The sequence below is a fragment of the Mycobacterium florentinum genome (genome assembly GCF_010730355.1).
GTDB lineage: Bacteria > Actinomycetota > Actinomycetes > Mycobacteriales > Mycobacteriaceae > Mycobacterium > Mycobacterium florentinum.
Map to the genome: position 1 here is coordinate 1,716,075 of NZ_AP022576.1, position 115,343 is coordinate 1,831,417.

A 115,343-nucleotide genomic window follows, 5' to 3' on the forward strand; every position below is an offset into this window, starting at 1 on the left:
CGACAGCCACTTCTTGACCTCGGGGTAACGGCCTTCGATACCACCCAGCGCCGTGTAATCGATGTACGCGTCTTCGGTGAATACCTTGTCCAAATCGTCGAATCGCCGCTGGTCAATGGCGGTGGAATAGTCCACCATCAGCTGCTGGATCTCCAGACGGTCGGAAATTTCGGCCAGGCTCAACATGCATCGATTCAACACCCGGGGTCGGCGCGGCGCCGCAGCGACTTGGCACCGCCCCGTGAGTGCTCTCAGTTCCCTTGTGGTTCAGCATGTTTGGCAACCACCGCGGCCGGTGTGTTGCGGAAGCTGATCGCCAACCGGTTGTAGGTGTTCATCGTCGCGATGGCGATCGTGAGGTCGACCAGTTCCTTCTCGTCGAAGTGCGCCGCCGCGGCCGCGTACGCGTTGTCGGGTGCACCCGTGGTCGAGATCAGCGTGACGGTCTCCGCCCATGCCAATGCGGCGCGCTCGCGGCTGTCGAACAGTTCGCCGGCCTCCTCCCACACCGGAACCAGCGCGATCTTTTCGTTCGACACCCCAGTTCGCGCAATTCCCGCGAATGCATGTCGATGCAGTAGGCGCAGCCGTTGATCAGCGACACCCGCAGGTACACGCAGGTCAGTAACACCGGCGACAGACCCGACTGGCTCACGTAGAGGTGCACGCCGCCCAGCAATTTCACACCCCGCGGCGCCGCCGCTTCGTAGTCGATTCGTGCGCCCATACCGCTCGATTCAACACCGTCGCGCGAGCCGCGGGCAGGCGGGCTGAAGGCCGACTAAATCGCAGTACCGCGCAAAGCGCGCAGGGTGAATAATCCCAGGCATGAAAGCAGGGATTGCCTGCTTAGCAACGACGGCGCTGGTGTGGGCCGGCTTCGGTGCACCCGGCCCGGCCGACCGCGTCGCCGGGGCCGCGCCGGGGAATTGCGCGCCGGGCAGCGCGTGCCAGCGCTGGTGCCCGGGCGACCCCGATCCCGCGGGCCGGCCGGTCCCCTGGGACCCCAACGTCTGCCACGACTTCTACTGGGACTACCAGGGCGTGCACGACACCGGCACCGGCGTCTTCTACTCCTGGTCGTCGCTGCCGTTCAAGCACCCGCCGCCGCCCGGGCCGGTACCCACCCAGACGTCCTACCTCCCGCTGCCCACGCTGCCCTTCTGCCCCGTTCCGCCCTGGTGCCCGTGAGGCAACGGGCGTCGTCGCGGCCCGGAAGTTAAACTTTGCGGCCATGCGGAAACTCATCGCCGCAGCAGCAGCGCTGCTCACGGTCGCCGGTGTCGCCGCGCCGCAGTCCCGGGCCGACGATATGCAGCCGATCGGCTCGGTGCCGATCCCCGACGGCCCGGCCCAGACCTGGATCCTGGCCGACATGGACAGCGGCCAGGTGCTGGCCGGTCGCGACCAGTTCGCGGCGCATCCGCCCGCGAGCACGATCAAGGTGCTGTTGGCGCTGGTGGCGCTCGACGAGGTGAGCATGGACTCCACCGTCGTCGCCGACGTCGCCGACACCCAGGTCGAGTGCAACTGCGTCGGCATCAAACCCGGCCGCACCTACACCGCACGGCAGCTGCTCGACGGCCTGCTGCTAGTTTCCGGCAACGACGCCGCCAACACGCTGGCGCATCTGATGGGTGGCGCCGACGCCACGGTGGCGAAGATGAACGCGAAGGCCGCCTCCCTCGGGGCCACCAGCACGCATGCGGCCACCCCTTCCGGTCTGGACGGCCCCGGCGGCTCCGGGGCCTCGACCGCGCACGACCTGGCCGTCATCTTCCGGGCCGCGATGGCCAACCCGATGTTCGCCCACATCACCGCCGAGCCGTCGGCGATGTTCCCCGGCGATCACGGCGACGAGCCGATCACCAACCAGGACGAGCTGCTGACCCGCTATCCGGGCGCGATCGGCGGCAAGACCGGGTTCACCAACGCGGCCCGCAAGACCTTCGTCGGTGCCGCTTCCCGCGGCGGACGCCGGCTGGTGGTCGCGATGATGTACGGGATGGTCAAGCCCGGCGGGCCGACCTATTGGGATCAGGCGGGCAGCCTGTTCGACTGGGGTTTCGCGCTCAACCCGTCGTCCAGCATCGGCTCACTGTAAGGGGCCCTCGTCGGGGACCAGGCCGGTTATCAGCTTGGACAGCAACGCAATTCGCTGCTCCTCGATATCGGGCTCCGGGAAGATCCCGCGCACGATCGCCGCGCCGTCGAAGACGTTCGTCAGCAACGCCACCAGCACCGGGAACGTCTCGGACCCGACAACCTGCACGCCCGGCAGCGTCCGCGCGGCGTCGAGAATCTTCGCGGTGTACTGCGCCATCACGTCGCGCAGATGAGCGCCCAGTTTCTCGTCGGTGCGCGCGGCGACCATCAGTTCGTAGAGCACCGCGTTGGTGGGGCCGCCGGTGATGTCCCGCAAGATCGTCAGCGCCGCCTCCAGCGCCGGCCGGCCGGCGGGGATCTGGGCGACCTGCTTGGTGAAGGACTCCACCTGCCGGCGCAGCACCTCCGACGCCGTGGCGGCCATGAAGTCGCTCATCGTCTCGAAGTGACGGAACAGCGCACCGACCGACACCCCGGCCCGCTTGGTGATCACGGCCGCGGACGCCCGCGCGTATCCGACCTCGATGATGCTGGCGATCGATGCCTCGAGGAGCCGCCCGACGGTCTCCTCGCGGCGCTGCTGCTGGGTTCTTGCCATCGCGGGCCGCTCAGACCAGTGCGGCCGAGCGCTGCGCGCGCCGGCCGGCCCGCAGGTAGCGGCCCGACTTCACGGTCTGCCCGTAGCCCTCGCGGAACTCGCCCGCGCGGAAGACCACGGCGCCGCCCACGCCCGTGGCGACCACGGCCTCGTCGTTGCGATTGACCATGCGCCGCAGGCCGCCGTAGAACGGGACCGCTTCCTCGTGGTAGGCCTCGACCTCGTCGTTCAGGCCGGCCGGGTCGATCACGACGAAGTCGGCCCGGTCGCCTTGGCGCAGGGTCCCGGCGTCGATGCCGAACCAGTCGGCCAGTTCACCGGTCAGCCGGTGCACCGCGCGTTCGGTGGACATGAACGGCGCACCCGCGCGGTAGGCGTCGCGAGTTCGCTTGAGCAGCTTGATCGGAAAGTTGTAGAAGGCCATATTGCGCAGGTGCGCACCGGCATCCGAGAAGCCCATGTGCACGCTGTCCTCGTTGGCCAGCGCGTTGAGCAGCTTGGGCCGGTGATTGGCAACGATGGTGGTCCATCGCACGTTGCGTTCCCCGTTTTCGACCAGCACATCGAGGAACGCGTCGAGCGGGTGCAGTCCACGCTCGTCGGCGATCGCACCAAAGCTCTTGCCGACCAACGACTTATCGGGGCACTCGACGATGACCGCGTCGTGGAAGTCGCGGTGCCACAGCGACGGGCCCAGCTTGATGCGGTCGAACTCTTTGCGGAACTCGCGGCGGTAGGCCTCGTTGGCCAGTAACTCGTTGCGCTGCAACTGATCACGCAGATGCAGGGCCGCCGTGCCCGCGCCGAACTCTTCGAAGACCGGCAGGTCGATTCCGTCGGAGTACAACTCGAACGGGACCGGCAGATGCTGGAACCGCACGCTCGAGCCGAAGAACTTGTTCGCCAACCGCGTCGCCGGCCCGAACACGTAGACCGCCAGTGGATTCGACTTGGCGTCGGCGGACACCAGCAGGCTCATCCGAACTGGATTGCGACGTCCGAACATTCGGCTGCTGGCCAGGAAGAACAGCACGGCCGTGGCCGCGTTGTTGACGTCGGGTGCGCTCTGCAGCATCCGGCCGCGCTTGCGCAGCACCTTGATCAGCTTGCGCCGCTCCCGCCAGGTCGCGAACGTCGACGGCAGCGCCCGCGAGCGGAAACGGTCGCCGTCGAGTTTGTCGATCGCGGCGTCCATGCCCGACATGCCCAGCATCCCGGCCTCGAGCGCCTCGTCGAGCAACGCCGCCATCTTCTCCAGCTCGGCGTCGGTGGGCTTGACGGTGGCGTCGGTGGCCCGATCGAGTCCGAGCACCGTGCTGCGCAGGTCCGAATGACCAAGCAGTGAACCGATATTCGGCCCGAGCGGCAGCGCGTCGATGGCCGCGATGTACTCCGCGGCGGTGGTCCAGGTCCGGTTGGCTTCCAGCGCGCCGAGGACGTATTTGCGCGGCACCGCCTCCACCCGGCTGAACAGGTCGGCGGCGTCTTCGGTTTTCGCGTAGACCGTCGACAGCGAACACATGCCCAGCAGCACCGTGGTGACACCGTGGCGCACCGACTCGCGCAGGCCCGGGTCCAGCAGCACTTCGGCGTCGTAGTGAGTGTGCACGTCGATGAAGCCGGGCACCACCCACTTGCCCGCCGCGTCGATCACTTCCGGGCAGCCCGTCTCGTCCAGCGGCCCGGACGACACCGTGGCCACCACACCGTCGCGGATACCCAGCGTGCGGGTGTGCGGCGCACTGCCCGTTCCGTCGAACCACAGGCCGTCGCGGATGATCACGTCGTAAGTCATTGTCGCCTCCAGATGGTGTTGCAAGCGAACCTATCATAGATAGTGAGCACTCGCAATCTTTTTCTGAGGTCGGCAACGCCGCAGGTCACGGTGCTGCGTGGGTTAGCGACCCGGCGTGTACGGAGCCCCGGACGGCTTCGGGGCGCTGGGGGTCGCGGATGCCGGGGTCTGGACGCCGGCGATCTCCGGGACCGAGATGGGGTCCGGCACATAGACGCTGGGCGGGGTGTCCGCGGTGCGGGCCAGCTGCGCGGGGACGCGGACCACCGACCCGCGCTGCCCGCACTCGTCGGTTTGCACGACAAGATCCATTTCGCCGACGAGATCACCCTGCGCATTGGGCCGCAACGACAGCGTCTGCACCGTGGTCTGCGACTTGGCTGCCCCGGTCGGTCCCACACAGGGAAACGGCACCGTCTCCGGACGCGCCTGCCATTGACCATCGGTGAACTGAAAGATGACCGGACGACCGCCGGCATTGGCCAGTTGGCTGTGGTCGTTGTTGTCCAGCAGTACCGCGGCGGCCGAGCAGTACGACGGCGTGCACGACGAGCGCAGGGCCCACCACGTCGTGACATCAGGGGGTTGCGGACTGGGCGTGTAGTCGAAGGTCTCCTTGGACCGCTGCGCATCGAGGCGATAGGTGCCGTCCAGCGGGGTCGGCGGACCGGACGGGGTGCTGGGCGGCGGCACGGCGGCCGGGGCGGGCGCGCCGGGCGGAGCGCTCGCCGCGCGCGCCGCGGTCGACTCCATCTTTCGCCCGGTGATGATGCCGAAGGTGAACAACCCGATCAGCACCGCGATCGCCGCCACACCGACCACGATCTTGCGGGGCCGGCGCCGCGTCGGCAGGGCGGCCGCGCCCTGATCGCCGTCCGTCGCCCCGCCCTTGGCGGGCTTGCGGCCGGACGGCTGCGGCTCGGCGATCTCGCGGGAGGGGTCGAGGCCGGCCAAGTCATCGTCGCCGGGCCAGCCGAAGGCGGGGTACTCGACGGCGAAAACCGCCTCGGGACTGCGATCTCCCGTTTCGACGACGGACAGCGCATTGGCCGCATTGGCGAACTCCCGGCAACTCGCAAAGCGGTCGACGGGCCGTTTGGCCAGCGCTCGTGCGAACACCCGATCCAGCTGCGCGAGCTCCGGGCGCTGGTCGCTGAGTTTGCGCGGCGCACCGCTGAGCAACTCGCGCAGCGCGGCCGACGGACTGAGGTATTCGGTCGGCGGCGCGCCGGTCAACAGGTGAAATGCCGTCGCCGCCAACGCATACTGGTCGGCGCCCCGATCGATGTCGGCACCCATCAACTGCTCGGGCGCGGCGTAACCCACCGTGCCGACCGGGACATGCGAGCCGACCACGCCCGAGTGCTCGCCCAGTGGTCGCGCTACCCCGAAGTCCGACAACAGAATCCGTTGTTCGCCGTCACCCGGGCTGGTCAGCAGGATGTTGGCCGGTTTGACGTCGCGGTGCAGCACCCCGCGCTGGTGGGCGTAGTCCAGCGCGTCGGCCACCGCGGTGATGATCGCCAGCACCTCGCCGACGGGCCACACCGCCGGAAACCGGTCCTTCAGCAGCTGCGCGGCGTTGCTGCCCTCCACGTAGTCCATCGCGACCCACAGCTGTCCGTCGAAGTCGCCGCGGTCGTGCACCTCCACGATGTGCTGGTGGTACAGGCTCGACACCGCCGCGGTCTCGGACAGAAAATCCCGGCGGAACGCACGGTCGGACGACAGTGCCGGCGACAGCACCTTCAGCGCCTGCCAGCGCGCGGAACGGGGATCCTGAACAAGGTAGACATCACCAGTCACCCCGGATCCGAGCCTTCGAGCGACGGTATAACCGGCAAAAACCGCGCCGCTGGCCAACGCCATCGGCTTATTCTATCCGCCGTCGCGGCGCCCCGCTGATCAGGCGCCCGGGCCGCGTGAGGGCCGAAACATGTTGCCGCGCAGGATCACCAGATCGGGTTGGCCCAGCACGCCGGGACCCGTGCGCGGGTCTTGCGCGTAGCACACCAGATCCGCGGACGCCCCGTGGTCCAGACCGGGACGGCCCAGCCAGCGCCGCGCATCCCAGCAGGCGGCGCCCAGCGCGTCGTGTGCGCTCATCCCGATCCCCTTGAGGGCCTCGACCTCGTCGACGATCCGGCCGTGGGCGATCATCGTGCCGGCGTCGCTTCCCGCGTAGATCGGCACGCCCGCATCCGCGGCCGCCGCGATCCGCTCGGGGCAGCGCGCGTACAGCTCGCGCATGTGCGCGGCGTAGGTCGGGTACTTCTTGGCGGCGTCGGCGATGCCCGGGAAATTGTCGATGATGTTGATCAGGGTGGGGACCAACACGGTTCCGTGCTCGAGCATCAAGGCGATGGTGTCGTCGCTGAGCCCGGTGCCGTGTTCGATGCAGTCGATCCCGGCCTTGATCAGCCCCGGCATGGCCTCGTCGCTGAAGACGTGGGCGGTGACGCGGGCGCCGTGCGCGTGGGCGGCGTCGATCGCGGCCTTGAGCACGTCGTCGGACCACAGCGGCGCGAGATCGCCGACGCCGCGGTCGATCCAGTCGCCGACCAGCTTGATCCAGCCGTCGCCGCGCCGCGCCTCCTCGGCCACCGCGGCCGGCAGCTGCGATTCGTCTTCGAGTTCGACCGAGAAACCGGCCTGATAGCGCTTGGGCCTGGCGATGTGCTTGCCGGCCCGGATGATGCGCGGCAGGTCGTCGCGGTCGTCGAGGCTGCGGGTGTCGGTCGGCGAGCCGCAGTCGCGCAGCAGCAGCGCGCCGACCTCGCGTTCGGTCTCGGCCTGCACGATCGCGTCTTCGATCGGGATCTCGCCGTGGTGGCCGAGCCCGACGTGACAGTGGGCATCCACCAGCCCCGGCAGGATCCAGCCGCCGTCGAAGACGGTGTCGGCACCGGCGACCCGTTGCGTGCTGATGTGACCGTCGACGATCCAGAGTTCGATCGGGGCATCGTCGGGCAATCCCCGACCCCGCACGCGCATGGGCACCGCGCGGCTACTTCTTGCCCGGGAACTTCAGCTTGGACAGATCGAAGTCGGCCAGGCCGGGCGGCAGCTCGTTGAGGCCCTCGGGCATCTGGGACAGGTCGGGGAATCCGGCGGGCATGCCCGGCATCCCCGGCATGCCGGCGCCGAGCGGGTTGCGAGCCTTCGGCGGCGTCGGACCGCGCCCGCCCTTCTTGCCCTTTTTTCCCTTGGCGCCCTTGCCTTTTCGGTTGGAGGACTTGCGGCCCATGCCCGGGATGCCCATGCCGCCCAGCATCGACGACATCATCTTGCGGGCCTCGAAGAACCGGTCCACCAGCTGGTTGACCTCGGACAGCGCCACGCCCGAGCCGTTGGCGATGCGCAGCCGCCGCGAAGCGTTGATGATCTTCGGGTCGGCCCGTTCCTGGGGCGTCATGCCGCGGATGATGGCCTGCAGCCGGTCGAGCTGACGGTCGTCGACCTCGGCCAGCGCGTCCTTCATCTGCCCGGCGCCGGGCAGCATGCCCAGCAGGTTGCCGATCGGTCCCATCTTGCGGATCGCGAGCATCTGTTCGAGGAAGTCCTCGAGGGTCAGCTCGCCGGAGCCGATCTTGGCGGCGGCGGCCTCGGCCTGCTCGGCGTCGAAGACCTGCTCGGCCTGTTCGATCAGGCTGAGCACGTCGCCCATGCCGAGGATGCGGCTGGCCATCCGGTCCGGGTGGAAGACGTCGAAATCTTCCAGCTTCTCGCCGGTGGACGCGAAAAGGATTGGGACGCCGGTGACCTCGCGGACCGACAGCGCGGCACCACCGCGCGCGTCGCCGTCGAGCTTGGTCAACACCACGCCGGTGAAGCCGACGCCCTCGCGGAACGCCTCGGCGGTGGTGACGGCGTCCTGGCCGATCATGGCGTCGAGCACGAAGATCACTTCATCGGGATCGACGGCGTCGCGGATGGCCGCGGCCTGGCTCATCAGCTCGTCGTCGATACCCAGGCGCCCGGCGGTGTCGACGATGACGACGTCGTGGTGTTTGGCGCGGGCCTCGGCGAGTCCGGCCGACGCGACCGCGACGGGGTCACCAGGGCCGGACTCGGGTGACTCACCGGGATGGGGCGCGAAGACGGGCACGCCGGCGCGCTGTCCGGTGACCACCAGCTGGTTGACCGCGGCGGGGCGCTGCAGATCGCAGGCCACCAGCAGCGGTGTGTGGCCCTGGCCGCGCAGCCACGCGGCGAGCTTGCCCGCCAGCGTGGTCTTACCGGAACCCTGCAGGCCGGCCAGCATGATGACGGTCGGCGGGGTCTTCGCGAACGCCAGCTGGCGGGTCTGGCCGCCGAGGATGCCGATGAGTTCTTCGTTGACGATCTTGACGACCTGCTGCGCCGGGTTGAGGGCGCCGGAGACCTCGGCACCCCGGGCGCGCTCTTTGATCCGGCCGACGAACGCCCGTACGACGGGCAGTGATACGTCGGCTTCGAGCAGCGCGAGGCGGATTTCACGAGTGGTGGCATCGATGTCGGCGTCGGTCAGTCGACCTTTGCCGCGCAGCCCTTGCAGGGCACCGGTCAACCGGTCGGAGAGCGATTCAAACACTCCGCCAGCCTAGTGGTGATCGCGAGCGCCGCGTAGCGGGGCGACGCGGGTCACCACTCATCAGGCCCAGTGAGAGCCGGCTGCGGCTGCCTTCCGCCGCGAGTGCGCGGCCGGCTTCACACGCGACGCCGAACGCGCGGCCGGCCGCACGCTCGGCGCGCCGCAACGGGCGGAAACGCTTGACGGTGCGGTTGACGACGGCAATTGTCGGCTCATGCTCGAGGTAATCGACAAGGGATCCTGCAGCCGGGACCACCCCGTGCCGCTGCTCTTCGTGCACGGCGGCTGGCATGGCGCGTGGTGCTGGGACGACCACTTCCTGGACTACTTCGCCGACGCCGGTTATCGGGCGGTGTCGATCAGCCTGCGCGGGCACGGCAACAGCCCCACCGCGAAGCCGTTGACCAAGGTTTCGGTCGCCGACTACCTGGACGATCTGCGGTCGGTGGCCGACGAGCTGGGTGGCGCGCCGGCGCTGATCGGTCATTCGCTGGGCGGCTTCGTGATCCAGCGCTACCTCGAGCAGCACAGCGCCCCGGCCGCGGTGTTGCTGGGCTCCGTGCCGCCGAAGGGGGTGCTCAGCTTGGCGATCCGCGTCTGGCGTCGCCGGCCGTCGATGACCCTGGAGGCCTGGAGCGACCCCACGCTGCTGAAATTCCTCGCCACCCCCGAGCTGACGCGCGAGTACCTCTTCTGCGCCGACACGCCCGAGGCCATCGTCGAATCCTGCCGTCTTCGCGCCGGGGCCGAGAGCGTTCGCGCCGCCATGACCGATCCGATCGTGCGCCGCGTCCGAACCCGGCGGGTGCGGACGCCGATCCTGGTCCTCGGCGCGCTGTACGACGGCTTCGTCAGCGTCGACGAGGTGCGCGCCACGGCGCGTGCCTACCGGACCGAGCCGGAGTTCTTCGCGATGGGACACAACATGATGCTCGAACCGGGTTGGGCCGACGTCGCCGAACGGATCGACACGTGGCTGCAGACCCGCGATTTAACGGGCCCGTCCCGGCTTCCGGGATAACGTGGCTGCGTCTTCTTCGAGTCGTTCCAACGCCGAAAAGCGTTGCCATGCTACATTTCACACCCGCCGCCACACCGGTTAGCATCGCGGGCCGGGGCCTAAAACCTTTTGAACGGGCGCAGCCTGCCAACGGCGCGCCGGAGGGGAGTCGTGTCGATGCAGCCGGTCAGCGCCGCCGCCGACGCGAGCGTTGGACTCGACACGCGACCGCTGCGAGGCTGGCAGCGCCGCGCGCTGGTGAAGTACCTGGCCGCCGAGCCACGCGACTTCCTGGCCGTGGCCACGCCGGGATCCGGAAAGACGACGTTCGCGCTGCGGGTCATCGCCGAACTGCTGAACAGCCGCGCCGTCGAGCAGATCACCGTCGTCGTGCCCACCGAACACCTCAAGGTGCAGTGGGCGCAGGCCGCGCTGCGGTACGGCATTTTCCTGGATCCGAAGTTCTCCAACACCAGCCCGCAGACCTCGTCGGAATACCACGGCGTCATGGTCACCTACGCCCAGGTCGCGTCGCATCCGACGCTGCACCGGGTGCGCACCGAGCAACGCAAGACGCTGGCCGTTTTCGACGAGATCCACCATGGCGGAGACGCGAAGACCTGGGGTGACGCCATTCGCGAAGCCTTCGGCGACGCCACCCGCCGACTTGCCTTGACGGGCACACCGTTTCGCAGCGACGACAGCCCCATCCCGTTCGTCACCTACGAATCGGGAGCCGACGGGATACGCCGCTCGCAGGCCGCCCACACCTACGGCTACGCCGAAGCGCTCGCCGACGGCGTGGTGCGCCCGGTGGTGTTCCTGGCCTACTCCGGGCAGGCGCGCTGGCGCGACAACGCCGGCGCGGAGCACGAGGCGCGCCTGGGCGAGCCGCTGTCCGCCGAGCAGACCGCGCGCGCGTGGCGCACCGCGCTGGACCCCGCCGGCGAATGGATGCCCGCGGTGATCACCGCCGCGGATCAGCGGCTGCGCCAGAAGCGCACGCACGTACCCGACGCGGGCGGCATGATCATCGCGTCGGACCAGACCGCCGCCCGCGCGTACGCCAAGCTGCTGACGAAGCTGACCGGCGAGGCACCGACGCTGGTGCTCTCCGACGATCCCGGGTCGTCGGCACGGATCTCCGAGTTCTCCGAGAGCACCTCGCGCTGGCTGGTCGCGGTGCGGATGGTGTCCGAGGGTGTCGACGTTCCGCGGCTGTCGGTCGGGATCTACGCCACCAGCGCCTCCACCCCGCTGTTCTTCGCCCAGGCCATCGGGCGCTTCGTGCGGTCGCGGCGGGCCGGCGAGAGCGCGAGCATTTTCGTGCCGTCGGTGCCCAGCCTGCTGATGCTGGCCAGCGAGCTGGAGGCCGAACGCAACCACGTGCTCGGCGAGCCGCACCGCGAATCCCTCGACGACCCGCTCGACGCCGATCCCGCCGTCAAGGAACAGAACGAAAAGTCGGAGCTGGAAAAGGGTTTCACCTCCCTGGGTGCCGACGCCGAACTCGACCAGGTCATCTTCGACGGGTCCTCGTTCGGCACCGCCGCCCCGGCCGGAAGCGACGAGGAGGCCGACTACCTCGGCATCCCGGGGTTGCTCGACGCCACCCAGATGCGGGCGCTGCTGCACCGCCGCCAGGACGAGCAGCTGCAGAAGCGGGCGGCATCCGGGCAGTCCGCTCCCGTGCCGTCGGGGTCGGGGTCCATGCACGGCCAGCTGCGCGAGCTGCGTCGCGAACTCAACGCCCTGGTGTCGGTCGCCCATCACCGCACCGGCAAGCCGCACGGATGGATCCACAACGAACTGCGCCGCCGCTGCGGCGGTCCACCGATCGCCGCGGCGACCCGCGATCAGCTCAGAGACCGCATTGTGGCTGTGCGGCAACTGAATTCGGAGCTGGCTTAACCCAGCTCACGGCGTCTTCACGACTCCTGACGACTGTGGTGCCGGGCCTGGTTGCCGCCGAGCCTTTTCGCCTCGTACATCGCGGCGTCGGCGGCCGCGACCACCTGCCGATACGCCTGCTCGGCGTCGTTGCCGCCGACGCCGGCCAGTGCCAGGGTCGCGATGCCGACGCTGGCGGTCACCGGAGTTGCCGTCGCGGCCACCGCATCGCATAGCCGGCTGCCCCACCCGGGCGGGCGTTCGGTGTGCACGGTGTCGGCGACCAGAAACTCTTCCCCACCGACACGGCCGATGAGCGCGGTGTGTTTGGTGGCGGCAGTCAGCGCGTGCGCGACCGCGACCAGCGCCGAATCGCCGGCAGCGTGACCCTGCGTGTCGTTGAGGTTCTTGAAGCGGTCCAGATCGACCATGGCCACCGCCAGATACGCATGGTCGGCATTGGTGAGAATCCGCCCGAGGACGGCGCGCTCGCAGGCTCTGCGATTCAGCAGGCCGGTCAGCGGATCCCGGTCGGAGCGCAGCAAATCCGCACTCAGCGCACGCACCACAACCTGGATGGCGAAGGGCACCAGCACGTTGAGCTCGAGCACCAGAAAGTAGCAGTGCATGGCCAGAATCCCCTGGCCAACCGCTGCCATCCGCATGACCTCGACCGCTCCAACGGTTCCCGCCAGCCAGAAATTCGCCGCCATGTACCCGGCGGTGTGGAAAAACGCGAGATAGCCGCCCGGCAGGGCAAGGGCCACGCACCCCATCAGCGCGAGAAGGGGGTTGGGCTGAGCCAGGCTGCCGGCCGCGAAACACAAGCTCCAGGTCATCGCGATCACGACCGACTGACGCCGCGTCGGCCAGCCCGACAACCACACGGTCGCAATGCCCAGTCCCAGCACCGCGATCGCCACGTCGAGCGCCAACGCCGGCGGCCGGGGCGGGGCCTGGTCCCACAGCACGTCGATCGGGGTCAGCGCGAGGGACGCGGAGACTCCGGCAAAGATCCAGCGCAGACTCAGGCCCATCCCACGGGATTGCAGATAGCCGGTCAGCCAGTCGTAGTGGTCAGGCTGTCGCCACCACTGCGCTAGCCACCCCATGTGTCACCCTTCGAAAAGCCGAGCGCCCGGCGAAAAGCCGGTTCCCCGCGCGAAAGAATTGAACAGTTGTAACACGTCCACCCACTTCAGCGGGGTCGATCGAAGATCCGAACATCCCCGCGCGACGCCGGTGCGATCTCGTGCTAGTCGCCGACGGGTTCCGCGAGCACCTCGACGATGGGACCGCCCAGCACCGTCAGCAGATTTTGCTCGATCACGGTTCGCGCCTCGTGCTCGGTGTCCGCGGCTTCTTGTCCCGACTCGACCGGCATCGTCACGCAGAACACATCGGCGGCCGTCGACCCGAACGTATTGACCTTCGCCCAGGCGATGTCGGCTCCCGCCCGCTCGAGCGCCTGCGCCAACAAGGCGAGTAGCCCGATCCGGTCCATCGCGCGAACTTCGACGACGAGTTGCTCCGGTGCGGCGGCGTTGAGCCACAGGATGCGGGGCGGGGCGGTCGAACGGGTCAGCGGTGCGCCGGCCTGGACCTCGCCGGCCCGCGACATCGCCGAGTTGGCGGCGTCGGTGTCGCGTTTTTCCAGTGCGCCAAGGATGTCGACGTCGCCATTGAGGGCGCCGACAAACTGCTGACGCAGCAGGCCCGCCTCGGGTGGGGAACCGAACAGCGGCGACACCATGAATTCGGTGATCGCGACGCCCTCGTGAGTGTTGACCGTCGCGGAATGGATCCGCAGCGAATTCAGCGCCAGTACCGCCGCGGCCTTCGACACCAGTCCGCGCTGGTCCGGTGCGACCATCACGGTGTGGAGTCGTTCGCGCTCCCCCGACTTGATCTCGACATGTACTCCGTGATCGACTGCCAGCGCAATATAGTGTGGCGCAGTCGGTTCCACTTCCGGCAACGGCTCACCCGCCATCACCAGCCGACAGCGCCGCACCAGGTCCTCCATCAGGGAGGCTTTCCAGTCGCTCCACACTCCGGGCCCGGTGGCCTTCGAGTCGGCCTCGGCGAGCGCGTGCAGCAGCTCGAGCAGTTGCCAATCCCCGTCCAGCGTCTTCGACACGGATTCAATGGTTTTCGGATCGTTGAGGTCGCTTCGGGTAGCCGCGACGGGCAGCAGCAGATGGTGGCGGACCATGCCTGACAGTGTCTCGATGTCGCGGGGTTCCAGTCCCAGCCGCTCGCCGATCGGAATCACCAAATCGGCCCCCAGCACACAGTGGTCGACACCGCGCCCCTTGCCGATGTCGTGCAGCAGGGCGCCGATTGCCAGCAGGTCCGATCGCGCGACGCGAGTCGTCAGCGGCGCCGCGTTGACGGCGGTCTCGACGATATGACGATCCACGGTCCACACGTGGGACACATCGCGCGGCGGCAGGTCGCGGACGGCGTCCCATTCCGGAAATAGCTTGCTCCACAGCCCCGTTCGGTCCAGCGCTTCGATCGTGTTCACCATCGGGGGGCCGGCCAGCAGCACGACCAGGAGGTCGTCCAGCGCCTCGCGCGGCCACGGTGTCGGCAGGTCCGGCACGCTGGCGGCCAGTCGGCTCAGGGTGGCGGCCCCGATCGGCAGGCCGGTGTTGGCCGAGGCGGCGGCCACCCGAAGCACCAGCCCGGGATCGCGTTCGGGTTGGGCCTCGCGGGCAAGCACGATCTCGCCGTCGTATTCGACCACGCCCTCGTCCAGCGGTCGCCGCTTCGGGCGTCGTACCAGTGCGCTGATACCGCGGCGCGGCAGCGCGTTCTGGGCGGTGCGCAGTCCGCTTTCGGCGTGGTACGCGATGGTGCGGCCGACGTCGGAAAGCATGCGCGCCAACGCGAATCGGTCGCCGGTGTGCAGGGCGGCGCTGATCTCGTCGGCGAACTGGGCCAGCACCTGATCGCGTCCGCGGCCGGACACCCGATGCAGTTCGGTGCGGACGTCGAGCAGGGTCAGATACGCATCGTCGAGTGAACCGCCGGGGATTTCCGGACGGCTCATGCCGCGGCGGTCGATCAGCTGAGCCACGCCCAACGCGTCGAGCAGCTGGACGTCCCGCAGGCCGCCGCGGCCCGATTTCAGGTCGGGCTCGGCGCGTTGCGCGATCCGGCCACATCGCTGCCAGCGGGCGTTCGTCATTTCCACCAGCTCGTCCATCCGGGAGCGAATCGCGGTGCGCCACTGCTTTCGTGCGCCCGCGATCAACTCCTCGGACTGCGCCGGATCGCCGGCGATGTGGCGAGCGTCCAGCAGGCCCAGGGCGGCGATCATGTCGCCGTTGGCGACGGTCAGCGTGCCGGATACCGTTCGCACGCTGTGGTCGAGCCGAACGTTGGCGTCCCACAACGGGTACCACAGCCCATCGGCCACCCGCTGCAGCACGTCGTCGGGGACGTTGTCGTGCAACAGCATCAAGTCCAGATCGGAATAGGGCAGCAGCTCGCGGCGCCCCAGGCCGCCGACCCCGACGAGCGCGAAGCCGCTGGTTTCGGTGATGCCGAGCTCGGTGGCCTTTGCGATCAACCAGGACTCGTGCAGATCCAGCCAGGCGTGCCTGAGCTCGGCCGCGTGCAGCTTGCTGCCCTCAGACAGCAGCGTACGCCGCGCAGCGGCCAAATCGCTTGCTCCGATAGCGATTTCAGCGTGCACGGCGTCCGCTCTGGCTGTCCCGGACGGGTCGGGCTCGGTCGGTTTCATAACCTCCCGGCCCGGTCGGCCTGGATTGTCAATTCGGCGCTAGCGTCATATCGCATCGGTCCCGCGCTCACCGGTGCGCACGCGCACAATGGTTTCCACGGGGCTGACCCAGACCTTGCCGTCGCCGATCTTGCCGGTGCGAGCCGCGCGGACGATGCTGTCCACGACCTTGTCGACGACGGAGTCGTCGACAACGACCTCGATCCGGACCTTCGGCACGAAATCGACCGAGTATTCAGCACCCCGGTAGACCTCGGTGTGCCCCTTCTGCCGTCCGTAGCCCTGGACTTCGCTGACCGTCAGCCCCAGGACGCCCGCATCCTCCAGGGCCGTCTTGACGTCGTCAAGGGTGAACGGCTTCACGATCGCGGTGACCAGCTTCATGATTACTCCGCCTCCACTTTCTCGGCCGCGACTGCTTCGTCCAGTCCGTTAGCACTGTCCGGCAGGGTGGCACGGGGAAGAACCGACGATGTGGCCACTGCGAAATCGTAACCGCTCTCCGCGTGCTCGGCCTCATCGATACCGGCTGCTTCCGCTTCCGGATTCAGCCGCAGCCCCATCGTGTACTTCAGGATCAAGGCGATGATAAACGTGACGACAAACGAGAAGCCAAGCACGCTGAACGCGCCGACCGCCTGCCGTTCCAGCTGATCCCAGCCGCCGCCGTAGAACAAGCCCTTCGACACGCCCGTGACGCCGTTGATCGCCACGCTCTCCGGGGCGGCCAGCAGGCCGACCAGCAGTGTTCCGGCCAGACCACCGACCAGGTGGACACCGACCACGTCCAGCGAGTCATCGAAGCCGAGCTTGAACTTCAGCCCGACCGCCAGCGCGCACACCACACCGGCGACCAGGCCGATGATCAGCGCGCCCAGCGCGTTGACCGACGAGCAGGACGGGGTGATGGCGACCAGCCCCGCCACGATGCCCGACGCCGCTCCCAGCGTTGTCGCCTTGCCGTCGCGAATGCGCTCGGTGAGCAGCCAGGCCAGCATGGCGGTGGCGGTGGCGATCGTGGTGGTCATGAATGTCGCAGCCGCGGCGCCGTTGGAGCTGGTGGCCGAACCCGCGTTGAAGCCGTACCAGCCGAACCACAGCAACCCGGCGCCGAGCATCACGAACGGCAGGTTGTGCGGGCGGAACAGCGTGGTGGGCCAGCCTTTGCGCTTGCCCAGCACCAGCGCCAGCGCCAGACCCGCCGTACCGGAGTTGATATGGACCGCGGTTCCACCGGCGAAGTCGATCGCGTGCAGCTTGTTGGCGATCCAGCCGCCCTTCTCGGCCGCGAAGCCGTCGAACGCGAAGACCCAGTGCGCAACCGGGAAGTACACGAACGTCGCCCACAGCCCGGAGAACACCAGCCAGGCGCTGAACTTGAGGCGGTCGGAGACCGCGCCCGAGATCAGGGCGACGGTGATGATCGCGAACATCAGCTGGAACGCCACGAACACGGTCGCGGGCAAGGTGCCGGCGAGCGGAATATCCGTCGCGGCAACGCCTTTGGTCGGATCGGCGGCTACGGCGTTGCCACCGATCAGGCCCTTGAGGCCCCAGTACTCGGTGGGGTCGCCGATCAGGTTGGCCTTGTCAGTGCCAAACGAGACTGAATAGCCATATAGAACCCACAGCACCGTCACCACACCCATGGCGCTGATACTCATCATGAGCATGTTGAGCACGCTTCGCGCGCGCACCATGCCGCCGTAGAAGAACGCCAATCCTGGCGTCATCAACAGCACCAGCGCTGAACTCGCCAGCATCCATGCGGTATCACCGGTATTGGGCTGGCCCATTACTGGGAAACTCACTCGCTATCACCTCCGGTCGGCCCTGAACGGGTCATCAGACATGTGCCTGCTGACCTGATCCAGAACCTTGCGCAATAGTTGTTTCCGAGATGGGGCCACCGTGTTTCGGCGTCATTAACGAAACGGCGGCTGTGTAAGGGGTTTCAGCCGAGCAGGGCGTCCACGAATGCGGCCGTCTCAAAAGGCGCCAAATCGTCCGGGCCTTCGCCGAGGCCGACGAGTTTCACCGGCACGCCCAGTTCCTGTTGAACCCGGAAAACGATGCCGCCCTTGGCCGTTCCGTCCAGCTTGGTCAGCACCGCGCCGGTGATGTCGACGACGTCGGCGAAAACCTTTGCCTGGGCCAGGCCGTTCTGTCCGATCGTGGCGTCGAGGACAAGTAACACCTCGTCGACGGCGGCGCGCCGGGTCACCACGCGCTTGACCTTGTCGAGCTCGTCCATCAGACCCACCTTGGTGTGCAGCCGCCCCGCGGTGTCGATCAGCACGACGTCCGCGCCCGCCTCGATGCCCTTGTCGACGGCGTCGAAGGCCACCGCCGCCGGGTCCGAGCCCTCGGGCCCGCGCACCACTTCGGCGCCCACCCGGGACGCCCAGGTCTCCAGTTGATCGGCGGCGGCGGCCCGGAATGTATCGGCGGCGCCCAGCACGACACGCCGACCGTCGGCCACCAGCACCCGCGCCAGCTTGCCGACCGTGGTGGTCTTTCCGGTGCCGTTGACGCCGACGATCAGCAGCACCGACGGGTGATCGTCGTGCGGCAGCGCGCGGATCGAGCGATCCATTTCGGGTTTGAGCTCTTTGATCAGCACGTCGCGCAGCACCGCCCGCGCGTCGGCTTCGGTGCGGACATTGCTGCTGGCCAGGCGGCTGCGCAGCTGTGCGACCACCGACTCGGTGACGACCGGGCCCAGGTCGGCGACCAGCAGGGTGTCCTCGACGTCCTGCCAGGAGTCTTCGTCCAGGTCGCCGCCGCCGATCAGTCCCAGCATGCTGCGCCCGAGCGCGTTCTGCGATCGGGCCAGCCGGCCGCGCAAGCGTTCCAGCCGGCCCTCGGTCGGCGCGATCTCCTCGATCTCGGCCGCCGCGGGGGCTTCCGGCTCCGGCTGCACCGGCGGGGGCGTGACGGTCTCGGGTTCGGGCAGCGCAACGTCGGAGATCGTGCGCCGTGGCGCGTCGCGCGGGATGGTGGCGTCGTCTCCCACCGCGGGCAGCCCGGTGGTGTCGATCGTGGGCGTGCCCTGGCTGAAGGTGATGCCTGAGGACGCGGTGTAACCGCCGGACCGGTCGAGTGCGGTCGGCTCGGGCCGGGTCAGGCTGATCTGCCGGCGACGGTACCGCCTCAGCCCCAGGACCAGCGCAGCGATGACAACCAGGGCGGCAACGACGGCGATGGCGATCCAAAGACCTTGCGACACGCTGACATTGTTTCAGGGCCACGCGGGCCAACTCACAGCGGCAGTCGCCGCCCGGGCCCTAAGAAGAGGTAGTGGCGAGCGGCGCGACCTCTTGGCCGCGCATCCGCTGCGAGATCACCGCGGTAATGCCGTCGCCCTGCATGGTCACGCCGTACAGCGCGTCGGCGACCTCCATGGTCGGCTTCTGGTGGGTGATGATGAGCAGCTGCGAGCGCGCCCGCAGCAGCTCGAACAGCGAGATCAGGCGGCGCAGGTTGGTGTCGTCGAGCGCGGCCTCGACCTCGTCCATGATGTAGAACGGCGACGGGCGGGCCCGGAAGATCGCCACCAGCATCGCGACGGCGGTCAGCGCCTTCTCGCCACCGGACAGCAAAGACAGCCGGGTGATCTTCTTGCCGGGCGGACGGGCCTCCACCTCGATGCCGGTGGTGAGCATGTCGTCCGGGTTGGTCAGCCGCAGCCGGCCCTCGCCGCCGGGGAACAGCACGGTGAAGACTTCCTGGAATTCGCGTTCCACGTCGACGAACGCGTCGCTGAACACCTGCAGGATGCGGGCGTCGACGTCGGCGACGACGTCGAGCAGATCCTTGCGGGCCGCCTTGACGTCCTCGAGCTGGGTGGACAGGAAGTTGTAGCGCTCTTCCAGCGCGGCAAACTCTTCGAGCGCCAGCGGATTGACCCGGCCCAGTTCGGCCAGTTCCCGCTCGGCGCGTTTGGCCCGCCGCTCCTGGGTCGGCCGATCGTACGGGATCGGGGCCGGCGCGGTGACCTGCTCGCCGCGCTCGCGGGCCAGCTCGAACTCGGCCATCTCCAGCTCCGAGGGCGGCAGCGCGATCTGCGGGCCGTACTCGGCGATCAAATCCGCAGGGCTCATGCCGAACTGCTCGAGCACCATCTGTTCGAGCTGCTCGATACGCATCGCCGCCTGGGCGTTGGCCACCTCGTCGCGGTGCAGCGAATCGGTCAGCGTGGCCACCCGGGCGCCCAGCGTCTGCACCTCGGTGCGCACCGCCGCCATCGCCGCCGACCGGGCCTCGCGTTCGCCGACCATCGCGTCGCGGATCTGCGACGCCGCCGCGACCACCCGGTCCAACCGCGCCGCGAGCAGCCTGCCCGCGTCGGCCACCGCCGCGGCCACCGCGGCCGCCCGCAATCGCGCGGCGTGTGCCTGCTGGGCCCGCACCCGCGCCTCACGTTCGGCGGCGGCCGCACGGCGCAACGAATCGGCCCGGCCGCGTAGGGCGTTGGCCCGTTCCTCGGCGGTGCGCACCGCGAGCCGGGCCTCCACTTCGACGCCGCGGGCGGTGTCGGCCGCGGCGGCGATCCGCTGACGATCGACGGGGTCTTCGGCAGGTGCGAGCTGGCTGGCCTGGGCGTTGCGCAGCCGGGTTTCGAGCTCGGTGACCTCTGCGACGGTCTGGGCGCGCCCGGTCTCCAGCTCCTCGCGCTGACGCAGCAGCCGGTTCCACTCTTCGTCGGCGGTGCGGGCGTCCTGTCCGAGCCGCCCCAGCTGCTCGTACATCGCCGAGATCTCGGTGTCGGACTCGTTGAGGGCGGCCAGCGCCTGCTCGGCCGAATCCTGCCGGCCGCGCTGCTCGGCCAGTGCGCCGGACAGGGCCGCGGACAGCTGCGCCACCTGTGACTCGGCGGCGGCCAGCTCGCGGCCCGCCTTGTCGATCTCCGAGGTGAGCTCCAGCGTCGACGGCTTGCGGTCCGAGCCGCCGCTGACCCAGCCACGGCCGACCAGGTCGCCGTCGAGCGTCACCGCGCGCAGCTGCGGGCGGGCCGCGACCAGATCCAGCGCCGCGCCCAGGTCGTCGACCACCGCGACACCGGACAACATGGCGACCATCGCGCCGCGCAGCCGCTGCGGGGCCTCGACCAGGTCGAGCGCCCACAGGGCACCGTCGGGCAGCGGCGCGGCCGGCGGGGGTTCACCGACGGGCCAATCGCCGAGCACCAGCGCCGCGCGACCCCCGTCGGCCTGCTTGAGCGCGGCGACCGCCGAACGGGCCGCACCGAAGTTTTCGGCGGCCAGCGCGTCGGCCGCCGATCCGAGCACCACTGCCAGCGCCGCCTCGTACCCTGGACGGACCTTGACCAATTTCGCGACCGGTCCGAAAAGCCCTGCGCCGCTGTGGTTTTGGGTAAGCCAGGCCGCGCCGTCCTTGCGTTCGAGCCCCACCGAGAGCGCATCGATGCGGGCCCGCAGTGACGCCACCCGGCGCTCGGCCTCCCGCTCGCTCGCCTGCAGTTCGACGACCCGCGCGTCGGCCAGTCGCAGCGCGGCCACCGTCCGCTCGTGGTGTTCGTCCAGGCCGACCTCGCCCTGATCGAGTTCGCCGACGCGACCCTGCACGGTCTCGAACTCCGCCCGGGTCTGCTGCGCGCGGGCAGCGGCCTGTTCGATGCGTTCGGACAGCCGGGCCACGCTGTCGTCGATCGATTCGACCCGGGCCCGCATCGTCTCGACCTGACCGGCCAGCCGGGCCAGGCCCTCGCGCCGGTCGGCCTCGGCCCGGACGGCGGCCAGGTGGGCCCGATCGGCCTCGGCGGCCTCGCGTTCGCGCTCGGACAGGTCGGCCCGGGCGGCCTCGAGCCGGGTCCGGGCGGCGTCCAGCTCGGCCAGCAGCTCGCGCTCGGCGGCCGCGACCTGTTCGGCCTCGGCGTCGAGTGCGTCCGGGTCGGTGTCGCTGGTCGCCACCGGCTCCAGGTCCAGGTGCTGGGCGCGTTCGCTGGCGATGCGGACCGTGGCGCCCACCCGTTCGGCCAGAGCGGACAGCCCGAACCAGGTGTGCTGGACCGACTCGGCGCGCACCGAGAGCTGGCCCAGCGCGGTCTCGTGGGCGGTCAGCTCCTCGGACGCCACGGCCAGGCGGCCGGCGGCCTCGTCGTGCTCGCGGCGCATGGTGGCCTCGGCTTCCAAGATCGCGTCGCGCTGCACCTGCCGGTTGACCAGGTCGTCGGCTGCCAGCCGCAATCGCGCGTCGCGCAGGTCGGCCTGGATGGTCTGGGCGCGACGGGCCACCTCGGCCTGACGGCCCAGCGGTTTGAGTTGGCGTCGCAGCTCGGTGGTCAGGTCGGTGAGCCGGGCCAGGTTGGCCTGCATCGCATCCAGCTTGCGCAGGGCTTTTTCCTTGCGCTTGCGGTGTTTGAGCACTCCCGCGGCTTCCTCGATGAACGCACGGCGATCCTCGGGCCGCGACTGCAGGATCTCGTCGAGCTTGCCCTGCCCGACGATCACGTGCATCTCGCGGCCGATACCGGAGTCGCTCAGCAACTCCTGGACATCCATCAAACGGCAACTGGTGCCGTTGATTTCGTATTCGCTGGCGCCGTCGCGGAACATCCGCCGCGTGATCGAAACCTCGGAGTACTCGATCGGCAGCGCGTTGTCGGCGTTGTCGATCGTGACGGTGACCTCGGCGCGGCCCAGCGGGGCGCGCGACGAGGTGCCGGCGAAGATGACGTCTTCCATCTTTCCGCCGCGCAGCGTCTTGGCGCCCTGCTCCCCCATCACCCACGCCAGGGCATCGACCACGTTGGATTTGCCGGAACCGTTGGGTCCGACGACGGCGGTGATGCCCGGTTCGAAGCGCAGAGTCGTCGGCGAAGCGAAGGACTTGAAGCCCTTCAGCGTCAGACTCTTGAGGTACACGGCGAGCCAGACTACCGCTCAAATTGCCCAAGCCGCCGTCATGAAGGGGTGTCGGATCGCTCGAAATACACCCGTTGTTCACAGTCTGGCGCACTAGCCACAGTGGCCACTTCAGTCACTGGAAACGAGGGCATGATGCGTTCCGAAACGCGATATCGCCGGCGCTGTCACGTTTGCGAAGCGACCCTGCGAAGCCCGCGCGGTGCCGCTGTGACCGGTGTGACTCAAGCACCGTAGCTAGCGCTCGACGAACCCCTCGAATTGCTCCTGCGGCTGCGACCAGTCGGCAACGACCTTGTCGACGTGGCCCGGGCGCGACGGCCAGGAATGGCCGCCTTCCAGCAGCTCCAGCAGTTTCTCGCCCGACTCCCGGGGTCCGTGGGCGACGACCAGGACGCGGCCGTCGGCCTGGTTCGCCGCGTAACCGGTGAGGCCGAGCTCCAGCGCCCGGCAGCGGGTCCACCAGCGAAAGCCCACCCCCTGGACCATGCCGTGCACCCAGGCGGTGAGCCGGACGTCAGGACCCGGCATTGCCGGTCTCGGAGGCGATCTCGAACTTGACCATGGTGCCCGCCTTGAGCGTGCGCCCGACCGTGCAGACCAGGTCGATCGCCCGGTTGACGACCATGAACAGGCGTTCCTGTTCGTCCTCGGACAAGCCCGACAGGTCGACTTCGAGGGTCTCGGAGAGCAGCGGATAGACCTCTTCGTCGCGGTCCGCGTCGCCGGAGACCCGGACCACCGCCCGGTAGTCGTCGCCGAGCCGGCGAGCCAGCGGCTGGTCGCTGGCCATCCCGCTGCACGCCGCCAGCGCGATCTTCATCAACTCGCCGGGCGTGAACACGCCTTCGACGTCCTCGGAGCCGACAAGAACCTGTGCGCCCCGCGAGCTATGGCCGGTGTAGCGGCGTGTCCCGGTGCGTTCGACCCACAATTGCGTCATGGTTCATTTCTACCGGGGCCGGGTGAATACGCCCTCAACGAACTATCAAAGACAGCAGCTTCTTGCCGAAAGATAATGACTTCGAATCGTTTTCGGACGATACGACCACATGATCGTCGACCCGGTGCCGCAGTTCGCGCTCCAGCGCGTCGCGCAGTGTGGAGGACGCGCCCGGGCATCCGTCGCAGGAGCCGGCCATCCGCACGGTCACGTTGTGGCCGTCGACCGAGACCAGCTCGATCGAACCGCCGTGCGAGGCGGCCAGCGCACCCACCGGCCCGGCCAGCAGCTCCTCCACAACGGCCTCCAGTTGGCTTGCGGGGACCGATGTTTCGTCGACGGTCCAGCCCGCCGGGTCCAGCAGCGCCGCGCCGAGCGCCTCGCGAATTTCGTCGCCCAGCGCACGCCAGCTGCTGTCCGCGCAGATCGTGATCAGGATTGCGCCGGCTCCGACCACGATTTCGTCGACCACGCCCGAGTCCAGCAAGGCGCCCAGCTTGCCCGGGGCGACGCAGACCGTGCCGCGCGGCGGCAGTCGCTCCGATGCGACCACCCAGCGCAGCTGACGCGGATCCTCGGTGGCTGTGGCGTGGATCGCAATCATGCGCCCAGCGCTATCGCGACTTGTCGAGCGAGGAACGCCATCACCCAGGCCAGGACGAACATGTAGGACCACGCGATCGCGGGCCATTTCCACGAGTTCGTTTCACGCCGCATCACCGCGACGGTCGACATGCATTGCAGCGCATAGATGAAGTACGCCATCAGCGCGATCACGGTCGGCGCGGTGAACACCTTGTGGCCGTTGTCGTCGGTCAGGGAGACCAGCGCCTCGTGCGGATCGTCGGGACTCTCCGCCGCCGCGACCTGCCCCAGGGTGGACACGAACACTTCGCGCGCCGACATCGAACCGAGCAGGGCGATGTTGACATGCCAGTCGAAGCCGAGCGGCTTGAACACCGGCCCGACCACCTTGCCGACATCGGCGGCCAAGCTGTGGTCCATCACGTAGGCGGTCGCGTCGGTCGGCGACATCTTCGCGGTCTCGGCCTCGCGGGCCGGCAGGTTGAGCATCACCCACAGCACCACGGACGTGCCGAGGATGATCGTTCCGGCCTTGCGCAAGAACATCTTTGCCGAATCCCACATCGTGATCAGCACGTTCTTGGGCGACGGGAAGCGGTACGGCGGAAGCTCCATCGTGAACGGCAGCAGATCGCTGCGCAGGATCGTCGATTTGAAGATCGCCGCGGCGATCAGGGCCGAGGTGCCGCCGCACACATACAGCGCGAACATCGCGATGCCCTGCGCACTGAAGCCGCCCCACTGGGTCTTCGGGGAAACCAGGATGCCGACCAGCAGGGTGAACACCGGAAGCCGGGCCGAGCAGGTCATCAGCGGCGCCGTGATGATCGTGGCGATGCGGTCTTTCGACGACGGCAGCGTCCGGGTGGCCATGATTCCCGGGATGGCGCAGGCGAACGACGACAGCATCGCGACGAACGCGCGGCCTTCCAAACCCGTCGAGGCCATCACCCGGTCCATCAAGAATGCGGCGCGCGCCATGTAGCCGACGTTCTCCAGCAACGCAATCAGCAAGAACAGCAACACGATCTGCGGAATGAACTGGAGCACCGTTCCGACACCGCCGATCAGCCCCTGGCCGAGCAGCCCGCGCACCACGTAATTGCCGACGTGATTGCTGACCAGGTTGCCGAGCCAGGTGAGCCAATCGCCCACCTGATCCTGCAGCGGCGCGGCCACGGTGAAGACGACCTGGAAGAAGCAGAACATCACCGCGAAGAAGATGACGGTCCCCCACAGCGGGTGCAGCACGACCGCGTCGATCCCGCGGGTGCGCCGATCCGGTTTCGGGGCAGCGTAATCCGCCGCCTTCAGCACCGAGCGGCCCCACGCGTCGATCGCGGCATCGTCGGCCGGCGGCAGGACCGGGGGCCGTTGCCACTGACCGAACGCCACCAGCTGGGCGCGCAACGCGTCGATGCCCACGCCGCGGTTGGCGACGACGGGCAGGACCGGGACGCCCAGCGCCGTCGACAAGGCGTCCAGCGAGATGCCGCCGCCGCGCGCGGTCAATTCGTCGGTCATGCTCAGCACCAACAGGCACGGCAGGTCTTGCCGCAGCACCTGCGCGATCAGGATGATCGAGCGGTTCAGCGTGGTGGCGTCGGCGACGATGACGATCGCGTCGGGCCGGCCGTCGCCGTAGACCTCGCCGCCCAGCAGGTCGGACACCACCTGCTCGTCCGGGCTGATCGGGTCGAGGCTGTAGGTACCGGGCAGGTCCTCGATGGCGATTTCGACGCCGTCCACTTTGGCGGTACCGACGCTGCGCCCGACGGTGACGCCCGGGTAGTTACCCGTCTTGGCGCGCAGTCCGGTCAGGTGGTTGAACACGGAAGTCTTGCCCGCGTTGGGGCTGCCCACCAACGCGATCCGAGCCATCCCCGTAGCGGCGACCGCGGAGCCGCCTTCCTCGTGGCATGACGTCATGCGTCAGTCCCCGCGACGACCTCGATCAGCAGCGCCTCGCGGCGGCGCAGGCACAGCTCGGTGTCCTGAACCCGGTAGATGGTCGGGTCGCCCATCGGGGCCCGGCGGATCACCTCCACATCGGAGGCCGGCCGAAATCCCAACTGCCGCAGTCGGCCCGCCACCACCTCGGAGGCCGCCGAGGCGACGCCCACGATGGTTGCCCGCTCGCCCGGCGACAACTGCGCCAGCACGGTTGGCGAACCCGAAAAACGATCTGCGTTTCGCGCCGATTTGCGCATTACCCGTTCCAACGCCGGAGGTTCATCATCCTGGTAAGGATAACCTCACGATGCTGAGGATAACCTCAGCTTTTCGCGAAGAGGCGTTAACTGCGTGGCCGCGGCTGACACCGCGGACAGTAGAACGACGACCGGTTCATGAACTTCTCGCGGCGCATCACCGCGCCGCAGCGCCGGCAGTTTTCGCCTTCGCGCCCATAGGCATCCAGCGATCGGTCAAAGTAGCCCGACTCGCCGTTGACGTTGACGTACAGCGAATCGAACGAGGTCCCGCCCTTGGCGAGCGCCTCGCGCATCACCTCCGCGGCGGCCTCCAACACGGCGGTCAGCTGGCGGCGGGTCAGCGTGTCCGCCACCCGGGCACCGTGAACTTTGGCCCGCCACAACGCTTCATCGGCATAGATATTGCCGATGCCCGACACCACCTGCTGATCCAGCAGTTGGCGTTTGATCTCGGAATGCTTGCGCCGCAACACTTTCACCACCGCATCGACATCGAAGCGGGGGTCCAGCGGGTCACGTGCGAGGTGCGCGACGGGCACCGGCACGACGCTGCCGTCGATTTCTATGAGTTCGGCAAGCATCCAGCCCCCGAAGGTCCGCTGGTCGGCGAAGCTCAGCAGCGTTGCGTCGTCGAGCACCGCGGAGATCCGGACGTGATCGGCCCGCGGCACCTCGCCCAACAGCATCTGCCCGCTCATGCCGAGGTGAACGACCAGGGCGGTATCGCCGTCGAGCAACAGCCACAGGTATTTGCCGCGTCGATCGGTTCCGTCGATCCGCGCGCCGAGCAACCGGGCCGTCAGATCGGCGGGCCCGGCCTCGTGCCGGCGTACCGCGCGGGGGTGGTGCACCCGAACCGCGGTGATCGTCTTGCCCACAACATGGGCCTGCAAGCCGCGGCGCACCACCTCGACCTCGGGCAGTTCAGGCATCTAGACGGGCGTTTTCCCCGCGGTGTCCAACGCTTCCAGCGTTTTCCAGGTCGCGGCGGCGGCCTTCTGCTCGGCTTCCTTCTTGGAGCGCCCGACGCCCGACCCGTATTCGGTCTCCATCACGACGACCACCGCGGTGAATTCCTTGTCGTGGTCCGGGCCGGTCGAGGTGACCAGGTAGGACGGCGCGCCCATGCCGCGGGCCGCGGTGAGCTCCTGCAGACTGGTCTTCCAATCCAGCCCCGCGCCCAGCGTCGGCGCGGCGTCCAGCAGCGCACCGAACAACCGCAGGATCACCTCGCGCGCCGTTTCGATGCCGTGCGCCAGGTAGATCGCGCCCAGCAGCGATTCCATCCCGTCGGCCAGGATGCTCGACTTGTCGGCTCCACCCGTGTTCGCTTCGCCGCGCCCCAGCAACAGGTGTGCGCCCAGTCCCCCTTCGCACAGGTGTCGACCGACGTCGGCCAGCGCCTGGGTGTTGACGACGCTGGCGCGCAGTTTGGCCAGGTCACCTTCCGACCGGTCGGGATGACGGTGGTAGAGCTCGTCGGTGACGGTCAGGCCCAGCACGGCGTCGCCGAGAAATTCCAGCCGCTCGTTGGTCGGCAGTCCGCCATGCTCGTAGGCGTAGCTGCGGTGGGTCAACGCCAACGAGAGCAGCTCCTCGGGGAGGTCGACCCCGAGCGCGTCGAGCAGGGGTTGCCGGGAAGTCACCGCTGCCCCCCGGCGGTATCCGGGTCGGCGGCATCGTCGGAGAGCATGTCCACCAGCTTGGCCCATCGCGGATCGATGTTGTCATGGTGGTGGCCGGGATCATTGGCCAGCTGGACGCCGCATTCCGGGCACAACCCGGGGCAGTCCGCTCGGCATACCGGCGCAAACGGGAGTTCGAGCCCGACTGCGTCGATGATCGGCTGCTCGAGGTCGATGCGGTCGTCGACCACGCGGCCGACCTCGTCCTCCTCGGTGGTCGCCTCGGTGGTGCTGTTCGGGTAGGCGAACAGTTCGGTCAACCCGACCTGCACATTCCCCTGCACCTCGGTCAGGCACCGCGAGCACTCGCCGAGCGTGGGCCCCGACACCGTTCCCGTGACCAGTACGCCTTCCGACACCGATTCGACCCGCAGATCCATGTCCAGCGGGGCGCCCCGCGGGATCGCGATCATGTCCAGTCCGATCCGCAACGGGCTGGGCACGGTGTTGCGCAACGTCACCATCGAGCCCGGTCGTCGCCCGAGCCGCGTGACGTCAACCGTCATCGGCGAGGCCGGATGTTGCTGCGCAGTAGTCCTGTGTTCGCGCGCCATACGAAAAATCTTACGGCGCCGTCGAGGTGGCCCGGTCGGCACTTCGCCCATTCACCCAGGTGGCCACGCTCGGCACTGGGCCCAGGGGGTTACCCGCTAGCGCGTCGCGTAGTCGTGCGTTCCGGCCGCCGTCCGGAGCTGGTGGCGACCGCGGCCCACCGAACGAAGCGTGCCGTTGAGGAACTCCTCGAACTCCGCGAGCTTGTTGTCGACATAGATGTCGCACTCACCGCGCAACCGGTCGGCCTCGGCGTGTGCGGTGTCGATCAGCCGGGTGGACTCGGCGTTGGCGGCCTGCACCACCTCGTTCTGCGAGACCAGGCGCTGCTGCTCCTTGATGCCCTCTTGCACGGCCTTCTCGTAGGAGATGTTGCCGTTTTCGATGAGCCGGTCGGCTTCGGCCTGGGCGCGGCCGACGCTGGCCTCGTATTCGCGTTTGGCCGCCGTGGCGATGCGCATCGCTTCCTCGCGCGCGTCGGCGACCATTCGCTCGCTGTGCTGGCGCGCCTCGTTCACCATCCGGTCGGCCTGCGCCTTGGCGTCGGAAAGCAGCCGGTCGGCTTCGGCGCGGGAGTGGTTGAGCAACGACTCCGACTCGGTGGTTGCCGAGGACACCATCGAGTCGGCGTGCGACTTGGCGTCGGACAGCATCGAATCACGCGCATCGAGTACGTCCTGGGCGTCGTCCAGCTCGCCGGGAATCGCATCCTTGATGTCGTCGATCAGCTCCAGCACATCGCCGCGAGGCACCACACAGCCCGCCGTCATAGGCACGCCGCGGGCTTCTTCGACAATGGCGCCCAATTCATCCAGCGCTTCAAAGACTCGGTACACGGCAATACCCTCCTGGCATCTTGCACAGATCCTGTTGTTACCAGTGTGCCTGGTGTTACCTCTGTGACGGCGGTGGCGACACCGGTGTGTCGGGCATTGGCCACCGGGCTTGCGGCGAACGGGCGCGGAAGCGCCGCCCGGAAGCCGTGGTGCCCGTTGCCGCAATTGCCACACGATGTGGCAATCGACCCACAAAAATGGATTCTTCCAGGAATTCCACGGCACCGCCTGCGCAGGTCGGGATGCCTGCCGTCAGCCGCCGACGCGATGGTGTGGCGGCCGGGCGACCAGCCGCATCGCGATAGGCTGGGCCGGTGAACGGGCCCCCTGACCGAAATAGCGATAAGACGAGCGCGCCGACGTTGTTTATCTTTCCGCATGCCGGTGGATCCGCGAAATACTACGTTCCGTTCGCCAAGGCGTTCACCGCGGATATCAAACGGGTCGCCGTGCAATACCCCAGCCGGCGCGATCGCGGCCTGACCGAGCTCGCCAGCATTCCCGAGTTGGCCGACGAAATCTTCAACATGATGGCGCCCGCGGCCAAAGAAGCTGGTCAGGTCGCGTTTTTCGGCCACAGCATGGGCGGGCTGGCGGCCTTCGAAGTGGCGCTGAGATTCCAATCGGCCGGACATCCGATCAGCACGTTGTTCATCTCGTCCTGCGCAGCGCCGGGTCACATCCGATACAAGGAATTGCAGGGATCCGACCACGACATATTGAGCTTGGTCGCCCAGGTCACCCAGACAAATCCCGAGCATCTGGCAAATGACGAATTCGCCTCGAGCATCCTGCCCACGTTGCAAAGCGTCCGCACGATTGCCGCTTATACCCGGCCCCCGGAGATAAAGCTGTCGTGTCCGATCCATGCATTCGTCGCCGACGACGACCTCATCGTGGCGGAGGAGAACATGACGGCCTGGGCCGAGCGGACCACGCGGGAGTTCTCCATCCGGGTGTTCCCCGGGGATCATTTCTATCTCAACGCGAATTTGCCCGAACTGGTGAAGAACATCGAGGAAGTGGTGCTCGACTCCCCGGGCAAAAGTTAGCTGGGCGAGCCGCCGTCGGGTGGCCGCACGACCCGGATCGGTCGCCGTCACGCGTACGGCACAACCACCGGCCGGCGCCGGGCCAACACCGGCCTGGGCCCGCCGAAATGCTCCGCCCGACACGGCGAATGACTGCCGCCACCCGGCCCATCCTGGGGCGGGCATGGCGCGTTCCTGGTGAAAATGGTGCGCAGGTCCCAGAACACGGCGGTCGGGTGACCCAGGTAAGCGCGTGAGATTCATCTCACTCTACCTACTATCCGTCACCTGTGCCTCACCAGCACCACCCGTTACGCAAGCTGCTACCCCATTTGAACTGCAGTAACGCAGAAACCTGGCACTATAGTAGACGCACGCAAAATAGGGCGGCATAGGACCGCACCCAAAATCTGTGGATTTCTTAAATCCCAAGACTTCCCCATGAAAGACTGCTTACGTTGGTTAACGAGACGGATGGTCGGGGTGGACGATCGTTGTGCTGTGGCCGTCCAACTCTTACGCGCCGACGTTTCCGCCAGCAGCTGCCGTGTCACCGGGGGGGCTCCGCAGAGGAGCCGCGAGAGCTGCTGAACGGGATGGCACGCAGGGTGCGTGTACATAGCACCCGCAGCAACATGGAAGGTGAAGCGACTCCGGTGACTGACTCTTCCATGACTGCTTTGCTGCAACAGCGGGCCGGGCGCCAGCTCGATGCGGCGGCATGCACTTTCGGCGGCTCGACACCACCGGGTGCCGCCGCATGACGTCGAGCATCCGGGGCGAGGCCGACCTTCGCCACTGGCTGGTCGACTATTTGGTGACGAATATCGGCCGGACGCCCGACGAGGTCGACCCCGAGCTGTCGCTGGCCGATCACGGCGTGAGCTCTCGCGAGGTGGTCGTACTTTCCGGTGAATTGTCGGAGTTGCTGGGCAGGAAAGTCTCTCCGGTCGACTTCTGGGAACACCCGACGATCAATGCGCTGGCCGCACACCTGACCGAGTCCGCGCCCGCAGCCGACGCGGACGCCGCGCTCAAGCGCCCGGCTCCCAACTCGCTCGACGAACCGATCGCGGTCATCGGGATGGGTTGCCGCTTCCCCGGCGACATCTCGGGACCGGACTCGTTGTGGGAGTTTCTCTGCGACCGCGGGTGCACGATCTCCGAGGTGCCGCCGCAGCGCTGGCAGCCGTTCGACAACGGTTCACCCGAGGTGGCGGCGGCGCTGGCCCGCACCACCCGGTGGGGATCGTTCCTACCCGACATCGACGCTTTCGACGCGGAGTTCTTCGAGATCACTGCGCAGGAAGCGAACAAGATGGACCCTCAGCAGCGGCTGCTGCTGGAGGTCGCCTGGGAAGCCCTAGAGCACGCCGGCATCTCCCCGAGTTCGCTGAGCCGGACGCAGACCGGGGTGTTCGCCGGGGCATGCTCGAGCGAATACGCCGCTATCACGTTGGGCGATCTGCCCCGGGTCGACGCGTGGAACAACACCGGCGGCGCGATGAGCATCATCGCCAACCGGCTCTCGTATTTCCTCGACCTGCGCGGCCCGTCGGTGTCCGTCGACACCGCGTGCTCGTCGTCGTTGGTGGCCATCCACCTGGCCTGCCAAAGCCTGCGCACTCAGGATTCCAACCTGGCGATCGCCGCCGGGGTGAATGTGTTGTTGTCCCCCACGGTATTTCGCGGTTTCGACCAGGCTGGCGCGTTGTCGCCGACCGGTAAGTGCCGCGCCTTCGACGCCGCGGCCGACGGGTTCGTGCGCGGTGAGGGCGCCGGGGTGGTCGTGCTCAAGCGGCTGACGGACGCGCAACGCGACGGCGACCGGGTGCTCGCCGTGATCTGCGGCTCGGCCGTCAATCAGGACGGGCGCTCCAACGGGCTGATGGCCCCCAACCCCGCGGCCCAGATGGCGGTGCTGCGCGCCGCCTACACCAATGCCGGGATGCAGCCGAACGAGGTCGACTATGTCGAAACCCACGGCACCGGAACACTATTGGGCGATCCGATCGAAGCGCGCGCGCTGGGCACGGTGCTGGGTCGCGGACGTTCGGAAGACTCTCCTCTGCTCATCGGCGCGGTGAAGACGAACATCGGCCACACCGAAGCCGCGGCCGGGATCGCGGGCTTCATCAAGGCGGTCATGGCGTTGCAGCGCGGCCAGATTCCGCCGAACCAGCGCTTCGAAAGTCCCAACCCGCACATCCCGTTCGCCGAACTGCGCATGAAGGTCGTTGACACACAAACGGAATGGCCGCAGACGCAGCATCCGCGCCGGGCCGGCGTGTCGTCCTTCGGCTTCGGCGGCACCAACGCGCACGTGGTACTCGAACAGGGCCAAGAGGTGGCGTCGCGGCCGCCCGGCTCCGAGCCGAGCATCTCCACCTTGGTGGTCGCCGGAAAGACGCCGCGACGGGTGGCCGCGACGGCGGCGGCGCTGGCCGAGTGGATGGAAGGCGCCGGGGCCGGCGTCGCCCTGGCCGACGTGGCGCACACGCTCAACCACCACCGCGCCCGCCAATCCAAGTTCGGCACCGTGGTTGCCCGCGATCGCGCCCAAGCGGTGGCCGGATTGCACGCGCTGGCCGCGGGCCGGCACGCGCCCGGAGTGGTGGGTCCGCAGGAAAGCGACGAGGCGCGACCGGGCACGGTGTTCGTCTACTCGGGCCGCGGATCGCAGTGGCCCGGTATGGGCCGCCGATTGCTGGCCGACGAGCCCGCGTTCGCCGCGGCGGTCGACGAGTTGGAGCCGGTGTTCGTCGAGCAGGCCGGGTTCTCGCTACACGATGTGCTGGCAGGCGGCAAGGAACTCGTCGGTATCGAACAGATTCAGCTCGGCCTGATCGGCATGCAGTTGACGCTGACCGAGCTGTGGCGCTCCTACGGCGTGGAACCCGACGTGGTGATCGGCCACTCGATGGGTGAGGTTGCCGCCGCGGTGGTGTCCGGGGCGCTGACGCCCGCCGAGGGCCTGCGGGTGACCGCGACGCGCTCGCGGCTGATGGCGCCGCTGTCGGGACAGGGCGGGATGGCACTGCTCGGACTCGACGCGGCCGCCACCGAGGCATTGATCGTGGAGTACCCGCAAGTGACGCTCGGGATCTACAACTCGCCGAGCCAGACCGTGGTCTCCGGGCCCACCGAGCAGATCGACGAGTTGATCACCCGGGTGCGCGGTCAGAACCGCTTCGCCAGCCGGGTCAATATCGAAGTGGCGCCGCATAATCCGGCGATGGACGCGCTGCAGCCGGCGATGCGCGCGGAGCTGGCCGACCTGGCTCCGCAGACGCCGACGATTCCGATCATCTCCACCACCTACCCGGATCTCGACATTCGCCCGGCCTTCGACGCCGAGCACTGGGCCACCAACATGCGCAACCCGGTGCGCTTCCAGCAGGCCATCGCTCATGCCGGAAGCCCGGCCGGCGGACCCTATCACACCTTCATCGAGATCAGCGGGCACCCGCTGCTGACCCAGGCGATCAGCGAAACCCTGCACAGCGCCCAGCACGGCAGCAAGTACGTGAGCATCGGTAGCTTGCAACGCAACACCGACGACACCATCAGCTTCCGATCCAGCGTCAACACCGTGCGCGCCACCCATCCGCCCCAGACACCGCATCCTCCCGAGCCGCACATCCAGATCCCCACCACCCCCTGGCACCACACCCGGCACTGGATCGACACCGCCCCCATCGCCTGCTCCACACCGGAATCCTTGCACCGCAACGGTTCCGCGCTGCCCGGCGCGGCTGATGGTCAGCTCGACGGCAGCTCGTATCGGCTGACGTGGCCGGCCATTCCGTTAGCGGCCACCGAGCTGGTGGCCGCCGCCGACCACGGACGCTGGTTGGTGATCGGCGATCCGGACCTCGCGACCCAGCTGGCCGCGGAGACGGTGGCCGCCGACGCCGACCCGGTGGAATTGGCCGAGGCGCTGGGCGAAGTCGACCATGTGTTGTACGCACCGGCGGTCCCCGACGATTCGTTCGATGTCGGGTTGGCCTATCAGCTGTTCGACCAGGTGCGCCGGCTCGTCGCGGTGCTGGCCGCCGGCGACTCGTCGGAGAAGTTGTTCCTTCTCACCCGCAATGCCCAACCCGTCTTCGAGGGCGATCGCGCCAACCCGACGCACGGACTGCTCTGGGGGCTTGGCCGCACACTTGCCCTCGAGCACCCCGAAATCTGGGGTGGCATAGCTGATTTCGACGCTTCGGTGCCGCCGGCGATCGTGGCCAGGCAGTTACTCGAGGAGGTCGCCGGCACCGACGGCGAAGACCAGGTCGTGTACCGGCGCGGTGCGCGCCACGTGGCCCGGCTGCAGCGCCGAACCCTGCCCACCGAATCACCGGTCACGCTGGACGCCGACGGTAGTCAGCTCGTCATCGGGGCCACCGGAAACATCGGTCCGCACCTGATCCGCCAGCTCGCCGCAATGGGCGCCAAAACGATCGTCGCGGTATCCCGCAATCCCGGCTTGCGCCTGCAGGCACTGACGGAAACCCTTGCCGCGGAGGGCACGAACCTCGTCACGGTGGCCGCCGACGCCACCGACGAAGCCGCGATGAGCACGCTGTTCGCCCGGTTCGGCAGGGACCTGCCGCCGCTGCAGGGGATCTATCTGGCGGCCTTTGCCGGTCAGCCCGTCTTGCTCGGCGAGATGACCGACGACGACGTGCGCGCGATGTTCGCGCCCAAACTCGATGCCGCCGCGCTGCTGCACCGGCTGTCGCTGACGACAACGTCGCTGCGCCACTTCGTGCTGTTCTCCTCGATCTCCGGCCTGACGGGTTCACGCTGGCTCGGCCACTACGCCGCCACCAGTGGGTATCTGGACGCGCTGGCCTACGCCCGTCGCGTCATGGGTCTGCCGGCGACCACCGTCAACTGGGGACTGTGGAAATCGCTGGCCGACACCGACGAGGCCAGCCAGGTCAGTGTGGGATCCGGGTTGCTGCCGATGGACGACGAGGTTGCGATCGGCACCCTGCCGCACGTGATGAGCGCCGCGGCTGGAGTGCATTCCATTGTGGTGCAAGCGGATTGGCCGCTACTGGCGGACACTTACCGGTCACGCGGATCGCTGCGCATCGTCGACGACCTGCTACCGGCACCCGGTGAGACGGCCATGGGTGAAAGCGAGTTCCGCATCTCGTTGCGCACATGCGAGCCGGAGCGCCGCCGCGACATGCTGTTCGACCGGGTGGCCACCCTGGCCGCCACGGCGATGGGACTGGCCGCGGGCGAGGCACTCGATCCGTCGACCGGCTTCTTCCAGCTCGGGATGGACTCGCTGATGAGCGCGATGCTGCGCCGCGCCCTGTCGGACGATCTCGGTGAGGCGCTGCCGGTATCCGTGGTCTTCGATTACCCGACCGTCTACAGCCTGACCGACTATCTGGCCACCGCGCTGCCCGAACTCGAAACAGACGCCGAGCCCGTCGCCGACGCCTACGACGAGCTCGACGAGGACGCGTTGCTCGCCGAGCTTTCGGAAAGGCTACGAGGCTCTCGATGACTGCCGCCACACCGGACCGCCGGGCGATCATCACCGAGGCGCTGCACAAAATCGATGATCTGACCGCGCGGCTGGAAATCGCCGAACAGGCGAGCACCGAACCGATTGCCGTCATCGGAATGGGCTGCCGGTTGCCCGGCGGCGCCAACTCCCCCGAGCAATACTGGGATTTGTTGCGCGACGGCCGAAGCGGCATCGTCGGCGTGCCACCCGAACGCTGGGACGCCGAGGCGCTGTTCACCGAGGACCACACCGTCCCCGGCACCATCTGCAACCGCGAAGGCGGCTTCCTGACGGACTGGCAGCCCGACGAATTCGACGCCGAGTTCTTCGCCATCCCGCCCCGCGAGGCCGCGGCGATGGACCCGCAACAGCGATTGTTCATCGAGGTCGCCTGGGAAGCGTTGGAAAACGCCGGAATTCCGCCCCACACGCTGCAGGGCACCCAAACCGGAGTCTTCGTCGGGGTCACCGCCTACGACTACATGCTGAAGATGTCGGGCGCGGTGCGGCCCGACGAGCTGGACGCCTACCTGCTGACCGGAAACTCGGCGAACTTCGCCGCGGGGCGCACGGCCTACCTGCTCGGCGCCCGTGGTCCCGCGGTGGTGCTCGACACCGCATGCTCCTCGTCGCTGGTGACGATCCACCTGGCGTGTCAGAGCCTGCGTTGGCGGGAGAGCGACACGGCGCTGGCCGGTGGGACCAACCTGCTGCTCAGCCCGGTGGCCAGCATCGCGTGCTCGCGTTGGGGAATGCTGTCGCCGGAAGGTCAGTGCAAGACCTTCGACGCCGGCGCCAACGGCTATGTCCGCAGCGAGGGCGCCGGCGTGGTGGTACTCAAGCGGCTGTCCGACGCGCAAAAAGACGGCAACCGCATCCTCGCGGTGATTCGCGGTTCGGCGGTCAACCAGGACGGCGCCAGCAGTGGGGTGACGGTGCCCAACGGCCCGGCGCAGCAGGCACTGCTTCGCCAGGCGCTGAACGTGGCCAAGCTGACACCGGCCGACATCGACTACATCGAGGCGCACGGAACCGGCACCCCCCTGGGCGACCCGATCGAGCTCGACTCGCTGAGCACGGTTTTCGGTGACCGCGAGGGCCGCGCACCGCTGGTGCTCGGGGCCGTCAAGACCAACCTCGGCCACCTGGAAGCGGCCGCCGGGATCGCCGGATTCATGAAGACCGTACTGGCCGTCGAACATGGCCGAATCCCGAAGAACCTGAACTTCAGCGAGCTCACTCCCCATGCCAGCCAAGGTGTTTCGCGGCTGAAGATCGCCACCGAAGACATGGAATGGCCGTCGAGTGAGGCGCCACGGCGGGCGGGGGTGTCGTCGTTCGGTGTGAGCGGGACGAACGCACACGTGGTGATCGAGCAGGCGCCGTCTTCGGCGCCTGCGCCGGAGCGGGACTCCCAACCGGTGTCGACGCTGGTGCTGTCCGGCAAGTCGGCGCAACGCGTGGCGGCGACGGCATCGGTGCTCGCGGACTGGATGGACGGCCCGGGAGCCGCGATACCGCTGGCCGACGTGGCCCACACGCTCAACCACCACCGGGCCCGGCAGCCCAAGTTCGCCACGGTTGCCGCCGTCGACCGCGACCAGGCGGTGGCCGGGTTGCGCGCGCTGGCCGCCGGTGAGCCCGCCCCCGGTGTGGTCGGCTGCCCGGAGACCGCCGTCGGACCGGGCACCGTGTTCGTCTACTCGGGCCGCGGATCACAGTGGGCCGGAATGGGGCGCCGGTTGCTGGCCGACGAGCCCGCATTCGACGCGGCCATCACCGAACTCGAACCGGTTTTCGTTGCGGAGGCCGGGTTTTCGCTGCGCGATGTGATCGCCGGCGGCAAGGAATTGCTGGGCATCGAGCAGATCCAGCTGGGCCTGATCGGGATGCAGCTGGCGCTGACCGCGCTGTGGCGCTCCTACGGGATCACGCCGGATCTGGTGATCGGCCATTCGATGGGAGAGGTGGCGGCCGCGGTGGTGGCCGGCGCGCTGACACCCGCCGAGGGACTGCGCGTGACCGCGACCCGGTCGCGGCTGATGGCCCCGTTGTCCGGGCAGGGCACCATGGCCATGCTCGAACTCGACGCCACCGCCACCGAGCGGCTGATCGCGGATTATCCGCAGGTCACCCTGGGGATCTACGCCTCGCCTCGCCAGACGGTCATCTCCGGGCCGACCGGGCAGATCGACGAGTTGATCGCCACGGTGCGCGCGCAGGGCCAGTTCGCCGGCAAGGTCAATATCGAAGTGGCCCCGCACAATCCGGCCATGGACGCCCTGCAGCCGGCGATGCGTGCCGAACTGGCCGAGCTCACCCCGCGCCCGCCGACCATTCCGATCATCTCGACTACCTATGAAAACCTTGATCGCCCAGTCACATTCGACGCCGAGCACTGGGCCACCAACATGCGCAACCCGGTGCGCTTCCAGCAGGCGATCAGCGCCGCCGGCGCCGAGCACCACACCTTCATCGAGGTCAGCGGGCATCCCCTGCTGACCCACGCCATCACCGAAACCCTCGCCGCGCGCGACGGCGCCGCTGACCGGGCCGGCTATCTGAGCATCGGCACATTACAGCGCGATGCGCACGACACCCTGACCTTCCACACCAACCTCAACGCCGCGCACACCGTCCGCCCACCGGAGACCCCGCACACCTGCGGGCCACAGGCCGTGCTGCCGAGCACGCCCTGGCAGCACGGCCGGCACTGGATCTCCCCCAGCGCCACGGCACACCACTCACCAAACGGCCACCCGCTGTTGGGCTTTGGTGTCACCGACCCCACCAACGGCACCCGGGTATGGGAAGGCGAGCTCAACCCCGATCTGTTGTGGCTGGGCGATCACGTGATCGACGATCTGTGCGTGCTGCCCGGAGCGGCCTACGCCGACGTCGCGCTGGCAGCGGCGACGGAAGCGTTCGCGGAATCCGCGGACGGCGAAGACCGGCCGTGGATGATCCGGGAGCTGCGCCTGGATCAGATGCTGCAGGTGACCGACGGCACGGTGCTGGTCACGACGCTCACCGGCAACGAGCAGACCTGTCAGGTCGAAATGCGCACCCACAGCGCATCGGGATGGATCAAGCACGCCAGCGCCACCGTCGCGCGCGAGACCGCCGGCCAGCTTGCCGGTACCGCCGTCGACTCGAATGATGTTGCGGCCGAGATCAATCCCGACGAGTTGTACGAGCGGCTGCGTGCCGCAGGGCAACAGCATGGACCGGCGTTTCGCGGGATCACCGGCCTCACCGTGGCGACATCCGGCGCCGCGCGCGCCGACGTGCGGCTCCCCGCGTCGGCCAAAGCCGGTTCCCGTAACTTCGTGCTGCACCCGGTGATGATGGATATCGCGGTGCAGGCACTCGGTGCCACCCGGGCCGCGACGGATCTGGCCGGCGGGCAGAACGCCCGGCAAACCCTGGTGCTGCCAATCCGTTTCGCGGGCGTCCACGTGTACGGCGACATCGCCGACGGGGTGTGTTCGACCGGCTCACTTGCCGCCACCGACAGCCCGGACCGGTTGCTCGGCCAGGTCGTGCTGACCGACGCCGACGGTCGGCGGCTACTCGTCATCGACGAAGTCGAAATGGCGGTGCTCGGGTCGGCAAGCGGTGGGGCGCACGATCACCTACTCACCCTGGAATGGGAGCCCGCCCCGCTGGACAAGGCCGCCGCCAGCCTCGGCGGATTGCTGTTGATCGGTGATCCCGCCGCGGGCGATCCGCTGCTGCCCGCGTTGCGGTCGTCGCTGAGCGACATCGTCGCCGAAGTCGACGTGGTGTCCGCGACCGACACCGCGCAGCTGCGCGCGGCGATCACCCGAAACCCGTGGGACAGCATCGTCGTGCTGTGCCCGCCGCGCGCGGTCGACGAATCACTCTCGGAGACCGCCCAACTGGACCTGGCGCTGGGGCGCACCCTGTTGATCGCGGAAATCGCCAAGACCGTGACGCGGATGGGCGCCCGCAACAGCCCGCGACTGTGGATCGTCACGCGCGGCGCACAGCAGGTCGACGCGGACGAATCAGTCACGTTGGCGCAGACGCAGCTTCGCGGTATCGCCCGGGTGCTGACCTTCGAGCATCCGGAGCTCAAGACCACGATCGTCGACGTCGAGGCCGATGGTGCCGGCGCCGACTCGCTGGCCGCGCTGACCGAGGAGTTGCTCGCCGGCTCCGACGCCGACGAGATCGCGCTGCGCGCCGGGCGTCGCTACCTGAACAGGCTGGTGCCGGCCGCGACCACGGCCAAAGGCGAGCTGCTCGGCGAAACCCGCCGCACGAAAGTGAACCTGGACGCCGGTGGCGCGGTACGGCTGCAGATCGACGAGCCCGGACGCCTGGATGCGCTGAGATTGCATGCGGTGAAACGGATTCCGCCGAATCCCGATCAGGTCGAAGTCCGGGTGGCCGCGGCAGGCCTCAACTTCAGCGACGTGCTCAAGGCGATGGGTATCTACCCCACCCTCGACGGCGCCCCGCCCATCATCGGTGGCGAGTGCGCAGGCGTCGTCACCGCCGTCGGCAGCGATGTCGACTCCGTGCGGGTCGGCCAGCGCGTCATCGCCATCGGCCCGGGCAGCTTCGGCTCGCATCTGACGACGGTCGCCGATCTGTGCACCCCGATCCCCGACACGCTGCCGGATCCCGAGGCGGCGGCGTTCGGCATCGCGTATCTGACGGCCTGGCACTCGCTGGTCGAGGTCGGGCGACTGGCCCCCGGCGAACGGGTGCTGATCCATTCCGCCACCGGCGGTGTGGGTGTGGCGGCGATGGCGATCGCGAAGATGATCGGCGCCCGGATCTACACCACGGCCGGTTCGGATGCCAAACGCGAGACGCTCGCCGGGCTCGACGTCGAGTACGTCGGCAATTCGCGCACCGTGGATTTCGCCGACGAGATCCTGGAGCTCACCGACGGCTACGGCGTGGACGTCATCCTCAATTCGCTTCCCGACGAAGCGATTGCGCGCGGGGTGCAGATCCTGGCACCCGGCGGCCGATTCATCGAACTGGGCAAGAAAGACGTCTACGCCAATGCCACCCTGGGCTTGGCCGCACTGACCAAGAGCGCCTCCTTCTCCGTCGTCGACCTGGACCTGAATCTCAAGCTGCAGCCGGCGCGGTACCGCGCGATGCTCACCGAAATCCTGCGGCACGTCGCGGACGGCAAACTGCAGGTGCTTCCCGTCACCACGTTCACCCTCGAGAACGCGGCCGACGCGTTCGCGCTGATGGCATCCGGACGCCACACCGGCAAGATCGCCGTCACGGTACCGGCCACCGGCCGCATCGACGCGATCGCCGAAACCCCGCAGCCACTGGTCAGCCCGGACGGCGGCTACATCATCGTGGGCGGCATGGGCGGCCTCGGCTTCGTCGTGGCACAGTGGCTGGCCGAGCAGGGCGCGGGATTGGTTGTGCTGAACGGGCGTTCGGCACCCGGTGCGGACGCGACGGCGGCGATAGCGGAACTGAGCGCCGCGGGCACCCGCATCGATGTGGTCACCGGTGATATCGCCGAACCCGGTACGGCCGACCGGCTGGTGCAGGCGGTCCGCGACGCCGGCTTCCGGGTGGCCGGCGTGCTGCACAGCGCGATGGTTCTCGACGACGAGATCGTGCTGAACATCTCGGATTCGGCCGCGCGTCGGGTGTTCACCCCGAAGGTCACCGGCAGCTGGCGACTGCATCAGGCCACCGCCGAACTGGACGTCGATTGGTGGCTCACCTTCTCGTCGGCATCCTCGCTGCTGGGTACGCCCGGCCAGGGAACCTACGCCGCCGCCAACTCGTGGGTCGACGGCCTGGTCGCCTATCGGCGTTCCCGCGGACTGCCCGCCGTCGGAATCAACTGGGGCCCTTGGGCCGAGGTGGGTCGCGCCCAGTTCTTCGCCGATCTCGGCGTCTCGCTGATCACGATCGACGAAGGGCTGGCGGCGATGCAGCAGCTGCTGTCGGTCGACCGCGCCCGCACCGGCGTCATCCACCTCGACGCCCGGCAGTGGTTCCAATCCTTCCCCACCGCGGGCGGGTCGTCGTTGTTCGCGAAGTTGCACGACTCGACGAAGCTGGAACGCCGCGGCGGCGGCGCGATCCGCGCCGAATTGGATGCGACCGCCCCGGCCGAGCGGCCGGATCGGCTGGCGGCCACGATCGCCGACCAGATCCGCGCGGTGCTGCGCTCCACCGAGCCGATCGATCACGATCGGCCGATGGAGTCGCTGGGCCTCGACTCGCTGATGGCCCTCGAGCTGCGCAACAGGCTGGAGGCGAGCCTGGGCACCACGTTGCCGGCCGCCCTGGTCTGGGCGTACCCGACGATCCACGACCTGGCCGGTGCCATGTGCGAACGCCTGGGCTACGAAACGATGGCCGAACCCGAACCCACCGCGGACACGGAAGACGAACTATCCGACGAGGAAATGGAATTGCTGTCCGACCTCGTTGCGGCGAGTGAGCTGGAGACGGCAACTGGGGGCAGTGAGTAATGACAAGTCTTGCCGAACGCGCGGCACAGATGTCCCCCAAGGCGCGCGAGGTGCTCGCGCGTGAGCTGGTCCGCGCGGGCACGGCCTTCCCCACCGACGTCGCCGAGCCGATAGCGGTCGTCGGGATCGGCTGCCGGTTGCCCGGGAATGTGTCTGGGCCCGAAAGCTTTTGGCAGCTGCTCGTCGATGGCCGCGACGCCGTCGGCGAGGTGCCGGCCGATCGGTGGAACGGGGACGCGTTCTACGATCCCGATCCGCAGGCCCCGGGACGAATGACGACCAAGTGGGGCGGCTTCCTCGACGACGTCGCCGGGTTCGACGCCGACTTCTTCGGCATCACCCCCCGCGAGGCCGTCGCGATGGACCCGCAGCAGCGGATCCTGCTCGAGGTGGCCTGGGAGGCCCTCGAACACGCCGGGGTCGCGCCGGATTCGTTGAGCGGCAGCCGAACCGCGGCGATCATGGGTGTGTCGGCGTGGGATTACACGATTCTCAACCTCGAGCGCAACACCGAGATCGACGCCTACATGAGCACCGGGAATCCGCACAGTGCCGCGGTGGGGCGCATCTCGTATCTGCTGGGACTTCGCGGTCCGGCGGTGGCCGTCGACACCGCCTGCTCGTCGTCGCTGGTGGCCATCCACCTGGCCTGCCAGAACCTGCGGCTGCGGGAAAGCGACGTCGCGCTCGCCGGCGGGGTGCACCTGTCCCTGTCGCCGTTCACCAGCATCGCGCTGTCCAAGTGGTCGGCCCTGTCGCCGACCGGGCGGTGCAAGACCTTCGACGCCCTGGCCGACGGGTTCGTGCGCGGCGAGGGCTGCGGCGTGGTGGTGCTCAAGCGGCTGGCCGACGCCGTGCGCGACGGCGATCGGGTGCTGGGCGTGGTCCGCGGTTCGGCGATCAACTCCGACGGCCGGTCCAACGGCATGACCGCGCCGAACGCGGCCGCGCAGCGCGACGTGATCAGCGCCGCGCTACGGATGGCCGACGCGCCGGCCGACAGCGTGAATTACGTCGAAACACACGGCACCGGAACGATTTTGGGCGATCCGATCGAGTTCGAGGCGCTGGCGGCCACGTACGGCGGCGGCGATGGCCGCTGCGCGCTGGGCTCGGTCAAGACCAACATCGGGCATCTGGAGGCCTCGGCCGGCGTCACCGGATTCATCAAGGCGATCCTTGCGGTGAATCGCGGTTACATTCCGCGCAACCTGCACTTCAACCGGTGGAACCCGGCCATCGACCCGTCCGGGACGCGGCTGTTCGTGCCGACCGAGGGCACCGCGTGGCCCACCGACGGCCTCCGCCGGGCCGCGGTGTCGTCGTTCGGGCTGAGCGGAACCAACGCTCACGTGGTGGTCGAGCAGGCGCCGGCGTCGGCCGCACCACCCTCGGTCGAACCGGTGCTGTCCACGTTGGTGGTGTCGGGCAAGACGCCGCAGCGGTTGGCGTCGACGGCCGCGACACTGGCCGACTGGATCGCCGGTCCCGGAGCCGCGACCCCGCTCGTCGACGTCGCGCACACGGTGAATCATCGAAGGGCCCGGCACAGTTGGGTGGGCACCGTCGTCGCGCGCGATCACGCCGCCGCGGTGGCGGGACTGCGGGCATTGGCCACCGGCACGCCGGCCCCGGGTGTGGTGGCCGCCATCGAGGCCGGCCATGGATCCGGCACGGTGTTCGTCTACTCCGGCCAGGGTGCGCAGTGGGCCGGCATGGGCCGCCGGTTGTTGGCCGACGAACCCGCCTTCGCCGCCGCCATCGCCGAACTGGAGCCTGATTTCCTTGCACAGACCGGCTTTTCGCTGCGGCAGACGCTGGCCGACGGCAGCCCGGTCACCGGAATCGACAAGATCCAGCCGCTGCTGGTGGCCATCCAGCTGGCGTTGACCGCGCTGTGGCGGCACTACGGCGTGGTACCCGACGCGGTGATCGGGCACTCGATGGGTGAAGTGTCGGCAGCGGTGGTGTCCGGCGCGCTGAGCCCCGCCGAGGGGTTGCGCGTGATCGCGACCCGCTCAAAGCTGATGGCGCAGTTGTCCGGCCAGGGCGCGATGGCCCTGCTCGAACTCGACGCCGCGGGCGTCGAAGCGCTGATCACCGACCACCCGGACGTCACACTCGCCGTGCACGCCTCACCCCGCCAATCGGTGATCGCGGGCCCACCCGACCAGGTGGATGCCGTCATCGCGGCCGTGGCCGCCCGTAACCTGCTGGCCCGCCGCATCGAGGTCGACGTGGCCTCCCATCACCCGATCATCGACCCGGTGCTGCCGCAATTGCGTTCGGCGTTGCACGATTTGGCGCCCAAGCCGCCGACCATTCCGATGATCACCACCACGATGGAAGGCCCCGCACCGCTGCTGGACGCCGACTACTGGGCGGCCAACCTGCGCAATCCGGTGCGCTTCCATCAGGCGATTACCACCGCGGGTGCCGAGCACCACACGTTCATCGAGATCAGCCCGCACCCGTTGCTGACTCATTCGATCAGCGACACCCTCGGTGATGCCAACGCGCACACCCTCGGCACCTTGGCGCGCGACACCGACGACACGGTGACCTTCCACGCGCAGCTCGCCACGCAGCTCGTCGCCAAGGCGAACACCGCGACCAACACCGGCGGCGGTCAGCTGGCCGACATCCCCGTAACACCTTGGGAGCACACCCATTACTGGATCGCCGACCGGTCGGCGGTGTCGAACTCCGTTGCGACCCACCCGTTGCTGGGTGCGCACATCGAGGTGCCGTCCAGCCACGACCACGTCTGGCAAGCCGATGTCGGCACCGACGTGTCCCCCTGGCTCGCCGACCACAAGGTGTTCGGACAGGCGACCATGCCCGGCGCCGGTTTCACCGAAATCGCGTTGGCCGCAGCCAGTGAGGCGTTGGGAGTGCCGGCCCACGCAGTGGCGCTCAACCAGCTCGAAGTCGAGCAGATGCTCACCCTGAACGACCACACCCAGTTGACCACCCAATTGATGCGCGGTGCCGACGACAAGATCCGCATCGAAATCTATTCCCGCTCAGCCGGTAACGACTGGACTCGGCACGCCACGGCCAAGGCCGAACTACGAACACCGGAGACCCCCTCCGAACAGCCCGCACCCGCCGGTGGCGGCGGCGAGACCGCGATCAATCCGGCCGAGGTGTACGCCGCGCTGCGGAAGGCCGGTCAATTCCACGGCCCCGCTTTCGCCGCGCTGACGGCTGTGCGCCGACTGCCCGGCGGTGCCGTCGAAACCGAGATCGTTCTTCCGGACGAATCGCCGTGGCACCCCGACTTTCGGCTGCATCCGGTAATGCTGGACGCGGCCCTGCAGAGTTTGGCGGCCGCGATACCCGACGACGAACTCGCCGGATCCGCCGAGGCCAGCTATCTCCCGGTGTCCTTCGAGTCGGTCCGGGTGTACGGCAATCCCGGCCGGCGGGCCCGCTGCCGGGCGCAGCTGTCCGGCCTTGACGAAGGCGGCGCGGGAAAACTCGGCAGAATCGTCTTGACCGATGACGCCGGAGCCGTCATGGCGGAGATCAACGACATCTATGTGCGGCGTGTGGAACGACGGAGCGTGCCACTTCCCTTGTCGCAGAAGGTCTTCGATACCGCCTGGGTGCCCCGGCCCGTCGTCGCCGGGCCCTCCGACGTCCCCGGCAGTTGGCTGGTGCTCACCGACGGGCAATCGTCGGAGGCCGGTCAGTTCATCGAGGGATGGCGTTGCGCGGCACACCGCGTCGTCACCGCCGACCTGCACGACGAATCCGCCGTGCTCGCCGCATTCGCCGACACCGCGGGTGATCCCGAGCGTCCACCCGTCGGCGTGGTGGTATTCGTCGCGGCCAACCCGGGCGTGAGCAACGACGGCATCGCAGCGGCGCGGGAAGCGGTCTGGTCGGTTTCGACCGTCGTGCGCACGATCATCGGCGGCTGGCATGGCCAACCCCCGCGGCTGTGGCTGGTGTCGTGCGGCGGCCTGCCCGTCGGTGACGAAGCCGGCCAGCCGGGGATCGGCGCGCTCAAGGGCCTGGTGCGGGTGCTGGCCTACGAGCATCCGGAATTACGCACCACCCTGGTCGATCTCGACGTCGGCCGCGATCCGGTCGGCGCGCTGAACGCCGAGCTCGAATCCGCGGTGTCCGGCTCGATCGAGGACGTGATCGCCTGGCGAGCTGACCAGCGCTACGTCGAACGGCTGTCCCGTGCCACGCTCGATGAGCCCACCCGCGCCGACGTGATCCGCTCTGGCGCGTCGTACATCATCACCGGCGGCCTGGGCGGTCTCGGCTTGGTGTTCGCGCGCTGGCTGGCCGACGGCGGCGCGGGCCGCATCGTCCTCAACGGCCGCAGCGAACCCTCGGACGAACAGCGCGCGGTGCTCGCCGAACTTGAACGCAAGACCGAGATCGCGGTGGTTCTAGGCGATCTCGCGGTCGACGGCGTGGCCGAAAAGTTGGTGGCCGCGGCCGGTGAATCGACGCTGCGCGGCGTCCTGCACGCGGCCGCGGTGCTCGACGACAGCCTGGTGTTCTCCATGACCAAGGACAGCATGGAACGCGTCTGGGCGCCCAAGGTCATCGGTGCCCTGCGGATGCACGAGGCCAGCGCCGGATGCGAATTGGACTGGTGGCTCGGGTTTTCCTCCACCTCGTCCCTGCTGGGCGGTCCCGGACAGGCCTCGTACGCCTGCGCAAGCGCCTGGCTGGACGCCCTGGTCGACTGGCGCCGGGCATCGGGTCTGCCGGCGACGGTGATCAACTGGGGCCCGTGGGCCGAGGTCGGGCTGGCCCGCACCCTGACCGGCGGACCCCTGGATCCCATCACCCCGGCCGAGGGTGTCGCGGCGCTGGAGCCATTGCTGGCCACCGGTCGTGGCCACACCGGCGTCGCCCGGCTGCGGGCCGACCGGGCGCTGATCGCCTTCCCCGAGATTCGCAACCTCGGCTACTTCACCAGCGTCGTCGAGGAACTCGAGGCAGCCGGTGACGGTGGCAACTGGGCCGGACCCGAGGCACTGAGCGGCCTCGGTCCCGACGAAGCGCAATCGGCGATCGCCGACCGGCTGCACGCACGCATCGCGGCGGTCATGGGCTACGCGGAACGATCGGCCGTCGACGCGGACCTGCCACTGGTCGAGCTTGGCATGGATTCCCTTATGGCGGTGCGTATCCGCAACTCCGCGCGGGCTGATTTCGGCGTCGAGCCGCCGGTGGCGCTGTTGCTGCAGGGCGCGACGCTCAACGATCTCACGGCCGAGCTGCTCCGCCAGCTCGGGCTTACCGGTGACGCGCAAACACACCAGCACGAAGGTGCTGTGCGCGACCGGGCACAGCAGCGCGCGGCGGCGCGCCAACAAGCCGCACTGCGGCGGAAGCGAGGACGTTAGTAATGAGCACGACCCCAGAGGCTTTGCCGGACAACGCAATCGCGGTGATCGGCATGGCCGGCAGGTTCCCGGGCGCCAACAACGTCTCGGATTTCTGGGACAACCTTCGGCGCGGCGAAGAATCGATCGCCACGCTGTCCGAGGAAGACCTCAGGGCCGCGGGTGTCAGCGATGAGGTGTTCGCCAATCCCGGCTACGTGCGGCGCGCCCCGCTGATCGACGGATTCGACGAGTTCGATGCCGAGTTCTTCGGGTTCCCACCGCAGCTCGCGCGGAAGCTGGACCCACAACACCGGCTGTTCCTGCAGTGCGCATGGCATGCGTTCGAGGACGCCGGCTGTGACCCGGCGCAGTTCGACGGCGCGATCGGCGTGTACGGAACCAGCTCCCCCAGCGGCTATCTGATGCACAACCTGGCGTCGCACCACGGCGGCGGCGCCTTCATGGCAACCGGACTCGACTTCGAGCAGTTCAACCTGTTCCTGCAGAACGACAAGGACTTCCTGGCAACGCGGGTGTCGCATCAATTCGATCTGCGCGGGCCGAGCATCTCGGTGCAGACCGCGTGTTCGTCGTCGCTGGTCGCGATCCATCTGGCCTGCCAGAGCCTGCTGTCCGGCGAATGTGACATGGCGCTTGCCGGCGGATCGTCGCTGGCCATCCCGCACCGAGTCGGCTACTGGAACTCGCCCGGCGCGATGGTGTCGGCGGCCGGTCACTGCCGGCCCTTCGACGTGCGAGCCGACGGCACGGTGTTCGGCAGCGGCGTCGGGATCGTCGTGCTCAAGCCGTTGCAGGCGGCCCTCGACGCCGGGGACCGGATTCACGCCGTGATCCGCGGGTCGGCGATCAACAACGACGGATCCATGAAGATGGGTTACGCGGCCCCGAATCCGGCCGCGCAGGCCGACGTCATCGCCGAAGCGCACGCGGTGTCCGGTATCGACGCCTCGACCATCAGCTACGTCGAGACACACGGAACCGGCACGGCGCTGGGCGATCCGATCGAAGTCCAGGGCCTCAAAGCCGCGTTCGCCGTGTCCGAGACGCCGCGACCGGGTCCGTGTGTCCTGGGCTCGGTCAAGTCGAACATCGGCCACCTGGAAGTGGCGGCCGGCGTGGTGAGTCTGATCAAGGCGATTCTGTGCCTGAAGCACAAAGCGATACCCGCGACGCTGCACTTCACCAGTCCCAACCCGGAACTGCATCTCGACGAGACTCCGTTCACCGTGCAAAGCGAATACGGCCCATGGGAATGGGGCGGCGTGCGCAGGGCCGGTGTCAGTTCGTTCGGGGTGGGCGGCACCAACGTGCACGTCGTCCTGGAAGAAGCACCAGAACAAGCGCCGGTTCCGGCCGCCGACCGTCCCCAGGTGCTGCTGCTGTCCGCACGAACCGCTGCGACACTTGAGGAGTCGCGTGCCGCCCTGGCGACGACGCTGGCCGGTCCGGACGGCCCGGACCTGGCGGAGGCGGCGTTCACCCTCGCCGGTCGTCGCAAGCACGCCATCACCATGGCGGCAGTGGTGCACGACCGCGAACACGCCGCGAAGGTTTTGCGGGCGGCCGAGCACGACAACGTTTTCGTCGGGGAGTCCGTTGTCCGCGGCGAGACCGACGAATCAGCCTCGGACCGAGTCGTTTTCATGTTTCCCGGGCAAGGCGCTCAGCACGTCGGGATGGCCCGTGGGCTCTACGACACCGAGCCGGTTTTCGCCGAACACTTCGACACCTGCGTCGCGGGATTCCGCGACGAGATGGGGATCGACCTATGCGCGGAGATATTCGGCGACGCCACAACGGATTTGGAACGCATTGACCGTTCCCAGCCCGCGCTGTTCACGGTGGAGTACGCGCTGGCGAAGCTGGTCGACACCTATGGCGTGCGGGCCGGCGCGTACATCGGATACAGCACCGGGGAGTACATCGCGGCCACCCTGGCCGGAGTATTCGACCTCGAGACGGCGATCAAGACGGTGGCCTTGCGTGCCCGTCTGATGCATGAGTCCCCGCCGGGCTCGATGGTCGCCGTGGCGCTGGGTCCCGACGACGTCGCCCAGTACCTCACCCCCGGGGTCGACCTTTCCGCGGTCAACGACCCCGGCAACTGCGTCGTCGCCGGGCCGAACGACGAGATTCGTGCGTTCACCCAGCGCCTGCGCCAGGGCGGCATCACCGCTCGACGGGTCCGCGCGACCCACGCATTCCATTCCAGCGCAATGGATCCCATGGCCGCGCAGTTTCAGGAGTTTCTCTCCGGTGTCGAACTTCGCCGTCCGAACACGCCTCTGCTCAGCAACTTGACCGGGACCTGGATGACCGACGAGCAGGCCACCGACCCGGCCAGCTGGGCACGCCAGATCAGCGCGACGGTCAGGTTCGCCGACGAACTCGACGTATTGCTGACCGAGCCGGACCTGGTCCTGGTCGAGATGGGCCCGGGCGGCAGCCTGACCGGTTCGGCGATCCGGCACCCCAGATGGTCGAACAAGCACCGTGCCGTGCGGCTGATGCGTCACCCCGTGCAGAACACCGACGACCGCGACGCCTTCTTGCTCGGCCTCGGCCAGCTGTGGGCGGCCGACGTGACGGTGGACTGGTCACCGATCACCGCCGGAGTGCACAGCATCGTCAGCCTCCCCGGTTATCCCTTTGCACGCGAGCGGCATTGGGTCGACCCGAAGCCGACCGTGTGGACCGAGGCACCCGCAGCGGAAACCAACGGTTCGGCCACCAACGGCGCCGCCGTCGTGCCGGTCAACGGCCAGTCGGCCACCGAGGCGACGTTGCATCGCATCTGGCTGCAGTGCCTGGGCGTCACCTCGCTGGACCGAAACGCCAATTTCTTTGACCTCGGCGGAGATTCGCTGATCGCGATCGGCATCTCGACCAGTGCCAACAACTCCGGGTTGGCCGTCACCCCGCAGCATCTCTACGAACACCCGACCTTGGCCAGCCTGGCCGCGGCGCTGGACGCCGAGTTCACCGGCGCCGGGCTGACGCAACCGCCGGACGCCGAAGCGTATGCACCGGTGCCCGCGAATATCGCCGGCTTCCTCGAACACGGTGTGCAGGAAGCCAATCGATGGCGGGTGCCGCTGATCTTCCAGCTCGCCCCCAGCGTCGGGATCGAGGACGTCCGGACGGTGCTCACCGCGCTGGCGAACCACCATGACGCGTTGCGCCTCGAGCTCGTCGACCGCGCGGGCACCTGGGAGCAGCACATCGCCGCGCCACAGGAATTCGCGCACCTGTCGTCGCGAACCCTGTCCGACGACGTGGTCGGCGAGCCGACCGCCCAACGGGCCGCGGTGCTCGACATCGTCGCCGAACTGGTCGCCCAGGATGACCTGACCGCTCCGTTCACCGCCACCCACATCACCGGCGGCCACGACGGTTCCTACCTGGTGCTGTCCGCCCACGAGGTGATCGCGGACATCGCCTCTCGCGAAATCCTGCTGACCGATCTGTTCACCGCCTTGTCCCAACATCTTGCGGGCGAAGACATCCTGCTGCCCGCGACCAGTGCCGGATGGCGCGATTGGTCGCTGCGCACCGGAGCCCTGGCGACACATCCCGCGGTGGTCGACACCCGCGACTTCTGGCTGCAGGGCTTGACCACGGCGACGGTGCAGTTGGGCGATCCCACGATCACCGACCGGCCTCGGGCCGGCGACCTGCTGAGGCTGCCCTCGACGCTGGACGTCGCCCAGACGGCCGAAGTCGACGACGCCCGCCGCAGGCTCGGGGTGTCGATCGAGGAAGTCCTGCTCGCGGCGCTGGGCCGCACGATCGCCCAAACGGTCGACGAGGGTGTGGTTTCGGTCGACCTGGAGGGCAACGGGCGTTCGGTGCTGCGGCCGGACGTCGACCTGCGCCGAACCATCGGCCGGTTCACCACGATCTATCCGGCCCCGCTGCGGTGCACGAAGTCCGCAGATGCCACCGAGCTGCTCTCCGGTGTCAGCGAAACCCTGAAATCCGTACCGCATTTCGGTGTCGGATACGGACTGCTGCGCTACGTCTATGCGCCCACCGCGCGCACGCTGGCCACCGCGGGCGGCGCGGACATCCACCTGCGCTACGTGGGCACCGTCCCGGAGCCGCCGCCGCTGGACGCGCCGGTCCAATTCGATTCCGACGCGGCCCTGCCGGTGCGGGATCCGATTCCGGGTCTGGGCCACGCGATCGAACTTCGGGTGTACCGGCATTCGGGCGCGCTGCATCTCGATTGGTGGTACGACGCCCGCCGCGTCCCGCCCCAGCGGGCGCAAGCGCTCGCCGACCGTTTCCCGATCGCATTGCGGGCCCTGATCTCCGACGCCGTCGACGCCATCCCCGACGACACCGGTGCGGGCTCGCAGCCCGTGGAGCTGGCCCTGGTGGACCTGTCGTCGTTTGACGCGAGCTGAGGGGAGCTCAATGAGCAACGCAGAGCGAAACTTTGACAAGGCCGTCGTCGTCGACAAGGTGCGCAAGACCTTCGGCGATTTCGTGGCCTTGCACGAGGTCAGCTTGGAAGTGAGCCGTGGCGAGGTACTCGGGCTGCTCGGGCCCAACGGGGCGGGCAAGACCACGCTCGTCGACATCTTGTCGACGCTGAGCCGCCCGGATCAGGGCCGCGCGCTGGTGGCCGGCTACGACGTGGTGACCGAGCCGGCCGGGGTGCGCCGGTCGATCATGCTCACCGGGCAGCAGGTGGCGATCGACGACACGCTGACGGGTCTGGAAAACCTGTTCATGTTCGGTCGCCTGTACGGGCTGAAGAAGGCCGCCGCGCGCAGCCGGGCCAAGGAACTCATCGAAGAATTCGATCTGGTCTACGCCGGCGATCGGCGGGTCAAGACGTACTCGGGCGGGATGCGCCGGCGGATCGACATTGCCTGCGGGCTGGTGGTCCCGCCGCAGGTGGTGTTCTTGGACGAGCCGACCACCGGCCTGGATCCGCGTAGCAGGCAAGGCATTTGGGATCTGGTCGGTAATTTCAAGAACCGCGGTATCGCCACGCTGCTGACTACACAATACCTCGAGGAAGCCGACGCGCTTGCCGATCGCATCATCGTCATCGACCACGGGCGGATCATCGCCGAGGGAACGGCCGACGAGCTCAAGGCCCGCACGGGCGGCAGCTACTGCGAGATCGTCCCGCGGGATCTACGCGATCTGCCGACGATCGCCGAGCTGCTCGGCTCGCTGTTGCCGGAGGAGAACCGGGCCGCCTTGACGCCCGAATCCGATCGGATCGCCATGCCGGCCCCGGACGGCGCCAACACACTTCTCGAGGCCGTGGGGCGCCTCGCCGCCGCCAATATCGGCGTTGCCGACATCGCGCTGCGGCGCCCGTCGTTGGACGACGTATTCCTCTCGTTGACAAAGGATCCCGCCAAATCGGGTAATCCGGTTGCGGAGGCGGTCAGTTGACCGCCTCGGTCGTCGTGCGACCCCAGCCGTCGATGCGTGCCCAGTGGTGGGTGCTCACCATGCGCTTCATCGCGCCCACCGTGCGCAACGGTGAGCTCGCCATCACCATCGCGGTCTCGGTGGTGTTCACGGCCGGCTTCTACATCCCGTTGCACCAGATCATGGGTAACGTCACCAGGGGCGTGGCCAGCAGCTACGCGCAGTACCTGATGCCGTTGATCGCGTTGGAGGCCATCACGTTTGCCGCCATGTCAACGGCGTTTCGGGCGGCGACGGACTCGGTGCAGGGCGTCAACCGCCGGTTCCGGTCCATGCCGATCCCACCGTTTACACCGGTGGCCGCCCGCATCTCGGCCGCGCTGTACCGGTGCGTGGTTTCGTTGACGGTGGCCCTGGTCTGCGGCTACACCATAGGGTTTCGCTTTCGCGGCTCGGTCGTGGACACCGTCGCCTTCTGCGTGTTGGTGCTCGTGTTCGGGGCGGTGCTGTCGTTCGGGGCCGACCTGTTGGGCACCGGAACCCGCAATCCCGAGGCCATGGCACCAATGCTGACCTTGCCGCCGTTGATCTTTGGGCTGCTGTCCGTCGGTGTCCAACCGGTGGAGCAGTTTCCCCATTGGGTCCAGCCCTTCGTGCGCAACCAGCCGATCTCGGCGCTCGTCGACAGCTTGCACGCCGCGGCCGGCGACGTCGCACCGTTTCACACCTCGCTCACCTGGTCGGTGCTGACGCCGACGCTGGCGTGGTTGTGCGGGTTGGCCGCGATCCTGGTCCCGGTATCCGCGATCGTCTTGTCGAAGCGGGCATGATGACTCTGGTTTACGAGGAGACCGTGCCTGTCGAAACCGAGCACCGCGTGCACGAGAACTCGGCGCGAGTGCTGCTTCCGCAAACCCTGGTGCAGACCCGGCGGATACTCACCAAGTGGTCACGCGACATCACCGCGATCATCATGGTCACGGTGTTGCCCGTTCTTTTCCTGATCACCATGAATATTGTTTTGGGCCATGCGGTTACCCAGGTCGCCGGCTATGACGCGCTGTTCAACACGGTTCCGATGAACGTGCTCGCCGCCGCGGTGAACGGATCGGCGGTCGGTGCGATCGGGCTCATCGGGGAGCGCGACGACGGCCTGCTGCGCCGATTGTGGGTGGTGCCCGTGCACCGTGCGTCGGGCGTCTGCTCGCGGATCGTCGCCGAGATGGTCCGGATCGTCATCACGACAGGCGTCGTTCTGGCCGCCGGGATGGTGCTGGGTTTCCGCTTCAAGCAGGGCATCCTCCCGACCTTGGTATGGCTGGGCATCCCGGTGCTATTCGGACTCGCCTTCGCGACCCTGATCACGACGATTGCCTGGTATGCGTCGAAAAATTTTCTGCTCGAAGCGATTACGCTCGTGCACCTGCTCGCGATCCTGTTCTCGACCGGATTCCTGCCGGTTGACCAGTTTCCGAAGTGGATACAGCCGGTGGTCACGCACCAGCCGATCAGCTGCGCGATCGACACGATGCGCGCACTGGCGCTCGGCGGTCCGGTGCGCTCGCCCATGATCGAGACGCTGCTGTGGGCCGCCGGCATCACCGCGGTATGCATCGCACCAACGCTTCTCGGCTATCGACGGGCCAGCACGCGCAGATAAGGGGATGTCAGCAGTGTTTTCCGGATCCGTGATCCGTAAGCTCGCGCACAGCGAGGAAGTGTTCGCGGCCAACGAGACCTATTTCGGGCTGAAAATACAAATCATTGGTGACGTCGATATCGACGCGATGGCGGATGCCTTTGACGCGCTCCTGCAGTCGCACCCCATCTGGGCCGGCCACCTCGAGCAGGCCGACGACGGCCGGCACCAGATTGTCGCCGAAGACGTCATGCACCCGGGGCTGTGGCTGGTCGACGAGCACACATCGGAGGCGGCGCTGTCCAGCATGCGCCTGGATCAGAGCCAATCGCTGCTGAACCTCCGGCTCGAAATCGGTAGCGAACAAAGCCACCTGACCCTGTACGCACACCACGCGCTGGCCGACGGGCACCATGTGTTCGGTCTGTTCGAAGAGCTGCTGTCCCGCTATACCAACGTGGTGGAAACCGGCGATGCCGGCCCGGTGGTCCCACAACCCGCGCCCGAGTCCCTCGAGGCATTGCTCGAAGCGCGCGGGGTGGCCAAGCAGGAGCGTTCGGGGCTCGAACGGCTTTTCCCGGCGGCGTTCGCCTACGACCTGCCTGCCGTCGAGAAGCCAGTCATCGTGTCGAATTCCGATCTGATGCAGCATATTCCGGTGGCCCGGATTCGGTTCACCGAGCAGGAGACATCCGATCTCGTGGAGTTGGGTCGTGCCAATCTGCTCAGCCTCAACTCCCTGGTCGCCGCGGCGCTGCTGCTGGCCGAATGGGAGCTGCGCAACACCCCGCACATCCCGATTCCGTACTTCTATCCGGTCGACCTGCGTTATCACCTCACACCCCCGGTCGGTGCGACCGAAGGCACCATGCCGCTGGGGTTGGCGAGCTTTCTCGCCGAAATCGGGCCCGATACCGATCTCGTCGGGCTGGCCGGCGACATCGTGGAGGCGTTTCGCGCCGACCTGTCCGAGGGCCTGATCCAGCAATCCTCGCTGCACTTCCGGCTGCAATACGAAGGAAGCCTGCCCGGGCTCCCCCCGTTCGTGATGTGCACGGACGTCGGCTCGATTCCCGGCCTGCGCACGCCCGACGGCTTCCAGATCAACGACGTGGGTGCCGAATTCCACTTCGCGGCCCACGCTCCGGTCGATCTCTACAGTTGCTGGACCTTTGCGGGGCAGCTGTACATCGAGCGCCACTCGAACCTGCCGGGCCACGAGGAGGCCCTCAAGGGAGTCCATTCCATACTCTGCGCTGCTCCTGCCGAGGACAGCTGGATGATGGAGTGAACACCGAACGCGAGTTCGACATCGTCTTGTACGGTGCCACAGGCTTTTCCGGCAAGCTGACCGCCGACTACCTCGCGCGGAGCGGGCCCCAAGCGCACATCGCGCTGGCCGGCCGGTCCGCCGAACGTCTGCGGGCGGTGCGGCAGACCCTGGGTCCGACCGCAGCCGATTGGCCGGTGATCGTTGCCGACGCGTCGCAACCGTCGACACTGAGCGCGATGGCCGCCAGGACCCGGGTGGTGCTGACGACCGTCGGCCCGTATGCGCGATACGGCCTGCCGCTGGTGGCCGCCTGCGCCGCGACCGGAACGGACTACGCCGACCTGACCGGCGAGCTGATGTTCGCCCGCAACGCCATCGACCAATTCCACAGACAAGCCGTCGACACCGGCGCCCGCATCGTGCTGTCGTGCGGATTCGACTCGATCCCTTCGGATCTCAACGTCTACCAGCTGCATCGCCGGGTAACCGAGGACAACGCCGGCGAGCTCGCCGACACGATGCTGGTACTGCGCGCCTTTCGGCAGACCGGGGCCTCCGGCGGCACGCTCGCATCGTATTTCGATGCCATGCGGACCGCGTCCATCGACGCGCAGGCACGCCGACTCGTCGAGGATCCCTACACGCTGACCACCGACCCCGGCGCCGAACCCGAACTTGGCCCGCAACCCGACTTTTCGTGGCATCGGGGACGTGACGTCGCACCCGAACTGTCCGGCTTCTGGGTCGGAGGATTTTTCCAGGCTCCCTACAATGACCGAATTGTTCGGCGCAGCAATGCATTACAGGAATGGACCTACGGCCGGCGGTTCCGCTACTCGGAGACGATGAGTCTGGGAAGCTCGTTCGTGGCGCCGGTCGCCGCCAGGGCGGTGACGGGCGCGCTGACGGGCGGCTTCCGCGTGGGCAATCGGCATTCCAAGCGATTGCCCCGACGGCTGGTGGAGCGGATGCTGCCCAAGCCGGGCGCCGGTCCAAGTGATCTGTCCCGGCGGCGTGGTCACTTCACGATGGAGACATACACCACCACGACGACCGGCGCTCGCTACCGGGCGACCTATGCGCAGAACTGCGACGCGTACCACGCCACGTCGGTGATGCTCGCGCAGAGCGGGCTGGCGCTGGCAGTTGATCGCGATCGGCTGTCCCAGTTGCGGGGGGTGCTCACTCCCGCCGCGGCGATGGGCGACGCACTGCTGGCGCGGCTGCCGGCCGCCGGGGTGTCCATCACAACCACCCGGTTGGCCTGAAACCCGTTCGCCTAGCTCGGTGTTGCGGCCACCGCCGCGTCCGCCACCAGCGTCTCGGCCAGGTGCACGCTCAAGGCCTGCGCCGTGTTGTGGGTGGCGATGGCCTTGGGAGTGACCCGGATACCGATCTCGGCTTCGATGCGGGTCCGCAGCTCCAGATTGCCCAGCGAGTCCAGTCCGTGTTCGACGAACGGGCGGTCCGGGTCGACCGTACGGCGCAGGATCAGGCCGGTCTGCTCGGTGATCAGACGCTGCAGCCGGGTGGGCCATTCGTCCTGCGGTAACGATCGAAGTTCGGTGCGCAACGTGGTCTCGCTCCCCTGGTGCTGTCCCGCGTGCTGGAAGGCGTGGGCGAACGGGCGGCGCGCAGCCAACTCGGCCAGCCAGGACAGCCCCTGCGTCGGGACGTAGCCGGTGTAGGCGCGGTTATGGCGCAGCAGTTCGGTGAACGCGTACGCGCCTTCGTCGGGAGCGATCATGGTGGTACGCCCGCCCTCCGCCAGGTGCGTGGCGCGTCCGACCTCGCCCCATGCGCCCCACCCGATGGCCAGCGCCGGCAGGCCCTGGCCGCGCCGCCATGCGATGAAGGCATCGACCCAGCTGTTGGCTGCCGCGTATGCGCCCTGTCCGGCCGAACCCACCAACGCGGCCGCGGAGGAGAAACAACAGAACCAGTCCAGTGGCTGGCCGGCCGTCGCCTGGTGCAGGTTCCACGCGCCGTAAACCTTTGGCGCCCAGTTGCGGTCGATCACCTCGTCGGTGATGTTGGCCAGCGTGTTGTCCACGACCACCGCCGCGGCATGCAGCACACCCCGCAACGGGAGCCCGGTGGCAGTGGCCGCGGCCACCACCCGGGCCGCGGTGTCGGCCTCGGCCATGTTGCCGGATTCCACGACGACGTCGACCCCGCCCGCACGGATCCGCTCAATGGCCTGCCGCGCCTTGGGGGTTGGGTTTGCCCTGGCGGTCAGCACGATCCGGCCGCAGCCGGCCTTGGCCATCTCGGTGGCCAGGAACAGCCCGAGCCCGCCGAGGCCACCGGTGATGATGTAGGCACCGTCGCGGCGAAATACGTTGGCTCGCTCCGGCGGTACCAGCACGGTGCTCTGCCCCTCGCGCGGGATGGACAGGACGAGCTTCCCGTTGTGTTCGGCCGCGCCCATCACACGAATTGCCGTGGCCGCCTGGTCAAGTGGATAGGCGGTGTGCTCGAGCGGCGGCAACTCACCGTCTCCGACGAGCCGGTACACCGTACGCAGCAGATCCCCGACCTGCTGGGGGTGACTGGCCGCCATCAGCGCGAGGTCGAGGTAGTGGAACGTGAGGTTGCGGCGGAACGGATACTGGCCCAGGCGGGTATCGCCGTAGACATCGCGCTTGCCGATCTCGACGAACCGTCCGCCGATCGCCAGCAGTTCGAAGCCGGCGCGCTGGGCCGCGCCGGTGACCGAGTTGAGCACGACGTCGACACCGTAGCCGTCGGTGTCGCGGCGGATCTCGTCGGCGAATTCGGTGCTGCGCGAGTCGTAGACGTGCTCGATGCCCATCTCGTGCAGCAGCGCCCGCCGTTGCGGGCTGCCCGCCGTGGCGAAGATCTCCGCCCCGACCGATCGGGCTATCGCGATCGCGGCGCGCCCCACCCCACCGGTTGCGGAGTGGATCAGCACGCGCTCCCCGGGCTTGATCCTGGCCATGTCCTGCAGCCCGTACCAAGCGGTGGCGTACGCCGTCGTGGCCGCGGCGGCCTGCTCGGCGTCCAGGCCGGGTGGAAGCGTCACGGCAAGTTTGGCGTCACAGGTGACGAACGTTGCCCAACAGCCGTTTTCGGATACGCCGCCGACACGGTCACCGACCTGATGGTCGGTGACACCGGGTCCGACCGCGGTCACCACGCCCGCGAAATCCATCCCCAGCCGTGGTTGACGCCCGTCGACGCTGGGGAATCGGCCCATCGCGATGAGCACATCGGCGAAGTTGAGGCTGGATGCGGTGACCGCGACCTCGATCTGTCCCGGCCCCGGTGAGGTGCGTTCGAACGCAACAAGTTCCAGGCCTTCCAGGTCGCCGGGAGTGCGGATCTCCAGGCGCATGCCGTCGAGTTGGTGGTTCGCGATGGCGGTGTGCCGTTCGCCGGGGCGCAGCGGGGCCGAGCGGAGCCGGGCGGTGTACCACTGCCCATTACGCCAGGCGGTTTCGTCCTCGTCCGAGCCGGCCAGCAGCTGACGCGCCAGCAGCGTGGCGTCCGTGGCCTCATCCAGGTCGATCTGGGTGGCACCCAACTCGGCGTCTTCGGCGGCGAGCACCCGCATCAGCCCGCGCAGCCCCGCCTGGTCCAGGTTCAGCCGGTCACCGGGCAACACGGCCTGGGCGTTGCGGGTCACGACATACAAACGCGCCGGCTCGTCGGCGGATTCGTCCAGCGCGCGGGCGATTCGCACCAGGTGTCGCACCTGTTCTTGGCCGCGGACCGGACACTGCTCGTCGTTATCGCCGGCGGGTGGCTCGGCCAGAACTACCACACCGCTGGCGTTGCCGATCGGCAGGCCCCGCTGCCCGGCGCTCGGCCAGTAGCCGATTTCGCATTGCGCACCTTCGTTTTTCAGCGCATCGGCGAGCCGGGCGGCCAACGGGTCATCGGCGGTCGCCAGCAGCAGCCAGGTCCCGGCCGCACCGTCGGCCGCGGCGGGCAGATCGTGCGGCTCCCAGTCGATGGCCAGCAGGCGCTCGGCCAGCATTCGTTGGCGCGCGCCGCTCTCGGAGACGTCGCTACCCACCCGCAGCCCACGCACGATCAGCAGCACGGTCCCGTTCTCGTCGAACACGTCGAGATCGGCTTCCATCCCGATCTGGTTCGCCTCGGTGACCCGGCTCAGGCAGTAACGGGCGCTCCGCAGCGACCCGTAGCTGCGCAGCCGGCGCACCCCCAGCGGCAACAGCAGACCGCCGTCGGCGATTTCGCCGCTGCGCTCATGGGCGGCCACCGACTGGAAGCAGGCGTCGAGCAACGCGGGATGCGCTCGAAAAGCATTGTGCTGCAAGCTAACCAGCGGCTCGACTTCGGCCAGCACGGTGCCGTTGGAGGCGTTGCCGGTGTGCGCGGCCGCCAAGCCCGAAAACGCGGGGCCGAACCGGACTCCGCGGTTGTCGAACCACTCCCGCAGCTGCGTCCCGTCCACCCGGTTCGGATGGGCGGCGAGCAGGGCGGCGACATCGTGTACAGGAGGTTGGCCCAACTCGTCGATGGCCTGCAAGGTCGCCGCGGCCCGCCGCGTGTACTCCCCCTCTTCGTCGGTTTGCACCGCAAAGGAGACCACACCGGGCGCCTGCACCGACGCGTCGGCGCTCAGCGCCGTCTGGTCGTCGAGCAGCAGCATCCGTTCGAATCGGATATCGCGTACCTCCGACGCGTCACCCAGCGTCGCGTGAGCGGCGGCCAGCGCCATCTCGCAGTAGGCGGCCCCGGGCAGCGCCGGCACGGCGTGCACCTGGTGGTCGGCGAGCCAGGGCTGTGCCGCGGTGCCGACTTCGCCCTGCCAGACATGACGCTCCGGCTCCTCGAGCAGCCGAACGTGGGCGCCGAGCAAGGGATGCACCGAAACGGTGCGGCCACCGGCCGCCGCGGTTCCCTCGCCGTCGCGCAGCTGCGCACGATGCTCCGCGGCGCCGATCCAGTGGCGGGTGTGGTGCCAGGGCGAGGCGGGCAGGGGTGGATGCGGTTCGGGCGGGTGCGGAGTTTGGGGTGGATGACTGCGGTGGCTCGCGTTGAGGTTCGTGTGGAACGCCAGCGTGTCGTCGGCGTCGCGCGCCAGGGTGCTGACGATCCGGTAGTCGCCGGCGCCGAGGGTGTCGTTGATGGCGTGGGCGAGCAACGGGTGCGGGCTGATTTCGATGAAGGTGGCGTGTATTTCGCCGGCCGTGGCGATCGCCTGGCTGAACCGCACCGGGTTGCGCAGGTTGGCCGCCCAATGGTCGGCGTCGAACACCGGTGTGTCATCGTCGGGTCCGCTGGTCGTGCTGATCACCGGGATGGCCGGCGAATCGGGCACTAAATCGGCTAGCGCAGCACATAATTCGGGCAGGATCGGCTCGATGATGCGGTGATGAGAGGCCACGTCGACCTCGATGCGCCGGGCCAGCCGGTCGGCGTCGGCGACTACTGCCATCACCGCGTCGACCTGATCGGGCGGGCCGGCGATCACCGTCTGGCTCGGCGAGGCGTACACCGCGATGCTCACCTGCGGGTAATCGGCCAGCAGCGCCTCGGTGGCCGCGGCGTCGGACTCCACCAGCGCCATCGCCCCCTGACCGGACAGCCGCGACATCAACCGCGACCGGGTGGAGATCACGCGCAAGCCGTCGGCGACGCTCAATGCCCCGGCCACCACCGCCGCGGTGACCTCACCCATGGAATGCCCGATCACGGCGTCCGGCTCCACGCCGTACGAACGCCACAACGCCGTCAGCGCCAGTTGCACACCCACCAGCAGCGGTTGAATCCGCTCGATGCCGGTCACCGGCAGACCCTGGGCCAGCACCTGCTGCAGCGAAAACCCAGCGTGTGCAACGAATATCGGCTCCAGTTCGGCGACCGCCGCGGCGAAGGCCGGCTCATCGGCCAGCAACTGCCGGCCCATCCCTGCCCACTGTGAGCCCTGGCCGGAATAGACGAACACGGTGCCGGGCCGCGCCTCTCCCTGGTGCGGGGCCACCACCCCGTCGGCCGGCCTGCCCTCGGCCAGCGCCCGCAACCCGGCAGTCGCCTGGGCGCGATCGCGTGCACAGACGGTGCCGAACAGCGCATGCCGAGACCGGTGGTGATTCAGCGTGTGCGCGACATCGGGCAATGCCACGTCCGCGCCGTCGCCATCCATCCAGTCGGCCAACGCCGACGCCAGCGAGCTCACCCGCTCGCTCGTCTTGCCCGATACCACCAGCGTGCTCACCGCCGGGCCCGGTTGGGACGCAACGATATCCATCGCGGGAGCCTGTTCTACGACCACATGGGCATTGGTGCCGCCGAAGCCGAACGATGACACCCCCGCGCGTCGCGGAAGCCCGGTATCCGGCCAATCCGTAGGTTCTGCAACAACTTTCAGGCGCATCTCGTCGAACGGGATGTGCGGATTCGGGGTCTTGTAGTTCAGGTTCGGCGGGATGTGCCCGCGGTACACCGCCAGCACGGCCTTGATGAGACCGGCGATCCCGGCGGCCCCCTCCAAGTGACCCATGTTCGATTTGACGGCACCGAGCAGCAGCGGAGCGTCTTCGGAGCGTCCGCGACCCAGCACCGTACCCAGGGCACGCGCCTCGATGGGATCGCCCAACAATGTTCCGGTTCCATGGGTCTCGACATAGTCGACCTGATGCGGCGCGACGCCCGCACTGGCGCACGCCGCGCGCAGCACCGACATCTGTGCGGCCGGATTCGGCGCCATCAGCCCGTTGGATCGGCCATCCTGATTGACCGCCGATCCTCGCAGCACCGCTAGCACCCGATCCCCGTCGCGCACGGCGTCGCTGTGCCGCTTGAGTATCACCGCACCGCATCCTTCGCCGCGGACGAATCCGTCCGCTTCCGCGTCGAAGGATTTGCATTGACCCGTCGGCGACAACGCTTCGGCGCCGTCGAAGCTGCGGAAGATGGCCGGCGACAACAGCAGGTTCACTCCCGCGGCGATGGCCAGATCGCAATCTCGCGTGCGCAAGCTCTGAGATGCCATGTGCACGGCCACAAGTGACGACGAGCAGGCGGTGTCCACCGATACGGACGGACCGCGAAGATCCAGAACGTAAGACAGCCGGTTGGCGATGATGCTCAGGGCGCCGCCGATGTTGCTCCACGCGTCGACGCGAGTGAGATCCGTACCAGCCAGGTACCCGTAGTCGGTCGCACACGCGCCGGCGAAAACGCCGGTCTGCGACCGCCGCAGCGATTCCGCGGGAATCCCGGCATGCTCCAGCGCTTCGGAGGCCACCTCCAGCAACAACCGCTGCTGCGGGTCCATCGCCGTCGCTTCACGCGGGGAGATCTCGAAGAATTCTGCGTCGAAACCATCGACGTCGCTCAACACCGAAGCCCACCGAGTGGTGGCTGCCAGCGCCGTCGCGATCTCCGGCGAGCCGTCGTCGAACGGCAGCCATCGGTCGGCGGGCACCTCGGTTACCGACGAACGACCCTCACACAAGAACCGCCAGTACGCGTCGGGCCCTGAAATATCCCCGGGGAAACGACATCCCAACCCGATCACCGCGATCGGCTCGTCGGCCCAACCACGCTCCACCGAGGCCGCTTGAACCTCGGACTCCGACTCGGGAGTGGTCAGGAACCGCACCAGTTGGTCGATCGTGGGGTGCTGCCAAAAATCCAACGGGGACACCGGCCGGCCAACCAGCGTGGCCAACTCCCCCGAGAGTACGACCGCATCGCGCGAGCCCACTCCCAGGTCGTTGAACGCCACGTCGAGGCCGACATCTTCACGCTCACAACCGATCTCGGTGACGAGATAGTCGATCAACCAGCGCTCTAGCCCCCCGGCCTCCTCAGGACCGGCCGACATCACGCCGAAACGTCCAAGCGCTCAAACTCCTCGAGCCGATAGGACTCGATGCACGTCGACCGGCGCACCTTGCCACTGGTGGTCAGCGGAAGCGAACCCGGCGCCACCAGAACAAGATCGGCGATCCGGACGCCGTGCGCGCTCGATATCGCGGCGGCGACGTCGCGCCTGATCGAGCGGAGTTTCTGCTGAGCGTCCTCGTCGGAGCCGGCCCGATTCTTGACCTCCGCGATGGCGACCAGCTGCTCGGTGGTGTCGTTGGCCACCGAAATCGCGGCCACCCGGCCCTTGGTGATCTGCCCGATCGTCGATTCGATGTCGTCCGGGTAGTGGTTGCGTCCGTCCACGATGAGCAGATCCTTGAGGCGGCCCATGATGAACAATTCGCCGTCGGAGATGAACCCCAGGTCGCCCGTCCTGAGCCAGGGCCCCTCGGGTGTGCCGGCGGACGGGGCGGTGAGCCGGGCACCAAAAGTGCGCTTGGTCCGCTCCGGATTGCGCCAGTACCCGTTGCCGATGTTCGCGCCGTGCGCCCAGATCTCGCCGATGACACCCGGCGCCGTCTCGGTCTTGGTTTCGGGGTCGACGATGCGCACCAGTGGCGACTTCATCGCGCCGTAGCTGATCAGGTCGCTACCGCCCTGCTCCTCGGTGCACGGCGTGGCGTGACCGCCCGACAACTGCTCGTACTGGAAACGCACGGATTTGGGCGCCCGCCCCGTCTTTGCGCTGGCGACGTACAGCGTCGCCTCGGCAAGCCCATAGGACGGGCGGATCGCCGTCTCGGGCAAGTTGTATCGGGAGAACCGCTCCATGAAGCGCGTGATGGACGCCGGCAGTACCCGCTCACTTCCGTTGGCGAGTCCCACCACGTTGCTGAGGTCGAGGCCGGCCATGTCCTCGTCGGATATCCGGCGCACCGCCAGGTCGAAGGCGAAGTTCGGCCCTCCGGAGAACGGCCGAGGGTTGCCGGCCAGCAGCCGCATCCACCTGGCGGGCTCGATCAGAAATGCGATCGGGCTGGTCAGCACCGCGGGAAGTCCCCACACGACGGGGTAACAGATTCCCTGGATAAGCCCCATGTCGTGGTAGAACGGCAGCCACGACACCAGCGTTTCGGGCGGACCGGAAATATCGAACAACCCCGACTTCAGCTGCTGGCAATTGGTGACCACGTTCTCGTGGGTGATCACGACTCCAGCCGGCTGGCCGGTCGATCCCGACGTGTACTGCAAATACGCTTCTTTTGGATGCGAGTATTCGGCCGGGCTGAATTCCCCGGCGGAATAGAAGTCGAGTGAGTCGATTTCGATGACTGTCGGTGCGGCCGATCCGCCGTGCGACTCGGCATATTTGACGACACCGTCAACGACAGCGGATGTGGTGATAATCGCGGCCGGGGTGCAATCCTGCAGTGCCGCCGATATGCGGATGTCGTGGGCGCCGAATTGCGGCACCGAGAGCGGAACCGCGATGAAGCCCGCCTGTAGTGCCCCGAGAAAGCCGACGACGTAGTCGAGGCTCTGCGGAGCCAATATCGCCACCCGATCGCCGGTCGTCCCGCAGCGCCGGAGCTCGGCTGCCACCGTCATCGCGCGCCGCTCCAGCTGCGACCAGGTCAGGTTTTCGGCGAATCCCTTCGGATCCACGTCGTAGTCGATGAATGTGAATGCGGTGGCATTGGGCTGCCGGCGAGCGTTCTCGCTCAGCACCGCAGGAATGGAGGACTCGAGTACGGACATCACGCTACCTTCCGATTTCTTTCAAAATGTTGGTGCGCATCACGTCCCCCACGGGATGTCGCGGCCTGGTTTTTCTCGCAGCACCACCCCATGCCACTAAACCGATACGAACTCTTATCTCTGCAGCACCACCCTGGATGAGAACACTTCAAAGGTGAGGCGGGTGTCTGCGGGATAGTCGGCGGCGGCGAGCGTCCGCGACCGCTTGGCTTTCGCGACCCTGCCGACCTGGACTCCGACTACCGCGGGCGCCACCCTTTGTTCGACGAAGTGTACCGCCGCGCGGTTCAGCGACGATCCGGTCCGCTCGCGCTTTTCCGGCATCGGGTGTACCCCCGCCCGGGCGCTGAGCCGACATGAGCGAGCGCCCGCGGCCATGACCACCTCCACGGCGAGGAACCTACCCGTTCTCACGCGGCCACGTTGGCGAATCGGCGAACTGGCTGACCAGCCAATATCGCCGGACGACCGGGACGCTGGTCCCAAAAATAGTTGCTACGGCTCACGATCGAAGTCGTTTCCCGGGTCTATCGGGGTGGCCGGCAGGACGGGCGGAATCATCGCGCATACGCGATGATCAACCCAGAGGAGAGGACGCGGCCCATGGCAGGCAAGGCGCTGGCAGCAATCGAGCATGCCCTGGCGCTGGCCGGGTCCATGACGTGGGAAATCCTGTGGGCGCTGATCCTGGGCTTCGCCCTGTCCGCGGTGGTGCAGGCGGTGGTGCGGCGCTCCACGATCGTGGCGTTGCTCGGAGACGACCGGCCGCGCACCCTGGCGATCGCCGCGGGCCTGGGGGCGGCCTCCTCGTCGTGCTCGTACGCCGCGGTCGCCCTGGCGCGGTCGCTGTTCCGCAAGGGTGCCCATTTCACCGCCGCCATGGCATTCGAGATCGGTTCGACCAACCTCGTGGTCGAGTTGGGCATCATCTTGGCGCTGCTGATGGGTTGGCAGTTCACCGCCGCGGAGTTCGTCGGCGGCCCGCTGATGATCGTCATCCTGGCTGTCTTGTTCCGGCTGTTCGTTCGTGCCCGGCTCGTCGGCGCCGCGCGCGAGCAGGCCGAGCGGGGACTCGCCGGCTCGATGGAGGGTCATGCCGCGATGGACATGTCCATCAAACGCGAGGGCTCGTTCTGGCAGCGGCTCATCTCGGCCGAGGGCTTCACGTCGGTTTCGCATGTGTTTGTCATGGAATGGCTGGCGATCCTGCGCGATCTGGTGCTGGGTCTGTTGATCGCCGGCGCGATCGCGGCGTGGGTACCCGAAACCTTCTGGCGGGGCTTCTTCTTGGCCGACGACCCCGGCTGGGCGGCAGTGTGGGGACCGATCGTCGGGCCGGTCGTGGCGATCGTGTCCTTCGTCTGCTCGATCGGCAACGTGCCGCTGGCCGCGGTGCTGTGGAACGGGGGCATCAGCTTCGGCGGCGTGATCGCGTTCATCTACGCCGACCTGTTGATCCTGCCGATCTTGAACATCTACCGGAAGTATTACGGCACCCGGATGATGCTGGCATTGCTCGGCACTTTCTACGCCTCGATGGTCGCCGCCGGCTACCTCGTCGAATTAATTTTCGGCACAACGAATCTCATTCCAACCCAGCGCAATGCCACGGTGATGGAAGCATCGATCTCGTGGAACTACACCACGTGGCTCAATATCGTGTTTCTGGTTGTCGCGGTGCTGCTGGTCGTGCGATTCGTCACGTCCGGGGGCATGCCGATGCTACGCATGATGGGCGGCTCCCCCGAGGCCTCAGACGGCCACCATCACCAATAACGCCCGCCTAGCCGGCGCTCGCAGCATTGCGCGGTTGGGTTGATCGGACCGCCGACCATTGATCGCTGCCGATCATGTCGCGCCAGCGCATCGCAAGCGCGTCCAGGGCGTCCTCGATGCACGCCCATACCGACTCGAGGGGCGACGCGCCCGGGGCCGCGGCCGCAATTCGGTTCTCCACGGCCTGGTTTGGCGGATTCGGCGCATCGCCGAACGGCGCGAGCGCGTTGATCGCGTCGATGACGCGGCGTCGTCGGTGCGCGTACGGCGAGGCGCTCAGCTCGTCGGGCATGATCGGCGTGCCGAAGATATAGTCCTGCGCGGCATGGCGATAGGGCACCTCGAGCTTGTGTCCCACCGGCTCCTGCGGCAGCCCCCCGGCGAAGTACACCGGGACGATCGGCAGCGACGTCTCGATCGCCAAATCCAGCAACGTGGAGGTGAGTCGCTCGACGCGCTGACCGGAGTGGACATGCCGAGTTCCGTCGGCGTGCACCAACGTTGACACCCCGCGGGCCTCGACATCGCTCTTGATCTCGTCAACCAGTTCGAGGAACTGTTGCGGGTTCTGCTGATCGAAGTATCGGATGGTGCACAGCTGTCGGCCCGCCACGACGTCGAGAAGCCGCAAAAGCTCACCAATCCACCGGTTTTCATGTTTGGCATGGGCGATCGGCACCACCTGCGTGCCGGTCAGCCAGGACGCGATCGTGGTGCCCAACAGCGATTCGATCTGCACCTGGTGATTGCCCAGCAGTAAAACCGGGTGGCCCCGAATCGCCGCCATCGCCGGTGGGTCCGCGACGATGACGTGCCGGACGTAGCGCGACAGCAGCGCCCCGTGGAGAACATCGCCGAACCCGTCCGGCTGCATGCCGAGCTTGCCGGACCACCAGTCGCGCACCGGTCGCCAATCCGTCTGCAACGACGCGCTGGCCCGGCACACCCGCTGACGCGATTGATCGATCTCGACGCGGATGCGCTCCAGCGGCAGCGCCGGACAGCTCACCTGCCCATCGGCGACCCGAACCTGTGCGGGGTGTATCGCGTTATGGGCGGCATCGGCGACCGCTTCCTTGGTCGCGATGTCGACCAGCAACGAATCCCCTTGGCTGTCGGTGCGGTACACCGCGTGCAAGGTGCCTTTGAACCAGTCCAGCGTTGCCGCGCGCACCGAATCGAGGGTGACGACCCCGTGACCTTGCCGCTCGCTCAGCGACATCGCGGGCACGGCCCGCCGCTCGGCCAGAAACGCGCGTCGCTTCAAGCCCCCGGCTTGGGCGAGAGGTCCCTTAGACAACAGGATTTCGACGAGGCGGAGGTGGGCCCACGGCTTGCCCGCAACGCTCAGCCATAGATCGATGATCGGCATGCGGCGATCGTCGTCGTCGAATCCTGCGAACCGGGCCTGGACCTCCACGGTCCCCTCGGTTGGGGCGTCACTGTAGAACCGGGCCGAGACGACACGACTCGGAAATGCGACGGTCGGGTCCGCCGCGTCCGAATACGACTCGACGGCGCAACTATCCGAGGTCCATACGCTCATCGCGGCATGCGGGACGATGTGCAGCGCGCCGTCGAGCAGTCCCGGCTGCAGCACGCCCGCCGGAACCTTGCACCGCTGCACCGCAAGCACCCCCGACGACCCGTTGCGGCCGATCCGGGCGCCGTCCAGCAGCGTTGCGAATGCGGGTCCGTGGAACACCGCGCTGGTGTCGTACGGCGTGGCGAAGGGCACCGCGCCGGTCAGCGCGGCCGGGGTTGCCGGCCCGTCGGCGTACCGGTCCGCGGTGACGATGGTGGCGTGGGCGTGAGTTTCCCAGCGCGACAACGCCGCCTTCGGTGCGTCTCGCCACACCTCGAGCCGGCCCTCGAAACGTCCGGGCCCCGCGGGCTCGACGATCACCCGCAGCTGCTTGGGCGAATCGACGATGATCCAGCGCACCACCCGCAGGTCGGTGACTTCGACCACGTTGGCCGCGCCCGCGGCACGGCTCGCCGCCTGCGCGAAGAGGTCGAGCACGGACATCATTGGCAGAGAAGGGATTACGTACGTCGGGCAATGATCGGTGATCCAGGTGTCGCTGGCGGGATCGATGGTCGTCTCCACCACCGTGGCCGACGTCGTCGAAGCCGGTGCCGTCGAGGCGGGTGCCGTGGTTGCCGGCGCCGTCGAGGACAGGCCGATCCCCACTTGAGTCTGGCCCTGCGGCGCATTTCGCGTGATGCGCATACCCAGGTTGGTCGCGGTGTAGATCCGTTTGCCGTCCACCCACAGCGAGGCGTCGGCGACGGCCAGAATGCCATCGTCGTCGCGCGCGATGCGAGTGATCTCCAGTTCCGAGGAGATCTGCTTGTTCGTCGGCACGATCTGCCCGCGATACCGCCACGTGATCGCATCGTTGAGCGCCACCGGCTCGAAACGCGCCGAAGGTCCCGCCTGGGCGCCGAGGCCGTGATCGAGCATCGCGAATTGCAGGAGTTGAAGCATCATCTCGATGCCCAGCGAGCCCGGCTGGACCGGGTCTTGGCAGAAGTGGGCCTTGAAGTACCACTCCGCCGGGTCGACGTCCTTGACGGCACGCCACCGCCCGAGACCGGCCTCGCCGTCGGTGAGCCAGCGTCCCGTCACGCGGTCGATCATCAACAGCATCGGATCCGCCAACCGCGGTCCGGGACCGAAGAACTCGTGCGGCCGCGTGCCCAGGTCGACGACGGGCGCCTCGCATGGGCGCTGCGCAATGGCGCGCTGCTCGTCGGTGACCGGAAGACCCACCTGCTGTTGCAACGCTTCGCGGCCGAAGTATCCGAACACCGTGTCAAAGGTGTAGACGGGCCCGTCGTCGGCGTTGATCTCGCCCTCGAAAGTCACGATGATGGTTCCGCCCGCCTGGGCGATGCTCTTCAGAACGACTTTGGTCCGCAAGGTCCCGGTCGACGGCGTGACCTCCCGGTGCTGTCGGCCCGTTCCGTCGAGGTTGCGGAAGTAGAGATCCCGTTCGCTGTTCAGCGGACAGCCGACGTAGCTGGCCAGCCAGCCGCACGGTTGCAACGCGACCTCCATCAGCACCGCGTTGGGCATCGTCGGTGCCCCGTTCACCGCGAAATACCAAGCATCGGTGGGCACTTCGTACTCGACGACGACTTCTGCACCGGCCTTCACGACGCCGATCTCGCCGACCAACTCGGTGACCCTGGACATGAAGTGGTAAGGCGGCCCGGGCAGCCTGGCCACCTTGCGATGCGAATCGAACTTTTCGAAGAGCGGGCCAAAAGCCAACGACGGCTTGGCGATCGCGCTTGCCAGCATCGCTTGGTAGTCGAACCGGAACCCGTCGACCTCGGCGACGGGTTTGGGTTCGACATAGCCCTGCAGTTCCCTGACCCCCAGATCCATCGGCCAACCGGGCGACAGCTTCAGGCCCATCCGGCGGCAGTGGAACGCCGGCAGGCCGTCGACGGTGCAGAGCAGGTCGGCGAACAGCGTCGGCTCAGGCCCGGCGAATACCTCACGCACGAACACCTCGTAGACCAGTTCGCGGGACTGCGGCGTCACCTGGCCGCGGCACGACAATTTGTAGGTCTCGAAGGGCACGGGTTCGAAGCGCCAGCCGTCGCACTCCAGCGTCATGCCCAGCGCGGTCATGTAGATCGCCATGGTCTGCATGGTCGCTTCGAACATGAGCGTGCCCGGCATACACGGGTCGTTCTTGAAATGCCCTGCAAAGTACCATTTTTCGGGATCAACGTGCGCGACTGCACGCAGGTAGCCGCGGCCCCACGGGCCACCCGACAAATCCAGCTGGGTTACCTCGTCGACGAACAGCAAGGCGCCGCTCGAGATGCACGGCGTGCGCGTGTGGCTGGCGGCGCGTTCGAACCCAGGACCAAATGTGCGCCAGATCTCGCCGGCCGCCATCGCCTCCAGCTCGGCGCGAGGCAACGAGGTCCGCGACGTCTGCGACGGCGTTGCCTCCATCGGACCGCTGACGGTCTCATCCTCGGGACGCCAAAGGATTCCGCCCGAGGCCGCCAACTCCTCATCGGAGAAGAAGCCGGCCTGGCCGTTGCGCATCGACATCCGCTCGACACCGTCGATCGTGCAGTCGTAGTGAAAGAAGAACATGCGGATGTCGCCTTGACGGGCGTGGCCGTCGACGTGGATGTCGAATCGTAGGGTGTCGCCGATCTCGGGGAGGCCGCCCAGGTAGGTGACCTCACAGCCCAGCAGACGGTATACCCGATCGCCCTTGTTCGCGAAGTCGGCGCCCATCCACGAGATGAGCATGAGATCGGCCTGCCCCGCCTCGATCATGATCCCGGCGGGCATCCGGCCCTGAGCCAGATACCACGCATCGGCGGTGACATCGGTTTCGGTCCATAGCGTTCCGGTGCCGTGCTTTCCCGGCTCGGCGTCGATGCCCAGCAGCCGATCCGCCAGCAGCAGCGGCGGTTCCGGCATCCGCACCTGTCGAAGGTAGTTGTCTTGCACCGCGAATGCCTCGCCGTAAATGTCGGAGATCTTGCCCGACGCGTGCACCCGCAGGCCGTCCTTGTCGAGCGTGAGGCCCACGGGCGCGCGCTTGGCGGTCGGCGCCGGAACCCGCTTGTCGGCGGGCCGGTCCGGTTGCACCGCCTTGCAGGCACCCGCAAGCGGCAGCTTGTCGATCACATCGATCACATTGTGAGCCAACGGCTTCGAGGCCGTGTCGCCGTTGTCCGCATGACTTGTGGAGTCGTTGTGGTCAGCGCCATTGCGGCCGCTCCCCCGACCGGCGGCCGCCGGAGCGTCGATGTCGTAGGCAACCGCCAGCGGTTCCGGTGGCGTCTGCGCGGCCAGGACCGCACCCAGCGGCACCCGCCCCGACGCCTCTTCGGCCTTGGGCAGAGCCGGGGGAACCGGGAGATGTGTTGCCATACGCTGCTCCCCTTTACTGACGATCAGGTGTGAATTCTGGTCAAGCACAACGTTGCTCGGTAGCAGAACGTCGGGAAGATGACCGGGAAAACGCAGCCACATCGACTTTCCCGATCCTGACCCGGGATCGGTCCGGTGTGCGTCGAGCACACCGGCATCGTGTTGTTTGACCGGCGGTGGCACCAGCACGATGTGTTGCTCCTGGCCGGCCAGCCCGTTGAGCGCGATGACGACCTCTCGCTGCGGCGACGACCACGGCGTGCCGTCGGGCCGTACCCCGAGAAATCCGTACAGCGCACCGGCGGCGACGTGCAACAGTCCGGACGCGGCGTGCGCGTGGCCGAGTAGCGGCGAGAGGTTCACGGCGCCGGGTGCGGTGCCCAACCGAAGGCAATCGGCGTGCGGCCGCGGGCCCGCGGATAAAGTGGCAAGAACCGTATCGTCGTCACGACGCGCATCGTCGGCGCGTTTGAGTACCAGTACGACGGCGGCATCGCCGGATACCTGCTCGCCGGATCCGAGTAGCACCCGGGCCGCCGCTTCGTGCACGGGTTCGCAACTGAGGTCCACCGCACCCACCACGGCCGCGTCGATCTCACCTCGCCGCAATGCGCGGGCCGCCATCTCCAACGCCGTGGTGCCCGAAAGCTCCTCGCGGGATACCGTAAAACTCGGCCCGCGAAGGTCGAACTGGCTGTTCAACCGGTTGGCGACAATATTCGGCATGGCGCCCACCACGCCGGCTGCGGTCCACCCCTGCACGACCGCGTCGCGCGTCGTCGCCAGCAGATCCGGGTCATCGATCTCGCCGGCCAGCCGCCACCGCACGCCGAGTCGCGTCACCTCGGCGTCGCAACCCATCCCGACGATGACGCTGGTCCGGTCCGGTGGCAGATCTTTGATCAACGCACCGACATTCATCGCCGCTCCGAGAAGGGCGATTTGCTGGGGCAAGGTCTGCTTGAGATCGGTTGGGGGGAAACGTGTCTGCGTCAAGTCGAGGCAAACTTCGGCCATCCGCGCTCTGACGACACCGTCGTCGTCGCGACGGGCAATCGACCGGTTATTCACCAGATGATCTGCCACCGAAAGGGTTTCGTGCCCATCGCCCACCAGCAGGCCGAGCCCCACGATTGCGATGTCGCTCTCGGCTTCGGTCGAAATCACCGGCCATCGCGATGGGGCCTCCGGCTGGTTGGCAGGCCCGACCCATTCTTCGAGCAGCAGATGGGCGTTGTTGCCCCCGAAGCCGAAGTTGTTGATCGCGGCGCGTCGCGGTCCGACGCAATGCCACGGTTCGGCGTCGGTGAGCAGACGGAACGGGGAGTCGGCGATGAACGGCAGCGGATCGTCGGCGTGCAGCGTCGGGGGACGGACCCGCGCACGCATCGCCGCGAGCACCTTGATGGCTCCCGCGGCACCGGATGCCGTGATGGAGTGCCCGAGATTGGATTTCAGTGATCCGATCGGCACGTTGGCCATTCCGGCGAAGATGCGCGCCATGCTCATCAGTTCGGTCAGGTCGCCACGTGCGGTTCCGGTGGCATGGCACTCGATCAAGGAGATGTCTTGCGGCTCGAGTTCGGCCATCTCGTAGGCGAGGCGCATCGCGCGTTCTTGCCCCTCTTGCGAGGGGACCAGCAGACCGCGGCCGCGGCCGTCGTTGCTGAGGCCGACCGCCCTGATGACGCCCAGTATGTGGCTGCCATCGGCGATTGCGTCTTCCAGCCTCCTGAGCACCAGAATCGCCGCGCCTTCGGCCGGCACCAGTCCGTCCGCGTCCTGATGGAACGGGCGCGACCTTCCGGAACGGCTCAGCGCCTGTAGCGCGCTGAAGCCGACGTGCAAGAGCAGATCGCTGGCTCCGTTGACGCCTCCCGCCAGCATCACATCCGCGGTGCGGTCGTGCAGCCGGTCGCACGCCAGCTTGATGGCATACAGGGAAGAGGCGCACGCGGCGTCGAGGGCAGTCGCACCTCCCGTGAGGCCCAGCGCGTTTGAGATGAGGTGGGCGGGCAGACCGGACATGAATCGGTTGCGCCAGTCGATGCGGTGTTCCGTTGCGCGCCAGACCTTTTCGGCCAGATCTGTCATGGTCTTCGTCGGATAGCTCAAGTTGCCGAGGACGACCCCGGCCGAGCCGGGGACTTCGCCGGCACGCCAGCCCGCGCAGTCGACGGCCTGCCGGGCCGCCTCGACGGCCCAGAGGTAGAGCGGGTCGAGACCGTCGAGCTCGGCAGTGTCGAGCAGAAGACCCCGTGGGGCGAAATCCCGTTCGAAGCCCCGCACATATCCGCCGCGGTCGGACCAGGTGTGGTCCAGGAATGCCGAGTTCTTCGGGTCGCGCAGGATGTGCTCCGCGGACACGCCCCAATAGCCCGGCTCCGCAGAGCCGAGCACGTCGCGGCCTTCACGCACCGTGTCCCACAACCCATCGGGACTCAGCCCGCCCGGAAGGACACAGCCTTGGCCGACGATCGCGATGGGTTCAAATTTCAAGACGACTCCGCAGCATCGTTCAAGTGAGTTCAGCTGCCGTATGGGTACATCTCGAGTCCCTTGATGCTGGCAACCAACAGGTTGTCCGCGTCGACGAGATCCAGATCGCACACCGCGCGGCTGTTCTTGGCCACGCCGTTGGAGAGCACGCAGCGCAACCCATCCCCCAGCGCACCGGCGCGGTAACGCACGATCTCGCCCACCCGCAGTGGCAGCACCTTGGCCCCGAGCTGTTCATAGCTCCATACCAATGCCGCTTGCAGGCAGCCGTCGAGCGCGGCCGGATCGGTCGCCCAGCCTTCGCCCGGCCAGCCCACCACCGTCAGCCCGTACAGGGGGGCCGTGGCGGCCGACCTTTGGCAGTCGACGCTCTCGAGGACCTGGAATGCTGGACCGTGGAAGAGCGCGCCGTTGGTGTAGCAGGTGTCGCGGTTGAGCTGCCGACCGCCGATGGTCGCGCTCGCGGGCGCCGGTATCGACTTTGTGCCCGAGCCCAATTCGACGGTCGCGGAATAGTGCGCGGTCGATCCGGAAGCGTCGGATAACGTGCACGCCAGCCGATGTGGGTGATCTTGCACCGACGCGCAACGCACCAGCATTGCATCGCCGCGTTGCTCGATGTCGTGCAGTGTCACGCCGCGCAGCACTCGAAGGTCGAGAATCCGATCCGCGCGCTGGCCGGGGCGGCAGGCTTCGGCCATCCGCACAAACCATTCCAGCGCCTGCACGATGGGCAGGACCACGTTGCCCTGGATGCGATGGTCGAGCAGATATGGCTGGCGAGCCGCCTGGGCCACCACCCGTGCGACCCTGCCCTCGGCCGGCACCGGATGGGTTGGCACGCCTGCCAATACGCCGTCTCCGAGAATCACCTCGGGACTGGCGGTCTGCGCGTCCAGCACGTCGCAGACGAATGCCCGGGCGCCGTCCGCCAGCGGGATCAACGAGATTCCCCGGGACTCGAACATCGCCTTGAGGCCGGGTGTCACCATCCCGGAATCCCAAGGGCCCCAGCCTAATGCGCGGACAAGACAGCCAGGACCGCGGCGGGCCTGTTCGGACAGGGCGACCTTGTTGAGGATCTCGTTGGCCATGGCGTAGTCGCTTTGGCCGACGTTGCCGCTGCGGGCCGCCACCGACGAGAACAGGCAGACCAGCTTCAGCGCATCGGTGGCGGTCGCATCGAGCAAGGCGCACAGGCCGCCGACCTTGGTCTCGAAGACGCGGTCATATCCATCCAGGGTCTTCTTGTGCAAAGGCGCATCCGCCAATACACCGGCTCCATGGACCAACCCGGTCACGGGCCCGAAGTCGGCGCGCACACCGTCGAGCAGCGCGCCGAGTTGAGACGCGTCGCGCACGTCGGCCGTGGCGTAGCGGACCCGTGAGCCGGCAGCGGTCAGCGCGGCCAGGGTGGCGCGCACCTCACGATCGGCCAGGATGCGCTGCACCTGTTGTTCCAGCTGTTTCGGTGTGAGCTTAAGTCCTTGCGCTGCAGCGCTTGTCAGCAACGCTCGCTTGAGCTCGGCGTCGGTTGTCAGCCCTTGCGCGGCCGGTGGCTCATCGCCGAGTTCGGTGCGCCCGATGAGCACGAAGCTGGCCCGTGTCTGTTCAGCCAGGGCGATCACCGAGGCCGCCGTCACCCCGCGGCCACCGCCCGACACGACAATGACGTCACGCTGGTCGATGCGACGAGTGTGCGTGGTCACCGGCGTCGCGTCGGCGACGATCGTGACCCGTCCGTGCGTGCTACTCAGGCCGACTTCCAGTTCGGCTCCGCCCGCGAGTATTTCGTGCGCGATGTGCTCGGCAATGGCGATCGGGGTCAGCTGCCCGGCCGCGATATCGATGGCCTTGACTTGCGCTTTCGGCCATTCCTGTGCGGCAGTTTTGGCCAGGGCGGCGATGCCGCCGGCCCATGCGCGCGAGCCGGACTCGGTGAGCAGACCGAAGGTGCCGCCGGTGTCCTGGACGGTGACGAAGACGCCGCCCTGCTCCTCGAATCGCGTGGCGACGCGTTGCGCATCGGCAAAGACCATACGGTTGAGGGCCAGCGTGTCGGCGCGGCTGGTTGTGCGTTGCAGGCCGCCGAGATGGATCACGGCCTCGGCGTTGGCATTCGGCTCGGTCACGATCGTCGCGCTGATGCCGTGGGTGCGCAGGATGGCGGCCAGGGCCTCGCCGACGCCGGATGAAGTTGCGACGATCTCCACGTTGGCGGCGGTGTACAGGCCCGGCATTGCCATCCCGCTTGCCGGAGCAGCAACTGCGCGCACCGCGTGGCGGGCGATCGCTGCTCCGGCTAACTCAAAAGGGAGGCGGTCACCCGCCACGGTGCCGTTGGGGATGGCCGGGATCGGGGGTGGCGCGTGCATGGGTGGGGCGCCGTTGTGGGCGACGGGGGCCATCGACGACTGCAGGTAATCAACAATCTCCTGCAACGTCCCCAACGCCGCCATCGCACCCGTCTCCACATCAGGCAACGCCGGAACCCGCTCCTGCACCGCCGACAAAATCTCCACCCGCTTAATCGAATCGATGCCCAAATCCGCCTCTAACGCCATCGACAAATCAAGCATCTCAACCGGATAACCCGTCTTATCCGCCACCACATCCAACATCTGCCCCACCAAATCCACACCCACCCCGGCGGCAGCAGGCGCCGCCGGGACCGGAGCAGCAGCAGGCGCGGCCGCAGCAGGAGCAGGCGTCCCGTTACGCGCGACCGGAGCCAGCAACGACTGCAGGTAATCAACAATCTCCTGCAACGTCCCCAACGCCGCCATCGCACCCGTCTCCACATCAGGCAACGCCGGAACCCGCTCCTGCACCGCCGACAAAATCTCCACCCGCTTAATCGAATCGATGCCCAAATCCGCCTCTAACGCCATCGACAAATCAAGCATCTCAACCGGATAACCCGTCTTATCCGCCACCACATCCAACATCTGCCCCACCAAATCCACACCCACCCCGGCGGCAGCAGGCGCCGCCGGAGCCGGAGCAGCAGCAGGCGCGGCCGCAGCAGGAGCAGGCGTCCCGTTACGCGCGACCGGAGCCAGCAACGACTGCAGGTAATCAACAATCTCCTGCAACGTCCCCAACGCCGCCATCGCACCCGTCTCCACATCAGGCAACGCCGGAACCCGCTCCTGCACCGCCGACAAAATCTCCACCCGCTTAATCGAATCGATGCCCAAATCCGCCTCTAACGCCATCGACAAATCAAGCATCTCAACCGGATAACCCGTCTTATCCGCCACCACATCCAACATCTGCCCCACCAAATCCACACCCACCCCGGCGGCAGCAGGCGCCGCCGGAGCCGGAGGAGCAGCAGGCGCCGCCGGGACCGGTGCAGCAGCAGGCGCCGCCGGAGCCGGTGCAGCAGCAGGCGGGGCCGGAGCCGGTGCAGGCGTCCCGTTATGCGGCGCGGTCGGTGCCACGGGAGCAGCCGATGTCCCGTTGTGCACAACCGGGGCAGCCAGCACCAGCGGAGTTCCGTTGGCAATTGCGGGCGATGCGGCCACAGCCGACGGGACCACAAGACCTTGCAAAACGCGCTGTAGCCGGTCGAACGCGTCGCGCAATGTTCCTACCGTCGCGATCATCTCCGTCACCGCGTCAGCACTTATCGCGGGCACGGCCGCGGGCGCCGCGACGGGTGGCGAAGCCGCCGAAGTCACCGTCGCGGGTGGAGGAAGCACAGCTGTCGTGGATGCGCCGACGTGACCATGACCATTGCCGTTGCTGGCGGCATGGCCATTGAGCGCGGCGGGCGCCGGCATGACCGTCGGGGCAACCGGAACCGGCGGCGGTGGTTGCACAACCGGCGCCGTGCCGTTCACGTGAGCTACGGGGGTAATTGGTTCAGATGGCATGAATTTGGACTCCGATTCGGTCCTGTGTCCGTTGGTGCGGTCACTGCGGTCGAGAGTTGTTTCGAGATCAGAGGGCCGCCGCACCGGCTCGTCGCTTATTGGCGGCCTTCCATAGTTGGATCCGTTGATCTTCAGGGTCAGCTTCGGCTGCTCGCGGTTCCGCGGATCGTCGCCTACGCGATAGTCGGCCCACAGGCCCTCGAAATTCATCGGGACGCCGGCGGCCACGAGCTGGGCCAATCCGATCCACAGCGATCGAATGCCGTTCTTGCCCTTGGCATCCAGGGACACCGCGGAATGCTCCTCGCCGGCGAGACACTTGCCGACGAGATTTGTCAGCACGCCGCCGGGACCAACCTCGATGAACGTGCGTGCGCCGGCCCGCCACATCGCCTGAATCTGTTCGACGAACCGCACCGGCTGAGCAATCTGGTTGGCCAGCGTGGTCCGCATTTGTTGAGCGTCGCCGACGTACGGCTGCGCTGTCGCGTTGGCGTAGACGGGCACCTCGGGCACCCCGAACGCGATATCGGCGAGGAAGTACCCGAACGGAATCGCTGCGGGGCTGACGATGTCGGAATGGAACGCCGTCGCGACATCCAGGCGTCGCGCGTTGATGCCCGCCGCCGCGAATCGTTGCGCCGCATGTTCGATGGCGGTGCTGTTCCCGGACAGCACAGCCTGATTGGGCGCATTGTGGTTGGCGATGACCACCGGGAGCCCCCACTCCCCGATCAGTTGGCGGACCTGGTCGACGGGCGCGGTCACCGCGCACATCGCTCCGTCGCCGTTGGTGGCGGCTTCGGCCATCAACTGACCACGCTTGCGCGCGATTTGGAGGGCGACCTCGCCGCTGAAAACACCGGCGGCACATAGGGCGGTGACTTCACCGAAGCTGTGTCCACCGACGGCAACGGGTGCGATACCAAGAGCACGGATCACCGAGAGCAGGCTCAGGCTGTGCGCACCAATACCTGGTTGCGCCCATTCGGTTTTCGTCAGCTCGGTGGACTGCAGTGCACGCTGTTCGTCGGTGAACGCCGTCTTCGGCCAGACAACCTCGTGCAGGTCGCGATCGGCGTTCAACCGGTCGGCGCGGGCACATTCCCACGGCGACAATGCCGGCTCGTGCAGCTGCGGCAGGTCCGCGCCCATGCCGACGTACTGGCTGCCCTGGCCCGGAAACAACAACGCGACCGGCCCGGGCCGTTGCGCCGAATAGAAGTAGCCCCTGGGTGAGGCGAACGAAAGCGGAACATCCGCCGCACCGAGCTTCGCTGCGAGTTCGTTCAGCATCGTCTGCAAGCCCGAAACACTGTCGGCGACGACGGCCAGGCGGTGGGGTTGCGCGGCGTTGTAGACGGCTTGCGTGCTGCGCGCGATCCAGCCGAGCATGTCAGGGCTATCGACCAATGATGCGCAGAGATGAGCGGCTTGCTCGGAAAGCGCTCCCGCAGAAGGCGCGCCGAGCACTACCAGTTCGGAATCCCAGGACCGGTATCGCCATGCCCGCTTTCCGGCGCCCGTGTACTCCTCGACGGCGACGTGAAAGTTGGTGCCGCCGAAGCCAAACGAGCTGACAGACGCCCGTCGCGGGACACCTTTGTCGGCCATCCACGGCTTGGCTTGCGTGGACAGGTAGAACGGCGACTGCTCGATCTCGAGGGCGGGATTCGGCCGATCGATCTTGATGGTCGGCGGCAAGGCCTTGTGATGAAGCGCCATCACCGCCTTGAAGAGGCCGCACGCCCCCGCCGCGCCCTTGGTGTGCCCGACCTGAGACTTGACCGAGCCGAGCGCGCACCATTGCCGATCCGCTCGCCCCGATTCGTTGAAGACCTCGCGCAACGCGGCGAACTCGGCGGCGTCTCCGGCCTTGGTACCGGTGCCGTGCGCCTCGACGAGCCCCACCGTTTCCGGGCCGTAGCCCGCCGCGGCGTAGGCGCGACGGAGGGCTTTCGCCTGACCCGCCGGACTTGGCGCGTAGATGCTCTTCGCCCGGCCATCCGACGAAGTGCCGATGCCGCGGATCACCGCGTAGATCCGGTCGCCGTCGCGCTCGGCGTCGTCGAGACGCTTGAGCGCGAACATCGACAGCCCCTCGCCGAGCATCGTGCCGTCCGATTGGTCGGAGAAGGGACGGCAGTCGCCGCTGGCCGACAGCGCGGTGACCTTCGCGAAGCACATGTACATGAAGATGTCGTTGAAGGCGTCGACGCCGCCGGCGATCACCATGTCGGATTCACCGAGATAGAGCTCGTGCAAGCCCACCTCAAGAGCGGCCAGCGAGCTGGCGCACGCCGCGTCGATCACACAGTTGGTGCCGCCCAGATCGAAGCGGTTCGCGATGCGCCCGGCGATGACATTGCCGAGCAGTCCGGGGAAGGTGTTCTCCTGCCACGGCGCGTAGTTGGCCGTCACCCGTTCGCTGAACGCGGCGAGTTCGCTTTCCGAGAGACCGGCGGCCCGGAGTCCGCGCTCCCAGACCGGCCGGTGCAGACGACCGCTGATGTAGGTGATCAACTCCGTGCCGCCGGAGGCGCCGAGTACGACGCTGATGCGCTCGCGATCAATGTGAGAAAAATCACCACCCGCGGCGTCCTCTAATACTTGCCGCGCGACTCTTAGTGCTAGCAGTTGGGCGGTATCAATTGCGGGCATAGCGTTCGGCGGAATGCCGAAATCCATTGGCGAAAAGTCGACATCAGGCAAGAATCCACCGCGACGCGCGTATACCTTGTCGGGCATATGCGGATCGGGGTGGTAGTAGTCGTCAATGCGCCAGTGCGACTCGGGGACCTCGGAGAACAGGTCGACGCCTCCGACGATGTTGCGCCAGAAGCGCTCGGCTTCGGGAGACCCGGGAAACAGCGCGCTTACACCGACAACCGCAACGGGGGGGTGCTTTGATGCCATCGATCACCTTTGCATTGGCTAGACGAGCAACATCGAGTGTTTACTTGCGGCACACCGAAGACTGATCGTCCAGGTTTTGCTGCATTGACCTGCACCCCCGGGGCAGGCCTAGCGCTCGCGGGGACCATATCAGAACCCCGCCTCTTGTACTGACGAACTGTCAATACCGCTTGGCCGAATTTCATGGCACGAAGTGACCAACGGTTTCCTGGGTTGACATAGACGGTTCCTTTGTGATGCAGCTTTGTCTCCCAGCAACTTTCTTTATGGAAGGCCGCGCTCGCCGACGTCGCGGAACTGCTCGCCGGTCGGAGCTTGCTGCCCAGCTAGAAGACCTTGCGGCGACGGCCGCGCCCCACCCGGTGACTGGCCGGCCAGCTATGCATCCCGAGGCGAGGAACGCCAACATAACCTCGGCCGAACCGCGGCGCGGGGTTTTATTCATCGGTCGTCGAACCGTTCGTTTGCGACGCTGGGAAGCGCATCGTTGGGGATCGCACCGGCTTCACACGAGGCCATTGCAAATAACGCACGGTGCAGTTACTCGCGGGTAACTGGACGCGGATTTGATTTTGGCCACGTTCTCCCGATTTCGACGGAAATCCGACGGGAGAATTTGCCGAACTCAAGCCATTAGGCAACTGACCGATATGTCACATCAATTTGACAATGCCGCATTCCCACGCATTTCCTCGTCACCCTTAGCTCGAGCACGACGCAAGGCGCCCCGCGGGGTTTTATGCGCGCTCCCAAACCTGATCTTGTTTACCGAATTCTCGGTCCGATCTGCACCAACCCCACGTCGGCGGCCCACGATTCCGCACCGCCGCCGAAGCGGTCGAGCGACGGCAAGGATCAGGAGAGGGCGCCGCTACTCACGGGTAGCTCCTTGCCCGAAACGGAAACGTTTTACAAAGACAGCGGGCGCGGAATGTAGTTGAACGCATCCGCCGGAACGGGCACTCCGCATTTGCGAGCCTGGTGTGCCCGGCTGATGTGGGTGGCCCCCTCAAGCAAATTCAGCGCGACTTGGTCGACCTTCCGGTCTTCCGCGTGCTCCAGGTAGCTACCCGCCACCCAGCTGTTGAAGGCTCCCATCGATGGGCCACACCAGATCTGGTAGTCCAGCACCCGATCGGGTTGCCCGTCGATCGCCCACCGGCTTGATTTGCCGAGGTACCAGCGGAACACCAGGCCCATCTGGTACTTCGAGTCGCGAGTCGCCAGTTCGAGCACCTCGGGGTCGCGCTGCTCCCAGTACTGATGCGTTTCGGCCCAGACCTCCCCGACGCTTTTGCCGAGGATCTTTTCCAGCTCCGCACCGTGCTTGTCCACGACGGCACCGAGGTTCGGGTTGGCCGCGTACCACTCGTAGAGCTTCCTCGCCCGTGGGCCGAACATCGCGCCACGTTTGAGTACCTGCAGATTCACACCCATCTCGAACATGTCGGAAGCCGGGGCCATCATCACGTCGGCCACTCCGGCCTTGGCGAGCATGCCACGGGCGTGCGGGGAAAGGCCCGACTCGATGCACGCCTGATTGATCGAGCCGGTCAACACATAGGCAGCACCCATCGCGAATGCTCCGGCCACGGATTGCGGTGTGCCGAGACCCCCGGCGGCGCCTACCCGGATCCGGCAGGCCAGGCCGTGCTGCTGCGCCAGCTTGTCGCGCAGCAACACGATTTCGGAGAAAAGCGCCGGCAGCGGTCGGTTGTCGGTGTGCCCTCCGCTGTCGGCCTCGACCGTGATGTCTTCGGCCACCGGGACGTGCCGGGCGAGCTCGGCTTCCCGTTCGGTCAGCTTGCCGGATGCGACGAGCGCCGAAACCAACGCCGCGGGTGCGGGTTCCATGAACATGCGGGCGACCTCGGGACGCGAGATCTTCGCCATCACGTGGTTGTTGCGAACGATCGCGCCGGCCGGGTCGGTCGACAAGCCCGACAGGGCGTAGTGCACGACCGCCGGGGTGAGCTTCATGAACGCCGAGGCCTCGACGACGCGGACGCCGCGTTCGATGAACAGCTCGGCGACCCGTCCCTCGAGTGCGACCTCGTTGGGTGAATGGATCAGGTTCGCGCCCCAGGCCAGGGCCCTGCCCGCCAGCCTCGCCTGAATATCGGCCAGCCCGCGTTCGACGGCGGCGTACGAGAGGCCGCCCGCGCCGAAGAAACCGAGCATGCCGGCCTCGGCAACGGCCACCACCAGAGCGGGGGTCGCGATGCCGTTTGCCATGGCGCCGGTGACATAAGGAAAGCGGATTCCGTGGGACTCACAGAACTCGCGGTCGCCCAACCATTCCGGATAAATCGGGGGCAGGGTCCCCATCAGGGATACGTCGGACGCACCGGCACCGACCAGTTCACCACCCATCGCAAGGCCCAGCTGGCCGGTGGCGTCCTCGCGGACCACATGAACCGGGTGGCGCACGTACTGCAGGATGTGAGCGATGTCTTGCGGTGCGAATGCGGCCGGCGCGGTGCTCGCACGCCACCCGCCCACTGACGGACTCACGCCCGACTCGGTGCGATGGCTTAATACAGCGGTGGGTCGCTCAGTCACTGCCAAGTCCCTTTCAGCACAGTGTGGACGCGTTATCCCCCGGGGTAGCTACTGCATAAAAGCAAGAATGAGCTTCTCACGAACCGTGAGCGTGCGCGGGAGAATTGTCGGACCGCTCACCTATGATCGAATGCGTTAACCCCAGCGACCTGGTGATGGGGATCGAGTCTGCGCATCGGCGGGAGTCGGCGCTGGTGGCGCGACGGCTGGCGGCGGTGGCGGCGTTGCTGCGGCATCGAGTGGCCGCGGCCGGGCAGGTCGCCGAGGACCAGCGGGGTTATGCGGTGATCGACGGGTTCGAGCGGACCGCGGCCGAGGTGGCCGCCGCGATGAACCTGTCCCCGATGGCGGCCGGCTATCTGGTGTCGGATGCCGAGGCGCTCGATACCCGGCTGCCTGAGGTTGCGGCGCTACCGGCCGCGGGCCGTACCGATTGGCGCACCGTCCGGTTGATCATCCGCCGTACCGACTTGATCACCGATGACGAGTTGATGGCCGAGGTCGACCGATCACTGGCCGCGCGCATCGGCAACTGGCACAGCTGGTCGCGACAACGGATCGTCAATGCCGTCGATGCCGCGGTGCGCGGCGTTGATCCCGATGCCGCCCGGCAGCGACGCGAGTCCGCCGAGAATGATCGCTACATCGCGATCAGCACGCTGGACAACGGGATGGCCGACATCGATGGCACCGTCGGGGCCGCGGCCGCGACGGCCTTTGATCGCCGGCTCTCCCAGCTTGCCGGGCAGGTGTGTGCCGCCGACCCGCGCACGACCGAGCAGCGCCGCGCCGATGCCGTGGCCGCGCTGACCCAGGCACGCGGCCTGGCATGCCGGTGCGGACAGTCGGACTGCCCCGCCACCGCCGGTGCCGGCGAACCGGAGTCGCGTGGGGGGCGGGTGGTGATCAACGTGGTCGCCGGCCAACAGACGGTTTATGCCGATAGCGATGCGCCGGGCTACCTCGAGGGGTACGGGGTCATCGACGCCGAACAGGTCCGCGAACTGGCTTCTACCGCCTCACTTCTCGTCGCTGATCCGGTCACCAGCGCGGCCGAGGCGCTGCGCTATCAACCCTCCGCGGCGCTGGAACGCTTCGTTCGTTGCCGGGATCTGACCTGTCGCTTCCGGGATGTAGCCGCCCGGCGGTCGTGTGCGATCTCGACCACACCGTCGCGTTCAACCACCAGGATCCGGCGGCGGGCGGGCTGACAGTGGCGGAGAATCTCAAATGCCTGTGCCGCCAACATCACCGACTCAAAACCTTCGGTGCATGGCGCGATGCTCACCTGGCCGACGGCACCGTCATCTGGACCTCGCCCACCGGGCGCACCTACCGCACCCACCCGGCGGGCGCGGATCTTTTCCCGCAGCCGCGCGGCCCGGCGTGCGCCGCACCCACCGCGGTGCGACGTGACCGGGCCACGCAACGACATGCCCGAATCAGTCAGGCGCGCATACATAACCGCCGCCAACAGGCCCGCAAAGAGGAAATCGCTGCGCGTAAGTTCCGAAACCACATGCGCGACACACTGTTCGCATTCAAGGGCACACCCGCCACCAGCCCGTTCTGCACCTGGGTCAACGAACCCCGCGAACCCGAAGAACTACCCGCAGACTGGGCCCCCGACCCGCCAGCACCAACACCCCCGCCCACGACCCGCCCTATTAATAACCTCGTTCAGATTTGCTCGACAGCCGCTCGCGCAGGCGGCGATTCACCGACTCCGGCAGCAGCTTTGAGACGTCGCCACCCATCATCGCCACCTCTTTGGCCAACGACGACGACACGAAGGAATACTGCGGCGCGGTCGCCACGAAGAAGGTGTCGACGTTGGCGATGTGCTTGTTCATCTGTGCCATCTGCAGCTCGTACTCGAAATCGGTGCCGGTGCGCAGGCCCTTGACGATCGCGGCCATCCCGCGGGACGTGACGAAGTCCACCACCAGGCCTTGACCGACCTCGACGCGCAGGTTCGGCAGATGAGCCGTCGCCTCCTCGATCATCGCGACGCGCTCGTCGATTTCGAACATGCCCTTCTTTGCGGGGTTGGTCAGGATCGCCACGACGACCTCGTCGAATTGACCCGCGGCGCGTTCGAAGACGTCGATGTGGCCCAACGTCACCGGGTCGAATGAACCTGGGCATACGGCGCCGCTCATAACCGACCAAGGTAGCAGGGCGCCTCAATCAAATTCGGCCAGCTCCAAACGGGTGTCGCCGTAAACCCGCTCCGGCCACGGGGTCCAGCCCTCCGGCCAGGTCAACGGCGCGCTGGCGGCGGCGCGCTCGATGATCGCGACCGTCGCCGCGCGCACCCAGCCGTGGGCACCCAGCGCGGCCAGGACGGCCTCGACCTCGGCGGTCTCGATGTCGTAGGGCGGGTCGGCCAGCACCAGATCGACCGGGGACGCGGCCCCGGTCGCCAACACCGCGGCCACTGCACCCCGGCGCAGCGTCGCCCCGGGCAGGCCCAGGGTCTCGATATTGGTCGCGATGACGGCCGCGGTGCGCGGATCGGACTCGACGAACAACGCGGACGCCGCGCCGCGCGAGAGGGCTTCCAGGCCCAGTGCGCCCGAACCCGCGAAGAGGTCCAGCACGGCCAGGCCGGTCAGATCCAGCCGCGCGGCGACGATGTTGAACAGCGACTCGCGCACCCGATCGGTGGTCGGCCGGGTTCCGCGCGACGGCACCGCGATGCGCCGCCCACCGGCGGCGCCACCGATGATGCGGGTCAGCTCAGCACCACCAGCAGATCTCCGCCCTCGACCTGCGCGGTGCTCGACACCGCGACCCGCGCCACAATGGCGTCTTTCGGAGCCGTGATCGGAGCTTCCATCTTCATCGCCTCGATCGTGGCGATGGTTTGACCGGCGCTCACCTGATCGCCCTCGGCCACCGACACGGTGACGACCCCGGCGAAGGGTGCCGCGATGTGGTCGGGATTGCTTCGTTCGGCCTTCTCGGCGGTCGGGATCGTGCTGGCAATGCTGCGGTCGCGCACCAGAACCGGACGCAGCTGGCCGTTCATGATGCACATCACCGTGCGCATGCCGCGCTCGTCGGGTTCGGAGATTGCCTCGAGCCCGATCAGCAAATCGACGCCGCGTTCCAACTTCACCCGGTGCTCTTCGCCTTGGCGCAGTCCGTAGAAGAACTGGTTGGCCGACAGGTGCGACGTATCGCCGTAAGTGTCCCGGTGCTCCTCGAATTCCTTTGTCGGACCGGGGAATAGCAGGCGGTTGAGCGTGGCCTGACGCTTGGTCCCGCTCAGCGCCAGGACGGCCTCGTCTTCTGGACTGAGCTGCTGGACGGGCCTGGCGGGTGCGCGGCCTTCCAGCGCGGCGCTGCGCAGCGGCTCGGGCCAGCCACCGGCCGGATCGCCCAGCTCGCCGCGCAGGAATCCCAGCACCGATTCCGGAATGTCGAATCGTGCTGGGTCGGAAGCGAATTCGTCGGCGCTGAGCCCCGAACCGACGAGAGCCAGCGCCAGGTCCCCCACCACCTTCGACGACGGCGTGACCTTGATCAGCCTGCCCAGCACCCGATCCGCACCGGCGTAGGCCTCTTCGATCTCTTCGAACCGATCGCCCAGGCCCAGCGCGATCGCCTGCTGGCGCAGGTTCGACAACTGGCCGCCCGGGATTTCGTGGTGGTACACCCGCCCGGTCGGACCCGGCAACCCGGATTCAAAGGGGGCGTACACCTTTCGCAGAGCCTCCCAATACGGCTCCAGTGCGCATACCGCCGAGAGCGACAGGCCCGTGTCGTGCCCGGTGTGCGCGGCGGCGGCGACGATCGAACTCAGCGCGGGCTGGCTGGTGCTTCCCGCCATCGGCGCGGAAGCCCCGTCGACGGCGTCGGCTCCCGCCTGCCATGCGGCCATGTAGCTGGCCAGCTGGCCGCCCGGGGTGTCGTGGGTGTGCACATGGATCGGCAGGTCGAAGCGGCTGCGCAGCGCGCTGACCAGTTGGTGGGCGGCCTGCGGCCGCAGGAGTCCGGCCATGTCCTTGATGGCCAGCACGTGTGCGCCGGCCTCGACGATCCGTTCGGCCAGGTTGAGGTAGTAGTCCAGCGTGTAGAGCCGCTCCCCCGGATCGGACAGGTCTCCGGTGTAACACATCGCGACTTCGGCTATCGCCGAGCCGGTTTCGCGTACGGCGTCGATCGCCGGACGCATCGAGTCCAGGTTGTTGAGCGCATCGAAGATGCGGAAGATGTCGATGCCGGTCGAGGTCGCCTCTTCGACGAACGCCGTTGTGACCAGTTCCGGATATGGCGTGTACCCGACGGTGTTTCGGCCCCGCAGCAGCATCTGCAGGCAGATGTTGGGCATTGCCTCACGCAGCGTGGCCAGCCGCTCCCAGGGATCCTCCTTCAGGAAGCGCAGCGCCACATCGTAAGTCGCACCGCCCCAGCACTCCGCCGACAACAGCTGCGGCATGGTCCGGGCCAGATAAGGCGCCACCATCATCAGCCCGCTGGTGCGTACCCGGGTCGCCAGCAGCGACTGGTGGGCATCGCGGAAGGTCGTGTCCGTCACGCCCACCGCGGGCGACTCGCGCAGCCAGCGCGCAAAACCCTCGGGCCCCAACTCGACTAGCCGCTGCTTGGATCCGGCCGGTGGCGCCGCCTCGAGATCGACCTCGGGCAACTTGTCGTGCGGGTAGACCGTCGACGGGTGGGTGCCGTGCGGGCGGTTGACCGTCACGTCGGCCAGGTAGTTGAGGATCTTGGTGCCGCGGTCCGCCGACTCGCGTGAGGTCAACAGTTGCGGCCGTTCGTCGATGAACGACGTGGTGATGTGACCGGCCTGGAAGTCGGGATCCTCCAGAACCGCTTGCAGGAACGGGATATTCGTCGAGACCCCGCGGATCCGGAACTCCGCGATCGCGCGTCGCGCACGCGACACCGCCGTGTGAAAATCGCGGCCGCGGCAGGTCAACTTGACCAGCATCGAATCGAAGTGGGCGCTGATCTCCGCGCCGAGGTTGGTGCTGCCGTCCAGGCGGATGCCGGCACCGCCGGGGCTGCGGTAGGTGCTGATCCGGCCGGTGTCGGGGCGGAACCCGTTGGCCGGGTCTTCTGTCGTAATCCGGCATTGCAGTGCGGCGCCGTGTGGCCGGACGTTCTCCTGACGCAGGCCCAGATCCTCTAGCGTCTCGCCGGAGGCGATGCGCAACTGGCTGGACACCAGGTCGACGTCGGTGATCTCCTCGGTCACGGTGTGCTCCACCTGAATCCGGGGATTCATCTCGATGAAGACGTAATCACCGTTCTCGTCCAGCAGGAACTCCACGGTGCCCGCACAGCTGTATCCGATGTGCCGGGCGAAGGCGACGGCGTCGGCGCAGATCTTGTCGCGCAGCTCGGCGGAAAGGTTTGGCGCGGGCGCTAATTCGACGACCTTCTGGTGGCGACGCTGCACGCTGCAGTCGCGCTCGTACAGGTGGATCACGTTGCCGGCGTTGTCGCCCAGGATCTGCACCTCGATGTGGCGCGGCTTGATCACCGCTTGCTCGAGATAGACCGTCGAGTCACCGAACGCCGATTCGGCCTCACGGCTGGCGGCCTCGATCGCTTCGGGCAGCGCGTCGATGTCGGCGACCCGGCGCATGCCTCGTCCCCCACCACCGGCAACAGCCTTGACGAACAACGGAAATCGCATGTCTGCCGCCGCCGACACCAACTCGTCGACGGACGCCGACGGTGCCGAGGAGGTGAGCACGGGCAGCCCGGCCTCGCGCGCGGCGGCGATAGCCCGCGCCTTGTTACCGGTCAGCTCGAGGATTTCGGCGCCGGGGCCGACGAACGTGATGCCGGCGACCGCGCAGGCCGCGGCCAATTCCGGATTCTCCGACAGAAAGCCGTACCCGGGATAGACGGCATCGGCGCCCGCCCGGCAGGCGGTTTCGACGATCTCGTCGACGGACAGGTACGCGCGCACTGGATGACCGACGTCACCGATCTGATAGGACTCGTCGGCCTTGAGCCGATGTTGCGAATTGCGGTCCTCGTAGGCGTAGACGGCAACCGTGCCGACGCCAAGTTCGTAGGCCGCGCGGAACGCACGAATCGCGATCTCGCCGCGATTGGCCACCAGCACCTTGGAGATCACCTTTGACTCCTCACAGCAGCGTCGACCAGTAGTCCCAGAACCGCACCATGATCAGCAGAAACACCGCGGTAAACCATAGCGCGGTGATCGACCATCGCCATTGATAGAGCACCCGTGCCGCGGTGCTGCGGTCGAGCACCGGGCGAAACGCGATGGACCCGACCACCACCAACAGCGTGATCGTCATCGCCCAGACCACCATGCAGTAGGGGCACAGCGCCCCGATCCGGTACAGGCTCTCGTAGATCAGCCAGTGCACAAACACCGCACCGGCCAGCAAGCCGGCCGCCAGCGCTGACCAAAACCATTGTGGTATCGGCACTTTCGCCACCGCAAGGACGCCGACCACCAACACCACGGTGAACGCCACGATGCCGAGCAGTGGGTTCGGGAAACCCAGCACCGACGCTTGCGGCGTGACCATCACCGACCCGCACGAGATGATCGGATTCAGGTTGCACGACGGCACGTACGACGGGTTGAGCAGGATGTCGATCTTCTCCACCGTCAACGTCGCCGAGGAGACCAGCCCGACCACACCGGCGATCAGCACCCACCAAGCGCTGCGCGCCGGTACGGATGAGTCACGCGTCGAAGCCGGTGTCGGGTCGCCGGATCGCTCGGCTGGTTCGACCGGCACCGCGACCGTCACGAAGCCGCGGGAGCGACGGCCGTGTCGATGCCCGGAACGTCGCCGACGATGGTCTTGATCTTGGCGACCAGCGCATCGGGCGTCGACGGGTCGTAGTTTTCGCCGTTGATCTTGATCGTCGGGGTCGCGGTGATGCCCGCGGTCGAGGCCTCCCCGGTGACCTTGGGGACGTACTTGCCGCTGTTGATGCAATCCGGCACCTTGCCGACGACGCCGGCCTCGCGGGCCAGCTCGATCAATTTCGCGTTATCGGGGAAGTTGGGTCCCCGCTCGTCGGGCTGGATGCCCTTGCTGAACAGCGCGGTGTGAAAGCGCCGGAACGAATCCATGTTCTCGTCGGCGACGCACAATGCGGCGGCGCCGGCCCGCGACGAATAGTTCTGGCTCTTGGAACTGTCGAGAATGGCGACCATCGAGTAGTCGGCCGCTATGGCACCGGCGTCGATCAGCTTGGATACCGTCGGCCCGAAAGTGCGCTCGAAATTGCCGCAGGCCGGGCACAGGAAATCCTCGTAGAAGGTCACGACGGCCTTGGGGTTGCTCGTCCCGGGCTGGGTGACCAGCTTGCTCGACGTCACGCGGACGGTGTCGCCCTCGCCGGCGACGCCCCCCTTCTTGTCGTGATGCGACGTCACGATGTAGAACACCAGCGCGACCGCGAAGATGATGATGAACGCGGTGCCGCCGATCTGAATGAGCCGGCCGGACTTGCCGTCTGACGCCTTCAGGTCGAATCGGGGGGGACGTTTCGATTTGTCGGCCACAGCTTCGGTGATCCTTCTGTGTTTGGGTCGGCTTGCGGGCGTGTCCGTAAGCCGGAGACAGCGCTTCTAGATTACCGGCGAGCACGCCCCGGCAAATCAGGCCCGGCTCAGGTGGGCCCGCAGGGCAGAAATCAGATCGCTGGTTGCGGCCGCGCTGCCGCCGCCGAGCTGAAACAGGCTGGCGAAACCGTGCGTCAGCGAACCCAGGCGCCGCAGATCCACCGCGGTGCCCGCGGCCTGCAGCGCCGTCGCGTAGCGCTCGCCTTCGTCGCGCAACGGGTCAAACCCGGCAACGGCGATCAAAGCGGGCGCCAGCCCGGACAACGACTCGGCCAGCAGCGGCGATACCCGCGGGTCCGCCTCGTCGATGCCGGTACCGCGCAGGTACTGCGCGGTGAACCAGTCGATGTCCCGCTTGGTCAGCAGGAAACCTCGGGCGAACAGGCTCAGCGAACGGGTCTGCGCGGTGAAGTCGGTCCGCGGGTAGATCAGCCACTGCAGCAGCGGGGCCGGGCCGTTCTCCTCGCGGGTCAGGTGGCACACGAGCGCGGCCAGGTTGCCGCCCGCGCTGTCTCCGCCGACCGCGACACGCCCGGGGGTAGCGCCCAGTTCGGCGGCATGCTCGCAGGCCCACGTGTACGCGGCATAGGCGTCGTCGATCGCGGCCGGCGCCGGATGCTCGGGGGCCAGCCGGTAGTCGATCGACAACACGTGGACACCGGCGTCACGGCAGGTCAACCGGCACAACGCGTCGGCAGTGTCCAGGTCGCCGAGCACCCAGCCCCCACCGTGATAGAAGACCAGCAAGTCGCAGGCCTCACCACTGGCCGGACGGTAGTGCCGGGCGCCGATCTCGCCGGCCGGGCCGGGGATGGTCAGGTCGTCGACCATGACGTGAATCTGGGGACCGGGCAGCGACAGCAGCGACTGACGCATCTGCGCGCGAGATGCCGCCGGATCGGAATTGACAGCCAGGCCGTCGATACCGCCGAGCCGCAGACCAGACAGCATCAGCTGCAGGGTGGGATCGAGCGTGTTGCCGTCGATGACGATCGACCGCCCGCCGAACATCACCCGCTTCGCCGGCGTCGGGATCCACGGAATCGCCTTGACGCCAACGTTGGTGACGACGTCTTGCACGAGACCGGCCCAGCGAGTGGATGCGCGCCGAGCCTCCAGATGCTGGTCCAGCGCGCCTGGCAGACTCTGTGTCATGGCAGCCCCCTTGGTCACCCTCAATGACGGTCATGCGATCCCCGCCGTCGGGTTCGGAGTCTTCCAGGTCCCTCCGGCAGAGACCGAGCAGGCGGTGCGTACAGCGCTGCAAGCCGGGTACCGGCATATCGACACCGCCGCCGCCTACCGCAACGAACGGGAAACGGGGCGCGCGGTTGCCGAATCCGACGTGCCGCGCGATCAACTCTACGTGGTGACCAAACTGTGGAACTCCGAGCAGGGTTACGACAGCACGCTGACGGCCTTCGATGCCAGCATGGACCGGCTTGGCGTCGACTACCTCGACCTCTACCTCGTGCACTGGCCGATGCCGGCGCTCGGAAAGTTCGTCGAAACCTTCAAGGCCTTCGCCCACCTGCGCGACCAGGGCCGGATCCGCTCCATCGGCGTCAGCAATTTCGAACCCGAGCATCTGATGGTCCTGATCGATGTCACCGGCATTGTTCCCGCCGTCAATCAGATCGAATTGCATCCTCGTTTTCCGCAGACGGAATTGCGAAATGTGCACGCCCAGCACGGAATCGCGACCGAGGCATGGGCGCCGCTAGGGCAAGGAGCGCTGCTGACAGATCCGACCGTCACGGCCGTTGCCGAAGCATGTGGGCGGACACCCGCCCAGGTGTTGATCAGATGGCATATTCAGCTCGGTAATATCGTGATCCCCAAGTCGGTCAACCCTGCACGGATTGTGAGCAACTTCGACGTGTTCGATTTCGAACTCACCGCCGATCAAATGGCGAGGATTTCGTCGCTCGACGACGGAACCCGGCTTGGTCCTGATCCACGAACCTTCAGTTTCACAGGTAGGTGAATGACGTTGACTGGCGACGCGGGACTCGCCGTACCCTCGATCACTCTTAACGACGAAAACACGATGCCGGTGCTCGGCCTCGGCGTCGCGGATTTGTCGGAGGACGAGACCGAACGTGCTGTATCGGCGGCGCTGGAGATCGGCTGCCGGCTGATCGACACCGCCACGGCTTACGGCAATGAAGCCGCCGTCGGCCGTGCCATTGCCGCTTCCGGGATTCCTCGCGCGGAGCTGTTCGTCACCACCAAACTCGCCACCGCCGACCAGGGCCTCAAGGGCGCGCAGGATGCCTGCGAGGCCAGCCTGGAACGGCTGGGCCTGGATTATCTGGACCTGTACCTGATTCATTGGCCGGCCGCCGCGCTCGGCAAGTACGTCGACTCCTTCGGCGGGCTGCTTCAGCTGCGCTCCACCGGACACACCCGTTCCATCGGTGTCGCCAACTTCACCGAGGAATACCTGGAGATGGTCATCGACCTGGTCTTCACGACGCCGGCCGTCAACCAGATCGAGTTGCACCCGCTGCTCAACCAGAACGAGATGCGCAAGACCAACGTGCAGCACAATGTCGTGACGCAGTCCTACACACCGCTGGCACTCGGCAAGCTGAACGACAACCCGACCGTGAATTCCGTCGCGAGCGAATACGGCAAGACGGCCTCGCAGGTGTTGCTGCGGTGGAACCTGCAACTGGGTAACGCGGTCGTCTTCCGCTCGGCCAACCCCGAGCACATCGCCACCGACTTCGACGTGTTCGATTTCGAATTGGCCGCCGAGCACATGGACGCGATCAACGCGCTCAATGACGGAACGCGGTTGCGCCCGGACCCGAACACCTACGGAGGCGCCTAGCTAAGGTCCCGTCGGGCAGGTGGCGGCGGCCGCACGCAACACGCCCGCCGACGGCTGATCCACCGGCAGCTGGTAACCGCGCAGGACCGCGATGAACTGCATCGCGTACTGGCAGGCGAACGCGCGATTGGGCGGCATCCATAACGCGGGCGGCAGGTCGCCCTTGTCCTGATTGGCCTGGCCCTGCACCGCCAGCAGGTTGGCCGGGTCGTTGGCGAAGCGCCGCCGCTCGGGATCCGGCCAGCCGAAAGCTCCCATGTCCCAGGCATAAGCAAGCGGGACGATGTGGTCGATCTGCACCGATTCGCCGACCTTGGCGCCGCGCTGGAAGGCGATGGTGGTGTTGGTATACGGGTCGTGCAGCGTGCCGGTGGCCACGGCGGTGGGGCACCGCTTGATCGCCACGTAGGTCTTGTCGACGAGATCGCGGTCGAGGATGTCGTCGCGGGTGTCGCATCCGTTGTGCCCGCCCGGGGCGTCGTTGTCGTCGTCCCAGGAGTCGCCGAAGGCCGCCCGGCGGTAGTCGTAGCGGTGCACCCGTTGCGGCGCAACGGCAATGCCGGCCAGCACATCGGTTCCCGGCGCCACCGTGGGCACATCGGCGCGCGCCGCGATCTCGGCGTGCTTGGCCGACGTCGAGCCCAGCGTCTGATAGGCCACCAGCACCGCGAGCACCGCGGCCGCCGACAACCACAGCAGCACCTTGCGCGTCACGACTTGTCCAGGTATTCGATGCGTTCGGTGTCGGTGAATTGTGCTGCCAGTGAAGCCAATCCAGGATCCTGGGGGTTCTCCTGATACACCCGGGTGCAGAATTCGCGGGCCGCTTCGATGAACGCCAGGTGGTCGGCCAGCGACAGCAGCCGCAAATTGATCGCCCGGCCGGACTGGTTGCGGCCCAGCACATCTCCTTCCCGGCGCTCTTTGAGATCCAGCTCGGAAAGCGCGAAACCGTCCAGCGTTGCGGCGACCGCCCGCAGCCGTCGGCCGGCCGGCGATCCCTCCGAGCTCCAGGTGGCCAGCAGGCACAGGCTCGGATGCTGGCCGCGGCCGATGCGGCCACGCAGCTGATGCAACTGGCTGATTCCGAACCGGTCGGCGTCCATCACCAGCATCACCGTGGCGTTGGGGACGTCGACTCCGACCTCGATGACGGTGGTGCACACCAGCACATCGGTCTCGCCGTTGCGGAACGCGGTCATCGCCGCGTCCTTCTCGTCGGCGGGCAACCGTCCGTGCATCAGCCCCAGCCGCAGGCTCGCGAGCTCGCCGGACCGCAGCCTGTCGAAGAGCCCCACGGCGGTCTCCGTCGGGCGCGCGTCTTCTTGCCCCTTGTCCGACTCGTCGGCCTCGTCGATGCGGGGCGCCACCACATAGGCTTGCCGGCCGGCCGCGACCTCCTCGCGGATGCGTTGCCAGGCGCGGTCCAGCCAGGCGGGCTTGTCCTTGACGAAAATGACGTTGCTGGTGATGGGCTGGCGGCCGCGCGGCAGCTCGCGCAGCGTCGAGGTTTCCAGGTCGCCGTACACGGTCAGCGCGACGGTGCGCGGGATCGGCGTCGCCGTCATCACCAGCAGATGCGGCGTAATGCCTTCGGGCGCCTTGGCGCGCAACTGATCTCGTTGCTCGACACCGAATCGGTGTTGCTCGTCCACGACCACCATGCCCAGCTTGTGAAACTCCACCACGTCCTGCAGCAGGGCGTGCGTGCCGATGACGATGCCGACCTCACCACCGGCGATCTCACGGCGTACCTGGTTCTTCTGCACGGTCGACATCGATCCGGTCAGCAGCGCGGCGCGGGTCGCGTTGTCGGCCCCGCCCAGCTGACCGGCCATCGCCAGCGGACCGAGCACGTCATTGATCGACCGAAGATGTTGTACAGCAAGAACTTCCGTCGGGGCCAGCAGCGCGCACTGGTAGCCCGCATCGACCATCTGCAGCATCGCCAGCACCGCGATGATCGTTTTGCCCGAACCGACCTCCCCCTGCAGCATCCGGTTCATCGGGCGACTGGCCGCCAGGCCCTCGGACAACACATCGAGCGTTTCGCGCTGCCCGGCCGTCAGCTCGAAGGGCAAGCGGCCCAACAGTTCCGCAGCCAAACCGTCGGATCGCCGCGGCGCCGGCGGTCCCGATTGCGACAGCTCGCCGTGCCGCCGCGCTGCCAGCGCCCACTGCAGGCCGACGGCTTCGTCGAACGTCAACCGGTCGCGCGCGCGGCGGCGCTCCACCTCGTCCTCGGCGAGGTGAATCGCGCGCAGCGCCTCGTCCTCGGGCATCAGGTCGTGAGCGGCGAGCAGTTCCTCGGGCAGCGGATCGTCGACGGGATCGAGCACGTCGAGCACCTGGCGCACGCAGGCGTAGATGTCCCAGCTCTGCAGTTTGGTGCTGGCCGGATAGATCGGAAAGAAGCTGCGCTCGAACGCCGACATCAACACCTCGCCGCTGGCGGCCTGCGAGGCGTCGGCGATGCTCTTGAGCGACTTGCTGCCGCGGTTGCGTCCGCTCGGCGAGTCGAGGATCAGAAAGTCCGGGTGCGTCAGCTGCATGACCTTCCGGAAGTAGCCGACCTCCCCCGACAGCATCACCTTGGTGCCCTTGGTGAGGTCCTTGCTCAGGTAGTCCGCATTGAAGAACGTCGCGGTCACCTTGCTGCGACCGGTGCCCAGGGTGATGCGCAGGCATTTGCGCTTGGGGTTCTTCTTCATCGGGAACGTGTCGGTGTCGGTGATGGTGTCGACGAGGGTGATGTGCTGGCCCTCTTCGGGCCGCTCGGCCTCTCCTTCCGCGGCATCCCACCTCGTGGCGCCCTCGGTGTAGCTGCGCGGGTAGTGGCGCAGCAGGTCGTCAACCGTCCGGATGCCGAACACCTCGTCGAGGGGACCCGCGGCCTTGGCGCCCAGCACGTAGTCCAGGCGAGTGCTCAGCGACACGTCGCTCACTCGACGCCGATCAGCAGGGCGTCGCCGCGATGGCCGGTGCGGTAGGTCACCAATTCGGTGCCCGGATGGTGGTCGTGTACATGCTCTTGCAGGGTGTTGGTCACCGAATCGCCGTCGGGGCCCATGCCCACGCCGACCAGCACGGTCACCAGGTCGCCGCCGGAGGCCAACAGCAGATCGAGCAGTCCGATCGCCGCTCCGGCCGCGTCGGCGGCCACGATCAGCACCTCGTCGCCCGCGATGCCCAGGCCGTCGCCCGGCTGGCAGCGACCCGCCCAGGTCAGCGCGCTCTCGGTGGCGATGCGCACCGATCCGTACCGCGCGCCGCCAGCGGCGCGGGCCATGGTGTAGCCGTCGTCGACCGCCTGCCGGTCCGTTTCGTGCACGGCCAGTGCGGCCAGCCCCTGCACCATCGACCCGGTCGGTATCGGCACCACGTCGATGCCCCAGCCGATGGCCGCGGTGCACCCGGCGACCAGCTCCTCGGCGGCGACATAGCCGTTCGGCAGCACCATCACCTGGGCGGCCCCGGCGTCGACGACGGCCCGCATCAGCTGGTGAGCGCTGATCGCCGTGGTCGGGTCGCCCGCGTCCGGAGCGGGTTGCAGCACGTGGGCGCCCTCGCCGGCGAACAGCTCGGCCGCGCCTTCCCCGTCCACGACGGCCAGCACCGCACGTTCCTTGGTCCAGCTGCCCGCGGGTTGCCCGACCGCACCGGCGCTCAGTGCCGAGATCACGATCCGGCTGAGCCGTCCGGCGGCCAGCCCCGCTTCGACCGCGGCGCCGGCGTCGTCGGTGTGCACGTGCACCGAGTAGGTGGCCTGATTGGTGAACGGCGCGGCGGCGATGGCGACCGAATCGCCCAGGCGCATCAGCCGGTCCCGCAGGGCGTTCGCGGCCGGCGGGTTACCGCCGTCCAGCCGGTACATCACCTCGAACTGCGGCACCGGTCGTTCGGCGACACCCGACGTGGGTTCCGACGGCGGTGAGAGCTCGTAGACCGTGCGGGCCGGCGGCTGGCCGCCGACCGTCGCGCGCAGCGCATCCAGCAGGACCAGCAGGCCGCGCCCCCCGGCGTCCACGGCACCGGCGTCGGCCAGCACATCCAGCTGCTCAGGGGTCTTTTCCAGCGCGACGACGGCCGCGTCGCCGGCCGCGGTGATCGCCGCGGCCAGCCCGTCGTGCGCGCACTCCTCGACCGCGTCGGCGGCGGCGCGCAGCACCGACACGATGGTTCCGGGGATCTCGTGTCCGCCCATCGAGGTGATGACGAGCTCGACGCCGCGCCGCAACGCCGCCCCGAGCAGCACCGCATCCAGGTACGCCAGTTCACCGCCGGAATCGGCAGCCGCGGTCGCGGTGACATCGGCGATACCGCGCAGGATCTGCGACAGGATCACCCCGGAGTTGCCGCGCGCGCCGTTGAGCGCCCCCGCCGACAGGGCGGATGCGACCCGGGAAACGCAGCCGGGGCCGCCGTCGGCGCCGATCCCGGCGTTGGCCTCCGCCAGCGCGGAACGCATCGTGAACAGCATGTTTGCCCCGGTGTCGGAGTCGGCGACCGGGAAGACATTGAGACGGTTGATCTCGTCGATGTGAGTGATCAGGTCGCTGACCGCGGTGTGCGCCCAATCCCGCAGCGCCGGTGCGTCGAGCAGACGATCCGAACTGCCCACTGTCACCCACCTCCTCCGCTGACCGGCCTATTGAGCCTAGCCAGCGGCGGCGACGCCTTCAGAGGTAAGCCGACCGCGCGTTGTGGATAGTTTTGGAGGTTGCCCACCAGAGTCGGTATCCTGGGCTGTCGCGGCGCGATCTATCCGTGCCGGACCCCCGAACATTTGAGGAGCTTGAACGATGGCCGCTGTGTGCGAAATCTGCGGGAAAGGCCCCGGCTTCGGCAAGTCGGTGTCGCACTCCCACCGGCGCACCAGCCGGCGCTGGGACCCGAACGTCCAGACGGTGCACGTCGTGGCGCGTCCCGGCGGCAACAAGAAGCGACTCAACGTCTGCGCGTCCTGCATCAAGGCCGGCAAGGTCGTCAGGGGCTAGTCCGGGGCCAGCGCCCTACATCACGATGTGGCCGGCGTCGACGGGTATCGACACGCCCGTCACATAGCGCGCCCGGGGCCCTACCAGCCACAGCACCGCTTCGGTGACGTCTTGCGGCTCGACCAGCGGCACGTCGGGCAGCAGCATCTGCGCGACGGCCGGGTTCGGATTCTCCAGCATCCGGTTCACCACGAAGTCGTTGAGGATCATCGGCGTCGAGACACCGCTCGGGTGCACCGAGTTGACCCGAATCTTGTGTGGCGCATAGGCATTGGCCGCCGAACGCATCAACCCCACCACGCCGTGCTTGGACGCGGCGTAGGCGAACATCGCCGCGGTGCCGTCGCCGCCCCGTCCGGTCAGCCCCTGCGACGAGCTGACCAGCACGATCGAGCCGCCCCGGCCCTTGCGGATGATCGACGGCACCGACGCCAGCAGCGTGTGCCAGACCCCCTTGAGGTTGGTGTCGACGATCGAGTTGAACACCGGCTCGGAACGGGTTTCGGTGTCACCGATCGCCACCACCCCGGCGTTGGCGATGACGATGTCCACCTCGCCGAGTTCGTCGATCCCGGCGTGTACCGCGGACTCCAGCTGCGGCAGGTCGCGGACGTCGGCGACGACGGGCACCGCCTTGCGGCCCGCGGCTTCGACCAGTTTTACGGTCTCGTCGAGATCCGATCTGGTCGCCAGCGGGTAGGGAATCGCGTCGATATCGGCGCAGATATCCACGGCGATGATGTCGGCGCCCTGTTCGGCGAGCGCAACCGCGTGGCTGCGACCCTGGCCGCGCGCCGCGCCGGTGATGACGGCGATGCTGTTGTCGAGTTCGCCCATGGCTATACCTCCAGCCTCGTGCCGGTCTCTTCTTCGGCGAAGGCCACCAGCCGGGCGGCCACGTCGTAGTCGGACGCCAGCGGTGTGCGGCCGATCAGCGCCGGAGCGCCGCGCAGGCCGAACCTGCCGCTGACACCGACGAAGCTACCCGGCGGCACCGGTTCGCTGATGCAGTACAGCGTGGTCGCCGCGCCTTCGTCGATGTCGTTGGCGAACCGGTCGGCCACCACCGTGACACCCTTTTGCACCAACGACATCAATGGCGCGTCCGAGATATTCGACAGGTTCGAGGCCACCCATCCGGGGTGCGTGAGTTGAGTGACGATCGGCGATCGCGCGGCGCGCAGCCGGCGATCCAGCTCGAGCCCCCACAGCATGACCGCGAGCTTGGACTGCGCGTAGGAGCCCAGCCGCGTCCACTTGCTGCGGCGCAGGTGCATGTCGTCGAGTCGCAGCGTGGCCGACTTGTGCGCGTCGGAGCCGACGTTGATGATCTGCGAGCGCACCCGGGGCAGCAACAGATTCGTCAGCGCGAACGGTCCGAGCAGGTTGGTGCCCAGCGTCATCTCGAAACCGTCGACGGTTTCTCTGCGGCGGTCGGTGAGCGTGCCGGCATTGTTGATCAGGATGTCGATCTCCCCGTCGACCTGATCGCCGAACGCGCGCACCGACGACAGGTCCGCGAGATCGAGCTTGACCACCGACGTCGGGCCGTCCATCCCGGCGGCGCGTTGCTTCCCCAGGTCGGTGTTGCGCACCGCCATGATCACGTGGGCACCGGCCTTGGCGAGCGCCTGCGCGGTTCCCAGCCCCACCCCGTTGGTAGCCCCCGTCACGATGACTCGTTTGCCGGTCAAGTTGCCGAGGCGACTCGGCGTCCAAGGTAACGTCACGGCGACTAAGAGTAATGGCCCGTTCTATGTAAGTTGGGTCAGTGCTGCCAACATGGTCTGCAAACGGCACAGGAGTGGCTTGGCATGAGTGACAGCGGGCGTGAAATCACCAACCTGATCTACACCTATGCCGAGCTTCTCGACGGTGGTGACCTGGACGGGGTGGCCGGGCTTTTCGCGCATGGCCGCATCTGCGGCGTCCAGGACGGTCCGCCGGAGACCGTGTTCGAAGGGTCCGCCCGGGTGCGGCAGATGTACGAGATGGCCACGCGCATCTACGAAGACGGCACCCCGAAAACCAAGCACAACACCAGCAATGTGCAGCTGCACATCGACGAGGCCTCGGGCACCGCGCGCAGCACGTCCTACTACTGCGTCACGCAGGCCACCCCCGATCTTCCGCTGCAGGTGATCGTCACCGGGCACTACAAGGACACGTTCCATCGAGTGGACGGCGCCTGGTGGTTCGACAGCCGGATCATGTTCGTCGACCAGGTCGGCGACGTCAGCCAGCACCTGAAGTTCTGAGCGCGTGTTTGACGCCGCGGCCGTCATGGCCGACGCGCAGCCCCGGCCCCGATCGGTCAGCGTCTCTTTGCGCTCGAGCAGGTCGACAAGCGATTCACCTTGTACAACAAGCGTTTTGCACAGCACATCGGAGGAACCGCGCATGCCTGACGATCCAGTCTCGACCGCATCCCAGCGCGAACAGGAGCTGGCCGCCCTCGACCTGATCGAGCATCCCACCGTCAAGGCCGCCTATCGAACGGTGGCCGAGACCTGGCTGGGCCGCGCCAAGGCATCGGAGGCGATGCGCGAGCGATTCGACGATTCGTTCGCCGAGGTGATGTTCTCGGCAGCGGTGTGGTCGTCCAATCAGGACAAGCTGCGGCCCAAGGTCAGCTGCATCACGCGACTGGCCCACCCGGTGGAGGGCCGTCGTATTCCCGGATCACGTTGGGGCATCGACAATCCCGACAGCGTCTATCGGGTGATCCCGATTTCGGGCGACGAGCGCTACGAGATCCGCGGCCGCGTCGGCGCCCACCGCATGACCGAGAACTACTTCACCCTCTGGGACGCGAACATGGGCACCGTCGATGTGCTCAACGGCCGCACCATGGCGGTCGACTCGGACGGCAGCTACACCATCACCGTCGATGCCGACCCGGCCAACGGGCGGCCCAACCACGTGCGGAGCACGCCGGAAGCCCACGAGTTCTACATCCGCGACGTGCTGCTGGACTGGGGCCGCGACGACCCCAATCACATTGAGGTGCAACGACTTGGCGGCACCCCGTCGGCACCGGCGCGCACGCTCGACGAGCAGGCCGAGGCGACCGCGGCGATGATGGATTACTTCGCCAACTTCACCGGCAAACTCAGCCATGGCGTGTACAAGATGCCGGCCAACCATTTCAACCTGGCCTGGTCGGCGGACAAGGTCGGCGCGATGCGTAATCAGGTGTATGTGATGGGCCGCTTCGAACTCGAGCCCGACGAGGCGTTCGTCGTCGACCTCAGCGACGGTGGCGCCGAATACTTCACCGTGCCGCTGAGCAATATCTGGGGCACCACACTCGATCTCGTCGACCGCACCGGGAGCCTCAACAAGGCGCAGTCGGTCGCCAACGAGGACGGCACCTATACCTACGTGATCTCGCCCGTCGATCCCGGCGTGGCTAACTGGATCGACTCCGACGGGCTGCGCGAGGCCATCCTGACCCTGCGCATGGCGGAGTTCGGCGAGACCGGTCCCCGCGAAGACCTCGGCGCGCGTGGGCGAGTGATCAAGCTCGACCGGCTCGACGCCGAGGTGCCGCACTTGCCGCGGGTCAGTGCCCAGGACCGGGCCACGCAGCTGGCGCAGCGGCGCAGGGCCTATCTGCGCCGCCTGCCGGAAGGGACGGCCTGAGATGGCGCGCTGGCTGATCACCGGTTGCTCGACCGGCTTCGGCCGCGAAATCGCCCGCACCGCACTGGAAGCCGGTCACAGCGTGGTGGTGACAGCGCGCCGGGCCGAGGCGGTGGCCGATCTCGCCGACGAATTCGGTGGCCGGGCCATCGCTGTCGCGCTCGACGTGACCGACGCCGCCCAGATCGCGGCGGCGGTGTCGGCGGCCGACGAGGCGTTCGGCGGGATCGACGTCCTGGTCAACAACGCCGGTCACGGTTATCTGTCCTCAGTGGAGGAGGGCGAGGACGCCGAGGTGCGAAAGTTGTTCGACGTCAACTACTTCGGGGCCGTCGACATGATCAAGGCGGTACTGCCCGCCATGCGCGCCCGCGGCGACGGGCACATCATCAACATCTCGTCGATGACCGGTCTGGTGGCCAACCCGCCCAACGCCTACTACTCGTCGACCAAGTTCGCGCTCGAGGCGGTGACCGAAGCGCTGGCCACCGAGGTGCGGCCGCTGGGCATCAAGGTGACCGCGATCGAGCCGGGCGCGTTCCGTACCGACTGGGCGACGCGGTCGATGAAGGAATCGGGCCGCCCGATAGCCGCCTACGCCGACGTCGCGGCGCGCAAGGACCTGATCAAGCAGTTCGCCGATCACCTGCCGGGCGACCCACGCAAGGTGGCCGAGGCGGTGCTGATGGTGACCACGCTCGACGAGCCGCCGCTGCGGCTGCTGCTGGGCCGCGACGTGCTGAAGGCGATGCGCGACAAGATCACCGCGATGTCGGCGTCGATCGAGGAGTGGAAAGCCGTCACGAAGGACGTGAACTTCCCCGAGTCGTAGCGGCTCTCAGGGCAGGCGCCAGTCGATCGCGTCGGCTCCCATCCCGGCGAGCAGCTCGTTGGCGCGGCTGAACGGACGCGACCCGAAGAAGCCGCGCGAGGCGGACAGCGGCGAGGGGTGCGGCGACTCGATTGCCACGCAATTGCCTTCTGCCAGCACTGGTTTGAGCGTCGACGCGTCACGGCCCCACAGGATCGCCACCATCGGCTGTGAGCGTCCGACCAGGGCGCGGATCGCGCACTCGGTGACGGCCTCCCAGCCCTTCCCGCGATGCGACGCCGGGTTGCTCGGACGAACCGTCAGGACCCTGTTCAGCAGCAGCACGCCGCGCTGCGCCCACGGCGTCAGATCACCGCACGAGGGTTGGGGGTAACCCAGGTCGGCCGAGTATTCGTCGAAGATGTTGGACAGGCTGCGCGGCAGCGGACGCACGTCGGACGCCACCGAGAAGCTGAGGCCCACGGCGTGCCCCGGCGTCGGATAGGGGTCTTGCCCGACGATCAGCACCCGCACCTGATCGAATGGAAAGGTGAAGGCGCGCAACACGTTCTCACCCGCGGGCAGGTATTTGCGGCCGGCCGCGATCTCGTCTCGCAGAAATTGCCCCATCTTGGTCACCTGTTCGGCCACCGGCTCGAGCGCGGCGGCCCATCCCTGCTCGACGAGTTCACTCAATGGACGTGGCGTCACGTTCCTATTAAAAGCCACGCTAACCCTCGAACGACTGCCAGCCCGCGTATCCCTGCCACTGCGCGCCGTCGACGAGCACCCGGGCCGGGCCGTCGAGCACCTGCCCGATGACGCGCCACCCGGGTGGCACCGGGCCCGCGAAACAGGCCACCAGCGCGTGGTCTTCGCCGCCACCCAGCACCCACGACCATGGATCGATGCCCGCCGCCGCGCCGGCCGCGCTGAGCGCGTCGCGATCGGGGGCCAGCGCCGCGGTGGACAAGTCGATACCCACCCCCGATGCGCCGGCGACGTGGCGCAGATCGGCGACCAGGCCGTCGGAGACGTCGATCATCGCCTGCGCGCCCGCATCCGCGGCCACCGCACCCTGGCCGTAGGGCGGCTCGGGCACCAGATGACGGGTACGCAATTCGTCGAATCCGCCAATCTCTTTGTGCCACAGCGAGTATCCGGCTCCCGAGCGGCCGAGTTCACCGGCGACGGCAACCACCGCACCCGGTTTCGCCCCGGACCGCAATACCGGCGTGCGGCCGCCCAGATCACCCAGCACCGCCACGGACAGCACCCACAGCGGGGCGCTGACCATATCGCCGCCCACGATCCCGGCACCGATTCGCGCTGCCTCGTCCCACATTCCGTCGACCACGGCTTCCGCATCCGCCGTCGCGGTGTCGGCGGGCGCACCGAAGCCGACCACGAAGGCCGTGGCCCGGCCACCCATCGCCTCGATGTCCGCGGCGTTCTGGGCGATCGCCTTGCGGCCGACGTCGTGCGGCGTGGACCAGTCCAGCCGGAAATGCCGGTCCGCCACCAGCATGTCGGTCGACACCAGGCTGCGGCCGTCACCGGCCGACACCACCGCCGCGTCGTCACCGGGCCCCAGCAGGACGGCGTCGGGCTGAACACGGCCGCGCACCAGCCGGTCGATGACGGCGAATTCACCGAGCTGGCCCAGGGTGGGCGACTCCCCCGGTTCTTTTTGGCGCACGTAACCTCCTCCGGCGCGCATCGGCCAGGTGAGGCCTCGTCCAGCGGTCCGACCTGCGGTAAGTTTGGTCCCTGCCCGCGCGAGCGGACGGCGCCAGTGTATGAGATGGGAGGTACCCGGTGGTCGATGCCGCGGGCATCGACGGCCGGGCGATGATGACCGGTTCGGACTCCGACGACCCAGGCGGACCGCCGCGGGCCCTGCTGATCGTCGCGGTCGTGGTGGCGGTCCTCGCGATCGGCATCGTGCTCGTCATCGCGGCCACCCGTGCGGCACCGCCGCAGCCGGTCGCTCTTCCCACCGTGCCGGCGCCGCAGGCCGGAAGTTCGGCATGCCACGCGCTATTGGCGGCGCTGCCCCAGCGGCTCGGCGACTATCAGCGCGCGCCGCTGGCGCAGCCGGCACCCGAGGGCGCGACCGCGTGGCGCGGCGGAACCGGCAACGAGCCGGTGGTGTTGCGCTGCGGGCTCGAGCGCCCGACCGGTTTCGTGGTGGGATCCCCGATCCAGAGCGTCGACCGGGTGCAGTGGTTCGAGGTGGCCGGCGATCGGCAATCCGCCGGTGACGCAGGCAGATCCACGTGGTACGCGGTGGACCGGCCGGTGTATCTGGCGCTGACGCTGCCGTCGGGATCCGGGCCGACACCGATCCAGCAGCTCTCCGAGGTGATCGACCACACCATCACGGCGGTGCCCATCGACCCCGCTCGGCCGCCCGAGCGTTAGCGCAGACCCGTTCCCCGGGCCACGGCCGTTTCGACCATGGTCGCCAGCAGGCTCTGATAGTCGATGCCGCTGGCCGCCCACATCCGCGGGTACATCGAGATCGTGGTGAACCCCGGCATCGTGTTGACCTCGTTGATCACCGGCCCGTCCTCGGTGAGGAAGAAGTCGACCCGGGCCAGGCCCTGGCAGTCGATGGCCTTGAACGCGCGGATCGCCAATTGGCGCACGTTGTCCGCGATGTCGTCGTCGACCTTGGCAGGCACGTCCAATTCGGCTGCGTCGTCGAGGTATTTGGTGGCGAAGTCGTAGAAACCGTCCTCACGACCGCGCACACCGGCCACCCGGATCTCCCCCACCGTGCTGGCTTCTATTGCGCCGTCCGGCATTTCGAGCACACCGCACTCCAGCTCGCGACCGTTGATCGCGGCTTCGACGATCACCTTCGGATCGTGCCGGCGCGCATCCGCCACCGCGGCGGCCAGTTCATCCCAACCCGCCACCCGGTTGACACCGATCGACGAACCACCGCGCGCGGGTTTGACGAACACCGGCAAGCCCAGCCGCTCGCGCTCCTCGGGGGGCAGCGTGTGCTGCGGGCGCAGCACCGTATAGGGGCCAACCGGTATTCCCTCGGCGGCGAGCAGCTTCTTGGTGAATTCCTTGTCCATCCCGACGGCGCTGGACAGCACGCCGGCGCCGACGTACGGCACGCCGGCGAGTTCGAGCAGCCCCTGGATGGTGCCGTCCTCGCCGTAGGGCCCGTGCAGCACCGGGAACACCACGTCGACCGACCCCAGCACCTCGCCGGCGCCGGGCGGCAGCGACACCAGCTGGCCGCCGCGCTGCGGATCGGCCGGCAGCGCCAGCTCGGTTCCCGACGCGGTGGTCACCCCCGGCAGTTGCCGGTTACTGATCGCCAGTGCGTCGGGGTCGCCGTCGGTGAGCACCCATGACCCTTCGGGGGTGATGCCGATCGCCACCACGTCGAATCGCCGGGGGTCGAGATTGCGCAGGATGCTGCCCGCGGACACGCACGAGATGGCGTGCTCGTTGCTGCGCCCACCGAACACGACAGCAACGCGCACCCGGCTGCCCCCTGACGCGGAGGGCCGGCTCGTCGCATCGCTGGCGTTCACAACCTGGAGAGGGTACCGCCTGGGCCGCCGACAGGTCGGGCCACCGACCGGTAGCGGGGTTTTGCCGGGCCGCCGGCCGGCAACGCGCTCACTCCGGTTTGGTGCTGCGGCCCAGCAACAGGGCCATCGCCTCGTCGACCGAGAGTCCCCTGTGGCAGACCCGGTGCACCGCATCGGTGAGGGGCATCTCGACGTCGTAGCTGGACGCCAGCGCGAGTACGGATTCGCACGACGTCACACCCTCGACGACGTGCCCGTCCTTACCCTCCAACGCCGACTGCATGCTTGCGCCCCGGCCCAGCCGCTCGCCCATCGAGCGGTTGCGCGAATGCGGCGACGTGCAGGTAGCGACCAGATCACCCACACCGGCCAGGCCGGCCAGCGTTGCACCCTTGGCGCCCAGCGCGATGCCCAGCCGCATGATCTCGGCCAGACCGCGGGTGATGATCGCCGCGGCGGTGTTTTCGCCCAGGCCGACGCCCGCGGCCATCCCGCACGCGAGCGCGATGACGTTCTTGCAGGCCCCGCCGATCTCGGTGCCGACCACATCGCTGTTGGTGTAGGGGCGGAAGTACCCGGTGTTCAGCATCCGCTGCAGGGCGACCGCACGGCCGGAGTCGCTGCACGCGATCACGGTGGCGGTGGGTTGACATTGGGCGATTTCACTGGCCAGGTTCGGCCCGGAAATCACCGCGACCTGCGACGGATCAACACCGGTGACCGAGACGATGACCTGGCTCATTCGCATCAGGGTGCCGAGCTCGATGCCCTTGGCCAGGCTGACCAGGGTCGCGCCGTCGGCGATCAGCGGAGCCCACTGCTCGAGGTTGCTGCGCAGGTTCTGGGCCGGCACGCCCAGCAGCACCGTCGTCACCCCGCGCAGCGCCTCGACCGCGTCGGAGGTGGCCCGGACGGCGGGCGCCAGCTTGGTGCCGGGCAGATAGGCGGGGTTGTAGCGGGTGGCGTTGATCTGCTCGGCCACGTCGGATCGCCGGGCCCACAGTCTGATCTCCGCTTCCGGCGCTCCGCTCCCGCCGAGGGCCTCGGCGAGCACCTGGGCCAGCGCCGTTCCCCACGCTCCGGCACCCATCACCGCGACGGCGCCCGATGTGCTGGCCATGTGTCATCCCGATCTGTCATCAACGCGGCATCTGCAGCCGCTACACCCTAGAACAGGGACGAGCGGGCCGTCACCATGATGCTCACGACCGGGGTGACATCACGCGCTGGCAGGATTGACGTCATGAGCGCCACACGGGGTGACGGTGCCGGCGACGTCGCGTTGATCATCGCCGTCAAGCGGTTGGCCGCCGCCAAGACCCGATTGGCTCCGGTGTTCTCCGCCCGGACCCGCGAGACCGTGGTGCTGGCCATGCTGGTCGACACCGTGACGGCCGCGGCCGGCGTCGCATCCGTCGGCTCGATCACCGTGATCACGCCCGACGAGGACGCGGCCGCGGCGGCCGCAGCGCTCGGAGCGCAGGTGATCACCGACCCCACGCCCGAGGGCCACGACGATCCGCTGAACCATGCGATTGTCACCGCCGAACGTTCGGTGGCCGAATCATTCTCCAATGTTGTTGCGCTGCAAGGCGATTTACCCGCGCTGCAGACGCAGGAGCTGGCCGAAGCGATCACCGCGGCGCGCCAGCACCGACGCAGCTTCGTCGCCGACCGGCTGGCGACCGGCACCGCGGCACTGTGTGCATTCGGCACCCCGCTGGATCCTCAGTTCGGGTCGGATTCGGCGGCGCGACATCGTCGTTCGGGTGCGATCGAGCTGACGGGCGCGTGGCCCGGCCTGCGCTGCGACGTCGACACTCCCGCCGATTTGGTCGCCGCCCGCCGGCTCGGCGTGGGAGGGGCGACCGCCCGCGCCATCGGCCACCCCTGAGAAGGCGAGCCTGGCAAACCTGTCCGGAGGATGAACGGCGCGCCAACGCCGGATGGATCTGTACCGAGCGCTAGCAGCACCAAGGGGTGATGAGCAATGATTCCATCGTGACCGAAATCGAAGCTGAAGCACGGCTTGACGAAACTGCGTGGCAATCCGGCGACAGCGCGCTGGGAGCGCCCCCCGCCACGACCCCCGCCGCGGCCGACGATGCGCTGCCGGAGGACCGTTACCTCAACCGGGAACTTAGCTGGCTGGACTTCAACGCGCGGGTGCTGGCGCTGGCCGCCGACACCTCGCTGCCGTTGCTGGAGCGAGCCAAATTCCTGGCGATCTTCGCGTCGAACCTCGACGAGTTCTACATGGTCCGGGTCGCCGGCCTCAAGCGCCGCGACGAGATGGGGCTGTCCGTCCGCTCGGCCGACGGCCTTACTCCGCGTGAGCAACTGGCCCGCATCGGCGAGCAGACGCAGCGCATCGCGACCCGGCACGCGCGCGAGTTCCTCGACTCGGTGCGGCCGGCGCTCGCGCACGAAGGCATCTATATCGTCACGTGGGCCGATTTGGATCAGGCCGAGCGCGACCAACTGTCGACCTATTTCACCGAGCAGGTCTTCCCGGTCCTGACCCCGCTCGCCGTCGACCCGGCGCACCCGTTCCCCTTCGTGAGCGGGCTGAGCCTGAACCTGGCCGTCACGGTCAAGGACGAGGGCGGCCAGCACTTCGCCCGAGTCAAGGTGCCCGACAACGTCGATCGCTTCGTCGAACTCGGCGGCGACACCGACGGCAACGAGGGACATGCGGTCGTGCGCTACCTTCCGATGGAAGAGCTGATCGCGGCGTTCCTCCCGGTGCTCTTCCCCGGCATGGAAATCGTCGAGCACCACGCGTTCCGCATTACCCGTAACGCCGATTACGAGGTTGAAGAGGACCGCGACGAAGACCTGTTGCAGGCGCTGGAACGGGAATTGGCGCGCCGGCGGTTCGGTTCTCCGGTGCGACTCGAGGTCGCCGACGACATGACCGAGAGCATGTTGGAGCTGTTGCTGCGCGAACTCGACGTAAATCCCGGCGACGTCATCGAAGTCCCCGGGCTGCTCGACCTCTCCTCGCTGTGGCAGATCTACGGCATCGACCGGCCGGCGCTGAAAGACTGGACGTTCATTCCGGCCACCAGCCCCGCCTTCGCCGACCGGGAAACACCCAAGAGCATCTTCGCGACGCTGCGCGAAGGCGATGTGCTGCTTCATCATCCGTACGAGTCGTTCTCGACGAGCGTGCAGCGATTCATCGAGCAGGCCGCGGCCGACCCCAACGTACTGGCGATCAAGCAGACGCTGTACCGCACCTCCGGTGACTCGCCGATCGTCCGGGCGCTGATCCAAGCGGCCGAGGCCGGAAAGCAAGTCGTGGCAATGGTGGAGATCAAGGCACGTTTCGACGAGCAGGCCAACATCCGCTGGGCCCGCACTCTTGAGCAATCGGGCGTGCACGTCGTCTACGGCTACGTCGGACTCAAGACGCACTGCAAGACGTGTTTGGTGGTGCGTCGCGAAGGTTCAACCATCCGCCGCTACTGCCACATCGGGACCGGCAACTACAACGGGAAAACCGCGCGGTTGTACGAGGACGTCGGTCTGCTGACGGCTTCTCCCGAAATCGGGGCCGACCTGACGGACTTGTTCAATTCGCTGACCGGCTATTCGCGCAAGGTCTCCTACCGCAATCTCCTGGTTGCGCCGCACGGCATTCGGACGGGCATCATCGAACGCGTCGATCGCGAGATCGCCGCCCACCGCGAACACGGCGGCGGACGGATCCGGATGAAGATGAACGCCCTGGTCGACGAGCAGGTCATCGATGCGCTGTATCGGGCGTCGCGGGCCGGTGTGCGGGTGGAAGTGGTGGTGCGCGGAATCTGCGCGCTGCGCCCAGGCACGGAAGGCTTCTCGGAGAACATCTCCGTGCGTTCGATCCTCGGCCGGTACCTGGAACACTCGCGGATCATGCATTTCAATCGCATCAACGAGTTCTGGATCGGCAGCGCCGATATGATGCACCGCAACCTCGACCGCCGCGTCGAGGTCCTGGTTCAAGTCAAGGATCCAAAGCTGACCGCCTATCTGGACGACTTGTTCGACTCGGCGCTGGACCCGTCCACGCGGTGCTGGGAGCTCGAGTCCGACGGGCAGTGGATCGCATCGCCGCGGGAAGGTCACTCCGTGCGCGACCACCAGGAGTCGCTGATGGAGCGACACCGCGGCGCTTGACGCCCGTGTGGTAGTTTTCCAGGCCACCGGATGGCCGGCGTGGCGCTGGCCGAATTGACCTGCAGGAGTGAGGTGTCGGACCAGAACTCGTCGGGCGGTCGGCGCTCAGGGAAGCGGATCGTTTACGCGGCCGGCGCGGTGCTGTGGCGACACAGCAGTGCCGATTCGGACAACCCCGAGCTCGAGATCGCTGTGATCCACCGTCCCCGCTACAACGACTGGTCACTGCCCAAAGGCAAAGTGGACCCCGGCGAAACCGCACCGGTGGCCGCGGTCCGCGAAGTGCTGGAAGAGACCGGGCACCACGCCATCCTCGGCAGGCGGCTCAACAAGGTGAGCTATCCGATCGACCAGGGCGTCAAGAAGGTGTACTACTGGGCGGCGCGCAGCACCGGTGGCAAATTCGAACCGGGCAAAGAGGTCGACGAATTGATCTGGTTGCCCGTCGACGAGGCCATGCAGAAACTCGACTACGCCCAGGATCGAAACGTGTTGCGGCGCTTCACAAAACAACCAGCCGACACGCGTACCGTGTTGGTGGTGCGGCACGGTACCGCGGGCCGGAAATCACGCTTTTCCGGCGATGACACCAAGCGACCGCTGGACAAACGAGGACGCGCACAGGCGGAGGCGCTGGTCGCACAGCTGATGGCGTTCGGCGCCACCCACGTGTACGCCGCCGATCGAGTGCGCTGCCACCAGACGGTCGAACCGCTCGCCGAGGAGCTCGGTGTCAGCATCGAGAACGAGCCGACGCTCACCGAGGAGTCTTACGCCAAGAGCCCCAAACGCGCCCGGCACCGGATACTGCGTATCGCCGGCCACAAGGGCACACCGGTGATCTGTACGCAGGGCAAGGTGATTCCGGATCTGATCACCTGGTGGTGCGAACGCGACGGGGTGAACCCGGATAAGTCACGCAACCACAAGGGCAGCACGTGGGTGCTGTCCCTGTCGAAAGGCCGACTGGTGGCGGCCGATCACATCGGCGGCGCGCTGGCCGCCAACGTTCGGGCCTGACACACGAAATACCCTTCGGGGGCAGCAACGCCGCCCGAAGGGTATTCGCGTCTGAACTCGGTTACCGACCTACTTGCGACCGCGCTTGGCAGCGGCCTTCTTGGCCGGAGCCTTCTTCGCGACCTTCTTGGCCGGAGCCTTGGTTGCGGCCTTGCGCACCGGAGCCTTGGCGACGACCTTCTTCACGGCCTTGACCGCTTTCTTGGCCGGAGCCTTCTTCACGACCTTCTTGGCCGGAGCCTTGGTCGCGGCCTTCTTGGCCGGAGCCTTGGTCGCGGCCTTCTTGGCCGGAGCCTTGGTCGCGGCCTTCTTCACCGCGGCCTTCTTGGCCGGAGCCTTCTTGGCAGCCTTCTTGGCTGCGCCTGCAACAACACCACGTTTCACGGCCGGTCCTTCCGACGGGAGGCGCTGTGCGCCTGCAACAACCGCTTTGAATTGAGCACCCGGGCGGAACGCGGGGACGGACGTCGGCTTTACCTTCACCGTCTCACCGGTACGCGGGTTGCGGGCGACACGCGCTGCGCGGCGCCGTTGTTCGAACACACCGAACCCGGTGATGGTCACGCTGTCGCCCTTGTGCACCGCACGCACAATGGTGTCGACAACATTCTCGACGGCGGCGGTCGCCTGCCGACGGTCCGAGCCCAATTTCTGTGTGAGCACATCTATGAGCTCTGCTTTGTTCATCCAAACCCTCCGAAGCCAGTGGTCCCATTTTGGGAACCGACTAGCGAACACGGTAAACCCTCACCTAGCAAATTGCCAAGCGCCACGCGCAATTTCACGGCCAAGCGACAGGAAATTCCGCAATCCGCTTGCCGCCCTTGGTCGGTGACGCAGGCGAAAAATAAGCCTTGCTTGCTAAGGCGATAGGGCCGAATTACATCCGGATCGCGGAGTTCATGGGGCGGGCAGAGTGCGCGGTTTCCAGTCCGGACGGGCCGCCTCGAATGATTCGATCTGGTCGAGTTTCTGCAGCGTAAGGGCTATATCGTCGAGTCCTTCGAGCAGTCGCCAGGCGGTGTGGTCGTCAATCTTGAACGGCAGCACCGTCGTTCCCGCGGTGATATTTCGATCTTGAAGATTGGCAGTGATTTCCAGTCCTGGAGCCTGCTCGATCAGCTTCCAAAGCAGTTCCACACCGTCTTGGCTGACTTCGGCCGCCAGCAGCCCCGCCTTGCCCGCGTTGCCCCGAAAAATGTCACCGAATCGAGACGAGATGACTACCCGGAACCCGTAGTCCATCAACGCCCACACCGCGTGCTCGCGGGAGGACCCGGTCCCGAAGTCGGGTCCGGCGACCAAGACCGAGCCTCGGTCAAATGGACTGAGATTGAGCACGAATGACGGATCCGACCGCCACGTCGCGAACAGGCCGTCCTCGAATCCGGTTCGGGTGACGCGCTTCAAATACACCGCGGGAATGATCTGGTCGGTATCGACATTGGAGCGCCGCAGCGGCACGCCAATCCCGGTGTGGGCGTGAAAGGCTTCCATCTTCGTCCTCGATTTCGTTTTCAGTTCAGGTCGGCCGGGGTAGACAAGGTGCCACGGACCGCGGTTGCCGCCGCGACTGCCGGCGATACCAAATGCGTACGGCCACCTTTGCCCTGCCGCCCTTCGAAGTTGCGGTTGGACGTCGCGGCGCATCGCTCGCCGGGCGCAAGCTGATCGGGGTTCATGCCCAGGCACATCGAGCAGCCGGCCTGCCGCCATTCGGCGCCGGCGGCGGTGAATACCTCACTGAGCCCTTCCGCTTCGGCTTGCGCGCGCACCCGCATCGAGCCGGGAACGACCAGCATCCGCACGCCCTGGGCCACTGTGCGACCGCGTAGCACGTCGGCCACCACCCGCAGATCTTCGATACGACCGTTGGTACAAGACCCGACGAACACCGCGTCGACGGCGATCTCGCGCATCGGCGTGCCCGGCCGAAGGTCCATATACGCCAACGCTTTCTCCGCGGCCTGCCGCTCGTCGTCGTCGGTCATCAGATCCGGATCCGGCACCGCCGCGCCCAGCGGCACACCCTGGCCCGGGTTCGTACCCCACGTCACGAAGGGGGTCAACGACTCCGCATCGAGATAGACCTCGGTGTCGAACACGGCGCCGTCGTCGGTGCGCAGCTGCTGCCAGTTCCGCACCGCGGCGTCCCACTGCGCACCGGCCGGCGCGTGCGGCCGGCCCCGCAGGAATTCGTAGGTCGTCTCATCCGGGGCTACCATCCCGGCCCGGGCCCCGGCTTCGATGCTCATGTTGCAGACGGTCATCCGGCCTTCCATGGACAGCGATTCGATCGCGCTGCCCCGATATTCGATGACATGGCCCTGCCCTCCGCCGGTCCCGATCTTGGCGATCAGCGCGAGGATGATGTCCTTGGCCGTCACGCCGGGCTGCAAGTCGCCGTCGACGTTGACCGCCATTGTTTT

General features: G+C 67.6%; 72 protein-coding genes and 1 pseudogene (2 of these 73 cut by a window edge). 26 read left to right on the forward strand and 47 right to left on the reverse strand.

Annotated elements, in window-relative coordinates; all coding sequences use genetic code 11:
• The 3 genes from G6N55_RS08120 to G6N55_RS29720 all read right to left on the reverse strand — a co-directional run.
• Positions 1–186: the beginning of a nuclear transport factor 2 family protein gene (locus tag G6N55_RS08120; RefSeq protein ID WP_085226347.1), read on the reverse strand. 246 nt of this gene lie to the left of the window's left edge; 186 of the gene's 432 nt are visible here — the first part of the coding sequence; it begins with the start codon at positions 184–186; the stop codon falls past the left edge of the window.
• A 65-nt stretch (positions 187–251) separates the two neighbouring features.
• Positions 252–539 carry a carboxymuconolactone decarboxylase family protein gene (locus G6N55_RS29715; RefSeq protein ID WP_232079120.1) on the reverse strand — a complete coding sequence of 96 codons (288 nt, stop codon included), beginning with the start codon at positions 537–539 and terminating at the stop codon, positions 252–254.
• Positions 434–727, reverse strand: coding sequence for a carboxymuconolactone decarboxylase family protein (locus G6N55_RS29720; RefSeq protein WP_232078947.1), 294 nt, complete (start codon positions 725–727; stop codon positions 434–436). Before G6N55_RS29720 ends, G6N55_RS29715 begins: the two co-directional genes overlap by 106 nt.
• A 101-nt stretch (positions 728–828) precedes the next feature.
• On the opposite strand from G6N55_RS29720, the gene G6N55_RS08130 reads away from it, so the two are divergent.
• Complete coding sequence (locus G6N55_RS08130; RefSeq protein ID WP_139827064.1) at positions 829–1,191, forward strand: hypothetical protein; 363 nt, start codon at positions 829–831, stop codon at positions 1,189–1,191.
• Between the two features lie 43 nt (positions 1,192–1,234).
• Complete coding sequence (locus G6N55_RS08135) at positions 1,235–2,104, forward strand: D-alanyl-D-alanine carboxypeptidase family protein (protein ID WP_085226343.1); 870 nt, start codon at positions 1,235–1,237, stop codon at positions 2,102–2,104.
• Here the strand turns inward: G6N55_RS08135 and G6N55_RS08140 are convergent.
• From G6N55_RS08140 to ffh, 5 genes are all read right to left on the reverse strand, one after another.
• Positions 2,096–2,704 carry a TetR/AcrR family transcriptional regulator gene (locus G6N55_RS08140; RefSeq protein WP_085226341.1) on the reverse strand — a complete coding sequence of 203 codons (609 nt, stop codon included), beginning with the start codon at positions 2,702–2,704 and terminating at the stop codon, positions 2,096–2,098. The genes G6N55_RS08135 and G6N55_RS08140 overlap by 9 nt on opposite strands.
• Positions 2,705–2,714: 10 nt before the next feature.
• Positions 2,715–4,499, reverse strand: coding sequence for an N-acyl-D-amino-acid deacylase family protein (locus G6N55_RS08145; RefSeq protein WP_085226339.1), 1,785 nt, complete (start codon positions 4,497–4,499; stop codon positions 2,715–2,717).
• Between the two features lie 102 nt (positions 4,500–4,601).
• The gene (locus G6N55_RS08150; protein WP_085226337.1) at positions 4,602–6,368 is read right to left on the reverse strand and encodes a serine/threonine-protein kinase; all 1,767 of its coding nucleotides are present in this window, start codon (positions 6,366–6,368) and stop codon (positions 4,602–4,604) included.
• 36 nt (positions 6,369–6,404) lie between these two features.
• Positions 6,405–7,493, reverse strand: coding sequence for a metal-dependent hydrolase family protein (locus G6N55_RS08155; protein WP_139827093.1), 1,089 nt, complete (start codon positions 7,491–7,493; stop codon positions 6,405–6,407).
• A 13-nt stretch (positions 7,494–7,506) separates the two neighbouring features.
• The gene (ffh, locus tag G6N55_RS08160) at positions 7,507–9,072 is read right to left on the reverse strand and encodes a signal recognition particle protein (RefSeq protein ID WP_085226333.1); all 1,566 of its coding nucleotides are present in this window, start codon (positions 9,070–9,072) and stop codon (positions 7,507–7,509) included.
• Between the two features lie 214 nt (positions 9,073–9,286).
• Between ffh and G6N55_RS08165 the strand changes: the two genes are divergently transcribed.
• Complete coding sequence (locus G6N55_RS08165; protein WP_085226331.1) at positions 9,287–10,093, forward strand: alpha/beta hydrolase; 807 nt, start codon at positions 9,287–9,289, stop codon at positions 10,091–10,093.
• Positions 10,094–10,249: 156 nt separating this feature from the next.
• Complete coding sequence (locus tag G6N55_RS08170) at positions 10,250–11,983, forward strand: DEAD/DEAH box helicase (protein ID WP_085226329.1); 1,734 nt, start codon at positions 10,250–10,252, stop codon at positions 11,981–11,983.
• 17 nt (positions 11,984–12,000) lie between these two features.
• Here G6N55_RS08170 and G6N55_RS08175 read toward each other — a convergent pair whose 3' ends face one another.
• The 15 genes from G6N55_RS08175 to sepIVA all read right to left on the reverse strand — a co-directional run bounded on the left by G6N55_RS08175 (position 12,001) and on the right by sepIVA (position 29,417).
• Entirely contained in the window at positions 12,001–13,074 is a 1,074-nt protein-coding gene (locus G6N55_RS08175; RefSeq protein ID WP_085226327.1) for a GGDEF domain-containing protein, read from the reverse strand.
• A gap of 143 nt (positions 13,075–13,217) precedes the next feature.
• Positions 13,218–15,716, reverse strand: a complete 2,499-nt coding sequence (locus tag G6N55_RS08180) for a [protein-PII] uridylyltransferase (RefSeq protein ID WP_085226325.1) — start codon at positions 15,714–15,716, stop codon at positions 13,218–13,220.
• Positions 15,717–15,761: 45 nt separating this feature from the next.
• Positions 15,762–16,100 carry a P-II family nitrogen regulator gene (locus G6N55_RS08185; protein WP_085226323.1) on the reverse strand — a complete coding sequence of 113 codons (339 nt, stop codon included), beginning with the start codon at positions 16,098–16,100 and terminating at the stop codon, positions 15,762–15,764.
• A gap of 2 nt (positions 16,101–16,102) precedes the next feature.
• Positions 16,103–17,512 carry an ammonium transporter gene (locus G6N55_RS08190; RefSeq protein ID WP_085226321.1) on the reverse strand — a complete coding sequence of 470 codons (1,410 nt, stop codon included), beginning with the start codon at positions 17,510–17,512 and terminating at the stop codon, positions 16,103–16,105.
• 158 nt (positions 17,513–17,670) lie between these two features.
• Complete coding sequence (ftsY, locus tag G6N55_RS08195; RefSeq protein ID WP_085226319.1) at positions 17,671–18,945, reverse strand: signal recognition particle-docking protein FtsY; 1,275 nt, start codon at positions 18,943–18,945, stop codon at positions 17,671–17,673.
• Positions 18,946–19,003: 58 nt separating this feature from the next.
• A complete protein-coding gene (gene smc, locus G6N55_RS08200; RefSeq protein WP_085226318.1) occupies positions 19,004–22,603 on the reverse strand; it encodes a chromosome segregation protein SMC in 3,600 nt (1,199 codons plus the stop codon).
• A 237-nt stretch (positions 22,604–22,840) separates the two neighbouring features.
• Complete coding sequence (locus tag G6N55_RS08205) at positions 22,841–23,134, reverse strand: acylphosphatase (RefSeq protein ID WP_085226316.1); 294 nt, start codon at positions 23,132–23,134, stop codon at positions 22,841–22,843.
• On the reverse strand, positions 23,121–23,546 hold the full coding sequence (locus tag G6N55_RS08210; RefSeq protein ID WP_085226314.1) for an OsmC family protein: 426 nt from the start codon (positions 23,544–23,546) through the stop codon (positions 23,121–23,123). The genes G6N55_RS08205 and G6N55_RS08210 overlap by 14 nt, the downstream gene beginning before the upstream one ends.
• 34 nt (positions 23,547–23,580) lie before the next feature.
• On the reverse strand, positions 23,581–24,150 hold the full coding sequence (locus G6N55_RS08215; protein WP_085226313.1) for a NifU family protein: 570 nt from the start codon (positions 24,148–24,150) through the stop codon (positions 23,581–23,583).
• Positions 24,147–26,060, reverse strand: coding sequence for a ferrous iron transporter B (feoB, locus tag G6N55_RS08220; protein ID WP_085226312.1), 1,914 nt, complete (start codon positions 26,058–26,060; stop codon positions 24,147–24,149). The genes G6N55_RS08215 and feoB overlap by 4 nt, the downstream gene beginning before the upstream one ends.
• The gene (locus G6N55_RS08225) at positions 26,057–26,293 is read right to left on the reverse strand and encodes a FeoA family protein (RefSeq protein ID WP_085227079.1); all 237 of its coding nucleotides are present in this window, start codon (positions 26,291–26,293) and stop codon (positions 26,057–26,059) included. The genes feoB and G6N55_RS08225 overlap by 4 nt, the downstream gene beginning before the upstream one ends.
• Positions 26,294–26,427: 134 nt before the next feature.
• Positions 26,428–27,276: a DNA-formamidopyrimidine glycosylase gene (gene mutM, locus G6N55_RS08230; protein ID WP_085226310.1), complete on the reverse strand. Its 849-nt coding sequence runs from the start codon at positions 27,274–27,276 to the stop codon at positions 26,428–26,430.
• Positions 27,277–27,990 carry a ribonuclease III gene (gene rnc / locus G6N55_RS08235; protein ID WP_085226309.1) on the reverse strand — a complete coding sequence of 238 codons (714 nt, stop codon included), beginning with the start codon at positions 27,988–27,990 and terminating at the stop codon, positions 27,277–27,279. It lies immediately after the preceding gene.
• Complete coding sequence (locus G6N55_RS08240) at positions 27,987–28,583, reverse strand: YceD family protein (protein ID WP_179968131.1); 597 nt, start codon at positions 28,581–28,583, stop codon at positions 27,987–27,989. The genes rnc and G6N55_RS08240 overlap by 4 nt, the downstream gene beginning before the upstream one ends.
• A 96-nt stretch (positions 28,584–28,679) precedes the next feature.
• Positions 28,680–29,417: a cell division protein SepIVA gene (gene sepIVA / locus G6N55_RS08245; protein WP_085226306.1), complete on the reverse strand. Its 738-nt coding sequence runs from the start codon at positions 29,415–29,417 to the stop codon at positions 28,680–28,682.
• Positions 29,418–29,731: 314 nt separating this feature from the next.
• Here sepIVA and G6N55_RS08250 point away from each other — a divergent pair, with 314 nt between their 5' ends.
• The 10 genes from G6N55_RS08250 to G6N55_RS08295 all read left to right on the forward strand — a co-directional run bounded on the left by G6N55_RS08250 (position 29,732) and on the right by G6N55_RS08295 (position 57,430).
• Positions 29,732–30,469: a thioesterase II family protein gene (locus tag G6N55_RS08250; protein WP_085226304.1), complete on the forward strand. Its 738-nt coding sequence runs from the start codon at positions 29,732–29,734 to the stop codon at positions 30,467–30,469.
• A 739-nt stretch (positions 30,470–31,208) separates the two neighbouring features.
• Positions 31,209–35,969, forward strand: a complete 4,761-nt coding sequence (locus G6N55_RS08255) for a type I polyketide synthase (protein WP_085226303.1) — start codon at positions 31,209–31,211, stop codon at positions 35,967–35,969.
• Positions 35,966–42,469, forward strand: coding sequence for a type I polyketide synthase (locus tag G6N55_RS08260; RefSeq protein ID WP_085226301.1), 6,504 nt, complete (start codon positions 35,966–35,968; stop codon positions 42,467–42,469). Before G6N55_RS08255 ends, G6N55_RS08260 begins: the two co-directional genes overlap by 4 nt.
• Positions 42,469–47,850, forward strand: coding sequence for a type I polyketide synthase (locus G6N55_RS08265; protein WP_085226300.1), 5,382 nt, complete (start codon positions 42,469–42,471; stop codon positions 47,848–47,850). Before G6N55_RS08260 ends, G6N55_RS08265 begins: the two co-directional genes overlap by 1 nt.
• Positions 47,851–47,852: 2 nt before the next feature.
• Complete coding sequence (locus tag G6N55_RS08270) at positions 47,853–52,262, forward strand: type I polyketide synthase (RefSeq protein ID WP_085226298.1); 4,410 nt, start codon at positions 47,853–47,855, stop codon at positions 52,260–52,262.
• A gap of 10 nt (positions 52,263–52,272) precedes the next feature.
• Positions 52,273–53,271, forward strand: coding sequence for an ATP-binding cassette domain-containing protein (locus G6N55_RS08275; RefSeq protein ID WP_085226297.1), 999 nt, complete (start codon positions 52,273–52,275; stop codon positions 53,269–53,271).
• Positions 53,268–54,080, forward strand: coding sequence for an ABC transporter permease (locus G6N55_RS08280; protein WP_085226295.1), 813 nt, complete (start codon positions 53,268–53,270; stop codon positions 54,078–54,080). Before G6N55_RS08275 ends, G6N55_RS08280 begins: the two co-directional genes overlap by 4 nt.
• Positions 54,077–54,910, forward strand: coding sequence for an ABC transporter permease (locus G6N55_RS08285; protein ID WP_085226294.1), 834 nt, complete (start codon positions 54,077–54,079; stop codon positions 54,908–54,910). Before G6N55_RS08280 ends, G6N55_RS08285 begins: the two co-directional genes overlap by 4 nt.
• 13 nt (positions 54,911–54,923) lie before the next feature.
• Entirely contained in the window at positions 54,924–56,180 is a 1,257-nt protein-coding gene (locus tag G6N55_RS08290) for a phthiocerol/phthiodiolone dimycocerosyl transferase family protein (protein WP_139827063.1), read from the forward strand.
• Positions 56,177–57,430, forward strand: a complete 1,254-nt coding sequence (locus G6N55_RS08295; protein ID WP_139827062.1) for a saccharopine dehydrogenase family protein — start codon at positions 56,177–56,179, stop codon at positions 57,428–57,430. Before G6N55_RS08290 ends, G6N55_RS08295 begins: the two co-directional genes overlap by 4 nt.
• Before the next feature lie 11 nt (positions 57,431–57,441).
• Here G6N55_RS08295 and pks2 read toward each other — a convergent pair whose 3' ends face one another.
• The 3 genes from pks2 to G6N55_RS08310 form a co-directional block, all read right to left on the reverse strand.
• Complete coding sequence (pks2, locus tag G6N55_RS08300) at positions 57,442–63,987, reverse strand: sulfolipid-1 biosynthesis phthioceranic/hydroxyphthioceranic acid synthase (RefSeq protein ID WP_085226289.1); 6,546 nt, start codon at positions 63,985–63,987, stop codon at positions 57,442–57,444.
• Complete coding sequence (locus G6N55_RS08305) at positions 63,987–65,729, reverse strand: AMP-binding protein (protein ID WP_085226288.1); 1,743 nt, start codon at positions 65,727–65,729, stop codon at positions 63,987–63,989. Before G6N55_RS08305 ends, pks2 begins: the two co-directional genes overlap by 1 nt.
• Before the next feature lie 114 nt (positions 65,730–65,843).
• Positions 65,844–66,053, reverse strand: a complete 210-nt coding sequence (locus G6N55_RS08310) for a hypothetical protein (RefSeq protein WP_085226286.1) — start codon at positions 66,051–66,053, stop codon at positions 65,844–65,846.
• A gap of 279 nt (positions 66,054–66,332) precedes the next feature.
• Between G6N55_RS08310 and G6N55_RS08315 the strand changes: the two genes are divergently transcribed.
• The gene (locus G6N55_RS08315) at positions 66,333–67,505 is read left to right on the forward strand and encodes a permease (protein ID WP_085226285.1); all 1,173 of its coding nucleotides are present in this window, start codon (positions 66,333–66,335) and stop codon (positions 67,503–67,505) included.
• A 7-nt stretch (positions 67,506–67,512) separates the two neighbouring features.
• Here the strand turns inward: G6N55_RS08315 and G6N55_RS08320 are convergent, their stop codons facing one another.
• From G6N55_RS08320 to G6N55_RS08330, 3 genes are all read right to left on the reverse strand, one after another.
• Positions 67,513–74,922 (reverse strand): beta-ketoacyl synthase N-terminal-like domain-containing protein, encoded by a 7,410-nt coding sequence (locus tag G6N55_RS08320; protein ID WP_139827061.1) that lies wholly within the window; start codon positions 74,920–74,922, stop codon positions 67,513–67,515.
• Between the two features lie 29 nt (positions 74,923–74,951).
• Positions 74,952–81,719, reverse strand: a complete 6,768-nt coding sequence (locus G6N55_RS08325; RefSeq protein ID WP_163667234.1) for a type I polyketide synthase — start codon at positions 81,717–81,719, stop codon at positions 74,952–74,954.
• Between the two features lie 909 nt (positions 81,720–82,628).
• The gene (locus G6N55_RS08330; RefSeq protein ID WP_085226280.1) at positions 82,629–84,233 is read right to left on the reverse strand and encodes a PfaD family polyunsaturated fatty acid/polyketide biosynthesis protein; all 1,605 of its coding nucleotides are present in this window, start codon (positions 84,231–84,233) and stop codon (positions 82,629–82,631) included.
• A gap of 170 nt (positions 84,234–84,403) precedes the next feature.
• On the opposite strand from G6N55_RS08330, the pseudogene G6N55_RS08335 reads away from it, so the two are divergent.
• Positions 84,404–85,947: pseudogene (locus G6N55_RS08335) on the forward strand (HNH endonuclease signature motif containing protein); the annotation flags it as partial.
• 1 nt (position 85,948) lies between these two features.
• Here the strand turns inward: G6N55_RS08335 and coaD are convergent.
• The 6 genes from coaD to G6N55_RS08365 form a co-directional block, all read right to left on the reverse strand.
• Positions 85,949–86,443 carry a pantetheine-phosphate adenylyltransferase gene (gene coaD, locus G6N55_RS08340; protein WP_085226278.1) on the reverse strand — a complete coding sequence of 165 codons (495 nt, stop codon included), beginning with the start codon at positions 86,441–86,443 and terminating at the stop codon, positions 85,949–85,951.
• A gap of 24 nt (positions 86,444–86,467) precedes the next feature.
• A complete protein-coding gene (rsmD, locus tag G6N55_RS08345) occupies positions 86,468–87,022 on the reverse strand; it encodes a 16S rRNA (guanine(966)-N(2))-methyltransferase RsmD (protein WP_085227077.1) in 555 nt (184 codons plus the stop codon).
• Positions 87,019–90,402 carry a pyruvate carboxylase gene (locus G6N55_RS08350; RefSeq protein ID WP_085226277.1) on the reverse strand — a complete coding sequence of 1,128 codons (3,384 nt, stop codon included), beginning with the start codon at positions 90,400–90,402 and terminating at the stop codon, positions 87,019–87,021. Before G6N55_RS08350 ends, rsmD begins: the two co-directional genes overlap by 4 nt.
• Positions 90,403–90,412: 10 nt before the next feature.
• Entirely contained in the window at positions 90,413–91,042 is a 630-nt protein-coding gene (locus tag G6N55_RS08355) for a vitamin K epoxide reductase family protein (RefSeq protein WP_232079039.1), read from the reverse strand.
• Positions 91,043–91,050: 8 nt separating this feature from the next.
• On the reverse strand, positions 91,051–91,818 hold the full coding sequence (locus G6N55_RS08360) for a DsbA family protein (protein WP_085226264.1): 768 nt from the start codon (positions 91,816–91,818) through the stop codon (positions 91,051–91,053).
• 96 nt (positions 91,819–91,914) lie between these two features.
• Positions 91,915–93,033, reverse strand: coding sequence for an alpha/beta hydrolase (locus tag G6N55_RS08365; protein WP_085226262.1), 1,119 nt, complete (start codon positions 93,031–93,033; stop codon positions 91,915–91,917).
• Between G6N55_RS08365 and G6N55_RS08370 the strand changes: the two genes are divergently transcribed.
• Positions 93,032–93,865 (forward strand): aldo/keto reductase, encoded by an 834-nt coding sequence (locus G6N55_RS08370; RefSeq protein WP_085226260.1) that lies wholly within the window; start codon positions 93,032–93,034, stop codon positions 93,863–93,865. The genes G6N55_RS08365 and G6N55_RS08370 overlap by 2 nt on opposite strands.
• Positions 93,866–94,717, forward strand: a complete 852-nt coding sequence (locus G6N55_RS08375; protein ID WP_085226257.1) for an aldo/keto reductase — start codon at positions 93,866–93,868, stop codon at positions 94,715–94,717. It abuts the gene before it with no gap.
• Here G6N55_RS08375 and G6N55_RS08380 read toward each other — a convergent pair whose 3' ends face one another.
• From G6N55_RS08380 to G6N55_RS08390, 3 genes are read right to left on the reverse strand one after another with little or no spacing between them, the layout of a single operon-like run.
• Positions 94,718–95,431, reverse strand: coding sequence for an HNH endonuclease family protein (locus G6N55_RS08380; protein ID WP_085226255.1), 714 nt, complete (start codon positions 95,429–95,431; stop codon positions 94,718–94,720).
• Entirely contained in the window at positions 95,428–97,653 is a 2,226-nt protein-coding gene (gene recG / locus G6N55_RS08385) for an ATP-dependent DNA helicase RecG (protein WP_085227075.1), read from the reverse strand. The genes G6N55_RS08380 and recG overlap by 4 nt, the downstream gene beginning before the upstream one ends.
• A 5-nt stretch (positions 97,654–97,658) precedes the next feature.
• Entirely contained in the window at positions 97,659–99,338 is a 1,680-nt protein-coding gene (locus G6N55_RS08390; RefSeq protein WP_085226253.1) for a DAK2 domain-containing protein, read from the reverse strand.
• Positions 99,339–99,519: 181 nt separating this feature from the next.
• Between G6N55_RS08390 and rpmB the strand changes: the two genes are divergently transcribed.
• Complete coding sequence (gene rpmB, locus G6N55_RS08395; RefSeq protein WP_085226252.1) at positions 99,520–99,714, forward strand: 50S ribosomal protein L28; 195 nt, start codon at positions 99,520–99,522, stop codon at positions 99,712–99,714.
• A gap of 15 nt (positions 99,715–99,729) precedes the next feature.
• Here the strand turns inward: rpmB and G6N55_RS08400 are convergent, their stop codons facing one another.
• Positions 99,730–100,551: a mycofactocin-coupled SDR family oxidoreductase gene (locus tag G6N55_RS08400; RefSeq protein ID WP_085226251.1), complete on the reverse strand. Its 822-nt coding sequence runs from the start codon at positions 100,549–100,551 to the stop codon at positions 99,730–99,732.
• 2 nt (positions 100,552–100,553) lie between these two features.
• Positions 100,554–101,444: an SDR family NAD(P)-dependent oxidoreductase gene (locus tag G6N55_RS08405; RefSeq protein ID WP_085226250.1), complete on the reverse strand. Its 891-nt coding sequence runs from the start codon at positions 101,442–101,444 to the stop codon at positions 100,554–100,556.
• An 84-nt stretch (positions 101,445–101,528) separates the two neighbouring features.
• On the opposite strand from G6N55_RS08405, the gene G6N55_RS08410 reads away from it, so the two are divergent.
• From G6N55_RS08410 to G6N55_RS08420, 3 genes are all read left to right on the forward strand, one after another.
• Complete coding sequence (locus tag G6N55_RS08410) at positions 101,529–101,972, forward strand: nuclear transport factor 2 family protein (RefSeq protein WP_085226249.1); 444 nt, start codon at positions 101,529–101,531, stop codon at positions 101,970–101,972.
• A gap of 142 nt (positions 101,973–102,114) precedes the next feature.
• Positions 102,115–103,359: a hypothetical protein gene (locus G6N55_RS08415; protein ID WP_085226248.1), complete on the forward strand. Its 1,245-nt coding sequence runs from the start codon at positions 102,115–102,117 to the stop codon at positions 103,357–103,359.
• A 1-nt stretch (position 103,360) separates the two neighbouring features.
• Entirely contained in the window at positions 103,361–104,191 is an 831-nt protein-coding gene (locus G6N55_RS08420; protein ID WP_085226247.1) for an oxidoreductase, read from the forward strand.
• 6 nt (positions 104,192–104,197) lie between these two features.
• Here G6N55_RS08420 and G6N55_RS08425 read toward each other — a convergent pair whose 3' ends face one another.
• Positions 104,198–104,881, reverse strand: coding sequence for a uracil-DNA glycosylase (locus tag G6N55_RS08425; RefSeq protein WP_085226246.1), 684 nt, complete (start codon positions 104,879–104,881; stop codon positions 104,198–104,200).
• Positions 104,882–104,900: 19 nt separating this feature from the next.
• On the reverse strand, positions 104,901–105,890 hold the full coding sequence (locus G6N55_RS08430) for a thiamine-phosphate kinase (RefSeq protein WP_085226245.1): 990 nt from the start codon (positions 105,888–105,890) through the stop codon (positions 104,901–104,903).
• 131 nt (positions 105,891–106,021) lie between these two features.
• Between G6N55_RS08430 and G6N55_RS08435 the strand changes: the two genes are divergently transcribed.
• Entirely contained in the window at positions 106,022–106,594 is a 573-nt protein-coding gene (locus tag G6N55_RS08435; RefSeq protein ID WP_085227073.1) for a DUF3515 domain-containing protein, read from the forward strand.
• On the opposite strand, the gene G6N55_RS08440 is transcribed toward G6N55_RS08435, so the two are convergent.
• Both G6N55_RS08440 and G6N55_RS08445 read right to left on the reverse strand, forming a co-directional pair.
• The gene (locus tag G6N55_RS08440) at positions 106,591–107,730 is read right to left on the reverse strand and encodes a D-alanine--D-alanine ligase family protein (RefSeq protein ID WP_085226243.1); all 1,140 of its coding nucleotides are present in this window, start codon (positions 107,728–107,730) and stop codon (positions 106,591–106,593) included. The two genes, G6N55_RS08435 and G6N55_RS08440, sit on opposite strands and share 4 nt — an antisense overlap.
• An 88-nt stretch (positions 107,731–107,818) precedes the next feature.
• Positions 107,819–108,850 carry an NAD(P)H-dependent glycerol-3-phosphate dehydrogenase gene (locus G6N55_RS08445; protein WP_085226241.1) on the reverse strand — a complete coding sequence of 344 codons (1,032 nt, stop codon included), beginning with the start codon at positions 108,848–108,850 and terminating at the stop codon, positions 107,819–107,821.
• A 123-nt stretch (positions 108,851–108,973) separates the two neighbouring features.
• Here G6N55_RS08445 and cofC point away from each other — a divergent pair, with 123 nt between their 5' ends.
• From cofC to mutT1, 3 genes are all read left to right on the forward strand, one after another.
• Entirely contained in the window at positions 108,974–109,624 is a 651-nt protein-coding gene (gene cofC / locus G6N55_RS08450) for a 2-phospho-L-lactate guanylyltransferase (protein ID WP_085226239.1), read from the forward strand.
• Positions 109,625–109,710: 86 nt separating this feature from the next.
• Positions 109,711–111,894 (forward strand): RNA degradosome polyphosphate kinase, encoded by a 2,184-nt coding sequence (locus tag G6N55_RS08455; protein WP_085226237.1) that lies wholly within the window; start codon positions 109,711–109,713, stop codon positions 111,892–111,894.
• Between the two features lie 72 nt (positions 111,895–111,966).
• Complete coding sequence (mutT1, locus tag G6N55_RS08460) at positions 111,967–112,914, forward strand: 8-oxo-(d)GTP phosphatase MutT1 (RefSeq protein WP_139827060.1); 948 nt, start codon at positions 111,967–111,969, stop codon at positions 112,912–112,914.
• Positions 112,915–112,983: 69 nt separating this feature from the next.
• Here the strand turns inward: mutT1 and G6N55_RS08465 are convergent, their stop codons facing one another.
• The 3 genes from G6N55_RS08465 to leuC form a co-directional block, all read right to left on the reverse strand.
• Positions 112,984–113,601: an HU family DNA-binding protein gene (locus G6N55_RS08465; RefSeq protein WP_085226233.1), complete on the reverse strand. Its 618-nt coding sequence runs from the start codon at positions 113,599–113,601 to the stop codon at positions 112,984–112,986.
• Between the two features lie 213 nt (positions 113,602–113,814).
• Positions 113,815–114,411 carry a 3-isopropylmalate dehydratase small subunit gene (gene leuD / locus G6N55_RS08470; RefSeq protein WP_085226231.1) on the reverse strand — a complete coding sequence of 199 codons (597 nt, stop codon included), beginning with the start codon at positions 114,409–114,411 and terminating at the stop codon, positions 113,815–113,817.
• 20 nt (positions 114,412–114,431) lie between these two features.
• Positions 114,432–115,343 carry the 3' portion of a 3-isopropylmalate dehydratase large subunit gene (gene leuC, locus G6N55_RS08475; RefSeq protein WP_085226230.1) on the reverse strand. It continues 516 nt past the right edge of the window, so 912 of the gene's 1,428 nt are visible here — the last part of the coding sequence; the start codon falls outside the window, past its right edge; its stop codon occupies positions 114,432–114,434.

Bases quoted from the DNA above. Each gene is read 5' to 3' on its own strand.
- G6N55_RS29720 (WP_232078947.1), bottom strand. From the start codon at position 727: ATGGGCGCACGAATCGACTACGAAGCGGCGGCGCCGCGGGGTGTGAAA.
- G6N55_RS08130 (WP_139827064.1), top strand. From the start codon at position 829: ATGAAAGCAGGGATTGCCTGCTTAGCAACGACGGCGCTGGTGTGGGCC.
- G6N55_RS08135 (WP_085226343.1), top strand. From the start codon at position 1,235: ATGCGGAAACTCATCGCCGCAGCAGCAGCGCTGCTCACGGTCGCCGGT.
- G6N55_RS08140 (WP_085226341.1), bottom strand. From the start codon at position 2,704: ATGGCAAGAACCCAGCAGCAGCGCCGCGAGGAGACCGTCGGGCGGCTC.
- G6N55_RS08145 (WP_085226339.1), bottom strand. From the start codon at position 4,499: ATGACTTACGACGTGATCATCCGCGACGGCCTGTGGTTCGACGGAACG.
- G6N55_RS08150 (WP_085226337.1), bottom strand. From the start codon at position 6,368: ATGGCGTTGGCCAGCGGCGCGGTTTTTGCCGGTTATACCGTCGCTCGA.
- G6N55_RS08155 (WP_139827093.1), bottom strand. From the start codon at position 7,493: ATGCGCGTGCGGGGTCGGGGATTGCCCGACGATGCCCCGATCGAACTC.
- G6N55_RS08165 (WP_085226331.1), top strand. From the start codon at position 9,287: ATGCTCGAGGTAATCGACAAGGGATCCTGCAGCCGGGACCACCCCGTG.
- G6N55_RS08170 (WP_085226329.1), top strand. From the start codon at position 10,250: ATGCAGCCGGTCAGCGCCGCCGCCGACGCGAGCGTTGGACTCGACACG.
- G6N55_RS08175 (WP_085226327.1), bottom strand. From the start codon at position 13,074: ATGGGGTGGCTAGCGCAGTGGTGGCGACAGCCTGACCACTACGACTGG.
- G6N55_RS08180 (WP_085226325.1), bottom strand. From the start codon at position 15,716: ATGAAACCGACCGAGCCCGACCCGTCCGGGACAGCCAGAGCGGACGCC.
- G6N55_RS08185 (WP_085226323.1), bottom strand. From the start codon at position 16,100: ATGAAGCTGGTCACCGCGATCGTGAAGCCGTTCACCCTTGACGACGTC.
- G6N55_RS08190 (WP_085226321.1), bottom strand. From the start codon at position 17,512: ATGGGCCAGCCCAATACCGGTGATACCGCATGGATGCTGGCGAGTTCA.
- G6N55_RS08205 (WP_085226316.1), bottom strand. From the start codon at position 23,134: ATGCCGGGTCCTGACGTCCGGCTCACCGCCTGGGTGCACGGCATGGTC.
- G6N55_RS08210 (WP_085226314.1), bottom strand. From the start codon at position 23,546: ATGACGCAATTGTGGGTCGAACGCACCGGGACACGCCGCTACACCGGC.
- G6N55_RS08215 (WP_085226313.1), bottom strand. From the start codon at position 24,150: ATGATTGCGATCCACGCCACAGCCACCGAGGATCCGCGTCAGCTGCGC.
- feoB (WP_085226312.1), bottom strand. From the start codon at position 26,060: ATGACGTCATGCCACGAGGAAGGCGGCTCCGCGGTCGCCGCTACGGGG.
- mutM (WP_085226310.1), bottom strand. From the start codon at position 27,276: ATGCCTGAACTGCCCGAGGTCGAGGTGGTGCGCCGCGGCTTGCAGGCC.
- G6N55_RS08240 (WP_179968131.1), bottom strand. From the start codon at position 28,583: ATGGCGCGCGAACACAGGACTACTGCGCAGCAACATCCGGCCTCGCCG.
- G6N55_RS08255 (WP_085226303.1), top strand. From the start codon at position 31,209: ATGACGTCGAGCATCCGGGGCGAGGCCGACCTTCGCCACTGGCTGGTC.
- G6N55_RS08260 (WP_085226301.1), top strand. From the start codon at position 35,966: ATGACTGCCGCCACACCGGACCGCCGGGCGATCATCACCGAGGCGCTG.
- G6N55_RS08265 (WP_085226300.1), top strand. From the start codon at position 42,469: ATGACAAGTCTTGCCGAACGCGCGGCACAGATGTCCCCCAAGGCGCGC.
- G6N55_RS08270 (WP_085226298.1), top strand. From the start codon at position 47,853: ATGAGCACGACCCCAGAGGCTTTGCCGGACAACGCAATCGCGGTGATC.
- G6N55_RS08275 (WP_085226297.1), top strand. From the start codon at position 52,273: ATGAGCAACGCAGAGCGAAACTTTGACAAGGCCGTCGTCGTCGACAAG.
- G6N55_RS08285 (WP_085226294.1), top strand. From the start codon at position 54,077: ATGATGACTCTGGTTTACGAGGAGACCGTGCCTGTCGAAACCGAGCAC.
- pks2 (WP_085226289.1), bottom strand. From the start codon at position 63,987: ATGTCGGCCGGTCCTGAGGAGGCCGGGGGGCTAGAGCGCTGGTTGATC.
- G6N55_RS08305 (WP_085226288.1), bottom strand. From the start codon at position 65,729: ATGTCCGTACTCGAGTCCTCCATTCCTGCGGTGCTGAGCGAGAACGCT.
- G6N55_RS08310 (WP_085226286.1), bottom strand. From the start codon at position 66,053: ATGCCGGAAAAGCGCGAGCGGACCGGATCGTCGCTGAACCGCGCGGCG.
- G6N55_RS08315 (WP_085226285.1), top strand. From the start codon at position 66,333: ATGGCAGGCAAGGCGCTGGCAGCAATCGAGCATGCCCTGGCGCTGGCC.
- G6N55_RS08325 (WP_163667234.1), bottom strand. From the start codon at position 81,719: ATGGCATCAAAGCACCCCCCCGTTGCGGTTGTCGGTGTAAGCGCGCTG.
- coaD (WP_085226278.1), bottom strand. From the start codon at position 86,443: ATGAGCGGCGCCGTATGCCCAGGTTCATTCGACCCGGTGACGTTGGGC.
- G6N55_RS08370 (WP_085226260.1), top strand. From the start codon at position 93,032: ATGGCAGCCCCCTTGGTCACCCTCAATGACGGTCATGCGATCCCCGCC.
- G6N55_RS08365 (WP_085226262.1), bottom strand. From the start codon at position 93,033: ATGACACAGAGTCTGCCAGGCGCGCTGGACCAGCATCTGGAGGCTCGG.
- G6N55_RS08375 (WP_085226257.1), top strand. From the start codon at position 93,866: ATGACGTTGACTGGCGACGCGGGACTCGCCGTACCCTCGATCACTCTT.
- rpmB (WP_085226252.1), top strand. From the start codon at position 99,520: ATGGCCGCTGTGTGCGAAATCTGCGGGAAAGGCCCCGGCTTCGGCAAG.
- G6N55_RS08400 (WP_085226251.1), bottom strand. From the start codon at position 100,551: ATGGGCGAACTCGACAACAGCATCGCCGTCATCACCGGCGCGGCGCGC.
- G6N55_RS08410 (WP_085226249.1), top strand. From the start codon at position 101,529: ATGAGTGACAGCGGGCGTGAAATCACCAACCTGATCTACACCTATGCC.
- G6N55_RS08415 (WP_085226248.1), top strand. From the start codon at position 102,115: ATGCCTGACGATCCAGTCTCGACCGCATCCCAGCGCGAACAGGAGCTG.
- G6N55_RS08420 (WP_085226247.1), top strand. From the start codon at position 103,361: ATGGCGCGCTGGCTGATCACCGGTTGCTCGACCGGCTTCGGCCGCGAA.
- G6N55_RS08430 (WP_085226245.1), bottom strand. From the start codon at position 105,890: ATGCGCGCCGGAGGAGGTTACGTGCGCCAAAAAGAACCGGGGGAGTCG.
- G6N55_RS08435 (WP_085227073.1), top strand. From the start codon at position 106,022: ATGATGACCGGTTCGGACTCCGACGACCCAGGCGGACCGCCGCGGGCC.
- G6N55_RS08445 (WP_085226241.1), bottom strand. From the start codon at position 108,850: ATGGCCAGCACATCGGGCGCCGTCGCGGTGATGGGTGCCGGAGCGTGG.
- cofC (WP_085226239.1), top strand. From the start codon at position 108,974: ATGAGCGCCACACGGGGTGACGGTGCCGGCGACGTCGCGTTGATCATC.
- G6N55_RS08465 (WP_085226233.1), bottom strand. From the start codon at position 113,601: ATGAACAAAGCAGAGCTCATAGATGTGCTCACACAGAAATTGGGCTCG.
- leuD (WP_085226231.1), bottom strand. From the start codon at position 114,411: ATGGAAGCCTTTCACGCCCACACCGGGATTGGCGTGCCGCTGCGGCGC.